Source organism: Micromonospora sp. CNZ299 (assembly GCF_002754415.1).
Genome location: NZ_PEFG01000001.1, coordinates 5,767,254 through 5,882,596 on the forward strand (window position 1 = coordinate 5,767,254; position 115,343 = coordinate 5,882,596).

Here is a 115,343-nt window from a genome sequence, read left to right on the forward strand (position 1 = left end):
GCCCCATGTCCAGCAACGGGCCGCCGCCCGGGGCGTAGTAGAAGTCGGGGTTGGGGTGCCAGCGCTCGTGCCCCGCCGTGACCATGACCGCCGACGCGGACAGCGGGCGTCCGATGAGCCCGCCGTCGATCGCCGCCCGCGCTGTCTGCGTACCCGTGCCCAGGACGGTGTCCGGCGCGCACCCGACGCGGACGCCGGCCGACGCGGCCCGTTCGATGATCGAGCGGCCGTCCGGGAACGTCACGGCGAGCGGCTTCTCGACATACACGTTCTTGCCCGCCTCGATCGCGCCGAGCGAGATGTCGGCGTGTGCCGCGGGGATCGTGAGGTTGAGTACCGTCCGCACGTCCGGGCGGGCGAGCAGGCGCTCGACGCTCAACGCCTCGGCCCCGGGAATCGTGGCGGCGACCGCGGCCGACCGGGAGGCGTCGAGGTCGGCCAGTGCGGCGATGCTCACCGCGGGGTGGTTGGCGAGCGTGTCCAGGTAGGCGCGGGAGATGAACCCGAGCCCTACGACGCCGACGCGGTGCGGGTCGCCCACACCATCCCCCTCTCGATGACGGTACGGACACCCGCGTGCTCCAGCACGTCGAGGCTGTGCCCCGGGGTCGTCACGACGATGCGCCCGGCACCCCAGAGCCGGGTCCAGATCGCCGGCGAGGTGACCGGGCGGTGCCACGGGTGCCACGCCCGCGTCGGGTGGGTGGTGACGGCGAGTATGTCGATCAGGTCGTCGTGCAGCACCCAGTACTGCTCGGTGACCAGGTCGAAGTCCTCGATGCCCGCGGTGATGGGATGCTCCCGGCCGAGGTCGGTGATGCGCACCGTGTGCGGCAGGAAGTTGTCCTCCGGGCCACCGTGGCGCTCACACGGCTCCTTGCCCGGATGGGTCGCGAACTGCCCGCCCACCAGTTGGAGGTAGTCGGACGACGCGCGGAACGAGTCCACGATGCCGCCGTGCCAGCCGGTGAAGCCCGTGCCGGCGACGACCGCCGCGCTGAGACCCGCCAGCTGGTCCGAGGTGATCTGCGACATCGTCACGCACTGCACGACGAGGTCGGTGTCGGCCATCTCGGCGGCATCGGCGTAGATCTCCGTCGACTCCTCGACCCGTACGGCGTAGCCGCTGCGTTCGAGGAAGGGGAGGAACGACTCCGTCGCCTCGACCGGTTGGTGCCCCTCCCAGCCACCTCGGACCACCAGTGCTCTGCGCTGCGTCACAGTCGCTCCCTCCCCCGGCCCGTCGCCACCGGGCTGGCCGCTCCCGCCCCGGTGACGAGCCGCCGATTCGCGTGCCTTGCGGGCACCGAAACCGTACTCGGAGGACACCACTGAGGACAGTGGCCGGGTGCCGCCTGCCGCAGTGGCTCAGGCCGCTACGGCCGCCCGGACGTCGTCGTCGGCGGCGCGCAGCCGTGCGGCGGCCTCCTCGGCGGTGCAGTGCGCGAGCAGCAGCACGATGGCCGTCTTGGCGTGCCCGTGTGCCGCCGCGAGCGCCTGCGTGGCGGTGTCGAGATCGGTGTGGGCGGCTTCGGCGACGATCCGACGCGCCCGGTCGACGAGCTTCTCGTTGGTGGCGTTCATGTCCACCATCAGGTTGCCGTAGACCTTGCCGAGCCGGGCCATCGTGGCGGTCGAGAGCATGTTGCAGACCAGCTTCTCGGCGGTGCCGGCCTTGAGGCGGGTGGAGCCGGTGAGGACCTCGGGGCCGGTGGGCACCTCGATGGCGACGTCGGCGTGCCGGCTGATCACCGCGTCGGAGTTGCAGGCGACGGAGACAGTCGTCGCGCCGAGCGCGCGGGCGTGGGCCAACCCGCCGACCACATACGGGGTGCGGCCGCTGGCGGCCAGCCCGACCACCGTGTCGCGGGCGGTCAGGCCGACCGCGTCGAGGTCGGCGACGGCACCGGCCGGGTCGTCCTCGGCGCCCTCGACGGCGACACCGAAGGCTCCGGCCCCGCCGGCGAGCAGGCCGAGAACCCGGTCGGGCGGCGTACCGAAGGTGGGTGGGCACTCGACGGCGTCGAGCATGCCGATCCGGCCGCTGGTGCCGGCACCGAGATAGATGAGTCGCCCGCCCTGTCGGAGCGACGCCACGACGACGTCGACGGCGGCCGCGATGTCCGGCACGGCCCGGCGGACGGCCTCCGCGACCGAGCGGTCCTCGTCGTTCATCGCGAGGAGCAGCTCGGTGGGGGACATCTGGTCGAGGTCGCTGGTGCGGTCGTTGCGAGTCTCGGTGCCGAGGGTGCTGAGGTCCACGGGGTGGTCGTTCCTCTCGCTGGTGAACACATCGCCGGCCGACGGGAGGCGGCCCACCGGCGCGCGTTCCCCATATCAGCAGGCTGGAGGCTCAGCGTAGCCAGCCCGGGCCCGCTCTGGCAAAAAGTTTCGCGTTACTCTCGACTAACGTCGCTTATTGACAACCGCTGGTACGAAGCGAGCCGTGCGTCAACTCGACATAGCTCGACGACGAATCGACGGCAGCGCCCGGCGGGCCGGGCATGAAGGAGGACGTGATGCGCGTGATCGGCCTGATGTCCGGGACCTCCTACGACGGCATCGAAGCCGCCTCGGCCGAGTTCGACCTGAGCGGCGACACCCTGCGGATGCGAATGCTGGGCCGGCTCAGCCACCCGTACCCCGACCGGCTGCGCGCCCAGATCGCCGCCGCCCTGCCGCCCGCGGCGACCAGCACCGAGGCGATCTGCGTGTTGGACACCGGCGTCGGCCAGGCCTTCGCCGAGGCCGGCGTGCGGGCTCTCGCGGAGCTGTGCGACGGTCAGGCCGACCTGGTCGTCTCGCACGGCCAGACGATGCACCACTGGGTCGAGGCCGGCGTGGTCCGGGGCACGCTCCAACTGGGTCAGCCGGCCTGGATCGCGGAGGCCACCGGCCTTCCGGTCGTGGCCGACCTGCGCAGCCGCGACGTCGCCGCCGGCGGTCAGGGCGCTCCCCTGGTCGCCCTCTTCGACGCCCTGCTGCTGGGTGGCCTGCCCGGCGTCCCCGCCGCGCTGAACCTGGGCGGCATCGCCAACATCACCATCGTCGCGCCCGACGCGGAGCCCCTCGCGTTCGACACCGGGCCGGCGAACGCGCTCCTCGACGCCGCCGCCCGCCACTTCAGCGGGGGCACCGAGGAGTACGACCGGGACGGGCGCGGGGCTGCCGCCGGGCAGGTGGACCCGGTCCTGCTGCGGCGGCTGCTCGACGAGCCGTACTACCGGCTGCCCGGCCCGAAGAGCACCGGCAAGGAGCTGTTCCACCTTCCCTACCTGCTCGCCGCCCTCGCCGACGCGCCCACGCCGGATCCGCAGGACGTGCTGGCCACGCTCACCCGCCTGACCGCGGTCACGGTGGCCGGGGCCTGCCGCGACCATGGCGTCACCCGGCTGATCGTCTCCGGCGGCGGCGCACGCAACCCGACGCTGATGCGCATGATCGCCGAGGAGCTGCCGGGCGTCGACCTGACTTCCAGCGACGACATGGGTGTCGCGTCGGACGCCAAGGAGGCGCTGGCCTTCGCGCTTCTGGGCTACCTGACGGTGCACGGGCTGCCCGGCGCCCTACCGTCGGGCACCGGCGCGCGGCACGCCTCCGTGCTCGGCAGCATCACCCCCGGCCGGCAGCCGCTGCGGTTGCCGGCGCCAGTCGACACCGCTCCCCGCCGCCTGCTGATCGCCGGCCGTCCCGCCGTGCCACCGGTGGCCGGCTGACCACGTTCCCGGGAGGATCCGCCCATGCACCCCGTCGTAGGACCACCCGCACCGACCGCAGCTCGCGCCCGCGAGGTCGCCGAGCTGCTGCGCTCGCGCCTCGACGACCCGACCCGGGCCAGCGCCGAGCTGCCCCGACGGTTGGCGGCGGCGCACGACGCCTCGCCGTACCTGTTCGAGCCGCAGGCCGTCGTCCGCGCCGCCTCGGCTGCTGAGGTGGGGGCGCTGATGGCCGGTGCCCGGGAGGCCGGCGTACCGCTGACCCTGCGCGGCGGTGGCACCAGCCTCGCCGGGCAGGCCGGCGGCGCGGGGGTGCTGGTCGACGTGCGCACCGACTGGCGGCACGCCGAGGTGCTCGACGACGGTCATCGCATCCGGCTCCAGCCCGGCCTGACGATCCGGCAGGCCAACGCCCGGCTGGCCCGCTACCGACGCCGGCTCGGCCCGGACCCGGCCAGCGAGGCCGCGTGCACTGTGGGCGGCATGGTGGCCAACAACTCCAGCGGGATGACCTGCGGCACCACCGACAACGCGTACCGCACCATGGAGTCGCTGCGCTTCGTCCTCCCGTCCGGCACCGTCGTCGACTCCGCCGCACGCGACGCCGACGACCGGCTGCGCGCCGACGAGCCCGAGCTGCACGCCGGGCTGCTGCGCCTACGCGACCGGGTGCGCTCGGCACCGGGGTCGCGCGCCACCATCGAGCGGCTGTTCGCCATGAAGAACACCATGGGGTACGGGCTGAACTCCCTGCTCGACCACAGCAGCCCGGTCGAGATGCTGGCCCACCTGATGATCGGCAGCGAGGGCACGCTCGGCTTCGTGGCCGAGGCCGTCTTCCGTACCGTCGAGATCCACGAGCACGCCGCCACCGGCCTGCTGATCCTGCCCGGGCTCACCGACGCCACCGACGCGCTGCCCGCCCTGCTCGCCGCCGGTGCCCGTACCGCCGAACTGCTCGACGCGGCCGCCCTGCGGGTCAGCCAGCGCGACCCGGGTGCGAGCCCGACCCTGCGCAGCCTGACGGTCGCTGGGCACGCAGCGCTGCTGGTGGAGTTCGCCGAGGACAGCGCGGAGCGGTTGGCCGCGACGCTGGCCGACGCCCGAGGAGTGCTCGACCGGCTGCCCGCCGTCACCGGCACCGAGCTGACCCGCGACCCGCGCGAGCGGGCCCGACTCTGGCACCTGCGCAAGGGCCTCTACACGGCGGTCGCCGGTGCCCGCCCGCCCGGCACCACCGCCCTGCTGGAGGACGTCGCGGTGCCGCTGCCGCGCCTGACCGGCACCTGCGACGGCCTGATCAGCCTGTTCGACAGGCACGGCTACTCCGACGCGGTGATCTTCGGGCACGCCCGGGACGGCAACCTGCACTTCATGCTGACGCAGTCCTTCGACACAGCGGCCGAGATCGACCGCTACGCCCGGTTCACCGACGACATGGTCGACCTCGTGCTGGCCGAGGGGGGAACACTCAAGGCGGAGCACGGCACCGGTCGGGCCATGGCACCCTTCGTCCGCCGCCAGTACGGCGACGAGCTGTACGACGTGATGCGCGAACTCAAGCGGCTGTGCGACCCGAGTGGCCTGCTCAACCCCGGTGTGCTGCTCAACGACGACCCGACGGTGCACCTGCGCCAGCTCAAGGCCGTCCCGACTGTCGACCCCGAGCTGGACGCCTGCGTCGAGTGTGGCTACTGCGAGCCGGTGTGCCCCACCGCCGACGTGACCACCACGCCCCGGCAGCGCATCGTCCTGCAACGACAGATCGCCCTCGCCACCGCCGCCGGCGACGAGGAGCGCCGCCGGGAGCTGACCACCGACTACGAGTACGCGGCGGTGGACAGTTGCGCGGCGGACAGCCTCTGCGTCACCGCCTGCCCGGTCGGCATCGACACCGGCGCGGCGATGAAGCGACTGCGCGCCGAACGGCACGGCCCGCTCGCCCAGCGCACCGCCAGCGCCGCCGCGCGGCACTGGAAGGGTGCCGTGGCCGGCGTCCGGATGGGCCTGAGCGCCGCCCACGCCGTGCCGACGCCGGTGACCCGTGCCGCAACCGGGGTGATCCGCGGGCTCGGTGCCGGCGAACTCGTGCCGCTGTGGAGCGACGACATGCCACGCGCCGGCGCTCCCCGCCCCGCCCCCCGCAGCGCGCCGGACGCGCAGGCGGTGTTCTTCGCGGCCTGCGTCGGCAGCCTCTTCGCGCCGGAGGACGGCCCGGCCGGCGGCTCGGCGGCAGCGTTCCTGCGCCTGTGCGACCTGGCGGGCGTGCCGCTCGTCGTGCCCGCGACGGCGGGCCTGTGCTGCGGAACGCCCTGGCAGTCCAAGGGTTACCCCGCCGGCCACCGCGAGATGGCCGAGCGGACTCTCGCCGCGCTCTGGACGGCCAGCGACGAGGGCCGCCTGCCCATCGTGTGTGACGCGTCGTCCTGCACCCACGGGCTGGCCCAGCTGACCGCCGCGCTGGCCGAGGAGGACCAGGCGCGTTACCCCGACCTGCGCTTCGTCGACAGCGTGACGTTCACCGCCGAGCACCTCCTGCCGGCGCTGCCGGAGCCCCGGCGTCTGGGCTCGATGGCCCTGCACCCCACCTGCTCCACAGTGCACCTGGGCGGCATCGAGGACCTGCGCGCTGTGGCCCGGGCGGTCGCCGACACCGTGACCGTGCCGGACAGTTGGGGGTGCTGCGCCTTCGCCGGCGACCGAGGGCTGCTGCATCCCGAGGTGACCGCCGGCGCCACCGCGGCTCAGGCCGCCGAGATCAACCAGCGCGGCTACGACGCGTACGCCTCCTGCAACCGCACCTGCGAGATGGGCATGAGCCGGGCCACCGGGCAGCCGTACCGGCACGTGCTCCAGGTGCTCGTCGAGGCGGTCGAGCCGCTGGCGTAGCCGGACGGGCTACTCCTCCGGGACGCGAGGGCCCACCTCACCGCGCCTCAGGTGCTCCTCGTTGCGGTCGGCCTCACTGTCGGCGTTCGCGGCACCGGCGCCCGGGTCCGTCGTGCGGCGCCCCTCGGCATCCTGATACACCTCACCGGTTTCGAGGGCTCTCTCCTGCTGACTCTGCTCAGGGGTGGTCATGAAAGCCCAGATACCCTCCGGCCGCACCAACAAACGGTCAGTGGCGTGAATGCCGCAATTTAATGGCCGATCATCGGCGCAATCCGGTTCGCCATGAAATGGGAACGGGATGACTGCGAAAGCCCTCGCGTACCGGAGTTCCACCATTCAGTCGAGAACCGGTCACGTGTTCGACCCGAGCGACCGACGGCAATGGACGAACGCGCACCGGCCCCGCACCGAAAGCGTCGACGGCCGACACGATCTGTGGATCCCATCAAAGATCACGAGTGTGATGATGTGACAGGGAAGCGCATCGGAACAACGACAGCTGTCGCATGAGCGACTGATCACCTTTACCGGCGTGGGTAGCTTCCGAGCCGTGGGGGCGACCGATCGTCGTGTCACAGCATCCCCGCGCCGCAGCCGCTTTACCGGTGCCGCCGACCCAGGTCGACAAACCGTCACAGCAGGCTCGGATGCGAAGTCAGGAGCCATTGCTGGACCGGGCCGCCGCGTGGGCGGATCCGGCCGTTGCTGGCATCACGAAGGAGACGGACGCGATGACCGACGTCATGCGGCCCCGGCAGGCGACGCCGGTCGTGCCGCGCCGCCGCGACAGTGCCGGCGCCCTGGTCGCGGCCACCCACGAGCAACGCCAGATGTGGTCGTTGAGCCGTCTCGACCCCGATCCGGCCAGCTACCTGGTGCCGTTGGCGTACCGGCTGGTCGGGCCACTGGACGTGGCGGCACTGGCCGGGGCGCTCGACGCCCTGGTGGCCCGGCACGCCGCGCTGCGCACCACGCTCGCACCCAGCGGGCCCGGCTCGGGGCCGGCGGAGGTCGACGACGCCGCGCCGCGCCTGGTCCAGGTGGTCGGCGAGCCGCAACCAGGACTGTTGCGGGTGCACGATCTGGGCGGGCTGCCCGCGTGGCAACGCGACCAGGAGATGCAGGCCCGGATGCACGCGGAGACGCGTGACCCGCTCGGCCTGGAACGCGGACCGGTGCTGCGGGCCAGCCTGCTGCGCTTCGCTGCCGAGGAGCACGTGCTCCTGCTGACGTTCCACCACGTCGCCGTCGACGAATGGTCGCTCGGCATCCTGCACGACGAGTGGGAACGGCTCTACGCCGCGCACCGCACCGGACGACCGGCTGACCTCGGCCCGGTCGTCGTCGATCAACGCGATCATGCGGCGTGGCAACGCGACTGGCTCGCCGGGGCCGAGGCGGCGGCGCAACGCGACCACTGGCACGCGCAACTCGCCGACGCGCCCGCCGTCCTGGAGCTGCCCACCCGCGGACCCCGGCCCGCGGTGCCGTCCGGTGCGGGGGCCACAGTGTCGTTTCCGCTGGACGTGCCCACCGACGGGCTGCTGGCGCTGTGCCGACGACTCGGCGTCTCCCCGTACATGGTCATGCTCGCCACGCTGCACGTCCTGTTGGCACGCTGGACCGGGCAACGCGACATCGTGGTGGGAACGCCGGTGGCGAACCGCCGGCGCTCCGAGGCGCAGCAGCTCGTCGGGCTGCTGCTCAACACCGTCGCGGTCCGGGCCCGGCTGGACGACGACCCGTCGTTCGAGACGCTGCTCGCACGGGTGCGCACCGCCGCCGGCGACGCCCTGGACAACGGCGAGCTTCCCTTCGGGACACTGCTGGAGTCGCTGCGCCCGGCCCGCAGGCCCGGCTTCGCCCCGCTGTTCCAGGTGATGTTCGTGTACGGCCGTGAGACGGCACCACCCAGCCTCGACGGCATCGAGGTCACCCCGATCGACGTGCCCGGGACCACCGCGAAGTTCGACCTGACCGTCTCGGTACGGGAGAACGCCGACGGTGTGCGGACCGTGCTGGAATACCGCACCGACCTGTTCGACGACGACGCGATGGCCCGCCTCGCCGGTCACTTCCAGACGTTGCTGCGCTCGCTGGTTGCCGAGCCCGGCGCACCGGTCGGCTCGGCCACGATGCTCAACGCCGACGAGTACCGGCAGCTCGTCGTGGCTGCCAACGCCACCGCCACCCCCACCGAGCCGGACGACCTGGTCCACGTGCTCATCGAGCGACAGGCGCGCCGAAACCCCGACGGCGTGGCGGTGACCGACGGGGACACCGCGCTGAGCTACCACGAGCTGCACACGACCGCCGAGGCGCTGGCGGAGACGCTACGCGGGCGGGGCGTAGGCATCGGCAGCCTGGTCGGAGTGCTGCTGCCGCGTGCGGTCCCGTTCGCGGTGGCGGTGCTCGCCGCACTGCGGGCCGGCGCGGCCTACGTACCCATGGATGCGGCGAACCCGCCCGCCCGGCTGCGGTATCTGATCGAGGACACGGCCGCGCCGATCGTCCTCACCTGCGCGGAGCTGGCGCACCTGGTGCCCGACGGCCTGGCGCTGCTGGTCCCGGACGGCCCTGCGCTGGCGGCGCCGGGCCGGCACACGCCGGTCGCTGCGGCACAGCCCGGTGGCGCGGCGGCCGGTCCCCGGCGACGGCCGCGACGGCGGCCGGAGCCCTCGACGGACGACCTCGCGTATGTCATCCACACCTCCGGGTCCACCGGCCGCCCCAAGGGGGTCATGGTCACCCACCGGGGAGTCTGCAACTACGTGCGCTGGGCCGCCCAGGCCTACCGGCTGCGGCCCGGGGACACGGTTCCGCTGCACTCGTCGGTCGGGTTCGACCTGACCGTCACGAGCCTGCTCGTCCCGCTGGTAAGCGGGGCAACCGTGCTGATGCTCGGAGAACACCTCGGCCCGGAGGCGCTCGGCGAGGCGTTGCGCGACCAGCGGCCGGCCTTCGGCCTGGTCAAGATCACCCCGGCTCAGCTCGACCTCGTCAACCATCAGCTCAGCCCCGCCGAGATGGCCGGCCGCACCCGGTGCTTCGTCATCGGCGGCGAGAATCTGCGCGCCGACCAGGTGGCGCCGTGGCGGGCGCACGCCCCCGACACCACGCTGGTCAACGAGTACGGGCCGACGGAGACGGTGGTCGGCTGCGCCGCGTACGAGGTCGACCCGTCCACCCCGGTCGACGGGTCGGTCCCCATCGGTCGGCCGATCGCCAACACCGAGCTGTACGTGCTGGACGACTGGGGCAACCCGGTCCCGGTGGGCGTTATCGGCGAGCTGTACGTCGGCGGAGCCGGCGTGGCACGCGGCTACCTGCACCAGCCCACGCTGACGGCGGCGCGGTTCGTCCCACACCCGTTCTCGCCCGCCCCCGGAGCCCGGCTGTACCGCACCGGCGATCTCGTGCGGCTGCGTCCCGACGGGAACCTGGAATACCTGGGCCGCACCGACAGCCAGGTCAAGCTGCACGGTTACCGGGTGGAGTGCGGCGAGATCGAGGCCGCCATCCGCCGATGCCGGCCGGACAGCGACGTGACGGTGCAGCTGCGCCGGGACGACCCGGACGACCCGCGCCTCGTCGCGTACGTGACGGGCGGAGCCGGCGGAGCCGGTGGGGCCGGCGGAGCCGGTGGGGCCGGCGGAGCCGGTAGGGCCGGCGGAGCCGGTGGGGCCGGCGGAGCCGGTGGGGCCGGCGGAGCCGGTGGGGCGGAGACCGACGCGGCGGCCCTGCGGGCGGCTCTCGCCGCCGAGCTGCCCTCCTACCTGGTGCCCGCCGCGATCGTCTTCCTCGACGCGCTGCCGCTGACCCGCAACGGCAAGGTGGACGTCGCCGCGCTGCCCGCCGCCGGTCGGGAGGTGCCCCGGCAGCGCGCCGAGGCGGACCCGGATCGACCGACGCCCGAACAGCCGGCGAGCGCACCCGTCGCGCCCGTACCGGCCAACTGGGACGCCGCCCGGATCGGGCTCGAACGGCTGGTCGTGGACGTGTGGCGTGACGTGCTCGGCGTCGCGCAGGTCGGGACGCGGGACAACTTCTTCGACCTCGGCGGCCACTCGATGCGCCTGCTGGTTGTCCTCAAGCGACTGCGCGAGCGGCTCGGTGACGTCGTCACGGTCACCGACCTGTTCCGCAGCCCCACTGTCGAGTCCCTGGCGACGTTCCTGACCACGGCCACCACCGGCGCGCAGGCCCCGGCCGCCCCGGCCACGACGGCCCGCGTCACCCGGCCACGGGCGGGCACCACGGCCGAGCCCGGCGGCCTGATCGCCGTCGTCGGCATGGCCTGTCGCTTCCCCGGCGCGCGGACCATCGACGAGTACTGGCACAACATCCGCGCCGGCGTGGAGTCGGTGCGGGAGTTCAGGGTCGAGGAGATGCTGGCCGACGGGGCCGACCCGACCCGGCTCGACGATCCCGCGTACGTCCGCTCCGGCACCTGGCTGCCCGGGATCGACGAGTTCGACGCCGCCTTCTTCGGCGTCACGCCCCGGGAGGCGCAGACCCTCGACCCGCAGCACCGGATGCTGCTGGAGTGCGCCTGGCACGCGCTGGAGCACGCCGGCTACGACCCGGCGGGCCACGCCGGCCGGGTCGGCCTGTTCGCCGGGTCGGGTCGCAGCACGTACCTGCTGGACAACCTGAGCAGCCATCCGGAGCTGATGCACACCATCGGCGAACACCAGTTGTCCATCAACAACGACAAGGACTTCCTGCTCAGCCGGGTCGCGTACAAACTCGACCTGACCGGCCCCGCCGTCACCGTGGCCACGGCCTGCTCGACCTCCCTGGTCGCCGTGCACCTCGGCCGGCAGAGCCTGCTGACCGGTGAGTCCGACCTGGTCCTGGCCGGCGGGGTCAGCGTCTTCCCGGCGCAGCGGCGCGGCTACCTCTACCACGACGGCGGGGTCTACTCCCCCGACGGACACTGCCGGCCGTTCAGCGCCGACGCGCGGGGCAGCATCGCGTCCAGCGGGGTCGGCATCGTCGCGCTCAAGCGGCTGGAGGACGCGGTCGCGGACAACGACACCGTCTACGCCGTGATCCGCGGTTCCGCGATCAACAACGACGGCGCCCGCCGCACCGGCTACACCGCGCCCGGCGTCGACGGCCAGGTTGCGGTGATCAGCAGCGCCCTCGCGTCGGCCGGCGTGCAGCCCCGCTCGGTGAGCTATGTCGAGGCCCACGGCACCGGCACCAGCCTCGGTGACCCCATCGAGGTGACCGCCCTGACCGAGGCGTTCCGGCGAGGCACCGACGAACAGGGCTTCTGCGCCCTCGGCTCGGCCAAGGCCAACATCGGCCACACCGATGCCGCCGCCGGTGTGGCCGGGCTGCTCAAGACGATCATGGCGTTGCACAGCCGTACGCTGCCGCCCACCATCAACGTGAGCCGACCCAACCCGGCGATCGACTTCGAGAGCAGCCCGTTCTACCTGAACGACACCGCTCGACCGTGGCCCGGCGACGACGGCCCGCGCCGGGCGGGCGTCAGCTCGTTCGGCATGGGCGGCACGAACGCCCACGTCGTGCTGGAGGAGCCGCCGGCCACGGCCGCCGCGCCGCCTGTCCCGCCGGCCACCGGGCCGCACCTGCTGGTCCTGTCGGCGCGTACGGTCGAGTCGCTCGATCGGCAGACGCGTCAGCTCCGCGACTGGGTCGGCGCGCACCCCGAGGCGGACCTCGCCGACGTGGCGGCGAACCTGGGCCGGCGCCAGCCGATGGCCCACCGCCGTTTTCTCGTCGCGACGGACCACGCCGACGCGCTGGTCGCCCTCGACGCGCCACAACGGCAGTTCACCGGCGTTCATCCCGGTGGCCGTCGGACCCTGGTGTTCGCCTTCCCGGGGCACGGTGCGCAGCACGTGGCGATGGGCGCCGGTCTGTACCGCGCGGAGGCGACCTACCGGGCGGTGGTGGACGAGTGCGCAGAGCTGCTCCGCGACGACCTCGGCCTCGACCTGCGTACGCTGCTGTGCCCGGCGCCCGACGGCCACCCGGAGGCGGAGCGGCTGCTCGCGCGGCCCGGGTTGGTCCAACCCGCTCTGTTCGTCACCGGGTACGCCCTCGCCCGGTCGCTGCTCGCCCGCGGGGTGACCCCGGACCTGATGGTGGGACACAGCCTCGGCGAGTACGTCGCGGCGTGCCTCGCCGGCGTCTTCTCCCTGACCGACGCGCTGCGGCTGGTGAGCGCCCGCGGTGAGTTGGTCGAACGGACCCCGGCCGGGGCGATGCTCGCGGTGAGTCTGCCGGAGACGGCGGCGGCGGGGCTGGCGGTGGACGGTCTGTCGCTGGCCGCCGTCAACGCACCCGAGCTGTGCGTGCTGTCCGGCGCACCGGAGGCGATCGAGGAGCTGCGCCGACGGCTGACCGCCGACGGGGTCGGGTGCCGGCCGCTACGGGTCACAAGGGGCTACCACTCGGCCCTGCTCGACCCGGTGCTCGACGAGTTCGCCGAGCACGCACGCCGGGTGACCTACCACGAGCCGCAACGCCCGTACCTGACCAACCTGACCGGCGGTCCGGTCGCCCCCGGGCAGGTCACCGACCCCGCGTACTGGGTACGGCACATGCGGGAGCCGGTCCGGTTCGCCGAGTCGGCAGCGCTGCTCGCCGAGCAGGACGTCGTCCTCGCGGAGCTGGGTCCCGGGCACGCCCTCGGTGGCCTCGCCCGGTTGGCCGGGGTGCGGCCCGGTCAGGTGGTGGCGGCGATGCGGCATCCGCGCAGCGACGCCGACGACCTCACCACGATGCTCGACGCGGTGGGCCGGCTGTGGCTGTCCGGCGGGCGGGTCGACTGGCAAGCGTTCCACGGTGGCCGACGTCGCCGCCTGGCCCTGCCCGGCTATCCCTTCGAGCGGCGCCGCCACTGGCTGGACGCGGTGTCGCGGCCCGGATTGGCGGAGACCTCGCCCACCGCTTCCCCGACCGTGTTGGAGGCACCCGGGCAGGTCGAGGCCGGCAACCGTCCGCCGGTCAGCACCGCCTACGTCGCCCCGAGCACGCCCGGGCAGGAGATCGTGGCGGAGCTGTGGAGCGAACTGCTCGGGATCCGGCCGATCGGGGCGCTCGACAACCTCTTCGAGCTGGGCGGGCACTCGCTGCTCGCCACCCAGTTCGTCGTACGGCTGCGGGCCCGACTCGGCGTCGCGCTGCCGCTGGAGACGGTCTTCGCGACGCCGACCGTCGCCGGGATCGCGGCCACGCTGCCGCAGACCGACCCCGTACCCACCACCACCGTCGCACCGCAGCCCAGCGACGCGCCGACCATCCCCCGCGCCGACCCAGACGCCGGGCCGGCGCCGCTCTCCTCCGGGCAGCACCGGCTGTGGTTCCTCGACCAGGCGTACGAGCAGAGCGCCTACACCGTCGGCACGGCACTGCTGCTCGACGGCACCCTCGACGTCGACGCGCTGCGCGGGGCCCTCGCGGAGCTGACCCGGCGGCACGAGTCGCTGCGTACCGTCTTTCCGCTCGGACCCGACGGCGACCCGGTGCAGCAGGTGCTGCCGCCCGGCCCGGTCGACCTGCCGATCGTGTCCGCCCCGACCGGCGTGGACGACACGGCCCCGGTCGCCCGCAGCATCGTGGAGCCGGCGGTCGCCGACGCGGTGCCGCCGTGGGCCCACGCCGCCCTGGCCACCGACGTCGGACGCCCGTTCGACCTGGCCCGCGGGCCGCTGTTCCGGGCCGTGCTCCTGCGCCTCGCCGACGACCGGCACGTGCTGTCGATGACCATGCACCACAGCGTCTCCGACGGCTGGTCGCTCGGCATCGTCGCCGGTGAGGTGGCCGCCCTCTACGGCGCCGCCGTGGACGGTCGCGCCGCACCCCTGCCCGAACTGGCCGTCCAGTACGGCGACTACGCCCGGTGGCAACGCAACCGGCTGGCGGACGCCGACAGCGACGACATGCGGTACTGGCGCGAGCAGCTCGACGGGGTGGCGAGCGTCCTGGAGGTGCCCACCGACCGTCCCCGGCCGCCCGTGCAGACCTTCCACGGCGCGGCGCACACCCGGGTCCTGTCCCCGCACGCCGCCGACGAGCTGCGCCGGTTCAGCCAGACCCGGGGCGCCACCCTGGCCATGACGGTGCTGTCCGCGCTGAAGGCGCTGCTGTGGCGCTACACCGGCCAGCACGACATCTGCGTCGGCACGCCGGTCGCCGGGCGGGTCCGCGCCGAACTCGAACCGATGGTCGGCTTCTTCGTCAACATGCTGCCGTTGCGGACCACGATCGACGGTGAGTGGACCTTCGAGGAGCTGCTCCAGCAGGTCCGACGCACCGCCCTGGGCGCGTACGACCACCAGGAGGTGCCGTTCGAGCGGCTGGTGGATCTCGTCGACGCGCCCCGCGACCTCAGCCGCAACCCGCTGTTCCAGGTGATGTTCAACCTGCTGAACCTGCCCCAGCGGCGGGACCTGGGAACGGCCGGGCTGCGGATGGTCCAGTTCGCCGTCGAGCCGGGCATCGCCCAGCAGGACCTCGCCCTGTACGGGTACGAGGTGGCCGAAGGGCTGCGGCTCCGGTTGGAGTACAACACCGACCTGTTCGACGCGACCACCGCCGAGCGGATGATGGGGCACCTGGAGACGCTGCTCGCCGCTGCCGTCGCCGACCCCGACGTCCGGTTGGCGGATCTGGCCATCCTCACCCCCGCCGAGCTGACCCGGGTCGACGAGTGGAACGACACCGCCACCCCGCTCGGCTGGGCCACGTCCGGTCGGGACGGGGGGACGCCGACCCTGGTCGAGCTGATAGCGCACCAGGTCGCCACGCACCCCGACCGGCCGGCCGTGACGTTCGGGACCACCACGCTCACCTACGCCCAGCTCAACGCCCGGGCCAACCGGCTCGCGCACCGGCTCCGCCGGGCCGGGGTCGGCCCCGACGGCACTGTCGCCGTCTGCCTGCACCGCTCCGAGGAACTGCCGGTCACGCTGCTCGGTGTGCTCAAGGCCGGCGGCGCGTACGTCCCGGTGGACCCCGACTATCCGATCGAGCGGCAGCGGTACGTGCTGACGCACAGCGGTGCGAGCGTCCTGATCACCGAACCGGGCCTCGCCGACCGCTTCACCGGGTACGCGGGCGAGGTACTGCGCACCGACGCGAGTGCGGGCACCGGGCCGGAGACCGACCCCGAGCCGCTGGCCGGGCCGGACCATCTCGCCTACGTGATCTACACGTCCGGGTCCACGGGCCACCCCAAGGGCGTCCGGGTGACGCACGGCGCGATCGTCAACACCCTGGCGGCCATGCGGGAGCGGCCCGGCCTGACCAGCGACGGCACGATGCTCGCGATGGCCAGCTTCGCCTTCGACATGTCCGTACCGGAGCTGTTCCTGCCCCTGGTCGTCGGCGCGCGGATGCTGCTGGTGGGCCGCGACGTCGGTTACGACGCGCCGCGACTGGCCGCGCTGCTCGCCGCGGAGGGGGTCACCCTGGCCCAGGGCACCCCGGCGACCTGGCGGCTGCTGATCGAGTCCGGCTGGGCCGGGCTGCCCGGCCTGACGGCGGTGTGCGGCGGCGAGGCGGTATCCGCGCCGCTGGCCCGGCAGCTCGCCGAGCGGGTCGGCGCGTTGTGGAACCTCTACGGCCCGACCGAGGCCGCCGTGTGGTCCACCATGGAACGCCTCGAACCCGACGTCACCCACCTCAGCATCGGTCGCCCGATCGGCAACGTGCGCGCCTACGTGCTCGACCCGCGACTGCGTCCCGCGCCGGTGGGCGTGCTGGGTGAGCTGTACCTCGGCGGCGCGGGGCTGGCGCGTGACTACCACGGCGACCCCGACCTCACGGCGCAGCGGTTCGTGTCGGACCCGTTCTCCACCGGCCGGCTCTACCGCACCGGGGACCTCGGCCGGTGGCTGGCCGACGGCCGGATCGAGTTCGTCGGCCGCAGCGACTCGCAGGTGAAGGTCCGCGGATTCCGCATCGAACTGGGCGAGATCGAGGCGGTGCTGCGCCGCCACCCGGAGGTCCGCGACACCGCAGTGGTGGTCCGCGAGGACGACGGCGAGAAGAGCGTCGTGGCCTACCTGACACTGACCACCGCAAGAGCGGCCGACGGGGATATACCGGACGGCGGGGTGGCAGGGCGGCCCGTACCCGACTTCGACGCCGACCCCACGCCCTGGCGGGCGTTCGCGCGCACCTACCTGCCCGACTACATGGTCCCGTCCGCGTTCGTGGTGCTCGACCGGATGCCGCTGAGCGCCAACCGCAAGGTCGACCGGGCCGCCCTACCGGCACCGGTACGCGGCGGGGTTGGCGTCGGCGCGGCACCGCCCGACACCCCGCTGCGGGCGGCGCTGGCGAAGCGGTGGGCGGCGGTGCTCGGCTACGACACCGTCGGCATCGACGACGACTTCTTCGACCTCGGCGGCGACTCCTTCAAGGCCATCAAGGCGTTGGCCGGCAACGACCCGCCGATCAGCGTCCTCGACCTGTTCCGCCACCCGACGATCCGCTCGTTGACCGAGCACCTGGACGCGACAGGGGGGTCCGCCGGACGGCTGCTGCACGAGCTGACCCCGGCGCTACCGGCGACACCGACACGGCTGACGCTGGTCTGCGTACCCTTCGCCGCCGGTAGCGCGATCACCTTCCAGCCGCTGGCGGACGCCGTCCCGCCCGGCGTGCGGCTGTACGCCCTGGAGCGCCCTGGGCACGACGTGAACCGCCCGGACGAGCCCCTGCTGGGCATGGACGAGCTGGTGGACGGCTGCGTGGCGGAGGTCGTGGCGGGGATCAGCGGCCCGGTGGCGGTGTACGGGCACTGCATGGGCGGCGCCGAGGCGGTGGAGCTGGGCCGTCGGTTGGAGGCGGCCGGTGTGGAGCTGACCGGCGTGGTCATCGGCGCTCACTTCCCCGCCCCTCGACTGCCCGGCCGGGTGTTCCGCTGGCTACGGCAGTGGTTCCCGACGGAGCGGTGGACGTCGAAGCGGCGGACCCTGGAGTCGCTGCGGGCGATGGGCTTCTTCACCGAGGTCTTCGACGAGCGGGAGAAGGACTTCGTGATGCGCGTGGTCCTGGCCGACGCCGCGATGGGCGAGGACTACTACACCGACGTCTACGACAACGGTCTGCCCAGGAAACTGTCGGCCCCGATCGTCTGCGTGGTCGGTGGCGGCGACCGGGCCACCGAGCTGTACCAGGAGCGCTACCTGGAGTGGGAGTTCTTCTCCGACCGGGTGTCCCTGGAGGTCATCGAGGGCGCCGGCCACTACTTCGCCAAGCACCAACCCGCCGAGGTGGCGCGCATCATCCAGGCGACCTGCGATCCGTCGAACGCGACGCCCGCCAAGCCGCCGCCCGCCACGGTTACTCCGCCGGCCGCCGCCGTGCCCCCGCCGGCCGCCGCCGTGGTCGTGCCGGCGACGGACGGCACCCCACCCGCCGTACGTCGGGCGATGCCCAGTCTCACCGTGTTCTACCTGATCGCCCTGGGTCAGCTCGTCTCGCTGATCGGCAGCGGGCTGACCGGCTTCGGCATGGGCCTGTGGGTGTACCAGCAGACCGGGTCGGTCTCGTTGTTCGCCACGGCCACCGTCCTGGCGCTGCTGCCCGCCGTGGTGCTGTCCCCCATCGCGGGGGCGCTGGCCGACCGGTGGGACCGGCGACTCATCATGATCGTCGCGGATTGCGTGGCCGCCACCGGCACGGTGAGTCTCGCCCTGCTGCTGTGGCTCGGCCAACTCCAGCTCTGGCACGTCTTCACCGCCATCACCGTCACCGCCGTGGCGAGCGCCTTCCAGCTACCCGCCTACCTGGCGGCCGTCACGCAACTCGTGCCCAAGCGGTACTACGGGCGCGCCAACGGCATCGTCTCCCTGGGCACCGCGACGAGCACAGTGCTGGCGCCGCTGCTCGGCGGTGCGCTGGTCATCGCGGTCGGGCTGCGCGGCGTCGTGATCATCGACCTGCTCACCTTCGCCGTCGCGGTCACCGTCGCCCTGTCGGTCCGGTTCCCGGACACCCTGTTCGTCCGGCGCGAGGAGACCTTCCGGCGGGCGGTCCTGGGCGGTTGGCGGTTCATCGTCCGCCGGCACGGCCTGGTGGCCCTGGTCGTGCTGACCGCGTCGCTCAACTACTTCTTCGCCCTGGTCGAGGTCCTGGTCACCCCGCTGACCCTGTCGTTCGGTGACCCGGCGGTGCTCGGTCGGGTGCTCGCCGCCAGCGGCGTCGGCATGCTCGTCGGCTCGGTCCTCATGGGAGTGTGGGGCGGCACGGCCCGGCGGACCACCGGCATCCTGGCGAGCGTCGTGCTCCTCGGCGCGTCGCTGCTCACTGTCGGCCTGCGCCCGAGCCCACTGTTCCCGGCCCTCGGCCTGTTCGGCATGGGCCTGGCCACGGCCCTGGTGAACACGCACTGGTTGGCCATCGTGCAGGCCAAGGTCGGGCTGGAGCTGCAGGGCCGGGTGCTCTCGATGGGCCAGATGCTGTCCTGGCTGATGGTGCCGGCCGGTTTCCTCACCGCCGGTCCGCTCGCCGAGCACGTGTTCGCCCCGATGGTGTCGCCCGGCGGCCTGCTGGCCGCTGTCGTCGGCACCGGCCCGGGCCGCGGCATGGCCCTCGCGGCGATCGTCGCCGGCCTCTGCTCGCTCGCCCTGGCCGCCGTCGGCATCGCCTACCGACCGATCCGCCACGTCGAGGACGAGCTGCCCGACAACGACCCCGGCACTGTCATCGTCGCCGACAAGGACCGCCTCCAGGCCGAGGCCGACCGACGGCTCGCCGAGCACCGCGCCGGGGGCGCGCAGCGGGCCGAGCCGGTCCCGGTGGGCGGGCGCGGTGGTCGTCGATGAGCGCCCTCGCCCGGCCCACCGGCCCGACCCGCCGAACCGTCGACCGACGCGTCACCGGCGTACCAGCCGACGTCGACTGTCTGCACCGGATGGTGGCCGCGCAGGCCGCCCGAACCCCGGAGGCCGAGGCGGTCCGGCACACCGACCGCACGTGGTCGTACCGGGATCTCGACGAGGCGGCGAACCGGCTGGCCCGGGTCCTGCTCGCGCGCGGGGTGAGCCGGGAGGACCGCGTCGGCGTCTGCCTGCCCCGGACACCCGAACTGGTGGTCGCCCTGCTAGCCGTACTCAAGGCCGGGGCCTGTTACGTGCCGCTGGACCCGGCGTACCCGCCGGCCCGGGTGGCCTTCATGGCCGCCGACTCCGGGGCCCGGCTGGTGCTCACCCGCGCCGACCTCGCCGACCGGTTCCCCGACCTGGCCGTCCCGATCGACCGACTGGACCTGCCCCGGGACGGCACCGACCCGGCGGTGCCGACGACCCCGACGGACCTGGCGTACGTCATCTACACCTCCGGCTCCACCGGGCGGCCCAAGGGCGTGGCGATCGAGCACCGCTCGGCGTCGGTGCTCATGCACTGGATCCGGCAGACCTTCGACGACGCCGAACTGGGCGGCCTGCTCGCCGCCACCTCGGTCTGCTTCGACCTGTCCGTCTTCGAGATCTTCGGCCCGCTCTGCTGGGGCGGCCGGGTGCTGCTCGTCGACGACGTGCTGGCCCTCGCCACCCCCGGAGCGGATCGGCTGCCCGTCACACTGGTCAACACCGTGCCCTCCGCGATGGGGGAACTGCTCACCGCCGACGCCCTGCCGGCGAGCGTGCGGACGGTCTGCCTCGCCGGTGAGCCACTCACCGCCGCGCTGGCCGCCCGGGTGTGGTCGCGTCCGCACGTCCGCCGGCTCTGCAACCTCTACGGCCCGTCGGAGGACACCACCTACTCCACCTGGGCGGAGGTGCCGCCGGACAGCGGGGACCCGCCGATCGGCCGGCCCCTGCCGCAGACCCGGGCCTACGTCCTCGACCCCGAGGGGCAACCGGTCCCGCCGGGCGATCCGGGCGAACTCCACCTGGCCGGGGCGGGCGTCGCCCGGGGCTACCTCGACCGCCCGGAAGAGACGCGGGCCCGGTTCCTGCCCGACCCGTTCCGCCCCGGCGAGCGGATGTACCGCACCGGCGACCGGGTCCGGCTGCGTCCGGACGGGCAACTGGCCTACCTGGGCCGACTCGACGACCAGGTGAAACTGCGCGGCTACCGGATCGAGCTGGGTGAGGTCTCTGCCCGCCTCGCGGCCCTGCCCGGCGTACGCGAGGCGACCGCCGCCGTCCGGAAAGGGCCGAGCGGGGATCCGCTGCTGGTCGGCTACCTGGTCGGCGAGCGGCGCGACGACGTCCGGGCCCGGCTGGCCGGGGTGCTGCCCGCGCCGATGGTCCCCGCGACAGTGGTCTGGCTGGACCGGCTGCCCACCCTGCCCAACGGCAAGGTGGACCGCTCGGCACTGCCCTCCCCCGCCCTCGGCGGCGACGCCGGGCCCGACGCCGGGCCGTTCGACGGCATGCTCGCCGAGGTGGCGGCCGTGTGGCGCGAGGTGCTCGGCGTGCCGGTGACCACCGCCGACGACGACTTCCTCACCCTCGGCGGTGACTCCCTGCTCGCGGTCCGCTGCGCCACCCGGCTGGCCGCCGCGACCGGCCGGCCGGTCCACGCCGGCGACCTCTTCGCGCACCCGACCGTCGGCGCGCTGGTGGCCCACCTCGACGGGCTGGCCGTCGACCCGACGCCGCTCGGGGAACCCGTCGGCCCGGCACCGGCCGGCCCCGCGCCGCTGTCGGCCGCGCAGACCCGGCTGTGGTTCCTGCACCGGCTCGACCCGGCGGACACCTCGTACCTGCTGGCCTTCGCGGTGCGGTTCGACACGCCGGTGGACCCGGACCGGCTGGCCCGGGCGCTGGGCCGGGTGGTCGAGAAGCATCCGGCCCTGCGCACCGTGTTTCCGGCCGGGCCGGACGGGCCCGTGCAGCACGTCCTCCCCGGCGCCGGGGCGCCGCCGCTCGTCGCGCCGCCCGAACCGGGCACCCCGCTCGACGAGCGGCTCACCCAACTCGGCGTCGAGGTCACCCGGGCCCCCATGGACCTGGCCACCGGACCGTTGCTCCGCGCCCACCTGGTGCCGGACACCACCGGCCGTGCGGTGGCGCTGCTGCTCGTCGTGCACCACATTGTCTGCGACGACTGGTCGTTCGGCCTGATCGTGCGGGAGCTGGCCCAGGCGTACGACAACGTCGCGGCAACGGCCCCGGAACCCTCGGTGCCCGGCCCGGCGGCGTTCGCCCTGGCCCAGCGGGACTGGCTGGCCGGTCCCGCCGGGCAGCGGGCACTGGCCGACCAACTCGACGAGCTGCGCGGCGCACCCGACCTGCTCGACCTGCCCGCGACGGACCGGCTCGACCGACGCGCGGCGCGGGCCGGACCGCACCGGGCGCCGTCCGGCGCCACGCTGCGGACCACAGTGGACCCCGCCACCGCCGACGCGGTACGCGAACTGGCCCGGGCCGAACGGGTCAGCCTGCACATGGTCGGGCTGGCCGCCTTCGCGACCCTGCTCGGTGCGATCACCGGCCGGCGCGACCTGCTGATCGGCGTGGCCTTCGCTGGCCGGACCAGTGTCGCCGCCGAACGAAGCGTCGGCTGCCACGTCAACACCGTGCCGCTGCGGCTGCGCCCCGTGCCGGAGCGCGGTTTCGCCGACCTGCTCGCCGAGGCCCGCCGGGTCACCCTGTTCGCCGCCGCCCGCCAGGACGTGCCCTTCGACCTGCTGGTGGAACGGCTGCGGCCCGCCCGCCAGCCGCACCGCACCCCGCTGGTGCAGGTCGCCTTCGGCGTGCAGAACGCCCCACCGGCCCGGCACCGCGCCGCGGCCGGCGTCGAGTTCACCGGCGTGGAACTGACCCCGGACACCGCGCGCCTCGACCTGACCCTCTGGCTCGACGAGCGGCGGGACGGGCTGGCGGCGCTGTGGACGTACCGCACCGACCTGTTCGACCACGACGGGGTGGTCACCTGGCACCGCCGATTCACGGCGTTGCTGCGGACCGCCGCCGCCGACCCCCGACGCAGTCTGGCTGACTGCGTCGACACCCTGGGAGCGAGAGATGACTGAGCAGACCCGGGTCGCGCGGAGCATTCCCCGTCGCGGCCGTGAACGGAACCTGGTGGACGTCCACCCCGACTGGCCCGGCGGCCCGCTGCCGGCGCTGATCCGGGCCAACACACCCGACGTGGATCTGGCCGGCTGGCTGGCCGGACGCCGCGACGAGGTCGACGAGCTGGCCCGCCGGCACGGGGCCGTGCTGTTCCGTGGCTTCGCCGTGGCCGGCGCCGAGGACTTCCGCACCGTGATGGCCGCGCTCTCCGACGAGGTCCTCAGCTACGGCGAACGGTCCTCGCCGCGCAGCCAGGTAACCGAGGGGGTGTACACCTCCACCGAGCACCCCGCCGACCAGCCGATCGTGCTGCACAACGAGCAGTCGTACACGGTGAACTGGCCCCTGCGGATCGTGTTCCACTGCGAGGTGGCGCCGGGCGCGGGTGGGCGTACCCCCCTCGCGGACAGCCGCCGGGTGCTCGCCCGGCTCCGCCCGGAGACCGTCGCCGAGTTCGAGCGGCGCGGGGTGCTCTACCGGCGCAACTACCTGCCCGGCATCAGCCTGACCTGGCAGACCGCGTTCCAGACCGAACGACGGGAGGACGTCGAGGCGTACTGCGCCCGCGCGCTGATCGACGTGGAGTGGGTCGGCGAGCGGCAGTTGCGCACCCGGCAGGTCCGCCCGGCGGTACGCCGCCACCCGGTCACCGGCGAGCGGACCTGGTTCAACCACGCGCTGTTCTTCCACGTCACCTCCCTGCCCGACGACGTCAGCGCCGGACTGCGGGCCGCCCTGGGCGAGGAGGACCTGCCCTACCAGACCGCGTACGGCGACGGCACGCCCATCTCCGACGAGGTGCTGGCCGAGCTGCGGGCCGCGTACGCCGCCGAGACCCGCTCCTTCGACTGGCAGCGCGGGGACGTGCTGCTGGTGGAGAACATGCTGGCCGCGCACGCCCGGGATCCGTTCACCCCGCCCCGGCGGATCCTCACCGCCATGTCCGATCCGACCGCCGCGCCCGAACTGACCGAGGCGAGCCGCCCGATGCCGGCTCCGACCGGGGACCGGGCATGAGCGGGCCGGCGCCGCGTCGACGCGGTACCGGCACGGTCAGCTCGCCGGTGTCCCGGCGGGTCCTCGTGGACGACCGGTTCGTGCTGCTCGTCGAGGCCGCCGTGCCCGACCTCGACCTTGGCGGTTGGCTCGCCGGCAGGCGCGAGGAGCTGCTCCGGGACCTGGACCAGTTCGGGGCGGTGTTCTTCCGCGGCTTCGAGGTGCGCACCCCCGACGACTTCAGCGGGGCGGCCCGGGCGGTCAGCCCGGACCTGCTCGGCTACCTGGAACGGGCGGCGCCCCGGCACGAGGTCGCCGACCGGGTCTTCACCTCCACCGAGTTCAACGCCGAGCAGTGGATCCCGCTGCACCACGAGATGTCGTACTCGCACAACTGGCCCAGCTACCTCTACTTCTGGTGCGCGCAGCCGGCAACCGGCAGCGGCGGGGCCACCCCGCTGGCCAGCGAACGGGTCATCACCCCGCTGATCCCCGCCGACGTCCGGGAACTCTTCCTCCGCGCCGGGGTCTGCTACGTGCGCAACTACGGCCCGCACCTGGACCTGCCCTGGCAGGAGGCGTTCCAGACCACCGACCGGGCCGAGGTGGAGGCGTACTGCCACGCCTCGGCGACCGAGTTCACCTGGCTCGGCTCCGACGGCCTGCGAACCAGGGCCCGGCGGCAGGCGGTCGCCACGCATCCGCGTACCGGGGAGACGGTGTGGTTCAACCACGCCCACCTGTTCCACGTGTCGAACATGCCGACCGAGGTGTCCGGCGCGCTGCTGCGCGAGTACGGCCCGGACGGGTTGCCCCGCAACGCGTATCTCGGTGACGGACAGCCGATCCCCGACGAGGTGGTCGCCGGGCTGCGCGAGCTGTATCGGGAACACGCGGTGTCGGTTCCCTGGCAGCGCGGCGACGTGCTGGTGGTGGACAACTTCCTGGCGACCCACGGTCGCGAACCCTTCAGCGGTGACCGGCAGATCCTGGTCGCCATGTCCGACCTCTACGTCAACCGGAGCGTTCTGTGAACGGTTACCGTCTGTCCCCCGTCCAGCGGCTCGCCTGGTCGGCCAAGCAGGACCTGGTCCGGGCGCGGGTGCGGTTGGACCGCCCGCTGGACCGGGCCCGGCTGCAGAGCGCCCTGGACGCGGTGGTGGCCCGGCACGAGGCGCTGCGCCTGACCCTGGTGCACCACCCGGGTCTGCGGGTGCCGATGCAGGACGTCGACGACGACCGCAGCGTCACCGTCGGCGCGCAGGGCGAGCTGTCGGTGACCCTCACCGACGATGCGCTGGAGCTGACCGCCACCCCGCTGATCGCCGACCCGGCCAGCCTGCGTCTGGTCCTCGCCGACCTGGCCCGGGCGTACGCCGGCGAGGCGTTGCCGCAGGATGCGGAGGCGTTGCAGTTCCTCGACGTCGCCGAGTGGCAGCTTGAGGAGCGCGAGCAGGCACCGGCCACCGCCGCGCCGACCGCGCCGGCCGCCCGACTGGTCACCCCGCACGGGGACGACCCGACCGCCATGGTGTCCGCGACCGTTTCCGCCGCCGAGCTGACCGACGTGGCGCGGGCCGCCAATGTCGAGCCGGAAACCGTGCTGCTGGCCGCGTGGGCGCTCGCGGTGTCCCGCCGCGCCGAGGCGCCGGAGGGCGCCGACGAGGTGGACCTGGTGCTGGCCCGGTGGAGCGACGGGCGCCATGCCGTTGGCACCGCCGAGGTGGTGGGTCCGCTGGGTGGCTACGGCCCGCTCCGGTTGGCCCTGCCGCTGCCCACCGCGCCCGCCGACCTGCTGGCCGTCGTCCGCGCGGCCGAGAGCACCGCCGACGACACGTTCCACCTGGTCGACCCGGTGGACGAGCAGTCCGGGGCGATGGCGGGCTTCGCGGTGCCCCCGGCCGCCGCGCCGGCCACTGTGGCCGGGCTCCGTGGCGTCACTGTGGAGATCGACACCCCGCCGGCGGCGGCGGGCCCGCAGCTGACAGTGCTGGCCGAGGGCGACCGGGTCACCCTGGGCGTGGTCGGCGGCCAGTGGCTGCTCGACGCGCTGCTGGCGGTCCTGCGGACCCTGCCCGCCGCGCTCTCCAGCGCCGACGCGCCGTCGGTGCTCGGCGAGGCCGAGGGCCGCTGGCTGACCGACGCGGCGGGAACACCGTCGCAGGCGTCGGCGCGTACCCTCGTGGACCTTTTCGACGCGGGCCTGGCGGGGATGGACGAGCAGGCCGTGGCGGTGGTCGACGCGGACGGCGCGTACACGGTCGGTGAGCTGCGGGAACGGGCCGGGCGGGTGGCCGGGGCCCTGGCGGCGCGCGGCCTGTCCGGCGCCCCGGTCGGCGTGCTGGCCGAACGGTCCCGGGACACCGTCGTGGCGGTCCTCGGCGTGCTGCGCGCGGGGGCGGTCTTCGTGCCGTTGGACCCGGACGCCCCGTCCCGGCGGCTCGCCGCGCAGATCCGCGCGGTCGGCGCGGAGGTCGTCGTGGGCGACGGCGGTGCGGCGACAGTGACGGTCGGCGACCTCGTCGCGGCCGGCGACCGCCCGCCCGCCGCGGTGCCGACCCCGACCGACCCGGCGTACGTGATCTTCACGTCCGGCTCCACCGGCACTCCCCGGCCAGTGGAGGTGTCGCACGGCGCCGCCGCGCAGCTGGCCGACGCCCTGGAGCAGGTCGTGTACGCGGACAGCCGCCCCGGTCTGCGGGTGGCGGTGAACGCCCCGCTCACCTTCGACGCCAGCGTGAAGCAGCTCGTGCAGCTCGGCCACGGCCGCAGCCTCTACCTGGTGCCCGAGCAGGTCCGCCGGGACGGGGCCGCACTGGCTGCCACGCTGGCCGACCACGACGTCGACGTGCTCGACCTGACCCCCTCGCAACTGCGCATCCTGCTCGCCGGGGCGGGTGACATCCGACTGCCCGGCCTGCTGCTGCTCGGCGGCGAGGCGATCGCACCCGACCTGTGGGAGACAGTCGCCGCGCTGCCCGACGTCCGGGCGGTCAACCTGTACGGCCCGACCGAGTGCACTGTGGACACCAGCGCGGCGCAGGTGCGTGCCGGGGAGGCCCCGACGATCGGCCGGCCCCTGCCCGGCGTCGCGGTGTGGGTGCTCGACGAGCAGCTGCGCCCGGTGCCGCCGGGCGTTGCCGGTGAACTCTGCGTCAGCGGCCCGCAGCTCGCCGACGGTTACCGGGGCGACCCGGAGGCCACCGCCCGGCGGTTCGTGACCGTGGCGCTGCCGTCCGGGCGCACCGAGCGGGTGTACCGCACCGGCGACCGGGTCCGCTTCGACGCCGACCGGCGGCTGCGCTACCTGGGTCGGCTCGACGACCAGGTGAAGATCCACGGGTTCCGCGTGGAGCCGGGCGAGATCGCGGCCGCTCTTCGCGAGCACCCGGAGGTGGCCGACGCCGCGGTGGTGGCCCGCGACGACGACGGGCACGGCGACCGGCTCGTCGCCTACGTCCGCCCGGGTGACGCACCGGCCACTGTGGACAACGATCGGATCGCCGGGGTCAATCCCCACGAGACCCGCTACCTGTACGACGAGATCTTCGTCCAGCAGGTCTACCTGCGCGACGGCATCGTGCTGCGGCCCGGAGCCACCGTCCTCGACGTGGGCGCGAACATCGGCATGTTCTCGCTGTTCGTGAACGCCGTCTGCCCGGACGCCACGATCCACGCGTTCGAGCCGGTGCCGTCGGTGGCCGACCTGCTGCGCCGCAACGTCGCCGAGTTCGGCGTGCCGGCCACCGTGCACGCGGTCGGGCTGTCCCGGGCGGCCGGGGAGGTGTCCTTCACCTACTACCCGGGCTACTCGATGATGTCCGGCCACGCCGCGTACGCCGACCCGGACGCCGAGGTGGCGGTGATCAAACGGTTCCTCGCCAACGAACGCGACGCCGGCGCCGACCGCGAGGTGCTGCTCGACCGGGTCGACGAACTGCTCGCGGAACGCTTCGCCGGCCGGGAAATCACAGTGCCGGTCCGGCCGCTGTCGGCGTTCCTCGACGAGCTCGCCCCGGAACGGATCGACCTGCTGAAGATCGACGTACAGCGGGCCGAGGCGGACGTGCTCGCCGGGCTGGAGGATCGGCACTGGCCGCTGGTCGCGCAGGTCGCCATGGAGGTGCACGACGCGCCCGGCACCGACACCGAGGGCCGACTGGCCGAGCTGGTCGCCACCTTCGAGGCGCGGGGCTTCGACGTGGTGACCCGGCAGGACGACCTGCTGGTCGGCACCGACCGGCACACCCTGCACGCCGTACGCCCCGAGTACGCCGCCGATCCACGCCCGGCCGTGGTCGTCCCGGCCGGGCCGACGGCAGAGCCCTTCGACGAACGGCTCACCGGCTGGCTGACCGACCGGCTCCCGGCCCACCTGGTCCCGGCGGCGGTGGTGCTCCTCGACGAGCTGCCGCTGACCCGCAACGGCAAGCTCGACCGGGCGGCGCTGCCCGCGCCCCGCCTCGACCGGCCGCACGGCGGCACGGTGGTGGCGCCTGCCGATCGGGCCGAACAGATCCTCGTCGAGGCGTGGCGCGAGGTGCTCGGGGTGGCGACCGTCGGCGTGACGGACAGCTTCTTCGCGCTCGGCGGCGACTCCATCCGCAGCATCCAGATGCAGGTCGCCGCGAACAAGGGAGGGCTGTCCTTCCGGCTCAGCGACATCTTCACGTACCAGACGATCCGCGAGCTGGTCACGCACGGCGAGATCACCGTCGCCGGGACCGACGCGGTGGCCGGCTCGGCGTCGGTCCCGGCGGCCGGACGCTTCGCTCTGGTGGCCGCCGCCGACCGGGAGCTGCTGCCCGCCGGGCTGGCCGACGCGTACCCGATGACGACCCTCCAGCAGGGCATGGTCTACCACTGTGAGCTGACCGGCGACCCGGCGATGTACCACAACGTCACGGCGCACCGGATCGCCGCGCCGTTGGACGCGCCCGCGCTGCGGCGCGCGCTGGCCGGTCTGGTGGCCGCCCATCCGGTGCTGCGGACCGGGTTCGCGCTGGGCGCGTACTCCGAGCCGTTGCAGCTCGTGCACGCCGACGTGCCGGTCGAGGTGCCGGTGACGGATCTGACCGGTGTCGACGCACAGACCCGCCGCGCCCGGGTCGACGCACTCGTGGCGGCCGAGCGGGTACGCCCCTTCGACCTGGCCCGACCGCCGCTGCTGCGGCTGCACGCCGTCCGGGAGGACGCCGACGCGTTCACCCTGATCATCGCCGAGTACCACGCCATCCTCGACGGCTGGAGTCTGCACCTGTTCCGCACCGACCTGCTCGCCGCGTACGACCGGGAGCGGGCCGGCACCTCTCATCCGGGCCGCCCCGGCCTGCCGTTCCGGGAGTACGTGGCAGCCGAGCGACGGGCCCGGACCGATGAGGCCAGCCGCCGGTTCTGGCTGGACGGTCCCGGGGCGGTGCCGCCGCTGCTGCTCGGCGGGGCAGCCCCACGGACCACCACCACCCAGCAGGTGCCACTGCGACCCGGCACCACCGACGCGGTCACCGAGGCGGCCCGGGCCTCCGGCGTACCCGTCAAGTCCTGGCTGCTCGCCACCCACCTGCGGATGCTCGGCGAACTCACCGGCCGCGACGACGTGGTCAGCGGACTGGTGGTCGGTGGGCGGCCGGAGGGCGAGGGCAGCGACGCCACCCTCGGGTTGTTCCTCAACACCCTGCCGGTCGGTGTGGAGCTGGGCACCCGTTCGCTGGCCGAGCTGGCCGCCGAGGTGTGGCGGGCCGAACGGGACATGATGGGACACCACCGCTTTCCGCTGGCGGAGATCGTCCGGGCCGGAGGGGTCGGGCCGCGCTTCGACCACTTCTTCAACTGGACGCACTTCACCAACGACCCGGCCGGTGGCGGGCCTCGCATCGTGGACAGTCGGGGCGTCACCGTCGATGTGGCGTTCAGCCTCGCCGTCGACGCCGAGCTGGACGCGGACACCGGCCGCCTCGCCCTCACCCTCCAGTACGACCACCGCACCGTCGCCGGGGACCGGGTCGACGCGTTCGCCGACGGCTTCCGTCGCCTGCTGGCGGCCGACCCGCACGCGCCGCTGCCCGCCGTTGCCAGCGGTGAGCAGGCGGCCGGCGATGCGTGGGCGACCCGGGTGGCGGCGGCCTGGCAGGAGGTGCTCGGGGTCGCGCCGGATGATCCGGCGACCGGATGGTCGGCCGCCGGCGGTGACTCACTGCGCGCGCTGCGGCTGGTCACCATGCTGCGGCAGCGTCACGGCAGCGACCTCACGCTGCCCGAGTTCGTGACGCTGGGCAGTTACGGCGCACTGGTGGACCGGGTGGCCCGGTCATGACCGGTCTCAGCACCTCCGCCGTGCACGGCGACGACGGACTGGTCCCGGGCGGAGCCGTCGCGCCGCCGATCGTGCAGAGCGTCACCTTCAGCGCCGACTCCGACGAGCAGTTCACCGCGATCGCCACCGAGACGCGGGGCAGCGCCTTCTACACCCGCTACGGCAACCCGAACCACGCCCAGGTGGCCGCCGTCGTCGCCGAGCTGGAAGGCGCCGAGACGGGGCTGGTCACCGCCTCCGGGATGGGGGCGGTCAGCACCATCGCGCTGGCCCTGCTCTCCGCCGGCGACCACGTGGTGGTGCAGCGCAGCACGTACGGCGGCACCACCTCGCTCGCCACCGGCCTGCTGTCCCGGTTCGGGGTGTCGTACACCCAGGTGGACCAGACCGACACCGAGGCGTTCGCGCGGGCGATCCGGCCGCGGACGCGGCTCGTGCTGGTGGAGACGCCGAGCAATCCACTGCTGGAGCTGACCGACCTCACCGCAGTGGTGGAGGTCGCCCACGCGGCCGGCGCGCTGGTGGTGGTCGACAACACCTTCGCCACACCGGTCAACCAGCGTCCGATGGCAGCCGGGGCGGACCTGGTCTGGCACAGCGGCACCAAGTTCCTCGGCGGCCACTCCGACGTGTCGGCGGGGGTGGTCGTCGGCTCCGCCGAGCTGGTCGAGCGGGTGTGGCAGACGGCCATCGTCACCGGCGCCACCCTCGGCCCGGTGGACGCGTGGCTGCTGCTGCGCGGCATCCGTACGCTGCCACTGCGGGTGGAGCGGCACAACGCCAACGCCCTGGCCCTGGCCCACGCGTTGGAGGAGCATCCGGCGGTGGCCCGGGTCCGTTACCCCGGGCTGCCGTCGCACCCGCAGCACGCGTTGGCGCGGCGGCAGATGACCGGCTTCGGCGGGGTGCTCAGCGTCGACCTGAGGGCCGGGCGGGCCGGAGCCGCCGCACTGCTGGACGGGCTGCGGCTGGCCAAACGAGCGGCCAGCCTCGGCAGCGTCAGCACGCTGGTGGTGCACCCCCGGTCGATGTGGGCAGGCATCGTGGACCCCGAGCAGTTGGCCGCGACCGGCATCGGGGACGGGCTGGTGCGCATCTCCACCGGCATCGAGGACACCGCCGACCTGGTGGACGACTTCCTCGCCGCGGCGGACAAGGCGACCGCGGCGAGGGATCCCGCTGCCGACTGAACTCGAACCGGCGACCCGGGCCGCCGGCTCACCCACCACCGGGACGGAGACGTCCCGGCACGACCGCAGGGTGAGCCGGCGGGTCAGGCAGCCAGCGCGGTGGCGAGCCTGCGGGCCTCGGTCACCAACCGGCTCGTGCCGCCGCGCGCCACCACGTCAGCCAGCCCCGGCACCTCGATGAGCATACCGGTCGCACCGGCCGCCTCGGCCGCCAGATTGAGCAGGTCGGGCGTGCCGCGAGGCGGGGTGGGTGCGGCCAGCAACGGTGGCAGCGCGGCGGCGAGCAACCGCCAGACGCTCAGGCGGGCACCGGCCGCCATCGCGTCGCGCAGCGGTGTCGCCACCCGGGTCAGCGTCAGCTGGCCGTCCGCCGCCAACACGCCCAACTGGCCGCCGATACCGGGAGAATCGAGGTCGCCGGCGGCTGCCAGCATCAGTAGGGCGTCGAGGGCGGCCACCCGGTCCACCTCGTGCCGGGCACACAGCCCGTACGCCAGCGCCAGGTCGAGCGCCGGACCGCCCTCGCCGGTGCACTCGGCGAGCACCGGCAGGACCATGGCGAAATCCCGGGCGTCCTCCTGCGCGGCGCTGGCGATCTCAGGCAGGAGGTGGGCGGCGACCAGGCCCCGGTGCCCCGGCAGCAGCGCTGGCCACAGGTTGCTCCAGTGGTGCGGCCCTCGTCCGATCGGGTGCGCCGGCACGGTGAGGAGTCCGAGCGGGTCCGCTGCGCCCTCGGGCGGGGCGCTCGTGACGACGGTGCGTCTGACCGGTAGCTGGTCGAAGCCGTAGTCCCAGTTGCGTCTGCGCTCACGCCGGCCGACGGTGACCACCTCGTGGACCGGTGCCGGCAGGGCGTCGCCGCGCAGCCAACTGGCGAGTTCGTCGCCGGCCGGGGTGCCGAGCGCGGCGGCCCGGGTCGCCAGCGCCTCGTCCACGCCGACGGGCAGCCGCAGCAGGGCCTGGGTGAGATCCCACCGCCACACCGGACGGTCCCCGAGTGCGGCCAGCCGTTCATAGAGCGCGGTCGCGTCGAGGGCCCCGGTGACGGACGTCGGGGCGGCCAGCAGCCCGGGGTCGTTCCGTCCGTCCAGGCGCTGCCCGATCTCCGCGATCCGGGCGCAGTAGACCAGCGTGAGCGCGGACCCGTGGGGCGACTCGACAGCTGGCCGGTTCCGGAACGGCCGCATCGTCCGGGTCAGTGACTGGCTGAGAATTCTGGACCACTGGTCGCGTCGGGTGGCCGCCTCGCCGGGTGCGGCGGCGGCCAGCAGAACGCCGTTCAGTTGGACCAGGACGTTGAACTCCGCCCACTGGTGGTCCCAGGCACCCACCTCGGCCCGCCGCAGCACCGGCAGTAGGGCGGTGGCCAGCCGGTCCCGGTCGGTGGTGGTCAATCGGACCAGCCCGTCGAGGACCCGCTCCAGGGTCGACGAGGGCCAGCGCTGGGCGTGCAGCACGGCGACTTCCTCGACCAGTTCGTCCACCTCGGTGATCGGTGACGGAGCGGGTGCGGGCGACACCGGCGGGGACAGCTCGTCGTCGGCCACTGCCACGGTGACCGTGGCGACCAGCCGATGGCCGTGCCGCTGCGCCAACGTCGCCGCGCGGTCGCGCAGGTCGGCGGCGGGATGTTCGGCACCCGACGCGAGTGCCTCGGCGATGTCGGCAGCCCGCTCGGGGTTCTGCCGGGCCAGTCTGTCCAACCAGGACAGCTGCGTCCGCACCAGCACCTTTTCCGGTCGGCCCAACACGACCCGCGAGGCGTCCAGCAGCGACTCGAACTCCACCCCGCGGCCCGAGTCGCGCAGCGCCCGCTGCGCGAGGCCGGCCACCGGCCCGGGTCCGTCGGTGAGTAGCCGCAGGTACGTGCTCGCCCGCGCCGCCACCTCGTCCGGGCTGGGTCCAAGCTGCTCGTGCAGGGCGAGGAACGGACGCAGCGCTCCCTGTCGGTCCCCGCGCAGGAGGCGGCCGAGAACCCCGTCCAGCAACGCCATCCGGTCGAGTCGACCCTCCATCGCGAGCGCCGCCAACGTCGGGGTCACCGCCTGCCCGGAGCCGGTGAAGGCCAGGTCCGCCCCGATCCCGTCGACCTCGAACAGGCGGGGCACCAGCGCGTCCAGGAACGGGTCGGCGCGCAGCCGGTCGAGCATCGGCACCTGCTGGCGCCCCTCGGCCGACCGCACCCACCACATCGAATGCGCCCAGCCGGCGACGAACGCGTCCCCGGTCGGCGGTGGCGCCTTCTCCGCCAGCAGCAGGTCCGCGATGAAGTGCCACCCGTCCCACGCTCGGCTGCGGGGCAGCCGCTCGGCCAGCCGGTACGCGAGGTCGGCCAGCCAGGGCACGCCCCGCTGCCGCGCCGCGGCGACCACCAGCTCGGAGTCGACGTCCTCCAACGTGACCGACCGTCGACCGAGCAGAGCCGCGGCCTTCGTCGCGGTGCTCAGCGTGCCCACGGCGGCCACCGCCAGCGCGGTCGCCTCCTTCCCCCACCACCAGTTGTCCCGCCGACGTCGGACATGGGCGACCAGTTCGTCACCGAGCGCCCGCCGGGCCGGTTCGTCCAGCGTGTGCAGCGCTGCCTCGACGGTGCTCACGTCACCACGGATCAGCGCCCGGAAGAAGCCAGTCACGCCGTAACCTCCGCCACCATCGACACCGCGAGGGCATGCTTGCACGGGCCACGTTGCCCCTGGTGCTTCGCCCACCACCGGCAGGTGCACGTGAAGCCTCCGTCGGGCAGTCGGCGTACCCGGTAGTCCTCGTCGCCGCTGCGTACCGTGGCATGATCGCCGTCGCGGCGGACCGCGCCCTGCTCGACCAGCGTGCGCGCGCCGACCAGCCGGGGGTTGTCCCGCTCGGCCCGGCCGGCGTCGTGCGGCATCACCCGGTGGAAGTAGCCGGCGTCTGCGACGTCGTAGCCGACCCGTCCGGCGGTGCCGAGCTGAGTCAGGGCCGCGCGGACCCGGTCGTCGGGCAGGCCGGCCGCCTCGGCCAGCGCGACGACGTCGATCGTCGGATCCCAGGAGAGCAGGGCGCCGACCAGCTCCGCGTCGTCGATCACCTCGTCACCGGCGAGCGCGAGCAGTGCGGCCCCCTCGCCGGAGAACCCCCGGTACGGCTCGGGTGAGAGGGTCAGTGACAGCCGCAGCGACCCGGTGTCCAGCTCCCACGTGCTCGGCACGGCCGGTGAGCCGGTGCGCACCGTCGGCCCGTACACCCGCAGGGTGCGGGCGTGCCGGAGCAGCCCGCGCAGCGCCGCGAGCCGCCCCGCGCCGGCCAGACAGACCGCGCCCGGCGCCGGGCGTGAGGTCAGTCGGAGGGTACGCCCGGCCGGTACCGCCCAGAGCACCGACCGATCGCTGCCCCCGGGCAGCCGGCGCAGGAACGCCGCTGCCTCGGTGGCGGGGACCTCGGCGCGCGGCTCGAACCCGGCGGTGAGAACGTGCACCTCGGCGAAGCCACGCATCCAACGCCCCGGCAGCGGGACCTTCCGCTCCACCACCGCTCCCTCCATTGTGGAGACGGTGAGGTCGTCCGGGCCGACGGCCAGGTGCAGCGGCTCGATCCCACCCACCCGGGCGAGGGCCTCGCGCAGCGGTGGGTTGACGTCGACGTTGGTGGTGCCGTGCCCGACGACCTCGCCGTCGAAGCCGGCCGGCAGCACGTCCATCCGGGCGTACACCCCGCAGCAGCCGGAGAAGGACTCGAAACGCAGGCGGTTCCGGCTGCCGGTCACCACCGGATCGAGGCTCGCCGGGCTGACCGGCTGGTGGTAGCGGGTGCGGGCCACCTCGGCCACGGCAAGCAGCCCGGCGGCCGCCGCCGCCGGGCTGGTGAGAAACCCGGAGAAGAAGCGCGGGTTGGCCGCCGGGCCGCCGCTGGTCTGGAGGTCGAGGCCAGCGGTACGCAAGGCGGACGGCTGGAGATATCGGTACGTCTGAACTGCGTTCACGGCGCACACCGTAGAGCGACCGACCGACATCCGTTCCGGTGCTCACGCCCCACGGCGATCGGATCACGCTGTCGACGAGCCCGCTCAACGGGTGGCGAGCAATTCGTGTCCCAGCCGTTCGACCTCCTCGACAGCTGTCAGGACCTGTGCCACGCCCAGTGCTGCCAACGCCGGGTGGATCCCGGTCACCGGCTCGGGGCCCGGGGGGACCGGCCCGGCCCAGAGCGCCCGGTGCCAGGGACGGTCGGCGGGCGGCCCCCACAACGCCGGTGACACCGGCCCGAAGAGCAGGACGGACGGGGTCGCGTAGGCGGTGGCGAGGTGACCGATGCCGGTGTCGCCAGCGACCACCAGACGACCGTGGGCCACCAGGGTGGCCAACTCCCCCACCCCGGTGCGCCCCGCGAGGACCGCAGAACCGGGCAGCCCGGCCCGGGCCGCGACTTCGACGGCAACGGTCCGCTCGCCACTCGACCCGGTGACCACGACCCGGTGCCCCCGACGGGTCAGTTCCCGGGCCACGGCGGCGAACCGGTCGACCGGCCAGCGCCGCTGCACAGCCTTCGCGCCCGGGTGCACGATGGTCGCCCCGATCGGCAGGTCCTGCGGTGGTGGTCGGCGCAGCGCGAGGTCGTCCGGGTTGGCGGCGATGCCGTACCAGGCCAGGAGACGGCACCACCGGTGGACCTCGTGTTCGTCCGGCCGCCACGCCGGTCCGGTGTGGTGTCCCGCTTCGGGGCACGCGAAGGCCACCAGTCGCCGGGGCTGGACGGTGTGCAGCAGACGGTGCGACTGCGGTCCCCGCCCGTGCAGGTTCACCGCCCAGTCCGGCGACGTCGACGGCCACTCGTACGGCCCCAGCCCGTCCACGTCGATCAACTGGTCGACCACGCCGATCAGGTCGACCATCGGCGCAAGCCAGCGCGGTGCCGCCAGTGCCAGTCGGTGATGCGGGGCGGCGGCCCGCAGCGCGCGCAGGGCCGGCACGGCGGTGGCGAGATCGCCGATGCCGAGGGCTCGGAGCGCGAGGATCACGGGTAGGAACTTTCCTGTTCGGCGCAGACGACCATTTCGCGTACCGCGCAGCCGGCTGGTTGGGACAGCGCGAAGAGCACCGCGTCGGCGACGTGGGCGGGATCGTTGAGTACGGCGTCCGGCCCCGGCCGGTACTGCTCGTCGCGGTCGTCGAAGAACGCCGTCCGCATGCCCCCCGGGATGAGCAGGGTGACGCCGACCGAGCCGGCCAGCTCGGCGGCGAGGGCGCGGGTGAAGCCGACGACGCCGAACTTGGCGGCGCAGTAGGCGGTGGCGTCGCTGACCGCCTTGACGCCCAGCGTGGAGGCGACGGTGACCACCGTGCCCCGGGAGCGTTCGAGGGTGGGCAGCGCGGCCCGGATGACCGCAGCGGTGGCGAGCAGGTCGACGGTCACTACGCGTTCCCAGGTCTCGGCGGGGACGTCGGCGAGCCGGCCGGGCGTGTCCGTGCCGGCGGCGGTGACGACCGCGTCCAGTTCACCGGCCTGCTCGGCGAGCTGACGGGTGGCCAGTTCGGCGGCCCGGGTGTCGGCCAGGTCGCACTCCACCCACGGCACGCCGTCTGCCGGCGCCTGCCGATCCAGCACGTACGGGCGTGCGCCGGCCTTCTGCAGGGCCGTCACGATGGCGGCGCCAAGACCACTGGCACCACCGGTGACCAGGACCGCCTTGTTGGTCAACGAGTTGTTCATCGTCGTCCTTCCGTCAACTGTCGGCCGCCGGCACGCGCGGCGGCGATGGTGCTGGAGGTGGAGTGCCCGTCGAGGTAGGGCACGAGCACGACCTGTCCGCCCCAACGGCGTACCTGGTCGGCTTCGGGCAGGTCCGGGTGGTCCGGGCCGGCGCCGGACAGGTAGTCGCCGCCCTTGACCCAGATGTCGGGGCGCAGCCAGGAGAGCACCGCGTGCGGGGTCGGTTCGTCGAAGATGACGACGGCGTCGACACAGTCCAGTGCGGCGAGCAGGCGGGCCCGGTCGGCCTGCGGGGTGAGCGGGCGGTCGGGGCCCTTCAGTTCGGCGACACCGCGGTCGGAGTTGAGGCAGACGATGAGGCAGTCGCCGAGCCCGCGGGCGGCCTGGAGGGTGGCCAGGTGCCCGCTGTGCAGGAGGTCGAAGCAGCCGCCGGTGGCGACAACGGTCCCGTCGTTGGCGCGTACCCGGGCCAGCACGGCCGCTGCCGCTTCCCTGCCGTCGCCGGTCGCGGTGGCCGGGCGCCGAGCGGTGACGGCCCTGTCACTGCCGGCGGAGTGATGAGTCTCGGTCAGGGCCACGACGCCGGCCGGACCGCCGGCGGCGACGTAGGTCGAGGCGACCCGGACGGCCTCCTCGACCGCTTCCGACACCAGCGCCCCGTCTGCCAGGGCGAGAGCGGCCGCGGAGGCGAACCGGTCACCAGCGCCGCAGGTGTCACCTGCGGTCGCCGCCGACGCCGGTACGACCAGTGGTGCCCCGCCGTTCTGGCACAGCAGGCTGCCGTCGTCGCCCAGGGTCACCGCGACCGCGGCGGCACGCCAGCGGTCCCGCAGGGTCCGCGCGGCGCGGGCCACCCCCGAGAGCCGTGGACCGGCCGCCGCGTCGCCGGTGAGCCGGAACAGTTCCTCCTCGTTGGGCGTCAGCAGCCGACAGCCGGGTACGGCCGCCGGCCCGCGCGGGTGCGGATCCCACACCACCGGTGCGGACGTCGCGGCGAGCGCGCGCCGCAGAGTCGGCTGCCGGGCCACGCCACGCCCGTAGTCGCTGACCAGGATGGCTCCTGCTCCGGCCAGCACCTCCAGCGTCGCCGCCGACGGTTCGCCGCAGGGCGGGGTGTCGCCGCCCCGGTCCAGCCGGAGCAGGGTCTGTCCGCCGGCCCGCAGCCGGATCTTCTCCGGGGTGGCGCCGGGCAGCGGCAGTGGGTGCAGGCGCACCCCGGCGGCGGTGAGCAGGGCGGCCAGCCGGGCTGCGGCCGGGTCGTCGGCGAAGGCGGTGACCAGCGCCACGTCGTGCCCGTCGGCGGCGGCGAGCAGTGCGGCCAGCCCGGCCCCGCCCGGGCGGTCGGTGGCCGACGTTTCGTTCAGCACCGGCGCCGGGGCGTCCGGGCAGAGCCGGTCGACGGTGCCGTCGACGTCCCGGTCCAGCAGGGTGTCCCCGAGTACGACCAGTGGGCCGCTCATGAGGGCGCCTCCTCGTGCGGTGCCACGCTCAGCAGTTGACGCGCGGCCGATGGCGCTCGCCCGTTTCGTCCCGCCGGCAGCGGCGTCGAGGTGTCGTGGGCGGTGAGCAACTGGCCCGGTGCGGCACGCCGCAGCCGAAGCAGGGCCTGGTCGACGTAGGAGCAGAGCAGGTGGGTCGAGACCAGGTGCAGTTCCTGTACCACCTGCGGCTCGGGTGACGGCACGGTCAGCGCCTCTGCGCAGGCGTCGGCGAGCGGGTTGGGCGCGGGGCCGGTGAAGGCCCAGCAGGTCAGCCCCGCGTGCCGTCCCGCGTCCGCCGCGGCGAGCAGGTTCGCACTGCGGCCGCTGGTAGACATCAGCAGCAGGACGTCGCCGGGCCGGCCGTGGGCCCGTACCTGCCGGGCGAACATCTCGTCGAAGCCGTAGTCGTTGCCGATCGCGGTCAACGACGATGTCTCGGCGGTCAACGCGATCGCCGACAGCGGAGTCCGGTCGTCGCGGAGCTTGCCGACCAGTTCGGCGGTGAGGTGCTGGGCCTCGGCGGCGCTGCCGCCGTTGCCGGCGGCCAGCAGCCGGCCACCGGCGGCGAGGATCCGGGCGAGGTGGGTGCCCCAGCGGCTGAGTCGCCCGGCGGCGTCGCGGTAGCCGGGCATGGCCCGGGACAGCTGGGTCAGGTGCGCGTCGAGAAGCAACTGTTCGGTCATCAGGCCACCGCTCCACTGGTCTGCGACGCGCCGCACACGGCGGTGTAGACGGCGTTGAGGCGGGCCGCGGTCCGGGCCCAGGAATAGCTGGTGCGGATCCGCTCGACGGCGGCGACTCCGTAGCGGCGGCGACGGTCCGCGTCGGCGAGGAGGCTGCGCAGCGCGTCGCCCAGCGCCTCCGGGTCACGGGGCGGCACCAGGTCGCCGGTGACGCCAGGAACGACGGTGTCGGTCAGGCCGCCGACGGCCGTGCCGACCACCGGTGTCCCGCAGGCCATCGCCTCCAACGGGGTCAGCCCGAAGGGTTCGTACCAGGGGGTCGCCACCAGCAGATCCGCTGAGCGGTACCACCGGGCCATGTCCTCGCGAGGTACGGCGCCGACGAGGTGCACCCGACCGGCGACGCCCTCGGACTCGGCCAGCGCACGCAGCCGCCGGGCGTACCCGTCATCGGTCAGTCGCGTCGCCGGGGGGCCACCGATCAGGACAAACTCGGCTTCGGGTACCGCCCGCAGTGCGCGTACCGCGTCCTGGAAGCCTTTGCGATCGACCAGCCGGCCCACGCCCAGCAGGCGCGGTCGGCCCGGGTCGCGGCGGGCGGCGGGGCCGTCCGGGGTGAAGATGCGTTGGTTGACCCCAGAGGGTACGACGGTGATCGCCGAGCGGCGGACGCCCATCCGGGTCAGCTCGTCCACCTCGTCGGCGCACTGGGCGATGACCCGGTTGACGCTGCCGGCGAGCATCCGTTCACAACTGATTCGACGTCGTGGGCTGGTGTCGGCCGCACCCTGGTGGCGGCGTTTGACGGTGCCGAGCGCGTGGAAGGTCTGCACCACCGGCACGCCGGTCTGCCGGCCGGCGGCGAGGGCGGCAAGGCCGCTCATCCAGAAGTGCGCGTGGGCCACGTCCGGTCGCCACACGTCGTCGTCCCAGTGTCGGGCGAGCCACCGGCCAAATTCCGGCATGTACGGCGCCAGCTCGTCCTTGGGTGTCGGCTCGGCCGGTCCGGCCGGTACGTGGACCACGCTCACCCCGTCGCGCAGCGCGACCGTGGTGTCCTGGTGCGGCTCATCGCGTCGGGTGTAGACGCGCACGTCGTGTCCCTGGTCGGCCAGGGCGACGGCGAGTTCAGCCACGTGGGTGTTCTGTCCGCCTGCGTCCGGGCCGCCGAGGGCGGCCAGCGGGCTCGCGTGTTCGGAGATCATCGCAATGCGCACTGTTCCTCCTGGAATAGTCGGTCCCAGTCCGCGAGGAACCGGTCGAGGCCGTATCGGCTGGTGGCGGCGCGGCGGGCGTGCTCGCCCATGGCCCGCGCGGCGACCGGGTCTTCGATCAGCCACGCGGCGGCCTCCCGCAGCGTGCGGAGGTTGGTCGACAGCACGCCCGCCTCGGGCGGTACGGCAGCGACCGCCTCCGTGGTGGCCAGCGCGACGACCGGCATTCCGATGGTCATCGCCTCCAGGAGGCTGAGCCCGAGCGACGTCCACCGACACAGGTGCAGGTAGGCGCGCCGTCGGGCGATCTGCTCGTGCAGCAGCGCCTGGGGCAGGTCGTAGGTCGCGAGGCGGTCGGCGGGCAGTTCGACCGCCTCGGCGAGGGCCTGCACGTTCATCCCGAACACGTCCAGTGGAGCGATCGAGGCGAACTGGGGCATCAGGTCCGTGCCGGTGACCCGCCAGCGACGTACCGGTTCGTTTGTCACCACCGCCAGCCGGGCCATGCTGCCGTCGTAGCTGACCCGGGGTGGGACGATGCCGTGCTCGACGACTGTGGTGCGCGTGGCGCCGGTGTCCCAGAACAGGTCGTTGAAGTGGGTGACGTGGGCGACGAGCAGGTCGTCGCGGTCGGCCATCGGATGGCGGGTGTTCGGTACGTCGCCCTTCGGGGTGTTGTGCTCGACGTAGATCGCCGGCAGGTCCCGGCCGGGACGCCGTCCCAGCCAGGTCTCGGCCAGCTCCAGCTCCTCGGGTCGTTGCAGGACCACCAGGTCGACTGGCTCGGTGGCGAGTTGGTCGGGCGTGATCTCCTCGACGGAGGCCGGCCAGTCGTAGGTCTGTGCCCGGCCGAGGCCGTACGGGCCGCGGTCCGGGGTGACCGGGACGAGGTATCGGTGCTTGCCGTGGACGAACGCGGTCGTCCACGCGCCGTGTACGTGCCACACCAGGATGTTCATCGCACTCCTTCCGCTGGCTCGGCGGCGGCCCGCGCGGCGAGCAACCGGACGGCGGCCACCACCTCGGCCGGGTCGACCCCGGCGAGGCAGGGATGGCCGGGCACGGGGCAGACAGTGGCCCTGGTCTGCCGGCAGGCGGCCCCGGCGTCACCGACCCGGACCAGCGGCACCCGGTAGGGCGCCCACTGCCCGAACGGGACGGTGGGGGCGAACAGGCTGACCACCGGCGTGCCAACCGCGGCGGCCAGGTGGGCGGGACCGGTGTTTCCGACCACCACACAGTCGGCCTGCGCCAGAACGACGGCCAGTTCCGCCAGCGAGGTACGACCGCCGAGGTCGATCCCGCCCGCCGCCGCCACCTGGGCGGTCAGCTCGCGCTCGTCCGGACCGCCGGTGACCACTACGGGGTGACCGGCGCGGGCGAGAGCGGAGACGATCTCGGCGCAGCGTCGGGGCGGGCAGGCCCGGGCCGGTACCGAGGCGCCGGGATGGACGACCACGTAGCCGGCCGGAAGATCAACCGGCAAGCGGGTCGGCAGCGCCTCGGCATCCAGCCGCAGCACTGGTTCGTCCCGAGCAGCCAGCCCGAACCCGGCCACGGTGGACAGCGACAGCGCCCGCTCCACCTCCGGTATCCCCGGGGGCACGCGGTGACGCAGGTCGAGCAGGCTGCCGGGGTAGTCGTCACTGATCGCACCGACCCACGGCACGCCGGCCATCCGCAGCAGCAGCGCCAACGGCAGCGGTGACTGGTGGAACGACGTGAAGATCAGCGCCTGGTCGGCGCCGACGGCGGCGAGCTGAGCGGTCAGCGCCCGCATCGCCTCCGCCTGCACCGGTGCCGCCTCCGGATCGATCCACGGCAGCGGCCACTCGATCACCTCGTTCACGCCGGGCAGCAGTCGCGCGGCGGCCCGGCCGCGCGGGCCACACAGCAGCACCACCCGGTCCGCCCCGTGCGCCACCGCTCGGATCGCCGGCCCGGTGATCAGTACGTCGCCGGCCGAGTCGCTGCGCACCACCAGCACGGTGCCCCGCCGCCCGCCGGTCCCCCGCACCGTTGCGGCTGCCGGGTCGGCGGCCAACCCGGCGTCCGCCAGCGCCTGACGGCGGAGAATATGGTCGACCGCGTCCGCCAGGTCGACGGCGACCGTCGGCGCGGCATCGATCTCCTCCGGGCGGGTGACCGGTGTCGGTACCAGAATGCCGGCGGCCCCGGCAGCCGCCGCAGCGACCATGTCCCGGCCGATGTCGCCGATCACCGCACAGCGGCTCGGGTCGGTGCCGAGCGCCCGGGCGGCCGCGTCGACCAATCCGGGTGCCGGCTTGCGGCACCGACAGCCGTCGCCCTCCTGGTGTGGGCAGACCTGCCAGGTGTCGAAGGGGCCGAGCAGCGCGTCGACGCGAGCGTGCACCGCGCCCAGGTCGGCGACGGTGAACAGGCCCCGGGCCAGCCCGGACTGGTTGGTCACCACGCCGAGCCGCAGCCCGGCGGCGCGGAGCCGGTCGAGTGCCGCCCTCGCGCCGGGCATCGGACGGACCTTGTCCGGGTCGCCGTTGTAGGGCACGTCTTCGACCAGGGTGCCGTCCCGGTCCAGAAGCACCGCGTCGAAGAGGCTGGGGGAACCGCTCATCGCGGACCGCCGCGACGGCGCACGACCGGGCGCGGCGTCTCGTGACGGGCGCGCCACCAGCCGCGCAACCAGTGCGTCACGGCGAACGGCGGAATCGCCACACTGGTCACCAGCATCGCGGTGACCTCCGAGCGGGTACGCGGTCCCGGCGCGATTCTCTCGTGCGCGAATCGGGCCGTACCGGCCAACCAGAGCGCGCCAGCCAGCGCCGCCGTGCCGGCGAACGGCCGACCGGCACCGGAGCGCCGAGCGGCCAGCGCGCCGGCCAGCGCGGCGACCGTCAGGATGCCGGCTGTGGTGATCGCGGCGTGCCGGTGGCGACGTCCCGCCGGCACGCCCAGTTCCCCGCGCCAGCCCGCACCGTAGAGCCGGCGCAGCAGGGCGTCGTCCGCGTTGCCCCGCTGGGTACGCAGACTGACCCAGCGGCTCTCGGCACGCACCGGGTGCGTGACGGTTCGGGCGCCCTGGGTCAACTGCCAGCCGGCGAGTCGGACCCGATGGGCCAGCTCGGCGTCCTCCCGGTAGGCCCGGGGGAATCGTTCGTCAAAGCCGCCCACGGCCTGGAGGGCAGCACGCCGGTAGGCCATGTCGGCGGTGATCCACTCACCGTCGGCCAGACCTGCCGTCGCCCGTTCCCAGTCGGTCGGCCGTCGGTCGGCCGGTAGCGGCACCCGCACGACGCCCTGCACACCACCGACCCGGTCCGGCACCGCGAGATCGGCGACGAGCCGGTCCAGCCAGTCCGGTGCCGGGACCACGTCGTCGTCGAGGAACGCGACCCAGGAGGACCGGGCCGCCCGCCAGCCCAGGTTGCGCGCCGCGGCCGGACCGGCGCCGCGGCCACGCAACACCTTCGTGTACGCGGCCAGCGCCCCCGGCACCGGCAGCTCGCCGCCGCCGGTGGACCGGTCGTCGATCAGGAGAATCTCCAGATCCGGCTCCGCACCGACCTGCCCGGCGAGCGTGGCCAGCAGGTCGCCGAGGCTGTCCCGACCCAGGGTCGGCACGATGATGCTGATCATCGCGGTGCACCGAGGTCGGCGCGGTGCACCGCGTACGGGCCGATGGCGAGCAGGTCCACCGGCGCCGAGCCGAACAGCTCCATCGCCTCCCGTGGCGTGTCGACCATCGGCCGGCCGGCGGTGTTGAGCGAGGTGTTGACGACGACCGGCACACCGGTGAGCCGGTCGAACTCGGCCAGCATCTCGGCCACCAGTGGCTCGGTGGCCGGGTCGACGGTCTGCACCCGAGCCGTTCCGTCGACGTGCACCACCGCCGGGATCCGCTCCCGCCACTCGGGCGCGACCCGGTGCACGAAGAGCATGTACGGGCTGGGGAGCACCCCTTCGAAGATCTCGGCGGCGCGTTCGGCCCGCACCATCGGGGCGATCGGTCGAAACTGCTCGCGGCCCTTGACGTCGTTCATCCGGCGGGTGGTGTCGGCGTCGCCGGGGTGCGCCAGCAACGACCGGTGTCCCAGTGCCCGGGGCCCGTACTCGCTCCGGCCCTGGAACCAGGCGACGACGCCGTTGCCGGCCAGCACCCGGGCTGCCTCGGCGGCGATCGAATCCGGCCGCCGGTAGGGCAGTGCAGCCCGCCGCAGCTCCGCCTCCAGCTCGTCGTCGGTCCATCCCCGGCCCAGGTCCACGCCCGGCATCGGCGCGGACGGCTCACCGAGCACGCTCGCCAGGTGCAGGGCCGCGCCGAGCGCCGTGCCCGCGTCGCCGGCGGCCGGTTGCACCCAGACCCGCCGGTACGGGCCCTCGGCGGCGATCCGGGCGTTGGCGACACAGTTCAGCGCGACCCCGCCGGCCATCGTCAGGGTGGGCGGGCCGTCGGCCGCCTCGTACAGCCAGCGGGCCAGATCGAGGATCGTCTCCTCCACCCGTGCCTGCACGCTGGCGGCGAGGTCCGCGTGCTCGGCGGTCATCTCCCCGTCCGCGGCGCGCGGCTTGCTCAGGGAGGACCAGTCGATCCGGTCGACGGTGAACCCGCCATCACCCGTGGTGCGGACCAGCTCGCGCAACACTCCGAGGTGGCGCGGTTCTCCGTACGAGGCCAGCGCCATCACCTTGTACTCGTCACTGGAGTGCAGAAAACCCAGGTGCCGGGTGAGGTCCTCGTAGAGCAGACCCAGCGAGTGCGGCAACTGCTGCGCGGCGAGTTGACGCAACCGTCCCTCTGAGTAGACGCCACCGAGGTGGCTCGCGGTCTCACCCCGCCCGTCGAGAACCAGCACCGCGGAGGTCGACGCACCGGTCCCGTCCGGCGGCACGGCGAGCCCGGCGGAGGCGGCGTGCGCGACGTGGTGCGGCACGAACCGCACGATGTCCGGGTCGAGGCCCGGCAGCGCCTCGGCGAGGAACTGCGGCGCCCGTTTCGCGTACTCGACCCGCAGCCAGTCCCACGGGTCCGCCAGACCCAGCTCGGCCGCGTCCCGGCACAGGCCCGGGTCGAAGGAGTAGGCGACCGCGTCAAGGTCCTGGGCACCGATGCCGGCCTGCCGCAGACACCAGGCGGCAGAGAGCTCAGGGAGTTCCCACGCGGAGAAGGGGACCGGCCGCTTACCGTGCTTGCGCCGACTGAACCGCTCCTCCTCCGCGGCGGCCACCACCTGGCCGTCGATGACCAGGGCAGCCGCCGGATCATGAAAGATCGCGTTTATCCCGAGGACACGCATAGAGCGCCCTCTACCCCGTCGCGGCGCAACAACACCAGAGATCAGCAACTTCCTATAAATACCAAAAGTCCATTTAGCTGGGACGCACCTGTAGCCGGCTCAGCGCCAGTCCCAGCTTCCGGACGTTTCCGCCACAGGCCTGGGGTTACCTCCAGAAGGACGAGGTACATCCGTCGACCGCTGAGGGGAACCGCCATGGCCCGACCCAGGATCGTCATCGTCGGCGCGGGATTCGCCGGCTTCCACGCCGCTCGCCGCCTGGCCCGCGTCTCACGCGGCGCCGCCGACGTGGTGCTGGTCAACCCGACCGACTATTTCCTGTATCTGCCGCTGCTGCCGGAGGTCTCCGGCGGGGTGCTCGACCCGCGCCGGGTCACCGTGCCGCTGGCCGACACCCTGCCCGGCGTGCAGCTGATCCTCGGCGAGGTCGATGGAATCGACGTCGACGGCAGAACCCTCTCCTACGTGGACCCCGAAGGCCGCTCCGGCCGCCTGTCGTACCACCGGCTCGTCCTCGCCGCCGGCAGCGTCAACAAACTGCTGCCGATTCCCGGGGTCGCCGACCACGCGCACGGCTTCCGCGGCATCCCGGAGGCGGTGTACCTGCGGGAACGGCTGATCCAGCAGATCGAGCTGGCCGACGCGACCGACGACCCGGCCGAGCGGGAGGCACGCTGCACGTTCGTCGTGGTCGGCGCCGGCTACACCGGCACGGAGGTCGCCGCCCAGGGACAGCTGTTCACCGACGAGATCGTCCGCCACCATCCGCGGCTGGACGGGATCCGCCCACGCTGGTTGCTGCTGGACACCGCCGACCGGGTCCTGCCGGGCCTCGCCGACCGGATGTCCCGGGTGGCCGAGCGGGTGCTGGGCGAGCGCGGGATCGAGGTGTGCCTGGGCACCTCGGTCGCCGAGGCCACCGCCGACGGGGTCCATCTCTCCGACGGCCGGTTCGTGCCGTCCCGAACCCTGGTGTGGTGCGTCGGCGTACGACCCGACCCGCTCGTCGAGGCCACCGGACTACCGACGATCCGTGGGCGCGTCACCGTCGACGAGTACCTGACCGTGCCCGGCCACCCGGAGGTCCTGGCCTGCGGCGACGCCGCAGCCGTGCCCGACCCGGGCCGCCCCGGTGAGATCACCCCGATGACCGCCCAGCACGCCGTGCGGCAGGGCCGCCTGGCCGCCGACAACATCGCCGCTTCCTACGGGGTCGGCCGGCGGCGCCGGTACCGGCACCGCGACCTGGGCTTCGTCGTTGACCTGGGCGGATGGCAGGCCACCGCGAACCCGCTGCACGTACCCCTGTCCGGGCTGCCAGCCCGCGCCATGGCCCGCGGTTACCACCTGCTGTCCCTGCCCGCCAACCGCGCCCGCACCGCCGCCGACTGGCTGTTCGCGGCGGTCGGGTCCCGGCCCAGCGTGCAACTTGGCCTCGTCCCCGACGCCGCAGTGCCCCTGGACACCGCCGCGCCGGAACTCGCCCGCCGCTGACCTCCCGAAACCGCCCCGCCGCCACAGGAGCGGCGGGGCGGGCCGTTCGCACCTCGTCGGGTCACCTGTCGCCAGCGGCACGCTCACGGTCGGCCTCGGCATCCGCCGCACCGGTCGGGACGCCGTCGCCGTCACGGGCGGCGTGGGACAGGTCCACGTCGGCACCGGTCCGGGCGGCGTCGGCCGCCGCGTCGTCCGCGCCGACAATCTCCCCGCCGCCGTCGGCGCCCACGCCGTCGTCGTCGATGAGCTGTTCAGAGCCGGCCAGTGCAATCGGTACGTACCTGGGATCGGTCATCTCGTCCTCCTCGGGGGATCCTGAACGCTTCCCCAACCGCTACCCCGAGATGCGTTCCACACACACCCGCCCATGCCGCCGACTGGCTCACTGTCGGCTCGGCAACCGCGCCGGCCGGAGCGGGCTGAGTCGGGGTGAGGTTTCGGGCCGGGCACAGTGGGCACTGGCCGCTCATGACCGACCAGCGCGGACCACACCTGGACGATTCACTCGGGTTCCTGCTCAACGGCTACGCCTGGCTACCCGCCCTGGCGAGACGCGACGGTCGGTCCACCGTGCGAACCCGCGTGATGGGCCAGCCGGCACTCACCCTGCGCGGGCCCGACGCGGTGCGGTTCTTCTACGACGAGCGGCATGTACGTCGGCACGGCGCCATTCCGGAACCGGTACAGGGAACGTTGTTCGGCCACCGGGCCGTGCACACCCTCGACGGCGCGGACCACCGTCATCGCAAGGCGATGTTCCTGTCCCTGCTCACCGACCCGAGACGCGTCGCCGACCTGGTCGACCACGTCGGCGCTGCCTGGAACGAGGCGATCGCGAACAGCGGCGACGGGCGACGCATCGTGCTCTTCGACGAAGCGAGTCGCGTGATCACTAAGGGCGTCTGTGGCTGGGCCGGGATTCCGGTCGACGACGCGGAGATCGCGCCGGTGGCCCGCGACCTGACCGCCCTGGTCGACGGCTTCGCCACAGTGGGTCCGCGACACTGGCGGGCGCGGCGCGCCCGCGGCCGGCGGGAGGACTGGCTGGCCGGGCTCGTCGAGCAGGTCCGCGCACATGTCGTCACCGCACCCGCGGGCTCCGTCCTCGAAGCGGTCGCCAAGCACCGCGACCGCGACGGCGAGCCCCTGGATCCCAAGCTCGCCGCGGTCGAGCTGCTCAACGTCGTCCGCCCCACCGTCGCGGTGTCCTGGTTCGTGGCGTTCACAGCCCACGCGCTGCACCGCTGGCCCGAGCACCGCGACCGGCTGCGCACCGGCGACGCCGCCTACGCCGTCGCGTTCGCCCACGAGGTACGCCGCTTCTACCCGTTCGCTCCGTTCGTGGGCGGCCGGGCCGTCACCGACCTGACCTGGCAGGGCCAGCACGTCCCCGCCGGATCACTCGTGCTGCTCGACATCTACGGTCAGAACCACGATCCGGAGCTCTGGCCGGACCCGTACCGCTTCGACCCACAGCGATTCGTCGGGCGTGCTCCCGACCCGTACGAGCTCATTCCCCAGGGCGGTGCCGACCGGAGCACCGGGCACCGCTGCCCCGGCGAGGATGTCACAGTGGCACTGCTCGCCGCCTTCGCCGGCTGGTTGGCGCGCCTGGACTACACAGTGCCCGAGCAGGACCTGAGCATTTCGCTGCGCCGCATCCCCGCACTGCCCCGCAGTCGGTTCGTCGTGACCGACGTGCACCTGACCGCCGCGTCGCCGACCTCCGGCCGACCCCGCTGAAGCCGGAACACCTCAAGGTGTGAGATCAGCTTCGTAGGGTAGGGACAGATCACGGGTCAAGACATGTGCCCTCCAACGCCCTTCCTGCCGCGTCTCGTGCGGCAGGGAGGCAGTCGATGGACAGCGGGAGCGCCATGTCAGCACGCCGGATGTCGCCTACACGGTCACGGAGTGCTCGCCGTGCGTCTGGGGCCCGCCCATGCCGGTACCCGCAGCGACGACTGCTGCCGGATGTCCTCGCCGTTGAACATCGACGACCGTTGACCGGGTGGTGCCGGCATGGTGCCACCCCTGACGATGGGCAGCCTTCATGGTCATCACACCTTTCGCCCGCCACGACGCCGTCACCCGCCCAGAGGGGCGGCAACCGCTGACACTGGGCGTGGAAGAGGAATTCCTTCTCATCGACCCGGACAGCGGCGCGAACCTGCCGGTGGCAGATGATGTCGTCGACGCCCTGCCGGCCGCGATGCGCAGCCAGGCGCGACGCGAGCTACGCCGCAGCATGGTGGAGATGGTCACCCCCGTCTGTACAGACCTGACCACCCTCCGGGCCCACCTGCTGCGGCACCGCTGGGCCGTGGGTGACGCCGCGTCAGCGGCCGGGGCGCGGCTGGTGGCGATCGGCGCGACCCCGGTCGCGGAGCCACACCGGGCGGTGCCACCGCAGGAGCGCTACCGGGCGATGGTCGAACGCTACGGCCCCGTCGCCAGCGATCCCGCCGTCTGCGGCTGCCACGTGCACGTCGGCGTGCCGGACCCGGACCTGGCTGTCGAGGTCTGCAACCGGCTGAGGGTGTGGCTGCCGGTGGTGCAGGCGCTGACCGCCAACTCCCCCCTGCACGACGGCCGGGACACTGGCCAGGCGAGCTGGCGGTCGGTGCAGCTGCAACGCTGGCCGGGGGTCGGACCGACGCCCCACTTCGACTCCCGCCGGGACTACGACCGGACGGTCGCCGCGCTCATCTCGGCGCAGCTGATGCTCGATGAGGCGATGGTGTACTGGTACGCGCGCCCCTCGACGACGTACCCGACGGTCGAGGTGCGGGTCAGCGACGTCTGCACCGACGTCGACGACACCGTCCTGGTGGCCGCGCTGGTCCGCGCTCTGGTGGCGACCGCCGTCGCCGAGGCGTACGCCGGGGTGCCGGTGCCCCGGGTCCGTGACTGTGTGGTCGCGGCCGCGCACTGGCACGCCGCACACAGCGGCCTCGACAGCACGCTGACCGACCTGCGGACCGGCGTCGCCCAGCCTGCCTGGGACCTTGTCGGTGACCTGTTCACCACCGTCGAGCCGGCCCTGCGGGAGCACGGAGACCTCGATTTCGTCCGCGCCCAACTGTCCCGACTTCGGCGGGTGGGCAACGGCGCCATCCGGCAGCGTCGCACCCTGCATCGCACGGGAGACCTGCGAGCGGTTCTGCAGGAGGTGGCCGAGCGGACCGTCGCCGGCTGACATCACACCACGCCCCGGTGGGGCGATCCACCAGGTACGAGTGAACACCAGCGGAGGTATCCATGACGCCAGACATCCATGCCTACCTCGACACGCACCGCCGTGATCTTGTCAACGAACTCGTCGGGTGGGTGCGGATCCGGTCAGTGGCCGGGCTCGACGAGCGGCAGGTCGAGGTGCTCCGGTCGGCTAACTGGCTGGCCGGCACCCTGCGCGACCTCGGGTTCCCGGTGGTGCAGGTGTGGGACCGCCAGGGTGCGCCCGCGGTGTACGCCGAGTGGTGCGCCACCCCGGACGCTCCCACCGTGCTGGTCTACAGCCACCACGACGTGCGCGCGGCCAAGGACGAGCAGTGGGAGGAAACTCCCCCGTTCGAGCCTGCCGAGCGCGGCGGGCGCATCTACGGCCGGGGCACCTCCGACGCCAAGGGTCAGATCCTCGCGCACCTGTGGGGCCTGCGGGCGCACCTCGCGGTCGCCGGCCGCACCGTCCCGGCAGTCAATATCAAGTTGCTCATAGAGGGCGAGGAGGAGACCGGCTCGGCAGCGCTGTCAGACCTGCTCGATGAACACCAGCCGACCGCGGACCTGGTGCTGTTCTCCGACACACTGCTGTGGCACCGCGAGCATCCGGCCATCTGCATGGGCCTGCGCGGCATGGTCAGCGCCGAGATCGAGGTGTACGGGCCGTTGCGCGACGTGCACAGCGGGGCGGTCTCCGGTGCGGCGCCGAACCCGGTGATCGAGCTGAGCAAGCTGCTCGCCATGCTGCACGACGACAAGGGGCGCATCACCCTGCCCGGCTTCTACGATGACGTGGTCGAGCCGCCGCAGCGCTTCCGGGACGAGCTCGCCGCACTGCCGTACCGCGATGAGGACTGGCTGGCCCGTTCGGAGACCCGCAGCATCGGCGGCGAGGAGGGCTACAGCGTTCTCGAACGACTCTGGACCCGACCCGCGGCCGAGGTGCTCACCGTGGCCGCTGGCGACGTCACCGGCGTCTCCCGTGCGGCGGTGCCCGCCGTGGCCACCGCCAGCCTGAGCATCCGCACCGTGCCGGACCAGCGGATCGCCGACGTCGCGGACCAGCTGCGCCGATGGGTCGCCGACACCATCAGCGACCGCGTCGAATACCGGCTGACCGTCTCCGAGGAGACCGCGCAGGAGCCGTATCGGACTCCACCAGATCACCCTGCCGTCGCCGTGCTCGCCGAAGCGATGCGCGACGGCTTCGGTCGGCCGGTCGGTCAGATGGCCAACGCCGGCGGTGGGCCTGCCGAGCTGCTGGCCCGCAAACTCGACGCACCGGTGCTGTTCTTCGGCACCGGCCTGCCCGAGGACCGCTGGCACGACAGCGACGAGAGCGTGGCCGTGGACGTTCTGCTGGCCGGAGCCGCCACCCTGGCGCAGTTCTGGTCACGTCTGGCCGGCCCCGACCCCACCGCACCTGCGAACCTGGGCGCGGGCCCGGCCGAACCGCCGCTCACCCAGTCGCCACACCCGCGACATCGGTACCGGGGCAACCGGACCGGACGGTGGACTGACTGATCGGTCCGGCAGCCCTCGGCGGAGTCGATCTCGGATGCGCGGGACAGCGGCGGTGCTGACCCGGTGGGGCCACGAGCGGCACCTAAGGGCCATCGGTTGAGGAACACGGAGCCCAGCGCCGCACCGGGCGGCGCGGCACACGATCGGAGAACGCAGTGTTCCGCCACGACCCGCACCTGCAGTTCCAGGCCAGGCCCGAGAAGCCCGACGCCCTGTTCGCGATGAAACTCCAGGAGATTCTCGGCGGACAGTTCGGCGAGATAACAGTGATGATGCAGTACCTGTGGCAGGGCTGGACCTGCCGGGTGCCCGGCAAGTACAAGGACATGATCATGGACATCGGGACCGAGGAGATCGGCCACGTCGAGATGCTCACCACGATGCTGGCCCGGCTGCTCGAAGGCGCCCCCGCCGAGACCACCGAGAAGGCCGTGGCCGCCAATCCGGTGCTCGCGGCCGTCATCGGGGGCATGAACCCGCAGCACGCGATCGTCGGCGGGGGCGGTCCGTTGCCTCGCGACAGCCAGGGTGTGCCGTGGAACGCCGGCTACATCGTCGCCAGCGGCAATCTGCTCGCCGACTTCCGTTCCAACGTCGCCGCCGAGGCCCAGAGCCGGCTTCAGACCAGCCGGGTGATGGGCATGACGGACGACCCGGGGGTGAAGGAGATGCTGCGGTTCAACCTCGCCCGCGACACCTACCACCAGCAGCAGTGGCTGCTCGGCATCGAGCAGCTCATCGCCGACGGCTACGTCGAGCACGGCATCGAGAACTCCCAGGGCGACCAGGAGAACGCCGACCACAACCACACCTTCTGGAGCTTCGGCACCGACAGCCGCGCCTGTGAGGGCCGGTGGGCGCAGGGCCCCAGCCTCATCGGCGGACCGGACCTGGACTGCATCTCCGAGCCGGTCGCGCTGACCGACGACACTCCCCTGCCGCCACCGCCGGACCCGAAGCTGTTCGTCACGTACGACGGCTCGCAGGGGCCGGGCAAGCCCGGCACCGCCGCCGGCGCCCACCAGCAGGGACTCACCAACGTCGTGAAGAAGGTCAAGGACGCTCTCGAATGACCCGTACCGGCGCAGCCGGAATGAAGGCGCGGACAGGTAGGGCAGCCGGGTCGGATGTTCACAGCGTTTGACCCGGCGGTGGGCACGAATCGCCATACCGTTGGGGGCAGGTCGGCTCCCACGCCCCGGGGCTGGACCGAAGCTGAGCGACCGGTCGGCCACTGGGCGGTGGTCACGAGGGGAGAGATTTCGGTGCCGAGCCAGGTGACCCCGGCCAGCCCGGTAGTGCGTCCGTACCCGGTGGCCGGGGCACCGCTGCTCTGTGACGCGCAGGATCACGGCCTGACCGGCGACGGTACGACCAACGACCAGCCCGCGCTCGCCGCGCTGGTCGACCAGCTGGGCGACGCGTTCGCCGCGGACGGGCGGGCGCGAGTGATCTACTGCCCGCCCGGGGTGTACGCCATCCGGGACGCCGCCACCGTGTGGCGCAGCGGGGTGTCGCTGATGGGCGCGGGGCCCGGTGCCACCCGGTTCGTGCTGAGCAACGAGGGCAACCGGTCCCAGGCGGTACCGCTGGCGTTCTACACGGCGCAGCTGCACGGGGCGAGCCCGGACCGTCATCTCGCCTACTGCACCTTCGCGGACTTCGAGATCGACGGCTCGGGGGTGGCGCAGTCGGCGTACGACCCGCTCGCCAAGGGGCTCGGTTTGCAGTACGTGACCGGCGGGCTGTTCCGGAACCTGTTCATCCACCACACGGCGGCCACCGGCTTCGGCTGTGACTTCCTCCAGGACACCCTGATCCAGGCGGTTCGGGTGCTCGAGTGCGGTCGGATGGACAACGGCATGGAAATGGGCGGTGCCGGCATCGGTATCGGCATCGGCGGATGGGGGGCGATGGAGCGGCTGACCATCGCCAACTGCGTGGCGGTCGGCAACGCGACAAACGGCATCTTCCTGGAGATGCAGCACCCCGATCGCCCTCAGCCCCGCGGGATCAGGATCGTCGGCTGCCACGCCGAGGCCAACCGGTTCGGCATCTCCGACTGGGGCGCCGACGGTCTCATCGTCACCGGGTGCACCATGACCGGAAACCTGGAGGCCGGTTTCCAGGTCTCGGCGAAAGGCACCACCGGCATCCCCGGCAAGGGTGGGCTGCTCACCGACTGCGTCCTGGACGGCAATCTGCGCGACGGGGTCAGCATCGGCAACACCGCCGGCCCCTACACGGTGCGGGGCAACCGGATCACCGGCAACGGCCGCTACGGCTACCACCACCAGGACCTCGGCGCCGGCGACCAGGCCGCCGCCGAGGAGATCGTCATCGAGAGCAACGACATCTGGGGCAACAGTCTCGACGGGATCCGCTTCGACCGGCCACTGACCGACGCCGTCATCATCAACAACCGGATCCGCAACAACGGCCGCCAGTGCGCCGAGGCCGCCGAGGGGGGCGGCGAGTCGGTCCGCTACAGCCGGACCAGCCTGGTCGACCAGCGTGCGAGCTGGCCGGCCGACGGCCACCGCGGCAAGGTGCTACGCGTCGGCCACCGGTACGCCGTCGTGGCCGCCAACGACTCCACCACCCTCACCCTCACCCCGATCCGCCCCGGCAGCGCCAACAGTTGGAGCGCCGACACACCGTCGCCCGGCACCCCGTACGAGCTGCCGGCCGCGCCCACCAGCCGTGCCGGCATCACGATCAACGCCGCCGCCGACTCGGTCACCATCCGGGGCAACCTGATCCGTGACACCAAGTCCCACACCCAGACCCATGGGATCCTGATCACCGATCGGGGTGGCTGCGTCAACTGCCGGGTCGTGGAGAACGATCTCGACGGCAATCAGTTCGCAATCCAGACCGACACTTCCCCCGGGGACGGCTACTGGGAGGGCAACCACGGGGACCAGTGATCTGACGATCCGCACGGGTGGCGCGCGGGTGTGAGCCGGCAGGGGCCGGGTAGACGTTGCACCGACCGCTTCACCGTCACAGGAGGTCCCCATGCCGAGGCCGGTGTCCGACCAGGTCGTCGTGATCGTCGGAGCGTCCACCGGCATCGGCCGGGCCACCGCGCTGGCATTCGCCGCCAAGGGAACCCGCGTGGTCTGTGCCGCCCGGGGCGCCCGCGCACTGGACACGCTCGTCGAGGAGATCCACGCGGCCGGCGGCACCGCGATGTCCATACCCACCGACGTCGTGGACCCGCACGCGGTGCGACGCCTCGCCGCGACGGCCGAGGACACCTACGGGAGGATCGACACCTGGGTGAACGCCGCAGCGGTGAGCGTGTGGGGTCGCGTCGAGGACATCACCGACGAGGAGTTCGACCGCGTCATGCGCGTCAACTTCCTCGGGCAGGTGCACGGCACCCGCGCGGCCCTACCGGCGCTGCGCCGCACCGGTGGTGGCGTCATCGGCGTCTCGTCCGTCGAGGGCGTCCGAGCAGTCCCCCTGCACGGCCCGTACACGGCCAGCAAGTTCGCCCTGCGTGGCTTCTACGACTGCCTGCGGATGGAACTGGCCCAGGAAGGCTCGCCGGTCACCGTCACAACCGTCCTGCCCGCGTCCATCGACACTCCCTTCTTCGAGCACGCCCGCAGCAGGCTCGGTGCCATGGTGAAGCCACCACCACCCGTGTACGCCCCGGAGGTCGTCGCCACCAGCATCGTCCATGCCGCCACCCACCCGCGTCGGGAGATCCCCGTCGGTGGGGCCGCCGTCGGATTCCTCCTCGGCCAACGCCTCTCCCCCGCGCTCACCGACGCTCTGCTGTCCATCCGCCGTCTCGGTGTGGCCACGCTGCGCACCGACCGACCCGACAACGGCACCGACAACGTCGACTCTCCGGTCGACGAACCCGGACAGGTGCACGGCAACCACCCCGGCCGGGTCCTGCGGCACAGCCTCTTCACCTGGTTGATCGGTCGACGTCCCCGCCCCGGCGAACTGCTCGCCGCCACTGCGTCGCGGCTCCGGCGCGGCACCCACCATCCCGCCGTCAACCCCTGAAACGCAGCCCGCCCCACCCGTCGGTGGACGCCAACGGGCGAAGCGAGCAAACGGCGGTGCGGGACCCGCCACCGTTCTACCGTCGAGGCGGGGTGCGCGGACCGGCTCAGGCACGCCCACCATGATCGAGCCACGTCTTCCCGGGGGACCCATGTTCGCCAATTGCGAGGAACTGCTGCGATACCTCAAGAACGAGGACGTGAAGTTCGTCGACGTTCGTTTCTGTGACCTGCCCGGCGTGATGCAGCACTTCAACCTGCCGGTCGAGTCCGTCAACGACGATCTCTTCACCGACGGCCTCGCGTTCGACGGTTCGTCGATCCGCGGTTTCCAGGCGATCCACGAGTCGGACATGCTCCTGCTCCCGGATGTCGCCACCGCGTTCATCGACCCGTTCCGCGCGCAGAAGACTCTCGCGCTGAACTTCTTCATCCACGACCCGTTCACCCGCGAGGCCTACAGCCGCGACCCGCGCAACGTGGCGAAGAAGGCCGAGGCGTACCTGGCGGCCAGCGGCATCGCCGACACCGCCTACTTCGGCGCCGAGGCGGAGTTCTACATCTTCGACTCGATCCGCCACGAGACCTCGGCGCACCAGTCGTTCTACTACATCGACTCGATCGAGGGCGCCTGGAACACCGGCCGCGAAGAGCCGGGCGGCAACCGCGGCTACAAGACCGCCTACAAGGGCGGCTACTTCCCCGTGCCGCCGGTCGACCACTACGCCGACCTGCGTGACTCGATCGTGCGCCGCCTCGTCGACACCGGCTTCAACGTGGAGCGCTCGCACCACGAGGTGGGCACCGCCGGCCAGTCCGAGATCAACTACCGTTTCTCCACCCTGCTGCACGCCGGTGACCAGCTCCAGCTCTTCAAGTACATCGTGAAGAACGAGGCCTGGGCCAACGGCAAGACCGCGACGTTCATGCCCAAGCCGCTCTTCGGCGACAACGGCTCCGGCATGCACACCCACCAGAGCCTCTGGCTCAACGGTGAGCCGCTGTTCTACGACGAGACCGGCTACGCCGGCCTGTCCGACATGGCCCGCTGGTACATCGGTGGCCTGCTGCACCACGCGCCGTCGCTGCTGGCCTTCACCAACCCGACGATCAACTCGTACCGTCGTCTGGTGCCCGGCTTCGAGGCGCCGGTCAACCTGGTCTACTCGCAGCGCAACCGCTCCGCCTGCACCCGCATCCCGGTGACCGGCAGCAACCCGAAGGCCAAGCGCGTCGAGTTCCGCGTCCCGGACCCGTCGGCCAACGTCTACCTGGCCTTCTCGGCCATGATGATGGCCGGCCTCGACGGCATCAAGAGCAAGATCGAGCCGCCGACGCCGATCGACAAGGACCTCTACGACCTCCCGCCGGAGGAGTGGGGCGACGTCAAGCAGGTCCCGGGGTCCCTCGCGCAGGCGTTGGACTCCCTGGCTCACGACCATGACTATCTGCTCGCCGGCGGTGTCTTCGCGCCGGACCTGATCTCCACCTGGGTCGACTGGAAGCGCGCCAACGAGGTCGAACCCATGGCGCTGCGCCCGACCCCGCACGAGTTCGCGCTCTACTTCGACTGCTGAAGGCCCGCGTCCCGGCAGGTCAACCGGCGGTGGTCTCGGCCGCCAGGTGATCCAGGACCGCGAGTACGTCACCATCGGTGCGAGCGATGATCTGCCGCTGTCGGGCCGCGCCGGTGCCCTCGATTCGCAACCGGGCCAGCTGCGCCTCGACGTACGGCAGGTCGCCGTGCCGGGCCAGCGCCGGCGAGACCTTCGCGACCAACTCCTCCACGAGGTCCCACGCCGGTCGCGCGCCGCCGGCCCGCAGATCGATGAGCTGTCCGTCGAGCCCCTCGTGGGCTGCTCGCCAGTGGGCCGCCGCGACCAGGCAGGTGCGTAGTCGAGGTGCGGGGACGCCTGCGCGCACGTCGTCGACCATGGTGGCAACCAGGGCCCTGACCAGGGCTGCGACCAGCACGGCGTCGTCCACGCCGGGGCACACGTCCCCCACCCGGATCTCCACTGTGGGATAGCTGGCCGACGGCCGGGCGTACCAGTAGACCATCGCCGGGTCGAGCATGATTCCCGCGTCGACGAGTTCCGCCACTGTCGTGTCGTAGTCGGCGACGGAGGCGAAGTACGGGGTGGGCCCGATGCTGGGCCACCGCTCCAGTTGCAGTGACCGCCAGCTCGCGTGGCCGGTGTCCGCGCCGTCGTGTAGCGGCGAGTTGACCGTGAGCGCCTGCACGACCGGCAGCCATGGCCGCAGGTGGTTGCAGACCTGCACCGCCAACTCCCGGTCGGGCAGACCCACGTGCACATGGCAGCCGCAGACGGCCGGATCGTGTGCGACGGGGCCGAAGCGGCGCGACATGGCGTGGTAGCGAGGCTCGTCGGGCACCGAACGATGCGGCTCACGCACCGGGGTTGCGCCCACCGCCACCAGTCGCGCCCCGGCCGCCCGCGCCGCGTTGGCTGCCGCACGCCGCAACGCGACCAGGTGCCCTCGTAGTTCGTCCAGGTCAGTGCAGACCGGGGTGACCATCTCCACCATGCTGTGCCGGAACTCCTGCCGATACTGCTCCCGAGCCGTACCCCGTAGCGCGGTTCGCACCTGGTCAGCGACCGGCAGGCTCTCCCCTGTCTGCGGATCCAGCAGCAGGAACTCCTCCTCGACGCCGAGGGTCAGACGCGCCTGCGTGTCCACGGCTGGCGCGGGCGGGGTGGCTGAGTCGTAGGTCATGGTCGGCGTCCCATCCGGGTGGGCGACAGTTGCCGCCGGGAAAGGAGAATTCCCGGTCCCGCCGCTGAGTAACTGACGCTGCCGCAGTGTTCAGAGCATCTGGCGTACGGCCTGCACGGTGGCTTCGACGTCCTCGGTCGAGTTGGCGATGGTGGGGCCGAAGCGCACGTAGGAGGGGTTGTAGGGGCTGCTACTGGCCACCACGTTTTCGGCTGCCAGCGCGGTGACCGCCGTACCGGGGGACAGCCCGGCCAGTTCGCAGCAGATGAGACCGGCGGACAGATCGGCGCTCACCGGTGTCACGACATGCACCCCGGCCATCCCGGCCAAGCTCGCCTTGAGCTGGTACGCCAACTCGCGGGTACGATCCTGCACCCGTTGGGCCCCGATCTGCCGGTGGAACTCGAACGCCTCCGTCAACGCCCACCGGTGCTCGAAGCTGTGGTAGCCGCCGGGCGAGTTGGCGTAGCCGGGTGGCGTCGGTGGCGCGCTGGCGACGCCGGAGCGCCAGTGCTCGATGCCGCGCCAGTCGAACGACGGGATCACCGGGCTGGTCCGCTTCCACGCCCGCTCCGTTCCCCAGACGAAACCGGTGCCCCGGGGACCAAGCAGCCACTTGTGGCAACTTGACACCAGGAAGTCGCAACCCAGTTCGTCGGGGGCAGCGTCCTCGGCGGCAAAGCCGTGCACCCCGTCGAGGCAGAACAGCGCCTGTGGGCTGCGCTCACGGATCACCTCGGCGAGTTGTCGCACAGGCAGCTTCACCCCGCTGCTGGAGTGCACCCAGGTGAGCGCCACCACCCTGGTCCGCTCGGTCAGCGCCGCGGCCAGGTTGCCGACGATCTCGTCGACCGACGTGACGGCCGGGTCACGGTAGAGGCCCACCTTGTGCACCTGCACCCCGTCGCGTTCGGCGCGTAGCTGCAACGACTCGTGGGTGGCGTAGTGGTCGTGGGTGCTGGTCAGCACCTCGTCACCCGGTTTCAGGTGCAGCCCGGCGTAGAGCAGACCGAGGCCCATCGTGGTGGAGTCGGTCAGGGCCAACTGCTCCGTGGTACCGCCGAGATACGCGGCGGCCGCCCGGCGGGTGGCCCCTTCCAGCAGTTCCTCGTTGCTCTGCAGGTAGCCGGTCGGGTCCCGGTCCAGCCCGTCCCGGTGCCGGCCGATCGCGTCCCGCACCGGCGCCGGATGGGTGCTGAACAGGAACGTGGACAGGTCGTGGTGCGAGTCGTCCAGGACGAACTGGGCGCGCACGCTGTCCCAGTCCGACGGGTTGAACGCGCCCACTGGCTGCTGCCCCACACCGGGATCGGAGGTGGTGTTCTGCCTCTCGGTGGCTGAGTTTTCACTTGGCTGCGCCATGATTCGACGGTACGGGGATCGGCAGTGTCGCCACCGTCGTTCCGCTGGATGGGCGAGACCGCGCGGCCGAGCGCAGAGATGTGCGGGTGCCGACCCTAAGAGCAGCTGACCGGACTGCCCGACTCCCGTGCCCTGGTTCACCTGGTCAGGCAGCGACCAACCGGACCACGAACTGGCAGCCCTCGGCGGTGTTGTTCACCTCGACCCGGCCCCTGTGCGCTTCGACAAGCCCACGGACGATGGCCAGGCCAAGCCCTCCGGACGCCCCACCGTCGCCGGGGCTGGGAGTGCGGGCCGGTTCACCACGAAACGCGATGTCGAACAGCTGGGGAAGGTCGTCCGGTGGGATGCCGCCACAGGTGTCGGCAACGGACAGCCAGGCGTGGTCCCCCTCGCGGCCGGCCTCGATGCGGACGGTGCCGTCCTCCGGGGTGTAGCGGACGGCGTTCAGCAACAGGTTCGTCACCACCCGGGCAAGTTCCGGTTCGCTCGCGGCGACCATCGGCCATCCCGACTCGCTGGCGACCAGCTTGATCCGGCGAGCGTCGGCCAACGGGGCGGTGCTGGCCAGCGCGTCCGAGACCACCTCGCCGAGCGGCACCGCAGTCAGCGACAACCGCAGCGCTCCCGCGTTGATCCGGGACAGCTCGAACAGGTCGTCGACGAGCCGGGTCATCCGGTCGGTCTCCAACCGGATCCGCCGGTGGTACTCGTCGACCGTGTCCGTGTCACGCACCACCCGGTCCTCCAGCGCCTCGGCCATGGCCCGCAGCCCGGCGAGCGGCGTACGCAGGTCGTGCGAGACCCACGCGACCAGGTCACGCCGCCCCTTCTCCAGCTGTCGTTCCCGCTCGCGGGCCTGATCCCGCCAGACGGCGGCGAGTGCCAGTCGGCGGCCGAAGTGCCCGCCGACGGCGAGGCTGACCACCGCTGCGGCCGCGACGGTGATCAGCACCACCTCAAGGTCATGTGGGGAGAGGAACATCGCCTCCGCGACCGCCATCACCCCGACGGTGACGGCGACGACCGTGGTGGTGAGCAGCACGCTGAGGTGCACGGTGATCGAGCTGCGCCGAAGCGCACGGAGCAGCACCGCACCGATGAACCCGATGGCAAGTGCCGCGCCGAGAGAGATCGCAAAGATCAGCAGGAGGTCACGCACGGGCGGGCTCGTACCGGTAGCCGACGCCCCAGACGGTCACGATCCGCCGTGGATCGGCCGGGTCGGCCTCGATCTTCTCCCGCAGCCGGCGTACGTGCACTGTCACTGTCGAGTGGTCGCCGAAGTTCCAGCCCCAGACCTGCTCCAGCAGTTCGGCCCGCCCGAACACCTGGGACGGGTGCCGCAGCAGGTGGACGAGCAGGTCGAATTCGCGCAGCGTCAGGGCCAGTTCGGTCCCGCCGAGGCGGGCGGTGCGGGACGCGGGGTGCACCACCAGCTCGCCGTCGGTCAGCGCCTCCGGTCGTTCGGGCGGCGGTTCACTGCCGGCACGACGGAGCACCGAACGGACCCGCAGCACCAACTCCCTGGGGGAGAAGGGCTTGGTCAGGTAGTCGTCGGCGCCGAGTTGCAGCCCGAGGATCCGGTCCGACTCGTCACCGCGCGCGGTCAGCATGATGATCGGTACGCCATCCGGACGGGCTCGCAGCTCCCGACACACCTGCAGGCCGTTGACCCGGGGCAGCATCAGGTCGAGCACGACCAGGTGAGGTGCCTGCCGCTGCACCGCCGCGAGGGCCGCTTCCCCGTCCGCGGCGAGGCTCACCTGGAAGCCGTCGTTCTCCAGGTAACGACGGATGACGTCGCTCACGGTCTGATCGTCGTCGACCACCAGCACGCGCTGTGTCACGAACCTCCCCCGTTCCGGCCCGTCAACTCTTTCCCCGCACGTCCATCGGCCCAGCGTAGCCACGCAGCGTGGTCCGCCCGCACCTGCAAAAGCTTGCGAGGTTCTTACGGCTGCGCGAGCAGGCCCGCGCGGGCTTCCGCGAGGTCATACGGTGACCGGAATGCGGATACTTGTCACCGGTGCGGCCGGATTCATCGGCTCACACGTCGCCGATCTGCTCACCGACCACGGGCACGAGGTGGTGGCCGTCGACGCGCTCCTGCCGGAGGCGCACGGTGCGACATCACCACCCTGGGCCGAGCGGCACGATCTCGTCGTCGGCGACATCCGTGACCTGGGACTACTGACCGGGCTGCTCGCCGGAGTCGACGCGGTGTGCCACCAGGCGGCCATGGTCGGCCACGGCGTCGACCCCGCCGACGCCCCCCGGTACGCCGCGCACAACGACCTCGGCACGGCCACCCTGCTCGCGGCGATGCACGCCACCGGGGTACGCCGCCTCGTGCTGGCCAGTTCGATGGTGGTCTACGGCGAGGGCCGCTACCACTGCCCGACACACGACATCGTCCGGCCCGCCGGCCGCCGCGCCGTCGACCTGGCGGAGGGCCGGTACGAGCCGACCTGCCCCCGCTGTGACCGGGTGCTCTCCCCCGGTCTCGTGCCGGAGGACGCACCGCTGGAACCGCACAGCACGTACGCCGCCACCAAGCTGGCTCAGGAACACCTCGCCGGCGCGTGGGCCCGGCAGACCGGCGGGTCGGTCTGGGCACTGCGCTACCACAACGTCTACGGCCCGCGGATGCCCCGCGACACCCCGTACGCCGGGGTCGCGTCGATCTTCCGGTCGGCGCTGGCCGCCGGGCAACCGCCCCGGGTCCTGGAGGACGGGCGGCAACGGCGCGACTTCGTGCACGTCACCGACGTTGCCGAGGCGAACCTGCTGGCGCTGACAACACCGGCACCGGAACCGCTGGTCCCGGTCAACGTCTGCTCGGGTGAGCCGCACACCGTCGGTGAGCTGGCCCTCGAGTTGGCCAGCGCGATGGGCGGGCCGGTGCCTGTCACGGTCGGGGGCGGGCGTACGGCGGACGTGCGGCACGTGGTGGCCGATCCGGGCCGCGCGACACGGTTGCTCGGTTTCACGGCCCGGACCGGTTTCGCCGCTGGCGTCGCCGACTTCACCACTGCGGTGATGCGGGCACCGGCGACGGTCAGGACACCGTCCACAGCAGGTGGTTGACGGCGAGCGCGGTCGCGGCCTGGGCCGCCAGCCACCACCGTCGGTGGCTGGCGGGCAGATGCGCGGTGGCGACCAGCAGCCAGACAGTGAACGGTAACCAGATGCGCTCCACCTCGGCCTTGCTCAGAGCGGACAGGTCCGCCGCGAGCACGGCCACCGCCGCCGCGATGGGCAACCACACAGTGGGTCCGGCGCTGGCGAAACGCTGCCGGAGCGTCGCCGCGAGCGGACGGCCCGGCCCTCGGATCGCTAGGGCGGCCACCGCCCGCCGCACCGCTGGCCCGGCCACCGGGCCGGCCGAGAGCAGCAGAGCGGCCAGGTTCGCCCAGACCCAGTAACCGAAGGGACGTTCCGCCGCCCAGCCCTGGTAGTAACGACGTGCCACCAGGTGGTAGCCGTCCAGCCACCAGAACCCGGCCAGGGTGAACACGGCGACAACCGCCGCGACGGCCGCCGCCGCGAGCAGGAACACGCCCAGGCGCTCCCGGGCCCGGAGCAGCACCACGGTCACGGCGAGCACCCCGACCAGGACGAACCCGTACGACAGGTAGAGCGCGAGACCGAGCAGCAGCCCGCCGGGTACGGCCCCGGCCCGACCACCCACCGCCAGCAGCGCCAGCCCGGCCGCGACCACCGCGGCGAAGATCCCGTCCGCGGACGCGCCCACCCAGACCGCCCCCGGGAAGAGAATCAGGAACGGCCACACCGCCCGAGCCGCGTCCTCGGCGCCGAGCGCCCGCAACGTCACCGGAACCGACACCGAGACAGTGGCTCCGAGCAGCACACAGGCGAGCCCCGCGGCAGCCCCGCCGCCCAGACCGATCCGCTCCAACCCCACGAAGAACAGCAACGCACCCGGTGGATGACCAGCGGTGTGCGTGGACCACGAATCGGGCTGGAAGTCGAGGATACGGGCGGCGAAGCCGGACAACATCGTGGCGACGTCCGTCACCCGGGGCACCTCATGCAGGTACTCGGCCTGCACGGTGAGCCGCTCGGTCAACCCGGCGGACCAGCCGTCCACCAGGGCCAGCGACAGTGTCCAGAGCACCGAGGCGAGGTATCCGACCGCCAGCAGCCACGGCCACCGCGTGTCGGTCGCCCAGCGCACGCCGCGCCAGACGACCAGTGCCGCGACGAGAAGCGCGACGGGGGTGCCCACACCCAGATGAGGCTGCCAACTGGCGTAGAGCGGAGCGGCGTCAGCGTGCAGCCGCACACCCCGATGGTTGAGCAGTGCCCCGACGGTGACGGCGGCGGCGAGCAGCGCCACCTCGGCACCGAGGACGATCAGGTCGGCGCGCCGGGATCGTCCCGGCCGGGTCATCGTGGTCATGGTGACGGCCGACGATACGACCTCCGACCAGGGATCCGACGGCTCGACGATGAGACGTCAGGGACTCGTAAGACCCGTTGCCGCGTAAGCGATTCGTAAGGCGGCACGGCGGTCGGATCGGCGCGTGGCGGGCCTAGCGTCGCCGGTATGCACACAACGATCGACGTGGTGCTGCCGTGTCTGGACGAGGCGGCCGCACTGCCTGCCGTACTGAGCGGGCTACCGCCGGGCTACCGCGCTCTGGTGGTCGACAACGGCTCCACAGATGGTTCGCCGGTCATCGCCGCCGAGTACGGCGCCCGGGTCGTGCACGAGCCGAGACGCGGGTACGGCGCGGCAGTGCACACCGGCCTGCTGGCGGCGGACGCGGATCTGGTCTGCGTCCTCGACGCGGACGGCTCGTTCGATCCAGCCGAGCTGCCCAGGCTCGTCGCGGCGGTGCTCGACGGTCGGGCGGATCTCGCCGTCGGGCGGCGGCGACCGGTCTCGGCGGACGCCTGGCCGTGGCATGCCCGTGCCGGCAACGCGCTGGTCGCGGCGCTGCTACGACGCCGTGGCGTGCCGGTGTACGACATCAGCCCGATCCGGGTGGCCCGTCAGGCGGCGTTGCTGCAACTCGGTGTCAACGACCGGGCGTTCGGCTATCCCCTGGAACTGCTGCTCCGCGCGGCCGGGGCGGGCTGGCGGATCGTCGAGCTGGACGTCGCGTACGCACCCCGGGCCGCCGGCACCAGGTCGAAGGTCTCCGGGTCGGTCCGGGGCACCGTGCGGGCGGCCCGGGACTTCGCCGGAGTGCTGCGCGCCGGCATCGGAGGTGGGAGATGAATGTCCTGCTCCTGGTCGCGAAGGCGCCGGTCCCGGGGCTGGCCAAGACGCGGCTCTGCCCGCCCGCTGATCCCGCACAGGCCGCCCGGATCGCGGCGGCGGCGCTGCTGGACACCCTGGCGGCGGTGCGCGCCACCGCGTCGACCATTCCCGTGCTGGCCCACACCGGTCGGTTCGCCGACGCTGAGTCCGGCGCGGAGCTGACCGCCGCGCTGACGGGTTGGCACCTGATCCCGCAGCGCGGCGACACGTTCGCCGACCGCCTCGCCAACGCCCACGCCGACACCGGTACGGCCTTCCCCGGCCGACCGGTGCTGCAGATCGGCATGGACACCCCGCAGGTCACGCCGGGCCTGCTCACCGCCGCGCTGGAGCGACTCGCCGAGCACGAGGCGGTGTTCGGACCAGCACTCGACGGTGGCTGGTGGGCACTCGGGTTACGCGATCCGGCGTACGCGAGCGTGCTGCGTGACGTACCCATGTCGACCGCCGACACCGGTCGACGCACCCTCGCCGCTCTTCGCGAGCGCGGCGTACACCCGGCGATCCTGCCCGTCCTGCGGGATGTCGACGACTGGCCGACGGCGCTGGCGGTCGCGGCCGACCTGCCCGGCACCCGGTTCGCGGACGCCGTGGCGTCGGTAGGCGGCCAACTGGTGAGCGGACGCCTCCGGTGAGGTCGACGATCAGTCTCGACGGTTTCGACGTGGTGCTGGGCAGGCTCGACGCGTGGGCCGCCGATCAGGACGATTCCGGTACGCCGGCCGCCGCGTTGTCCCCACCGCAACGCGAACACTGGCTGGTGCACGCCGACGGGCGACGTGACCTGCTGCCGGTACGCCGCTGGCACGGCCCACCCGAGCCAGCCATCGAGTCCGTCGCCGCCCGGTGTACCGGCCCCACGATCGACCTCGGCTGCGGCCCCGGCCGGCTGACCATGGCACTCGCCCAACGAGGCCTCGTCGCACTGGGGGTGGACATCTCCGCCGAGGCGGTACGCCTGACCCGGGGCCGGGGTGTGGTCGCCCTGCGACGTGACGTCTTCGAACCACTTCCCGGCGAGGGGCGGTGGGCACACGCCCTGCTCGTCGATGGCAACATCGGCATCGGCGGCGACCCGGTCCGACTGCTGCGCCGGTGCGGCGACCTGATCGCGGCCGACGGGACGCTGGTGGTCGAGGTGGACCCTCCCGGCGCCGGCCTGTGGCAGGGACAGGCGTACGTCCTGTCCTGCTCGCGCCGAGGATCGGCGTTCAGCTGGGCACGCGTCGGGGTGGAGGCGATGGACCGCACCGCGGCCGCCGCTGGCATGCGGGTCGTCGACGGTTTCCGGTCCGGCCCGCGCTGGTTCACCGAGTTGGCGCGCCGATGAAGCACAAGCCACGCGTTCCCATCCCGGAGGACTTTCCGGCGCCGTCACACTCGCCACTGGTCGCCGCCCGGCTCGGCCTCTGGCTCGGGGTGGCGTTCGGGCTGTGCTTCGTCACCGGACTGCTCAGCCACTACATCCAGCACCCGCCGGGCTGGTTCACCTGGCCGACCCGACCGGTCAACCTCTACCGGGTCACCCAGGGCGTCCACGTGCTCTCCGGGATCGCGGCGATCCCGTTGCTGCTCGGCAAACTGTGGAGCGTCTACCCCCGGCTGTTCGTCCGTCCGCCCCTGCGCCAGCCGATCCGGTTGTCCGCGCACGTCCTCGAACGGATCTCCGTCCTGGTGCTGGTCTGCGCCGCGTTCTTCGAACTGGTCACGGGCCTGTTCAATGTGGCGCAGTCGTACCCGTGGGGATTCTTCTTTCCGACGGCGCACTACGCGGTCGCCTGGCTGGTGGTGGGCGCGTTGCTGCTGCACATCGCCGTGAAGCTCCCGGTCGCCCGCGCGGCGCTGCGAACGCCACTGCGGCGGGAGGAGGCGGGTGAGGCTGCGTCCACCGGGCGCGACGATCGAGACTCGTCCGGACGGCGCGCGTTCCTGCGTACCTCGGCAGGCGTCGCAGGCGTCGCCGTGCTGGCCACCGCCGGGGTCACAGTGCCGTGGCTGCGTCGAGTGTCCCCGCTGGCCTGGCGTTCCGCGTCCGGACCGCAGGGCGTACCGATCAACCGTACGGCGGCGGCAGCCCGCATCGTCGTTCCACCGGACTGGCGGCTGGAGATCGTCTGGCCGGGCGGCCGGGGCACCCTGTCCCTGGCCGAGCTGACCGCCCTGCCACAACGCACCGCGGAACTGCCGATCGCCTGCGTCGAGGGCTGGAGCGTCTCCGCCAACTGGACCGGCGTGCCCGTCGTCCAGCTACTCCGACGGGCCGGGGCGCCGACCGGCCGACCGGTTCGGGTCTCCTCGCTGGAGACCGACGGCCTCTACGCGGCAAGCACGCTCCCGGCGGCCCATGCCGGCGACCCGCTGACCCTGCTCGCACTGAGGGTCAACGGCGAAGAACTGTCCGCCGACCACGGTTACCCCTGCCGTCTCATCGCTCCGAGCCGGCCGGGCGTCCTCCAGACCAAGTGGGTGGCCCGACTGGAGGTGCTGCGGTGAGAGCCATCCGCCTGTTCCTGGTCGCACTCGGTGCCGCGGCGGCGGCGTACGGCTGTTGGCTGCTCCTCCCCCAGCTCGGCACCACAGTGCCCTGGTTGATCGGCGGCCCGGTGCTGCACGACCTCCTGGTGGCACCGCTGGTCGGGCTGGTCGGGCTGGCGCTGGGCCGACTGGTGACAGACCAGCCACGACGGGCCTGGATCACCGCGGGCCTGCTGGCCAGCGCCACATTGCTGCTGATCGCGGTGCCACTGCTGTGGCGACCGCCCTCGGCACCTCCGAACCCGGGCCTGCCGGACCGCGACCATCCGCTGGGCCTCGCTGCCGGGCTGGCCGTCATCTGGGCCGTCACCGCTGTCGCTCTGGTGGTCGGCACGGTCAGCCGCCGCGTCAGGGACCGACGAGCCGACCGTCAGTGAGTGGGTCCCACACGCGCTTCCTTCCACTCCGCTCCGAGGAGGAGTTCGCATGTCAGAAGGACCAGTCCCCACTACCGACCGACCACCCATCGGCGTGATCGGCGGATCCGGCTTCTACGATTTTCTCGACGACGTCACCGACCTCACCGTCGACACCCCGTACGGACCGCCAAGCGACGGGCTGTCCATCGGGAGACTCGCCGGGCGCCCGGTGGCGTTCCTGCCCCGCCACGGGCGGCGTCACACCCTTGCGCCGCACCGCATCAACTACCGGGCCAACCTGTGGGCGCTGCGAGCGGTCGGCGTCCGTCAGGTGCTCGCAGCGGGCGCCGTGGGCGGACTGCGACCGGATCTGGGCCCCGGGACCCTCGTCGTACCGGACCAACTGGTCGACCGGACCAACGGCCGCGAGCAGACCTACCACGACGGAACGCCCGGCGCCGACGGGCAACTGCCCGGGGTGTTCCATGCTCCGTTCGCCGACCCCTACTGTCCGGTCGGACGCGCCACGGTCCTCGACGCCGCCCGCTCCGCCGACTGGCAGCCGGTCGACGGCGGCACCATGGTCGTCATCGAGGGGCCCCGGTTCTCCACCCGCGCCGAGTCACGCTGGTACGGCCGAGAGGGCTGGTCGGTCGTCGGCATGACCGGCCACCCCGAAGCGGTTCTGGCACGCGAACTGGCACTGTGTTACACCGCGCTGTCACTGGTGACCGACCTCGACTCGGGCGTCGAGGTCGGTCACGGCGTGACCCAGCAGGAGGTGTTCGCGGTCTTCGCACGAAACGTCGATCGCCTGCGCGGCCTGCTCAGCGAGGCGGTGACGACGTTGCCGGAGGGCCAGGACGACTGCCCCTGTGACTGGAGCCCGGCGGGCACAGAGAACGGCACCACCGATGGCGCTCGGCATGACTAGTGTTTCGGTATGGCACAACGACTCGTCAGCGTGTGGCAACCGTTCTTCCTCGTCAGCGAAAGTCGGGGTGCGGCCATCGATGCGGCGACCGAGCTGGAGGAGCTCGGCTATGCACGGCTCTGGTTCTCGGGCGGTTTCGGGGAGAACGTCGCCCCCCGCTTCCGGGAGATCCTGGACGGGACCACCCGCATCGGGGTCGCGTCGGGGATCGTGAGCATCTGGCACTCGTCGCCCCCTGAGGTGGCGGCATTCGCGCAGGACGCGGAGCGGGCCCATCCCGGCCGGTTCCTGCTCGGCCTCGGCGCCAGTCACGCTGTGCTGCTGGAAGGCAGTGGCACCGCCTACCGCAAGCCGTATTCGAAGATGGTGGACTACCTCGACGGTCTTGACGCTGCCGGGCTCCCTCCGGAGCGGCGGATCCTGGCCGCACTCGGCCCGCGGATGCTTGAGCTGTCCCGCGACCGTTCAGCCGGGGCGCACCCGTACTTCGTCCCTGCCGAACACACCGCAGAGGCCCGCGCGGCACTCGGGCCAGACCGGCTGCTCGCTCCCGAGGTCGCGGTGGTCCTCGATGCAGACCCCACCACCGCGCGCGCCACGGCCCGGCAGTACACGAGCGGATATCTCGCCCTGCCGAACTACACCAACAACCTGCGGCGATTCGGCTGGACCGACGAGGACTTCGCCAGCGGCGGCAGCGACCGACTCGTCGACACCCTGATCCCCTGGGGCACGGCCGAGCAGGTCGCGGCCGGGCTGGAAAAGCACTATCAGGCTGGCGCGGACGAGGTGGCGGTCCAGGTGCTCAACGGCGGTGACGCCACGGCGTTCCCCGCCGACGCGTTCCGCGCTCTCGCCGCGATCCTGATCTGACCTTCCACAGAAGGCCCACCTCCGGTGTGAGGTGAGGGGGTGGTGACAGCAGAGGCAGCGGGAGCCTTCCGCCGGACGGCGCTCGAGCGAGCAGATCAGCAGGTCGCCTGGGCGCGGGCTGACCAGGCCTTCTTCGCTGCCGGAGCGTGTCACATCCTCGCCTGGGCCTGTCGAGACGCATACCTGGCCCGGTCGATCGACGTGGCGGCGGTGCGTCTGGCGGGCGACACGCAGATCTTCCACGCCTACGCGAGCTGGAATGGTTGGGCGTTCGACCATTCGGGGTGGAATCCGGAGCCGCAACTGTTGGCCGTCAACGCCGACTTCGAGGGCCATCCGCTGGAGCGCGTCGGGATCACGGTCGATCTCGCTGAATTCTGTGCGGAGCACCACCACCGGATGCCGGACCAGTTCTGGCGCGACCCAGTGCCCCGTGCTCGCCGATATGTTGGCCGGTTCACCCCGCCCTGGGCGTAGCGCCGGTCGGGCTCAGGCCGAACCACTCGGAGTGCTCGGAGAAGGTGAGTTCCTTCAGCGCCTGCCGCATGCGGCCATTCCAGGTAAGGACGGCCGGCCGCAGAGGCAAGATCACCACTCATTCGATAGGCACCCTAGGATCGGGCGGTATGACGTCAGCCCCTGCCGCCACAGCCTTCGACTCGCTGCGCCTCGACGCCGTACCCGACCAGGAGGCGCTTCGCCGGGTCTACGAACTCCCCAGTGACGCGGCCGTGCGAAAGCAGATGACCGATCTCACCGAGCAGACCCGGCGGCTGATCGCCTGCTCGTCGCTGGTCCTGGTGGCCAGCGTGGACGCCGAGGGCAACTGCGACGTCACCCCGCGCGGCGGCCCCGCCGGGTTCGTCGCCGTCCTGGACGCACGGACGGTGGCGATACCGGACGCCACCGGCAACAAGCGTCTGGACACCCTGCAGAACATCATCGCCACCGGGCGGGCCGGGCTGATGTTCGTCATCCCTGGGCGCACCACGACGCTCAGGGTGAACGGCCGGGCCTGCGTCTCCACCCGCCCGGAGCTGCTGTCGCAGCTGACCGCCGTGGGCAAGCCACCGGCCAGCGCGCTGGTGCTGGGGATCGAGGAGGTCTACCCGCACTGTCCCAAGGCGCTGCTGCGCAGCGGGGCCTGGAAGCCGGAGCAGTGGCTGCCGGCGGACGCCCAGCCGACCTCGGCCGAGGTGACGCTGGCGCAACTGCGGATGCCGGAGCTGACCATCGCCGACATCGAGAAGACGGAGGCGGACTCGCTGAAGTACCGGTACGAGTGATGGGACAAGCGTCTCAGGCCGATCGTGTGTGACCGTTCGCGGACTTCTTCGCGTACCCGCTCATCGGTCAGCGGCGCACCCGGTAGCGCAGGTGGAGCACCCGGTCGCCCGGAATCACCGCGTCAGGTTCCTCCAACAGGTGCTGTGCGTCGACCGACCCGAAGTAGCGCTTGCCGGACCCGAACACGACGGGTACGACGTCCATGCGCACCTCGTCGACCAGGCCCGCGGCAAGCACCTGTCCACCGACGTCGCCAGCGGCGACCTCGACGATGCGGTCACCCGCAAGCTCCTGCGCCCTGGCCACGGCTGCCTCGACGCCGTCGACGAAGTGAAACGGCGCCTCGGGGTCCCAGCCCTCGGGCTGCGGCCGGTGCGTCACGACGACCACGTGGTCGATCCCGCTCGGAGGCTTCCCGTCCCAGCCGTCCGTCATGTCGAAGACGTGGCGGCCGGCGATCGTCGCCCCGATCTGGTCCCAGTAGGACCGGATGTAGTCGTAGGACGCCTGTGACACCTTCAACGCGCCGCTCTCGTCCAACGGCACGTCACCGCTGAGCAACCAGTCGAACAGCGGTCCGGGCTGGTCGTTGTCGTCGGCGATGAAGCCGTCCACCGACACTGAGCTGTACATGACCACTTTGCCCATGGGCGCTCCTCTGATTGGGGATGCCCTCAGGTTAGAGTCTCGTGAGCTGCCGTTCTTGTAAGAAATCAATCGGCCGGTAGCGGCCAGCCGTCCAGCACGTGGCCGGGATGTTCGCGCAGGAACCGTCGCCGGACTTCGACGTACCGTGTCGGTGTGAGCCCGGTGAACGACCGGAACTCGTGGCCGAAATGGGCCTGGTCGAAGTAGCCCGCGCTGCTGGCGAGGTCGGCCCAGTCGATCGCTTCGGCGGGGTTGATCGAGAGCACGGTGGCGGTGAAGCGGTAGGTGCGGGCCAGCCGCTTCGGCGTGACGCCGATGAGCTCCTTGAACCGCTGTGCCAGGTGAGTGCTGCTGACACCGGCTGACACCCTCAGGTCGTCGATCGCCACCGCCCCGTTGGTCGCCGCGATCACGCTGCTCGTGTGGCGGACCAGCCCCAGGCCGGCCGCATCGCCCAGCCGTCGCATCAGCTCCTGCTCGAGCAGCGTCAGCATCTCGTGCGGTCCGTCCGCCGCGTTCAGCCGGTCTCGCAGCTCAGCAATGGCGGGCCGGCCCCACACGTGCTCAACCGTCACCGGCCGGTCACACAGCTCGGCCGCGGGCATCGGCAGGAACAGCGCCGGCCCCCAGGGCTTGAAGTGCACGCCGACGGACCGGGTCACCGACGGATAGCTGAACTCGAGGGCGCGGGTGGGCATGGTGACCACGCAGCCGTCGGCGTACTCGGCCGTCTCGATGTCGGTGCCGGCACGAACGCGGAACGGCGTCCCGAGGTTGACGATGAGGAACGCCGCCGGACTTGCCGGCAGCGTCAGCCGGGCGTACGGCGGCGCACCCTCCAGGTAGTAGAGGTCGTCGATCAGCCCGTCCAGCGGCGGTCGCGGCACTCTGGACACGTACTTCACGCCCACAGCATCGCCGACGCGCCAACGCCGCGACCTTCGACTGGCCGGTCAGCCCGGTCTACGAGTCGTCTCGGCCCTGCCAGGTCGTCACACAAGCCTCGTTACCCTCGATATCGGCGAGAACCCAGAAGGCGGGAGCATCGGACGCGGACACAAGTCGGCCACCGGCCGTCAGCGCGGCTTCGATCCGCCGTGGTGCCTCGTCGTGCGGGACACAGATGTCGAAGTGGATGCGATTCCGGTCCGGGCGTGGCTGGTCCATCTGCTGAAACCAGATCGTCGGACTCTGCCCGACCGGGTCGACGATCGGATCCTTGGGACCGTCGGCTCCCGGCTCGTCCGTGTAGCCCAGCACGGCTTTCCAGAACGGCCGGACCGCTGCGATGTCGAGCGCGTCGACAGCGATCTCCACGAGCTGAACCGACCGCGGCGCTCCCGTACCGATCTCAGGCTCCGTCCGTAGCCCGACGGTCCGCATGGCGGCGGAAATCCGATGCGCAAGGTCGATATCGCAAGCGGTGAGCGCCGCCTGATCCATCGACTGAAGGGTCAAGACGACCCGGTCTGGCCGGATATCAGCGCGTAGGTGCCCATCGGCGTCGCTGCCGCACGCCGCCACCGCGCGCGCCGCCACGTCGGCTGCCTGGACCAATGAGCCGACGGGGACCGACGTGCGCAACGCGCCCAGCAGATACCGCCATCCCTGGTCGCTGATCGCGTCCGAGGCCGCCCGCCGACTCAGTGTCTGTTCCATTCAGGCATCCTCACATGTGCCCGTCGTGACTTCCGCCCGCTGGCAATCGCGGCCTGGTCGGCGAGGATCCGCACCATCGCCACGGTCCGCATCACCTCAGGCCGAGTCGAACCTCAGACGGCCGTTCGCGACCACTGCTGGTTGGCGCCGGTGTTGCACGAATACTGCTTCAGGACCACGCCGTCAGCGGTCGACAACGCCGGTACGTCCACGCATTTGCCGCTGTGGCGGGCGCGGAGCTGGAAGTAGCCACCGTTGGCGACCATCTGGAACTGCTGGTTGGTGCCGGTGCCGCAGGTGTACTGGACGAGTTCGGCACCGTCGGCGGTGGAAGCGCTCACCACGTCGAGACACTTTCCGCTGTGCCGGCTGACGATGCGCCAGTAGCCGCTGCCGGCGTCCTGGAACTGCCACTGCTGCCACGCATTGCCGCCGTAGGTGTACTGACCGACGCGCGCACCGTTGTCGGTGTTCGGTGACTGGACGTCCATGGCCTTGCCGCTGTGCCGCGCGGTGATCCGGTAGAACGTGCCCGTCGCCGGAGGAGGCGTCGTGGGGCCTCCCCCGATGGTGTCGCCCCACGCGTACCGGATCTGGTCAGCGCCGGAGGCGTTGCGGATGGTCAGGTTGAGGTCGGTGCCGCTGCCGCTGAGGGAGAACATCGAGTACCAGTCGTAACCGATGCTGCCCGGTTTGCCGCCGAGGGCGGGCCAGTAGGTGCCGCCCATCTGGTTGTCGCGCATGATCTGGGCCATGGCGCGGATGTGTCGCACGAAGTTGTCCGTGCTGCTGGCGTCGGCGTAGTTGCGGCCGTCGTTCATGGGCGCGCCGAACTCGGTCGCGACCGCCCGTGACGCGCAGTTGCCGAGACGGGTCTGTATGTGGCTTCGGAAGGCGTCGTAGGTCATCGCGCCGTAGAAGAAGGCGTAGTGGTGGAAGGACAGCAGCGTCGCGTTGAAGCGGCTGTCGTTGCAGATGTCCCGCAGGTCCTGGCTGAGGCCGGTGCCGCCGATGAGCACCCGACCGGGCACGGCCGAATAGTGGTAGCTGAGCCAGTTGGCCGCAACCGTGCGCCACTCCGCCGAGCTGTAACCGTGCGGCTCGTTCATCGGCTCGAAGTAGACGTTGGTGTTCGAGCCGTACGTGTTGGTCACCGTCGACCACATCGCGTTCCAGGCGGCGAGGTTGGTGATCCTGCCGCCGGAGGCGGCGCCGTCGTCCCAGTAGGCCAGGATGACCTTGAATCCGCGGGCGGTGGCGGCGTCGATGGCGCCTCGGTAGGCGTCCCACCACGCCGTCCCCACCGTGTGGGTGTTGATGGGCAGCCGGACGGTGTTGACCCCCATGGTGGAGGCCATGTCGTCGTAGAGGGCATTGGCCTTGGCCCGCACTGTCGCGTTGCTGTCGGACGAGCTCAGGCCCTGTACGACGAGCGGGCCGGTGCTGAAGTTGTCACCCAGCACGGCCCAGTTCATGCCGCGGAACTGGTTGGTGGCGGCAGTGGCCGGCGACGACGTGACGACGACGACGCCGACCATCGCTGTCATCGCGGCCGCCAGGGCGATCAGTATCCGGCGCATCGACCGGATGCCCCGCGATACCTGCTCCAGGGGCAAGCTGGTGTGTGTCATGACCTGTCCAATCGGTGTGGCCCCCGCAGTCGGGGTTCAGCTCGTCACGCGGAAGGTGGCGTCGGCGCGACTCTGCGCGTCGGAGACCGGGTCGAGCCGGAGCAGGTAGGCGTAGTGCCGGATGTAGCGGTCCGGGTGGCTGTAGGACTGGAACGACGTCCACGAGGAGTTGGCGAGGCCCGCGACCTGCCGGAAGGTGGAGTCGGCGGCGAAGGTGGCGGTGCCGTCGTTGGCTTCCAGCCGGAAGTCGAACCCGTAGTGGCGCAGGTAGTGGCCCGGGAAGTTGACCGACTGGATGGAGACAGTGCCGGAGCCGACCAGGCCGGGCACCACCCGCCACTGGCCGTCCTGCGCGGGGCTGACGTTCGGGTCGATGCGGACGTCGTAGTCGGCGTGGCGCACATACCGGTCCTGGAAGTTGTACGACTGGACCCGGCTGATCGCGGTGGCGGGCCAGCGGGCGAGCACGCGGCTCTGCTCCGCGGCGGTCAGGTTGAGGATCGAACCGTGCCGCTTCTTGGTGCCACCCATGGCGTACGAGGCGGACGCCGGCAGCCGGAAGGCGCTCGGGCTCGACGGGTTGGTGGTCAGGACGGGCAGGTAGCCGCGCCCGGTGGCGTACTGGTCCAGGTAGAGAACCCACTCGTTGCGGGAGTTGAACTTCATCCACATCGGGCCCTCGACCTGGGCCCCGGTCAGCCCGATGCCGGACAGGTTCCCGAGGGTCGTCCAGGTGCCGAGCAGGGAGTTGCTGCCCTCGATGGTGATCTGGTCGTCCCGGGAGGCCCGGACGTAGCGGTAGGCGCCGACGCCGGTCGGCACCTCGACGATCTGGGTGTCGATGATCTCCTGGCTGCCGGGCCGGCTGAGGTAGACCTGCGGCGTGGTGATGCTGCGGAAGTCCGCCGTGCGCGAGTAGTAGATGCGGTGCTTGGCCGCCCCGTTGAGCGGTACGTTCGTCGCCCAGTAGAGGACGTAGTCGCCGGTGGCCGGGTTCCAGATCGCCTCCGGAGCCCAGGCGTTGCGTCCGTCCGGGATCGGACCGGCGACGTTCAGCAGCCACGGCGCCGACCAGTTGACCAGGTCGGTGGACTCCCACACGACCAGGTTGCGGCTGCCGTTGTTGATCGCGGTCGACCAGTCCTGCCCGCAGCCGATGCACAGGTCCGTGGCGATGATCCAGTAGCGGTCACCGGCGGGCGAGCGGACCAGGGCGGGGTCGCGGACACCACGGGTGCCGACTGTGGAACGCAGCACGAGCCCGCCGTTGTTGAGGTCGGTCCAGCGTAGGCCGTCGGTGCTGTGGGCGAGGTAGATCTGCTGGTTGGTCGACGACTCGCCGGTGAAGTGCGCCATCAGGTAGCCGACGGTCGGATCCAGCGCGGCTGCCTCCTTCGGCGTCGCCGCCGACCAGGTGGTGAACAGCAGGCACGCGGTGACCGCCACCGCGCAGAGCCGGGCAAGGACTCTCGACATGGGTCTCTCTCTCCTTCGCGGAGGGGCATACGAGTCAGCTAGAGGGTCGGGACGACGGGGCGGATGGTGCCGTCGGCGTTGAACTCCATCCGGTCGATGGTGGTTTCCCGGTTGGTGCCGTTGCCGGCCGGCACGGCGAACCTGTGGTAGGCGATGGACCAGGTGTCGCTGCCGAACGCCCGGACAATGGAGTGATGGCCGGTGCCCCTGATGCCCACCTCGGCCCGCTTCTGCAGCACCACGCCACGCCCTGTCCACGGCCCGAGGGGCGATGGGCCGGTGGCGTACGCGACCCGGTAGTCCTCACTGCGCGTGTCGTTCTCCGACCACATGAAGTAGTACAGGCCGTTGCGCTTGAACACGAACGGTGCCTCGTTGTAGCCGGACGGCGTGATCACCCGCGCCTGCGTCGCGTCGAAGGAGACCATGTCACTGTTCAGCCGCGCCGCCCGTGCGACGCCCTGCCCCCAGTACAGGTAGGACCGGCCGTCGTCGTCGGTGAAGACCATCGGGTCGATCGCCTGCCCGCCGGAGAACGCGTCGCTCCGGATGAGCGGCCGGCCCAGCGCGTCGCGGAACGGCCCGGTGGGGCTGTCGGCTACGGCCACGCCCAGTTGCTTCGCAGTGTTACCGCTGGCCGCGCCGCCGCTGAAGTACAGGTAGTAGCGGCCGTTGGCGCTCGCCACCGCCGGCGCCCAGGCCGAGTTGTCCGCCCAGGACACGTCTGGGCCGTGATCGAGGATCACCCCGTGGTCGGTCCAGTTGACCAGGTCGGTGGAGGAGAACGCCTTGTAGTAGGTGCCAGCCCAGCTCGCGTAGCCGTCGGTGGTCGGGTAAAGGTAGTAGCGGCCGTTGAATGCGGCGATGTGCGGGTCGGCGAAGAGACCTGGGATCACCGGTCCCCTCGTCGTCCTGGGCGCCCAGGGTGCGACGAGGCGGAAGGAGCTGTCCGCCCGGAACGCTGCCGTGTCCTGGTACGTGTCGAGCCAGAGCGCAAAGTCACGGTGCCGGATACGCCGGTTCGGATAGTTGTACGAGGTGAGCGCCACCGATCCGGCGGCTGAGCCGTCCACCGCGCAGAATGTGGCGTCGGCCCGGAACGTCCCGTCGCCGCCGTTGGGGTCGACCCGAAGTCGATAGTCGCGGTGTCGCAGGAACATGCCCGCCTTGGTCTGGAACGAGTAGCAGGCCGGAGATGCGAGGCCGTTGACCACGGCGAAGGTGGCATCCAGCTTGGTCTGCTCGCGGCTGCTGGAGGTCACCGGGTCGAGCTGACCGAGATGGTCGACGTGCCGCACGTACCGTCCGGCCTGGTTGACGGCCTCCAGCGAACGGGCGCCGGTCGGCAGGCTGGCTGCCTGTGCCGGCCCGCCGGCGACCACAACGAAGGCGGAGGCGGCCACGGCGGAAACCACGAGGAGTGAACGTAGCCGTGTGGGCGTACCGGCGGCCGAGGCCGCTGCTGCTCGCCGTGGGACCACTGTCACGATCCCCTCCGGGAGACGATGTGTGTTAGCGCTAACAGCTGCGACCTGGGTCGAGGCTCAGGATTTCGCGGGTTTCTGACAGCCAGTGACCTTGTGGAACGGACGGATCTGGCGCCTCAGGTTGGCGTCGGCGCCATGTGTTCACTTCGTTAACGTCGCGTTGCAGAACAGTGTTAGCGACCGCATCTGGAGTGTCAAGGCATCGAGTGTCTTCGTTGGATCGACGTCCCACACCACGGTCAGCGGCGAAGCCCTCGGCACCGCGCCGAGGTGCGCTACTCGGCGCGGCACGGGACCCGCTGCGCGACGCGAAGCGCCGAGGATGCGGCAGGCGACTGCCGGCAGAGACGGTGACCTTCCGGACGTCGCTGACCAATTACCGAGAGCCCGCCGGCTCGGCCGGTAGCCGGTGCCGACGGATCAGCCGCTGCCCGATGAAGGTCCGCCAGACCCGGTCCGCTACGGTCGGTTCGACGATCCAGAGCCGACGCTGCGCCTCGGCGAGGGTGAGCGGCGCGCTGAAGAGATCCAGGAAGAGCCGGCTGCTGCGATTGAGCGCGAACACCTGACCGTCGACCCGGCGAAACAGGTGCCGGTCCGCCGGCAGGTCGCCCGGGACGCCCTCCTGCTCGTCGGACCGGATTCGCCGGTACGCCTCCCAGACCTGCTCGTCGTCACGGTCCACGAAGGAGCCGTTGGCGAGGAACTCGGTCTGGTCGTCGGCGTCGTGCCGAACCCGGTCGTGGGCGAGGACGCCACGCACCGCGGTGCCGTACCGGTCGTGGTAGAAGAACGTGTGGGGGGTGTCGGTGCTGCCCAGCCACGGACGGTGGTAGTGCCCGGGGTTCAGACCGGCCTTGGCCTGTGCGACCTCGGCCTGCGCCGCCTCGGTCACCGGCTCGTCGTACTTGAGCATCCGGACGATGTCCGAACCCTCCACCGGCCGCACGTTGGTGATGCCGAACCGGTCCGGCTCCTTCGCGACGATGGCGCCCGGGGTCAGCATGAAGTCGCCGAGCCCGCCGAGGGTCCACAGGTCCGGGTTGTCACGCAGGAAATTGACGCTGTCCAGCGCCTCTTCGCGGGTCTCGGTGGGGAAACCGGTGAAGCCCATCATCTGCACGCCGATGTTGGCCTTGGTCATCGCCGTCATGGTGCGTCGTGCCTGCTCCGGCTTCGTGCCCTTGTCGATCAGGTCGAGGATGCGCTGGTTACCGGACTCGAAACCGACCGAGATGGCCACGCAGCCGCTGCGCCTCAGAAGCTCGCAGCGCTCGTCCGACCAGTACTTCTCCAGCCGGATCTCGGCGCCCCAACGGAAGTCCAGCCCTCGCTCGACGACGCGCTCGGCGAAGCGCAGGATGGTCGCGGGAGCGAGCACGTCGACCGAGAAGTAGATGAACTTGGCGAACTTCGACAGCTCGGTGACATCCGCGACCATGGTGTCCACCGTGTCCTGCCGCCACGGGCTGGTGGGACCGTCGGTGTTCAGGCCGTAGTCGCAGAACGTGCATTTGTTCCAGTAGCAGCCTCGGGTCGGCGAGTAGTAGACGAACCGCTCCGGGCTGAGGTAAAGGTCCCAGGGCAGGCCGGAGAAGTCCGGCACCGGCACCTGCGCCAGGCGCTCGTAGCGCAGGGGTAGTTGACGCTGGCGGCCGTACCTGGGGTGCAGTCGGACGTTGGGGTGCCCGGCCGGCAGCGTGCCGGTCTGCACCGCGTCCAGGATCTCCGTGTACGCGCTCTCCCCCTCCCCGACCACGATGGCGTCGAAGTCGGCCAGCACCTGGAAGACGTACTCGGGTTTGCTGGCGCACTTCCAGACGTCGGAGATCTCCGTGCCACCCGCGATGAGGAAGACGTCCGGGCATGCCTTGCGAACGAGTCGGGCGATCCAGAGCGCGAACGGCAACTGCCACTGGTAGGTGGCGCTGATACCAATCACCTGGTGCCCTCCGGCGGCCAGCCGTGGGATCAACACGTCCTCGTAGTAGGGCAGGAAGGGCCGGTTGAGCCGCGCGAGCAGCGCCTCGTCGGTCAGGGCGGCCACCGAACCGATCGAGATCATCGGCGGTGGGTGCAGCCGGAAGCCGGCGTGGAACTGCCCGGGGAACCCGACCGTGCCGAGTGCGTCCATCCAGGAGATCACGCCCTCGACGGCATCCTGGTAGTGCCGGTAGTCGTAGAACAGGGTGGGGTCCTGGAGCACCCCGATCGACCGGCGCAGCCGCTCCGGGTCGGGGTCGGGCAGGCCGAGTTGGTTCGCCCGGGCCATCAGCGCGTCCGGGCCGCTGAGGTCGGCGATCGAGAGCCGGGACAGTTCCCGCTGCAGCCACTCGTACGCCGACGGGGTGTACGAGTGGTGGAACGCCTCGATGTTCGCGTCGATGATCTCGGCCGGCCGGTGCCCCTGTGCCCGGGCGTACGAATCGAGGTAGTTCAGGGAGTGATATCCCGAGGTGGGATCGGTCAGCGGGGGGTAGATCAGTGCCGCCTTCACGGTGCCGCTCATCGACTCCTCCTCAGCCGACCCGGGCCGCTGAAGCGGCCAGGGTGTCCTCGTGCGCGCGCGCGGCCACCGCAGGCAGGTGCGGGGTACCGAACGCCTTGACGTACGCGACCAGCGGTTCGGCGGCGTACCGGAACGACGCCAGGTCGACGAACCCCCGGTCCCACGCCGCCGCCTCCAGCCCGTCGACGGCACAGCCCCACAGCCTCGCGAAGCACGTGTCGACGACCTCGGTGCGGAAGTGCAGCCGACCACCCGGGCGGTGGTGCCCCGTCGTACGCGGAACGAGCGTCTCGTTCAGCGACGCGGCGGTCGCCGCGACCTGCCGGGCCGCGGCGAGCAACGCGGGGGTACGCAGGGGCGCCGCGACCATCCACAACGAGAGGCTTCGGTGTGGCGTGGTGCCGAACGCCCGCACCAGCACCCGCAGCACCGCCTCGCGGTCGTCGAGTCCCCGTTCCCGATCGGTCAGCCAGTCCCACCCGGTCGGCGGCGCCGTCGTCAGCCCTCGCCGGCGGGCGACCTCGCGGGCGCGCTCCTCGACCATCGGGTCGGCGATGTCGACCTCCGCCAGCCCGGCCAGTACCCCCCGCCGGTGCCAGACCGCCGACTCGGGGTGCAGCAGCATCAGCACCGCGGCGGCCTCCCGGTCGCTGACCCAGTGCCCGCCGACCGACTTTCCGGCGAACCGCGACCGCCAGCTGTCCAGGAATCGGGTGTGCAGGTTGTCGATCGGCTGATCGTCGGCGTGCGCCGGACACAGCTCGGGATCGTTGTCCGCCGCCATCGACAGCAGCATCCGCGCGTCGGCGCCCTTGGCGTCGCAGGGGTCCTGCCGGTGCCACGTCAGGAACCGGTCCACCACCCCGGCCGCCTCGGGTGGCGCGCTGCGCTCCAGCGCCCGGTAGGACCGCCGCCGGAAGGGCAGCTCCTGGCCGATGTCCAGCAGCAACACCGCCTCGGCGTCGCTGAGCACGCCGGCCGCGACGGCACGCCGCAGCGCGACCCGGATGTTCACCAGCGGGACGCTCAGGGCACGGTGGCCTTCCTCGGCGGGCCCGTGCACGACCGCCACCTCGTCGTCGCCCGTGACGATCCCGTCGCGGTAGAGCTGGAACACCTCGCCCACACCACGCATCCCGAACGGCCACAGCTCGGCGGCGCGCAGCGCGCCCATGCTGGCGGCGCCGGCCACGGTCACGCCACGGTCGAGCAGGTCGAGGATCTCCCGGTGGCGGACCGGCGGGTGTTGCAGGAAGAACCCGTCGATGACGAGGACCCGGTCGCCTGGTGCGACGTCCAGGCGGAGCAGGTCGCCGTGCGCGACGGGCGGCAGCACCACCGCGTCGGGCAGCAGCCGGACGACCTCGTCGGCCGGCAGGCTCGGACCAATGAAGACGACGTCAGTCACGGGGCACTCCCGGTCGGGTACTCAGGGCCCGCTCGTCGAACATCCGCAGGCCCGGGGCGAACACCTTGCTCACCGGGATGCCGATGTCGTCGTGCGTCAGGTCGACGCTGAACGGCTCGACGCCGGTGACGCGCTGCACCCGCGAGGCCAGCTCGCGCAGCACCTGGGTCACGTTCCCCACCGGTGGGGAATCCCGGCGGACCGGCCGGATGGGCCGATCGACGGTGGGCGGTGGCACCGGCGGCGCGCCGACATCGTGGTACGCGGTGGCGTCGATGTCGTCCCGGGCTCCGGAGACCATGACCAGCCGCGACTGCGCCGCCTCCGACATGGCCCGGCCTACGGCGATCTCCGGGTCCACGTGGCAGCCGAAGCCGCCGAAGGTGACCGGGAGGTCCTCCGACCAGATCGAGGCGGCATAGCAGGGCACGCCGACCGCGTTGGTGATGTCGCAGACCTCCACCCAGCAACCGGCCCGCAGCAGCGCCTCGTGCACCGTGCGAGTCATCGCGTTGGTGGCGGTGCCCGGGTCGGCGTAGGTGCGCTCGGCCAACGGTGAGGTGCAGTACGGGGCGATGCAGTCTCGCTCGACGACCTCCAGCAGGGCGTGCAGGCTGGCCTCGGCGAAGGTGTTCCCGGTCGCCAGCCCGTTGCTGCTGGGGGTGAACAGGGCGCGGTCCCAGCCACGCCGGACGGTGAAGTCGAGCTCGATGGTGGCGCGGGGCGCCAGGCAACGCGTACCGGTCACCAGCCCACGACCGGCCACCCAGTCGAGCTCGACGGCGGGGGTCAGGGGTGACCGTTCCGCCAGGTGCAGCCACCGGACGTCGTACGGCAGGTCGAGCGCCTCCGCCGGGGACCGGACGACGGTCCCCGGCCGGAGGTTCTCGGCATGCCAGGACTCGATGCTCTCCATGACCGCGCTGACCCGGGCCTGCGTCGCGGTGGCGCCGGTGCCGACGCTCACCGCCATGGTGGCTCCGACCGGCCGGTAGGCGACGTGCACCGGCAGCCCGATCTCGTCGAGCCGGGTGATGTCGGCGACCCGGGTGATCCGGAACCGGTCGAGCATGCCGCCGACCCGCTCCCAGGTCTGCTCCACGGTGGCCGTCCGGTAGGTGCCGGATCGGAACGCGATGGTCTCGGTCGTGTCAGTCATCGAGGCTCCCGGCGTGGGGTGGGGAACTCAGAGGATGAGGACGGCGATGATGTTGACGTTGTTGTCGGCGATCGGGGCCACGCCACCGGCGACCGTCTCCAGCTCGGCCTCGGTCAGCTCGTTGAGGTCGACCAGCGGCACCTCGGGCACGTGCAGCACGTGCAGGCCGGGCGTGCCGGCCCAGTCGGCGACGACCTGGTCCTTGGTGTAGAGCGTGGCGGGCTGGGCGCGGTCGACCTCGACCCGGGCGCCGGGGGCGACCGGCAGGCCGGCAGCCGTCGCGTAACCGGTCGGGTCGGCGAGCAGGCGCTGCAGTTCCTCGTCACTGCGCCATACCGCGGTGACCAGTTCCGAGTACTTGGTCACGAACCTCGCGCCATATTCCTGTTCGTCGTTGCTCATTGTTCGGTCCTTTCCTCGGGGGTCGCTGCAAGACGGGGGTGATCGCTGTGGCGAGAACGCTACGAAGATCGAGGTTCGACATTCAATGATTTCGTCTGAGTGCCATCAGAATCTGCCGCGCCGACCGGTGGGCGGCAGACTTCGGTGTCAGGTGCAGCAGCAGGGGCAGCAGCAGGCGCAGCTGGGATCCAGGCCGGCGACGACGCTGTCCAGCTCGTCCTCGGCGAGTTCCGCCTGGGCCACCGGCAACAGTGACGGCACGAAGAGCACGAAGGTGCCGGTGGTCCCCGCCTGCTGCCAGGACTCGACCTGCACCTCAAGGTCCGGATCGGTGTCGGCGACGTCCCGCACCACCCGGACCTGCACATCCTCCGACAGGTGAAGCCCGTAGCCGGCGAGGAACCCGCGTGGGTCCCGGTCGAGCGCCTGCTCCTTGACCGGGTCGGCCCAGACGTCGGCGACCAGCCGGCTGTACGCGGCCACGAAGACCGCTCGATCGACAGGTGTCACACCCTGCTCCCTTCGATGGTCGACCGCCGGTGGCGGCGACGGGCAGCACGGGAGGTTCCGGGCCGCCGGTTTCGCTTCATCGTGGGTCACGGGTGGATCTGGCCCGTCCAAAGAGCGGGAATTTCATCGAATGTGGCCGCGAAAAGGTCGCGCTGCGGCGAAAGCCGGGTAATTGGGAATCAGCGACTTGCGGCGGATGGCGATCCTAATGATTGTCACCACTGTGGACAAGTAGTAATTCCTCGCCTGTCACCCGCCCGGTGCGCACACCTACGCTGCGATCGGCGGACCGCACAGCGCGACAGCGGTTCGACGGGGTTGCCGTGTTCCGTCACCGAGTGCTGCCGGAGGCCACCGTGACCATCGACGAGGCGGCGACGCCCGGCGGCCCGGGCGGGTACAGCGTGGAGGAACTCGCCCGCAAGGTGGGCATGTCGCCCCGCAACATCCGTGCCCACCAGGCCCGGCGACTGCTTCCCCCGCCGGTGCGCCGTGGTCGGGCGGCGCTCTACGACGACTCCCACGTCCGCCGGCTGGACGCGATCCTCGCCCTGCAACGACAGGGCTTCAACCTGGTGTCCATCGAGGCGATGCTCGGGGTCCGGGCCAGTGACGAGGCGCCCGACGGGTTGACCGCGATGCTGCAACGTCTGACGGCCGACCGTCCCGCGCTGGCCCACGCGCTGACCCGGCACGGCGTGATCGGGCGGACCACCGACGGCACCGTCCGCACCGTCCGGCCACGCCCGCTGCGAGCCGCTCTGGACCTGCATCGCGTACGGGTGGGCACGGTGCCGGCACTGCAGACTCTCAGCGAGGTGCTGGACAGCCTCCGTCCGGTGGCCGACGAGCTGGTCGCCGCCGTCACCGCCCGGCTGCTGGCCCTCGCTCCGGAGCTGGTACGCGGCGGCGCCCGGTCGTCCTGGGCCGATCTCGACCGGGAGACCCTGCTGCTGACCCAGGGTGTGGTCAACGTGCTCACCGAGGCGTTCCGGCTCGCCGTGGAGAACCAGTCGGAGGCGCACGTCGCCGAGCTGTTGGAGAACCACCTCGACGCGGACGTGTGCCTGGAGGACAGCACGGACATCGACAACGGCTGACCGGTCCGTCAGCTCGTTGCGGGCTGCCCGTCCGCCTGCGGGCTCTCCGCCACGGTGTCGGACCGTCCCGGTTCGGTGAGCAGTTGCCGCCGCGCCAACCGGTGGAACAGCCCGTCAGGGAGGTCCATCAACTCGTCGAAGCTGCCCCGCTGGACGATCCGCCCCGCTTCGAGGACCACGATGGTGTCCGCCGCCCGGACCGTGGACAACCGGTGGGCGATGACCATCCGGGTCGCGGCGAGGGCGGCGGTGCTCCGACTGACCACCTCCTGGGTCCGGTTGTCCAGGGCGCTCGTCGCCTCGTCGAGGAAGATGATCCGTGGCAGCGGGGCCAGCGCGCGCGCGATCAGCACCCTCTGCCGCTGCCCGACGGAGAGCGTCCCGCCGCCGAACGGCACCATCGTGCTCATGCCCATCGGCAGGGCCTCCAGGTCGTCGGCGAGGCCGGCCATCCGCGCCGCCTCCCACACCTGGTCGAGCGGGAAGCTGCCGGCGCCGCAGATGTTGTCCCGTACCGAGCCGGCGAAGAGCTGGCCATCCTGCAGGACCACGCCGCACTGCCGGCGGACCGCGTGCACGTCGAGTTCGGAGAGATCCTGGCCGTCGTAGAGCACCGCACCCTGCTGTTGGCGCTCGAAGCCGAGCAGCAACCGCAGCAGCGTGGACTTCCCGCAGCCACTCGGCCCGACGATGGCGACGAACTCACCCGGGCGGACGTGCAGGTCGATGTCGACGAGCACCGGCGGCTCGTCCGGCTGGTAGGCGAAGGTGAGCCGGTGCAGTGCGATCTCGCCGCGCAACTCCCCCGGGTCCACCCGGTCCGGGCGCGCCTCCGGGTCGGCGCGCAGGATCTCCCGCAGGCTGCCCAACCGTGGCACTGCCGCGATCACCTCGACCCCGGCCGACACCAGCACCAGCAGCGCGCCGAGCAGCATCGCGAAACCGACGTTGAGAATGAAGAAGTCAGCCGGCGCGACCCGGCCGGCGAGCGGCCCCATCAGCACGGCGAAAAGGACCAGTTGACCGGCGACCGGCAGCACGGTGCCGAAGGCGACCAGGCCCGCCTGACTCTGCCGGACCCGTTGCAGCGCCGCCCGGGCCGTCGCGGCGACCTCCGACCATCGTGCGTGGGCACGGGTTTCGGCGGCCGCCAGTTTGATTTTGACGATGCCGCCGAGGAGTTGGTTGGTCATCGCCGCCGCCCGGTGCTCGGCCGGCAACGCGGACCGTTGCTGACGGACGATCAGCACGGCGAACGCGCCGAACGTCAGCATGGTGACGGCGACGATCCCCGCTGCCCACAGCCCGAGCACGGGCTCGACCACCAGGAGCATGCCGAGGGTCACCGCGACGATCGCGGCCGCCGAGACGAGCTGCGGCAGCAGCGCGCTCAGCGCCTCACCGACGAACGAGATCCCCAACATCGAGTTGGCGATCTCACCGCTGCTGCGACCGGCGAAGAACCGGGCCGGTAGCCGCATGAGCCGGTCCCAGATCGCCAGCTGCGCGCCGGACTGCATCCGGCCGTCCAACCGCAGCAGACGCAGGTTCTGCACCACACCCACCAGCCCCGCGACCACCGCGGCACTCAGCATCAGCGCGAGCAAGCCGCCGAGGCCGTTCACCTCGCCCTGCCGGGCAAGCTGGCCGAGCACCTCACCGGTGGCCAGCGGCACGCCCAGGCCCAGCAGTGCCACGCAGGTGGCGGCGAACAGCAGGCCCCGCACGTCACGGGACGCACCGACCAGCCCGGCCCGCAGCAGGTGGCGCATCCGAGCGGTCGGCGGCAGCGGGGCCTGCACCTCGGTCGCCTCGGCGGCGAACGTAGCGGCCACCGCCGCGTCGACCGGTCCGTACGCCCGGGTGTCCGGGTCGACCTGGTGGTAGCGGCCCCGGCGAAACAGCAGCGGCACCGCGACGGCGCGCTCCGGGTCGTCGCCGGCCCGCCACCCCACCAGTGGCCCCAGGTCCCGCCGCCACCACCGGTCCGGCAGCCGCACCTCACGCAGGAACAGGCTGGACGCGCGGGTCACCGCGTGCACCGCAGCCCGGTCGTCCAGTGGCGCGCGGCTGCGGTCGGCCGGCTCGTTGATCGGGCTGCCCATCCCCTCGGTGACCACCCGGACCACCGAGGCCGCCCGCCCGTACCTGTCGAAGCCGGCCTCGTCGTCCGGAACCGGAACCGCACCCCCCGCCCCGATCACCCCGATCGACCGGCGGGCCGCCGCGGCGAGCACCGCCGCGTCGGTCTCCCGGCGCCGCTGCACAGCGCTCAGCAGGGCCGCGTCGGCCTCCTCGATCCGGGTCTCCACCATCCGCAGCAGCCGGGCCACGTGCTGGTCCACGGCCGATCGCAGTTGACCGTTGACCAGCAGGTCCCAGCTGCCGTGGCTCTCCACCGCGCACGGCGACTCGGCCACCACCCAGTCCCGCTCGGCGACCAGCAGCAGCTCACGCTCCCCGGACATCTCCGCGGGGCCACCGCCGTTGCGTCGCAGTTGTCCACCTGCGCTGCGCAGCCACCACGCGCCGCCGGTCGAGGTGAGGGCACTCCCCTGCGCCAGCGAGATGATCTCGCGCCCACAGAGGGTGGACGCCTCCCGGGGGGCCTGCCCGCGGCGCAGCGCGTCGGCGATGGTGACCAGCACCAGGTCCACCGCCGCGACCAGCTCCGTCGCGGCGGTCCGCGCGCGCAGCGACGCTCCCTCGTCCGCCACGCGGCCGAGCCGGACGTGTCGCTCCAGCAGGGACAGGTGACGTCGGGACAGCCCACGCAGCTCCGTGCCGGGCAGCGGCACCAGGATCAACTGCCACGCGCCGATCGCGGTGGACGTCGGCACCAGGCCACCCGCAGGCAGCCGGGCCACATGGTGACGACGCGAGGGGCTCATCCCCGCCCGGCGCACCGCGAACAGGTCGGCCTCACCCCCGGTCACCAGCCAGCCGGCCGCCGGGCCGTCCAGGCGACAAACTTGGCGTACGCCGTCCGAGCAGAAGCCGATCAGGCCACCGGCCGGGGGATCCTCCACCGCGCCACTCATCAGCGTCTCCTCGGATTGTCGTGGTCAGTGGTCCCGGACCAGGCGCGCGTACGCCCCGTCCTGGGCGACGAGCTGCTCGTGGGTGCCGCGCTCCACCTCCCGACCGCCGTCCAGCACGACGATCAGGTCGCAGTCGCGGACCGTGGACAGGCGGTGGGCCACGATCAGGCAGGTTGCCCCCCGCCGGCGCAGGTGCAGGTCGATCCGGCGTTCGGTCTCGGCGTCCAGCGCGCTGGTGGCCTCGTCCAGCACCAGCACCCGGGGGTTGCGCACGAGCGCTCGGGCGATCTCCAGCCGCTGCCGCTGGCCACCGGAGAAGTTGCGGGCGTTCTCCCGCACCGGACTGCCGAGGCCACCCGGACGGGCCGCGACCTCGTCGTAGAGGCACGCGTCGGTCAACGCGGTGACGACGTCCTCGTCGGCGACAGTGAGGTCCCACATGGTGACGTTGTCCCGGACCGTCCCCTCGAACAGCCGTTGGTCCTGGTCCACCATGGCGACCGTCGCCGCCCAGAGCCCGTCGTCGGTCGCGGCCCGCTCCAGACCATCCACTGTGACCCGTCCGGTCCAAGGACGGTAGAGCCCGGCGACCAGCCGACCGACAGTCGACTTGCCACTGCCCGACCTCCCGACGAGCGCCACCCGGGCACCCGGCGGCAGGTCCAGGCTGAAGTTCTCCAGCAGTGGACGGCCCAACGGGTTGTAGCCGAAGGTGACCTCCTCGATGCGCAGGTGCCCCTCCAGGGGCGTCAGCGGGCGGGCGGGTCGGTCCTGGGCCGACGGCAGTGGGTACCGCTCCACGTCCCGCAACCGATTCAGGTCGGCACTCATGTCCTGCAACCGCGAGCCCAGCGCGGTCAGATTGCCCAACGGGCGGTTCATCGCGGCGGCCAGGCTCTGCATACCGACCAGCACGCCCACACTCATCGCCTCAGCCACGACCTGCCGGCTGCCCAACCCCAGCAGCACCGCTGTGGTCCCCGAGGCGAGCAGCGCCGGCAGGACGGAGAGCACCGCGGTGGGCACCCCGAGCCGCTGCTGACGGGTGGCGACGGTGGCGTGGCGCGCCGCGAACCGGGCCACGGCGCGTTCCTCCTCGCCGCCGGCCTTCACCGTCTCGATCATCTGGACGGTGGTGTACACCGTGGTCACCAACTTGCTGCGGTCCGCCTGAAGACCGGCGACGGCGGTGGAACGCGTCGAGGCGACATAGCGGAGCACGCTGACGTTCAGCCCGGCGAGGACCACCGCGCACAGCCCGAGCAGCAGGTCGTAATGGCAGAGCAGAGCCCCGTACGCCAGCACCAGGCCGGTGTCCACCACAGTGGTGGCCGTCCGGCGGGTGAGCACCTCGGCGACCACCTCGTTGCCGCGGACCCGCTGGCTGAGATCGGCGGCCTGCCGCTGGTCGAAGAAGGCCGGCGGCAGCCGCAGCAGATGTCGGAAGAACCGGGCGGCGCTGGCGAGGGCGAGCGCCGTCTCCGCGCGTACGGTCAGACGTTGCTGAAGCAGGCTGGCCAGGAAGGTCAGAACGGTGGCCACCGCCACCGCGGCCACCAGGCCGGCGAACGCCGCCCGGTCCTCCTGCAACAGCACCCGGTCGACGAAGACCTTGGCCATCACCGGGATGGTCAGACCGACCACGGCGATCAGCAGGCCGAGCAGCAGCATCTGCGCGATCGCCGAGCCCGGGCCGCGCCACCGCTCGGCCAGCGCCCGCACCAGCCGGTAGCGGGTGCCGCCGGGCCGGAACTCCGGGCCGGGCGCCATGGTGAGCACGATGCCGGTGAAGGCACCGTCGAACTCCTCCCAGCTCACCGCACGGGGACCGGTGGCCGGATCGTTGATGAAGACCTTACGGCCGAGCCCTTCCAGCACCACGAAGTGCTCGAACCGCCAGAACAGCACCGCCGGCAGTTCCACGGTGGCCAGGCCGGCCAGGTCCATCTGGAAACCCTTGGCCACCATGCCGTACCGGCGGGCGCCCTTGAGTACGGTGGCCGCGGTGGAGCCGTCTCGGCTGACGCCGCACACCCGGCGCAACTCCTCCAGGGGCACGTGTCGGCCGTGGTGCGCGAGCAGGATCCCCAGCGCGGCTGCACCGCACTCCACCGCCTCCATCTGGATCAGCGTGGGCGTACGGACCCGTCGACGCCGGATCCTGGGCAGCTCCGGCGTGCCGCTGACGGCGGTCGTCGGCGCGCTCATCGCCGCAGCAACCAGTCGATCGGGTGTTCCCGGTCCACGGTGAACCAGGCGGTGACCTCGCTGGCCGAGTTGAGCTGGAACGGCGGCGGGGACCTGGTCCAGCGCAGACCACCCGGGGCGGCCGGGTCGGGTTCCAGGGCGACCGTCACCCGCACCACGCTGCCGCGGGCGAGCAGCCGCCGGACGTCCGGCCCGGTGCCCAGGAAGGCGCGCAGCGAGGCCTCGGTCTCCGGGAAGGCGCCGACAGTGGTCACCTGGCCGGCCAGGGTGCCGAACACGTTGCGCGGCGCGGCCGCGGCGGCCACCTCGACGGACACGCCGGGTTGCAGCAGCGGGGCGGCGACGGCGGGGGCGTAGACGACTGCCTGCAACGCGTCCCCGGCGGTGTCGAGCCGTTCCAGGTCGGCCAGGTGCGTGCCCGGCGTGACGATCTCACCCTCCGAGACCAGCCAGGCGACGACGTACGCGTCACCCGGCGCGGTCTCCACCCGCACCTTCCCGTCCGCCGTGCGCAGGCTGTAGAGGGGGGTGCCCTTCGGCACCCGCTGGTGCGGTGACGCCCACACCTTGGTGACCTGGCCGCTGTCGAGCGCGTCGAGGGCCGAGATCCCGTTCGAGTGGATCAGCACCCCGGCCGCCTCGACGGTCCGGGGCACCACAGTGCGTACCGACCAGACACCCGCGGCGACCACGACGATGACCAGCGCGGTGGTGGCCAGCCAGTTCGGCACCGTGGTCAGTCGGACCGCCCGGTCCAGTTGCTCGGGCGCCTCCAACTGGCGCAGAGCCTGCCGTCGGAACTTCATGGCCGGCCCTCCGTCGCGGCCGGGCCGGTGGCGCGGCGGGAGCCGAGCAGGAAGTCGGCCACGCTCGGCTCGACCAGCGGGTCGAGCCCGGACAACTCGGCGAAGGCCTGGGAGTCGCCGGCGCCGAGGGCGCACGGTGCCAGCCCCATGGCGGTGGCGACGAGATACATCTGCTGGGTCAGCACACCCGCGTCCTTGAGAATCATGGCGTAGCTCATCCCTTCGTACTTCCACATGAGCCGCTGGACCCGGGCGGTGACCACCAGGACCGTCTGCGGCGGCCGAGGCAGGGCGCCGGACGCCCGGGCGTACGCCAGCAGCCGGTCGGCGGCCGGTCCCCAGGCGGCGACCGGCTCCAGCCGGTGCCCGACGGCGTCGTAGTGGTAGAGCCCGCGGTCGAGCCCGGCGCACCGCGCTACCAGTGGATAGATCTCCAGCTCGTAGACTCCACCGCCGCCCGGGTAGGGCCGGTGGCCGATCTCCTGCCCGCCGGCCTCACCGGCGGCGCTGGTGTGCTGCGACCGGTGCAGGAATTCCGCCAGCCGCTCCAGGGGCAGTGGCGCCGTGTCGTCGTGTTCGCGCACGCTGCGCCTGTCCGCGACGACCTGACTGAACGCGGGATCCGCCTTGGCGATCGTCGCCAGGTCCGGCAGCGGCAGGTCGACCGCCCGGCCCCCGTCGTACGGGCGGCGCAGCGGTTGCGGGGCGAAGCTCCCCCGCAACCGGTAGGTGCCGCCCACCGGCAGCGCGTGTCGGCCAGCCCGGGATCGGTGGTGCAGCCGCAACTCCTCCGGCGACCAGTAGGCAAGCGGCGCGTCGTCGCACTCCGCCTCGAACTCGGCGTCGGTGACCAGGATCCGGGCGGTGGCCAACTCGTCGAGCACCCGTCCGGCGACGTCCGGCGGCACGCCGAGCGTGCGGGCCACCGCCTCGGGTCCGACGCCCGGGGCGGCGGCGGCCAGGACCGCGCCGAGGGCGGCGTCGGCACAGCCGACGACGAGGGTGCTCAGCGGTGAAGCGGCCACCAGCATGCCCCGTTCGTGCTGGAGGGCGGCGAAGCGGGAGAGCCGGTAGCGGACCCCGGGGGTGTGCAGGCGACTCTCCGGCAGACTGCCCCGACCCAGGCCGGTGGGCACCAGGTCGAGCAGCGGCCGATCGTCGACCTGGACGCGGCGCTCCAGCCAGGAGTGGGCGAGCAGCCGGCGCAGCAGCAACTGCGCGGGCAACACCCGGTTCTCCCCCTCCAGGCCGCTGATCAGACGGCCGACCTCGACGTCGTTGACCCAGTCGGCGGCGAGCCGCAGCAGCAGGGCCCGCCGGCCCATGCCCGGTTGCTCCAGGGTGAGCTGGAAGCGGGTCTGCCGCAGGGTCAGCGAGCCGTCCTCACCGAGCCGCAGCTCCGCGTCACGGCGCAGCCGGTACGACTCCTGAATCGGCGGACCGCCCACGGAGCCGCTCACGTCGACCGCCGACCGACCGGGTCCACCACCGTGGCCATCCCCACATCCTTCCCACGCTCCCGGTCGCCCGGGAACGCCGGCTAGAAGAACACGTTCAGCGGATTGGCCGACGTCTCGTCGACGGCCAACGGGCCCCGACCGAGACGGGCCGGCACGTCCCACAGTCGGCCGGGACCGAGCCGGCGCCAGAAGTGCCGCAGTCCCGGCACGACGACCTTCACCACCGCCAGGTCGACATCCGGACGGGACTGGTCGACGACGATCACCTCCAGGCCGGCCCGCTCCGCCCGGCGTACGCAACGACGCACGTCATCCCCGACGTCGCCGGTGGTCAGCGCCGGGTGGTCCGCAGCGGTGCGCGGCGGTCGGGTGGGATCCGGGACCAGCCAGGGCTGGTCGGCCACCCGCACGGTGCCGAACCAGCGCGCGGTGTCCGGGTCGTCGACGCCGTACCGGTTGCGGGCGGTGGCGGGTCCGGCGACGGCGGGCAGGAACTGGTTCACCTCGGTGAGCGCCCGGGTCAGCGCGACCCGCGCGTCCAGGTGCGCGCCGAAGCCGACCAGGACGTCCTCCGGCCCCCCGTCGACCCGCCGGGACACCGCGGCGAACGTGGGTACGCCGAGGTCGGCGGTCAGGTCGAGGGCCCACAGTTCGCGGCCGAGGGCGGTGGAGTGATGGTCGACGCAGGCGGCGGTCCACGGGTCGCCGAACGAGGCGAGGTCCACCCCGGGCATCCGGGACCGGTGGTACCACCACAGGGCCACGCTGTCGCGCTCCACGAGTTCGCAGAAGCCCTGGAGGATCGCCTCGGACGGGTTGCCGCCGGCCGCGCAGCCGTTCGAGTCGGCCGAGCACACCCCCAGCCCGGTCAGCTCCGGATGCCCGTACCAGCAGTGCGCGGCGGGCAGCTCGCGCGGTGTGTGCCGGGTCAGCGACCAACCAGTGGTCCAGTCCAGCTCCACGTCGTCGGGCAGCGGGCGGGGAACGCGGTGCAGGTGGCCCAGGTCGTGGTTGAGCCGGTCCCGGTCGGCGTACTGGCGTTCCGAGAACAGCAGCAGATCCCTCAGGTGCACCGCCCGGTCCGGGCCGAGCTGCCGGTAGGTGGCCCGGTGCACCGGGCGGTCGCCGCGCCACACCCCGCAGTAGCGCTCCACCGCCTCCCCGACCGCGCTCATCCGGGCTTGCAGGTCGGTGCGGCCCTTGCCGCCGCTCTGCCCGCGCAGATTGCGGCGCAACGCGGCGAGCTGGCGGGGCTGGGCGAAGTTGTGCCCGGCCGAGTAGGTGTGGGTGACGCCGTTGTCGGTCGCCTCCAGCGGGGTCAGCCGGCTCACCACGCCCAGATACCGGCTGACGTGGTGGACGAGCGAGGCGTACGCCTCGGCGGGTTCCCGGATGCGGGAGTCCCCGGCCCGACTGGGCTGGGTGCCGCTGGGTGGCAGGTCGATCCGTGGCTCGGCCTTGCGGACGAGGTCCGGGTCACCGCAGGCGGGACACTGCGGCTGGCGTACCAGTTGGTGGCTCTCGGTGCTCAGGTCCCTGGTGTCCAGGGCGACCATGCGGCCGGTGAGGCGGGGAGACGCACCCCGGACGGCGAGCACGGCGAGTTCGGCGGCGAGCAGCCCGGCGGCCATGGTTGCCAGGCCGGGCAGGACCGCGCGGCCGGGTTGCGGCAGCGGATCGGTCAGGTCCTGCCCGTCGAGGAAGGCGTTCACCTGTTCGTTCTCCTGCCAGCGTTGCCGCAGGCAGACCCAGCAGCCGGTGCGACCCGGCACGAGGTGCGGGCCGAGGAAGACGACGTTGCCGTGTGGCCGGGCCAGCGTCCACGCGCGACCGGCGGCCAGGTGGCGCTCGTTGAGCAAGGCCAGCCGGGGGTCGAGCATCGACGACGGCAGCACCAGCACCTGGGCGGTGTCGGGGCCGGGGTCCGGTGCGTCCGGCCCGACCACCGTCGGGGCGAGCCCGAGGGCGCGCAGCGCGTCGGCGGTCTCGGCCACCCTGGGCGCGCCGAGATCCACGACGGTGACCATTCCTCCGGCCATCCACCGCCGTCCGGCGTCGGGTGGGACACCCCGGGCGTCCCAGCCGGCGGCCTCGGCCGCCGAGCTGTGCGCCGGACCGGACACCAGAAGGCCGTGGTCGCGCAGTCGGGCGAGGGCTGCGGCGACGGCGGCGACCGGGTGTCGGGTGGCCAACCGGGCCACCACGTCGGCCAGCGGCGCGGCACCGTCGAGCTGGTCGGCCAGGTCCGCGGCGACCGGGTCGTCGATGAGCAGGCTGCGGGTCTCCCCCAGCACCACGAGCGGGCCGTCGGGCAGCCGCACCGGCACGTAGTCCGATCGGAAGCGCGGACGCCACATGGGTTCCTCCCGAGCCTCGTGGCCGGGCCGCGGCACCACCGGCCCCGCCGGCGGTCACGGCTGCTGTCATCGTCGCGGTCCGGTGCGCCCCGATCCGAGTGATGCCACCGGTTTCTGCCGTCGCCGACGTGGTGGACCCTCGGCGGCAGGGTCAGCCGGCGGTGACGCTCAGCGCGGTGTCGTTGAGCCCCAGCACCGATGTGCCGACGGTCTGTGCCGGCACGAGCAGCACGAAGGTCTCCACCCGGGCGACCCGGATCGACTTTCCGCTGACCGCCTTGAGGTGACCGGTGGCGATCAGGTCCGGGCTCTGCGGCTCCAACCGGACGGTGGCCGGACCGCCGGGCACCGGGCGCAGCGTGTCGGTGGCGTGGATCGTCAGAAAGGTGAGCGTGCCGGTCGGCACCGCGACCGCGCAGTCGGACCATTCCGCCCGGTCCATCGTCCGCTGCACCGCGCCGCCGACACCGGCGAGCTGCTGCCCGTAGACCTCCCAACCGCCGGCGAACTGACCGTCGAGCAGCGGGCTCGACACGACGAGGGACCGGTTGCCCGTCGTGGACCCGATGCTGCGGGAGAACACCTCGGCGGCGAGGGCCCGACGGCTGGTCTCGTCCAGGGCGGCGCCGCCCGCGGTGGCTGGCCGGCCGTCGATGCTCCGGGCGACCACCAGCGAAGGTTGGGTGACCTGAACGTTGTGGCTGAGCTTCCACTGGCCGTCGGCACCCAGCACGAACTGGCTGACGTCGGTGGGCGCCAACTCCGAGCCGGTCAGTCGGAGAGTGGCCGTGGCGAGGAAACAGGACGGATCGCCGGGTGGCACCGCGAAGACCGGGTTGATGTGCTGGAAGGACGGTTGCGCTCGCTGGTTGTACGCGGCCCGACGGACTGCGGCGATGCTGAGGTCCAGCGAGGGCGAAACCTCCTGGGCCCGCAGTGCCTCGACGTCACCGGCCACCGAGGCTGCCGAGTCGGCCTGGTCGAAGGCGGTGAGCACGAGCGCCGCCCGGTCCCTACCGAAAGTGGCCGACCCGTGGGGCGCCGGGGTGGCCGCGTCCACCGGTTCGCCGCCACAGCCGGTCAGCATGAGCAGCGCCACCGTGGCGGCGGCGAACGGCATCGCGGGCACCGGCGCGGCGAGGGTACGCGGGCTCCTGACGGATCTTCTGCCCAGCATCTCGTCCTCCATCCACCACCGGTCCACGGGAATCGCGCCCGATGCAGTCGAGTATGTGAGCGGCTGTCGGGCCACGACGGTGGCGGCGCGGCCTCGTGCTGCCCGGTCTGCCGACGTTGCACCGAACGATGTCATCCGGCCTGCATCGCGGTCACCGATCGGTGTCATCGAGCCGAGCGACCCAGGCGGCCAGAGCCGACCGGGAAGCGACACCGGTCTTGCGGTAGAGGCGGGTCAGGTGCGCCTCCACCGTGCGGGGGCTGATGTTCAGCTGCCGCCCGATCAGTCGGCTGGTGGCCCCGGTCGCTGCCAGCCGGGCGATGTGCCACTCCCGGTCGGTCAGGGCAGCGACCTCACGCGGGCCGATCGGACGGGCCAGTCGCAGACCGACCCGTTCCGTCCCGCACCACAAGGCCAGTTCGAGCGCCCGGCGACGGGCCCGCGCCGCCAGGCCGCTCTGGTCCGCGGCTTCGGCCGCCCGGGCCAGGGAGGCCAGGGCGAGGCTGCGCCTCAGCACCATCCCGCCGGCACGGAACAGGTCGGCCGCGGTCTCCAGGTGCGGCAACGCCGCCTGGACCTCGCCGCGGGCGAGCAGCACCTCGCCGTACGCCGACTCGGCGAAGCCCCGCTGCCCGGGCAGACCGACCTGATCCGCCTCGGCCAGTGCCAGTCGCGCCTGCCGCTCGGCCTCGGCCACCTCGCCCGCGGCGAGCGCGGCGGCGCAGAGCAGCTCGTACCACCTGGGCCGCAGCGACGTCTGGAGACGGCTCAGCCGGCTGTCGCCGCCGGCGGAGCGCACCAGGTCGGCACAGGTCGCCGGATCACCCGACAGCAGCGCCGCGGTCGCCAGCGCCGTCGCGGCCGTACGACCGCACCAGGTGGCGAGGTCGGTGGCGATTCCGGCGGCGCTGCGGGCCAGCGCCAACGCCCGGTCGTCGTCCCGGAGGCCACCACGCCACGCCGTCGCCTCCGCCTCGAACGCCAGGGCGAAGCTCAGCAGGTGGTGACTGCCGATGCGCCGGGCGACGATGCCCGCCTCGGTGGCCAGTCCGATGGCGGTGTTCAGCTGCCCGCCGTGGTACGCGACCTGACTGCGACCCAGCAGCAGTTGGCACAGGCCGTCGTCGCGGTGTGAGGCGCGGACGAGCGTCAGCCCTCGGTCGAGGTGCCGCACCGCGTCGGCCTGCCGTTCGAGGTAAAGCTCGCTCAGGCCGAGTGCGGTGAGGCAGTCGGGGTGGTCCCGTACGTCCCGGTCCGGCAGCGAGTCGACGATCCGGGCGCCGGCATCGAGCAGACCCCGGGCGTCGTCCAGTGCGCCGTCGTGTGCGGCGGCCAGACTGCGGACGGCCAGCAGGCTGGCCCGGTCCGCACCGGATCCGCCGAGATCTCCGCCGAGGACGTCGGGCAGCCCGGTCACGGGGCGACCGGCCAGGATGCCGGCGACGCCGATCTCGGTGGCGAGGCGGTAGCCGTCGCCGGGTCCGGCACCGGTTGGCAGGGCGGCCAGCTCCCGCCGGCTGATGGCCGCCGCCTCCGCGTAGTTGCCAAGCAGACGTTCCACCCGCGCCCAGAGTGCTACTGCCTGCGCCCGTCTTCCTTGCGGGTCGGCGGCGAACAGCGGCACGATCTCCTGGAGCAGGGCCCTGCTCTCGGCCAGGTCGCCCGCCTCCCCGGTGATCTCGGCCAGCGCGAGCGACACGTCCTGGCGACGTTGCGTCAGACCGACCGTCGGGCGCAGCGCACGCAACGCCAGCCGCAGCCAGCGGATGGCCAGGTCCGGCGTCTCGCGCCGGACCTCCTGCGCGGCTCGGCAGAGCACGTTGACGCAGCGGTCGGCCCAGCGGGCGTTCGGCAGGGCGAGCAGGCGCTCCGCGTAGCGGGCCCGGTCCGCGGGTGGCGCGCCCAGATCGACCAGCGCGGTGAGCGCCCGCGCGCACGCCTCCACCTGCCACTGCGGGTCGGTGTCCTGAGCGACCGCCATCCGCAGCACCGGGTGCCGGAAGGCGAACCGTCCGGTGCCGGGGACGCGGCGGATCAGGTCGAGCCTGGCCAGCCGCCAGCATTCCTCGACCGCCATTGACGCCGGGACCTGCGCGACCTCGGCGAGCAGGTCCGCGCTGAAAGGCGCATCGACGATCGCCCCGGCCCGCAGACAGGCCAGCTCGACGGGGGGCAGGTCCGTCCACTCGCGGCGCAGCACGGCGACCGCCGCGTCGGACAGCCGGGCACCCTGTGCCTCACGGATCGGGTCCGTGCCTTTGGAGGTTGAGCCGCTCGGCAGCACCGCCAGGTAACCGGGGTTGCCGCCGGTCAGGTCGTACCGGGCGCGCAGCTCCACCTCGTCGACCTGGGGGTGCAGGAGTGCGACCTCAGCGAGGCTGAGAGGTCGGAGCTCGATCCGGTCGTGTGGCGGCGGCTTCGCGTCGGCGTGCTCGTCGGGATCTGGTGGACCGAACGGCATCGGGGTCGCCGTCTGCCGGGGGCGGTAGACGAGCACGAGCAGCACCGGGGCGGGCACCGGATACCGCAGGAGGTGGGCGATCAGGCCGGCGGAGGATGCATCCGCCCAGTGCAGGTCGTCGAGGACCAGCACCAGACCGTCCCGGGCAGCCAGGCCGATCAGCCGGCGGGCCAACTGGTAGGTCCGGAACCGCCGGGCGTCCGACGCCCGTCCCGGAGCCGCTGGCACCGCGATGGTGGACTCCACCCAACTCTCCCCAGTGGACCGCCCGGCACGCAGCCCACGTCGGAGTGACTGCCCCTCCGTGAAGGCGTGTCGAAACACGTGGAAAGGAACTCCTCGCTCATCCGGCGAGCAGGTCCCGACGGCCCAGGGGACGGTGGGGGCGCACCGCTCCAGGGCCTCGTGGACGAACCGGGTCTTGCCGATGCCCGGCTCCCCGACGACCTCGCAGACCATTTGCCAGCCACGGTTCAGCACGGCGGCCTGGGCTCTCCCGATACGTGCCAACTGTGCTCGTCGCCCGACGAAGCGCGGGCTCGACGCGCTTTCCAGCCCAGGTGTCATCACGCAGACCAGACGCCTTCCGGCACACTCAATGGGAATTGATCGCACTATACCGGAGTACCGCCGAATGTCGAACCATGCCGACCCCTATTCAACAAGTGCGAGACGCAGGCTCTTTTCGACATCGCATCACAACCCGCAGAAAGGACCGGTCATCAGAAGCGCGGAATGATGTCCCTGAAACCGAATAAATCGCCCGCATCCTCCGGTGCCTGGCAGCCGACAAGTCCCAGGTCACCGCAGGGCTACAGCCAGGACGCTTAACTGTTCATCGGAGGGCCGCACCAATCTGATATCACCACGATCATGGCCGCCTATACCGAATCACCCGAAGCGGTCATATTTCTACCGTGACCTGCGACCTGGAAGATCTGCGCCACCTGATGAACCATCGGCGACCGCGCCAATTGACTGGGTCCCACGTCGCTGGAATTCGTCACCTGCCGCCAATCGTCAACATGCGAACAGCAAGATGCATCCGCGACAGTGCCCGAGATGGAAAGACCGTAGGCGTCCAGCCTGACGTTCAGGCGGGGTCGTCCGGGTGGGCAAGCCATCGACGGACGGCTGCGAAGTCCGCGTCGGTCAGGCCCTTGTACGGGTCGACGCGGTGCAGCAGCGCACGCGCCGGATGATGAGCCGCGACCCATCGCCGGTCGACGTCGGTCGTCTCGTCGTCGAGCCAGACAAACGGTCGTCCTGCCGCCCACTGCGTCAGATATGCGGTCTTCCAGTGCAGGCCGTGCGCTGGATCCTCATCGTCGTCCGGCCATTCGACGACAGGTAGGGCAGATAGGCCGAGCAGTGGCGAGATGACTTCGTTCGCGTCGGCCATCCACGTCGTCGCCCACACCAACTGGCAGTTCAGAGTCGACAGCCGCTGACCGTCAGCTGGGTCGATCCGGTCGAGCAAGGGGTTGCCCGTGCCTCCTGAGGAACGTGCCACGGCACCCGCGAAGGAGTCCCCACCGCCGACCGACCTGGCCTTGAACGGAATCAGTGGTCCGTCCACATCGAGAAACACCAAGGGCAGGTTGGCAAGACCATGCGTCACGCGCGAACCGTATCGTGCGGGTGACCTTGTGTCGCTCGTCGGGCACAATGTCCCGGGTGAGCGCTCCCGTGCCGCGCCGGGTCGAGGAAAGAACCCTGCGGCTCGACTACGGCCAGTTCTGCCTCTGCGGCAACCCATCGCCCGATGCCGACTATATGACCCTGCTGGAACAGGCGATCAACGGCTCAGGCATCGCGGCAGACGACACGGGGGTCGTCGTCATCTCCCCTCACCAGAACAACTTCGAGATGCCGTTCCGTCTGGAGGTGTGGGACGACCCGCCTCCTGATGATCGCGAGGACTGGGAGGAGGCCCTCGAGGCCAGCCTCCTGGTGGTCGATGACGTGCTCCGGTATTTCAGCCCCACGGACACGGTCGCCACGTTCGAGGTGCCGAGCGGCCGGTACGCCGCACGAATATCGGGTCGGGGGTTCGTCAACCGGGGCTGGCCCGGCTCGACCACCCCCGGCGACAGGTGGCGGGTGCAGCTCTGGTCGCCTGCCGGCGATTTCCCCGCGCGTCGGCTCAAGCAGTGGCGTCAACCTGCCATCTGAGCACTTCGTACGATCCTGGACATGTCTGATCTGCGGCGCTAGGTTGAAACGTCATTGATGAGCATCTTTATGACGCACAGGTACGGGGGCCCGCATGTCCACGTCTGTCACTCGCCGCACCGTCCTGGCCGGTGGTGCCGGTGCCGCCATCGGCCTCGCGCTGCCCGGCACCGCAGCCCATGCCGGTGGCCACCACCCCGCCAGCGTGAGATTCACCCTCGACGCGAGGACCCTTGACGGCGGTGAGCAGGTCACCTCGGTCACCCTGGAGACCGGCCGGCTCGGGCCGATCGACCCCGCCGGGCTCACCCCCGGCACGTTCACCGTCCACGCCAAGGCCACCAGCCCGATCCCGATCGCTCCCGGGGACCAGATCTTCAGCGAGTACGACCTGGACCGCACGGTGACCGCGGCCCGGCTCGACCGGCACGGAAACATCGTGCTGGAGCTGAGCCACGCCGAAGGTCAACTCGGCGGTGGCACCCTCGGCTACATCGTGAGCAGGGGCCGCAACGTCCGGCTGGACCTCGTCTACACCATCAGGCAGAACACCCCACTCGTCCGGCGCCACGGCTCGCCGGTCACCATCACGCGCTTCGTGCAGGGGCGGCTGTCGAACCCCGAGGTGGACGCGTTCAGCCACCACGTCTCCGGCTCGGGCCTGAAGTACCGGTTGTACTCCCCGGAGCGTTCGCCCCGCCACGGTCGTCGCCCGTTGATCCTCTGGCTGCACGGTGGCGGCGAGGGTGCCTCCCTGCCCGACGACTACTACGACAACGAGACCACGCTGCGCGCCAACCGGGGCGCCCTGGGCTTCGCCACTCCGGAGGCTCAACGGATCTTCTCCGGCGCGTACGTCGTCGCTCCGCAGAGCACCTCCTACTGGATGGAGGACGGTCCCCGGTTCGCCCCGTTGATCCGCGAGATCGTCCAGGACCTCGTCCGCCGCAAGCGCGTCGACCCGGACCGGATCTACGTGGCCGGTTGCAGCAACGGCGGCTACATGTCCCTGGAGATGACCGTCGCCTATCCCGACCTGTTCGCCGCGTCGGTGCCGATCTGCGGCGTCATCGAGCCGCTCAGTGGGGAGGGGCCGCCGCTGATCACCGATGAGGAGCTGGCGAAGATCCAGACCCCGACCTGGCTGGTCACCTCGCTCGACGACGACACGGTGCCACCCGAGACCAACACGATCCACGCCCACGACCTCATCCCGGGCTCACTGATCACCCTGTACGACCACGTCGTCTGGAACGACTACCAGTTCCCCGGTCACTGGTCCTGGATCTACGTGGCCCGCAACGACCCGAGCCGCAACGGCACCCACATCTGGCAGTGGATGGCCCGCCGCCGTCGGTGATCCGCCGTCCGGGGTCAAGCGGGCGGCCGCACCGTCGGCTGGAGCGAGCTTGTCCCATCCCTGTGCTCCAATCCCGTCATGCATGTCGTCGTCACAGGCGCACTCATTGAGAACGGCGCGGTCCTGCTGGTACACCGCAGCCCGACCCGCCGGGCATACCCGGATCTCTGGGATCTGCCCGGGGGGCATGTCGACACGGGCGAGTCCGAACTACAAGCGCTCGCGCGCGAGATGCGCGAGGAGCTCGGTGTTCACATCGTGGCGGAGTCCGCTTCACGGTTGGGCGACTGGCATGCCGGCAGTGGCGAGGACGCCGTTCACGTGGGCGTCTGGAAAATTGGAGACTGGGTCGGCTCTCCCACCAACCGCGCACCCGAGGAGCATGACGACATCGCTTGGGTCGGGATCAACGAGCTGGGTGGCCTTCCCCTGGTGTTCGGCGACCTGGCGGCGCTGCTTCGTCCTCTGCCTGAGCCTGACCGGCTGCCGCGTGGGCTCCTATAGTCCCTTGCGTGGACGCCGGGACCGAAGAGTTGAGAGCCGCGCACGACGTCCTCGCCGAGTTCTACGCCGAACGCCTGGCCGACGCTCTGGATCGCCTGCCCGCGGAGCGAGCCGTCCTCGACCTGTTCTGCGACCTGACGCTTGCCGCCGGTCTGGGGACCAGTGTCGGTGACATCGGTTGCGGGACGGGACGCCTTGAGCCCTATCTGGCAACCAGAGGCCTGACACCCTGGGGAGTCGACCTCTCACCCGAGATGATCCGCGTGGCTCGGCGTGACCATGCGACCTTCCGGTTCGATGTTGCCGACCTGCGTGAGCTGCCCTTCGAGGACGCATCGCTGGTAGGTGTGGTCTGCTGGTACTCCCTCATTTTCCTGGCCCCGGCCGATCGACCGGCGGCCTACGGCGAGCTGTGTCGCGTCGTCAAGCCGGGTGGGTATCTGGTGACCGCCTTCAAGGCCGGAGCGAGTCAGGTCCGACGCGCGGGCGGCAGCACCAACCTTGGCGTCGAGTTCGACCTCTACTGGCAGACCCCGCAGGAGATGGAACGAAGCGTCACGGACGCTGGCTTCACGGCCGTGTTCTGGGGCGGCGTGCCCGCCGATGGGCCGGACAGCCCCGCCCAGGGGTATCTGCTCGCCCAGAAAGCCTGATGCCGATCCCCGCCGTGCCGCCGAACCCCTCAACTCGGCAGACCGCACCAGGCCTTGAAGGCAAGGCCCGAACGAACGCATCCCGTTGACAACATCACCCACATCCCAATACGCTTAACACACTGGTTAAGTGAAGGAGCTCACGATGGCTGACACCGATCAGCTCAGCGCGGTGTTCTCGGCGCTCGCCGACCCGACTCGACGGGCAATCGTCGCCGAGTTGGCCGAACGCGACGCCACGGTCACCGAACTCACCGCTCCTCTGTCCATCTCGATGCCAGCGGTGTCACGGCACCTGAAGGTGCTCGAACGCGCCGCGCTCATCTCGCGGTCACGGTCGGGCAAGTGGCGCGCGAGTCACCTCGAAGCTGCCCCGCTGCGCGAGGCAGCCGACTGGATCGAGCGCTACCGGCGGTTCTGGGACTCGTCCCTCACTCGCCTCGATGCCCACCTCGCCGCGGTGCAGGCCGCCGGACCGGCAACGGACCGGATGGCCGACGACCCCAGGGAGCCCGAATGACCACCGAAACTCCGCAGCTCGTCGTCTCTCGCGTGTTCGACGCGCCGCGGGAGCTCGTCTACCGAGCCTTCACCGATCCCGACCATCTGGCGGCGTGGTGGGGCCCGACCGGCAACTCACTGCCGCGCGACGAGATCGAGTTCGACGTACGCCCCGGCGGCTTCCAACGGTGGACGGAGGTCAGTGCCGCCCAACCCGAGCTTCGGGTGCACGTCCACGTCGACCTCACGGACGTCGCCGACGGCGAACTGCTCCAAGGCGTCATGCACGTCGGTGGCCGGCTGCAGGAGGGCATCGAGCCGTTCGAGACGAGACTCCGGGTCGAGTTCCACGACGAGGCGGACGGACGGACGCGACTGGAGATCCGCCAGTGGCTCCCCGAACATCTGGCGCGCCCCAGCGAGGAGGGCTGGCGCCAGGCGTTCACCAAGCTGGACAGCACGCTGACGAAGGCTCAGGCCGTTGCAACAAGTCATCGAGAGGCAGAGGCATGGCAAAGCTGATCTACGTGACGAACGTGTCGCTTGACGGGTACATCGAGGACGAACGCGGCGCGTTTGACTGGTTTCCACTCGGCGACGAGGTGTTCGCGTTCCACACCGACCTCCTGCGATCCGTGGGCACGTTTCTCTACGGGCGAGGCCTGTACGAGACGATGGCCGTCTGGGAGACCGACCCCGCTCTGGCCGCGCAGTCCGACCTCACGGCCGACTTCGCGAACGCCTGGCAGGCAGCGAGCAAGGTCGTCTACTCCACGACCCTCGACGCGGCCTCAACTGCCGACACCCGAATCGAACGCCATTTCGACCCCGCCGCAGTACGCGAACTGAAGGCCACGGCCAGCAGCGATCTCACCGTTGGAGGTGCCAACCTCGCGGCGCAGGCTTTCAAGGCCGGGCTGGTCGACGAGTGCCAGCTGATGATCCTGCCGGTTGTCGTCGGCGGCGGCAAGCCAGGGCTGCCGACCGGCATGCGCACCGACCTTGAGCTCCTCGACGAGCGCCGATTCCCAAACGGGGTCGTACACCTGCGCTACCGCCCTCGCGGGCAGTGAACGACAGCCCAGCGAGGTTGGATGACGGCGGTGGCTCAGTGGCCACGGAACGCCTCCTCCAGCCACCATGAGCCGCGCGCCGCGCTGACCTTGGCGTCGACCACCAGTGGCCGGATGCGGGGACCAGCGAGCCAGTGGCGTACCGGTCCGAGATCGTTGACGGTCCGGACGGTCAACCCGTCGCAGCCGTAGCCACGGGCGATCGCGGCCAGGTCGGTTTCGGGGAAGGTGACCGTCTCCAACGGGTGCCCGTCCGGGCCGAAGTGGTGCACCTCGGCGCCGTACGCCGCGTCGTTGTAGATCACCACGACGAGGGGTGCCGCCAGCCGGACGGCGCTGACCAGTTCGGTCGCGGACATGACGAAGCCACCGTCGCCGACCGCCGCGACGGTGAGCCGGTCCGGCCGGGCGACCGCCGCGCCGAGTGCACTGGCCAGGCCGAGCCCGACCGACTGGAAAGCCTGGGTGAAACAGAACCCGGCCACGTCCGGCACGTCGAGCCACATGGACGGGTAGCCCATGAAGTTGCCCGAGTCGACCACCACCGTCCGGTCGGGCGGGAGCAGGTCGTCCAGGGCTGCCGACAGCGTCCTCGGGTCGATCGTCGCCGGGGTGCCCTGCCGCGCCGGCCCACCCTCGTCTGAGTACGGGACGGTCCGCCACCGGCCGTGGTCGCGAATCCGTTGCGCCAGCTCCGGCGTACGCCAGCCGCCGGGCCCGGCGTCCACGGGCCCCGCGGAGCCCAGTCGACCGAGTGCCGCCTCGGCGACCGCCGACACCTCGCCCGCCACCGTCAGGTCGACCGGGCGGTTCACCCCGAACGCGGCCGGGTCGTGGTCCACCTGGACGACGACGGCGGAGGGCGGGATCAGTTCACCGTGCCGGGTGGTCCACATGTTCAGCGTGCTGCCCCACGCGACGACCAGGTCCGCCGCGCCGATCAACTCGGCGGCGAGTGGGGTGGCGAAGCCGCCGGCCACGTCGATGTACCACGGATTCCCGGCGAACAGGCCCTTCGCCGCGGCGGAGACCGCGAGCAGTGCCCCGCACGCGTCGGCGAGCCGGGTCAGCGGTTCCCGGGCCGCCCGGGCGCCCCGACCCGCGATGAAGACCGGTCGACGTGCGGCCTGGAGCGCGGCCAGCAACGGCTCGACCTGCTGGACGGTGGCCGGGGTGGGCGCGACCGCAGGGACCGGGCCGGACCACGGTTCGGTCACGGTGAGCTGCACCTCCAGCGGGAGGCCCAGCACCACCGTCGCGCCCCGGGCGGCAGCCCGGTACGCCGCGCCCGCGTCCTCGGCCGCGTGTGTCGCGCGTACCCGATGGAAGTCTGCCCCGACCGCGGCGGCGAGCGCCGGCAGGTCGATGAAGAAGTTCGACCGCGGCGCGGTCGCCTCCGGGGCCAGGACCACCATCGGTGTACGGCTCTTCGCGGCCTCGGTGAGGCCGGTCAGCGCATTGGTGACGCCCGGACCCTGGTGCACCGAGAGCAGGCCCACCGTCCCGGAGGTGCGGGCGTACCCGTCCGCCATGCTCGCCGCGCCGCCCTCGTGGGCCGCCGCCACGAACCGGGCACCGGCCGCCACGAGCGCGTTCGTGACATGGAAGTTGCCGCTGCCGACCACCCCGAAGACGTGCCGTGCGCCGTGTTCGTACAGAACCCGGCCGACCACCTCGGCGACCCGCATCGGTGGCCCGCTCCTACCGTTCGACCAGCGCGAGGACCCGGCACGGGCTGCCGGATCCGGAGACGATCGGCAGCGGTCCGGCGATCACCACCGCGCCGGTCGTCGGCAACTGCGCCAGGTTGCGTAGCTGGGTCAGGCCGTACTTCTCCTGGCCGAGCAGGAACGAGTGGCACGGGAACGGCGGGTCGAACGAGTGCGCGGCGCCCGCGTCGGTGCCGACCGTCTCCACCCCGACGCCCTGGATCGGCGACTCCTCGGCCAGCCAGCGGGCGCACTCGACGGAGATGCCCGGGGTACGCCCGGCGTTGGCGTACCGCTCCGGGTCGTCGCCGTACGCGTCCCACCCGGTGCGGTAGAGCAGCCAGCCGCCGGTGGGCAGGGCACCATGTTCCGCCTCCCACGCCTTGACATGCTCGACCTCGAGCAGGAAGTCACTGTTGTCGGCGGCGTCGGCCGCGTGGTCGATCACCACCGCCGGGGCGATCAACTGGCTCACCGGGACCTGCGAGACGTCCGCGCCCTGTTGACCGGAGACCCAGTGCACCGGCGCGTCGAAGTGGGTGCCGGTGTGCTCGCCGGTGGAGAAGTTGTTCCAGTACCAGGCCGGACCACGGTCGTCGTACCGGCTGATCTCGCTGAGCCGGAACGGCCAGGTCTGGCCGAACCGCTCGGGCAGACCCAGGATCGGGGTCTGGTCCGAGAGCGGGGCGGTGAGGTCGACAACCTGGATCCGGCCGCTGGAAAGAGCGGCGACAAACTCCTGCAGCACCGTCATGCGGCGACGGTACACCGCACTCACGATCCACGATGGATGCCCGGACGGGTCACGTGATCTGCTCGGCCAGCGCGACGATGATGCCTGCGGGGCCACGGAGGTAACAGAGCCGGTAGCTGTTCTCCTACCGCACCACTTCGCCGACGAGCTCGGCTCGGTGTGGCCGCAGGCGGTCGAGGATGTCGTCCATGTCCTCGACGGCGAACATGACGCGATGCGCGCCCAGCATGTTCGCCGGCGCCCGCAGGTCACCGTCGGGGCTCGACGGCGTGTGGTACCTGGTCAGCTCGAGCCGTCCGTGGCCGTCCGGGGTGCGCATCACCACGATGTCTGAGCGGACTCCCTCGAGCCCGACGAGGCGATCCACGGCGCTGCCCTCGACTGTCGCCTCGCCTTCGAACTCCAGGCCGAGTGCGACGAAGAACGCCCTGGCAGCCGCGAGGTCGTCGACGACGATGGCGATGTTGTCCATCCGCTGGACCGTCCCCCGCCCAGGTTGGGGGTCCCGCTGGTCGGCGTCTTCCATGAGCCACAGATTACAATTCCGCCATGGACGACCCCACCCGCGGCGTACGGATCAGACGCGGTGGCCCGGCCGACGCACCCGCAGTGCTGACCATGCTCGACTCCGCGGTGGCCTGGATGAATGATCGCGGCAACACCGAGCAGTGGGGCACGACGCCGTTCTCGGAAAAGCCCGAACGGGTCGAGTTGGTCGACCGGTATCTGACCGAGAACCTTCCGTTCATCGCGGAGATGGACGGAACGCCGGCCGCAGCATTGGTGTTGCATTCCGGGCCCGATCCGAAAGCACCGATCGCGCCTGCGGCAGAACCGGAGCGCTACGTCCGTCTCCTGGTTTCCGACCGACGATTCGCCGGCCGGAGCCTGGGGTCGGCCCTGTTGGCACACGCCGTGAAGGAGACCCGACGAGCGGGCGTGCGGTTGCTACGGGTCGATTGCTGGGCGGGCGGCGGTGGCGAGTTGGTGGCGTTCTACGAGCGCCACGGGTTCACCCCCACCCACACCTTCCTGTCTGGGTCCTGGCCGGGTCAGGTGCTGTCCCAGCGGGTCGACTGAACCGCACTTCTTCACCGGAGCCTGGGCGCACACCGGGTCCGGCCCTTACCGCAGGACGGGGACGGGCCCGGCGCGGAGAGCGCTCCTCCGCGCCGGGCCGCAGCACCCCTGTGGGGTCAGCCGACGCAGACGGCGATCCTGCCCGGGCCGGTGCCGGTGCCCTGGAAGCCGAAGGTGGTCGACTGCCGGCCGGCGATGCGTCCGTTGTAGCTCACGTTGGTGAACTGGACGGTGCCGCTGGTGCCGCTGGCCTGCGCGTTCCAGGTGCCGGTGACCGCGGCGCCTGAGGGCAGTTCGACTGTCACCTTCCAGCCGTTGATTTCCGACTTGCCGGCGGTGACAGTCACGGTCGCAGTGAAGCCCCCTGCCCACTGGTTGACCGCCACATCCGCGTAGCAGCCGTCACCGGTCGGCGGCGAGCTGTTCGGCGGAGGGGTGGTCGGCGGGGTGGTCGTCGGCGGAGGGGTGGTCGGCGGAGTGGTGGTCGGAGGAGGGGTCGTCGGTGGCGCGGTGGTGGGCGGGTTGGGCGCGCCGTTGGCCAGGCTGAAGGCCAGGTCGGGCTGGAACGAACCGGCCGTGTAGCGGCAGCCGTCCGCCTCCCCCGGCGGCTTCACCCAGAGGTACGCGTCGATGTTGTTGTCGCCGGTGTTGGTCGTCGGGTACTGCCCGATGCGCCGGTCGGTGTTGTCGTCGCCGCACCAGTCCCCGCTGGCGCCTCCGTTACGGCTGGTGTCGATCACCTGGCGCTTGCCCGAGATGCCCATGCCGTTGAGGGCGGAGATGACGTTCCGGCCGAAGTTCGCCTCGCCGGAGGTGGAGTTGTAGTTCGACACGTTGGTGAAGAAGCCGTCGGCGTACTGCACGCCGGCCGCTCGGAGCCGGTTGGCCGTCTCCCCCGCGCTGTTCCAGGTGGAGTGACCGCCGTCGAGATACACCTTGGCGTTGGGGTTGGCCGACTTGATGGTCCGGGTGGCCGTCGAGATCGCCTCGTTGCGCGCGCTGATCTCGCCGCTGCTCAGGCACGTCAGCAGGGCGAGCGAGTCGGTTTCCAGGATGATGATGACGGTCTGGTTGCCCAGTCCCCTGGCGAAGTTGGACACCCACGTCTGGTACTGGTTGAGGTCAGGCGCCCCACCGGCGCTGGCTCCGCCGCAGTCCCGGTTGGTGATCTCGTACACCGCCAGCACCGGGATCTGCTGCGCCGCGTTGGCGGCGCCGATGTGCTCGGAGACCTCGGACTGCACTGTCGACGGGTTGAAGTTGGCGAACCAGCGGGCCTGCGGCTGGCTCGCGATCTTGTCGCGGATGACGGCGGTACGCGAGTCGCCGGGGTTCGCGGCGACCCAACGGACGACGGCGGAACTCGGGTCGCGGTAGAGCGAGCCGGACAGCGTGCCGGCGGAGGCGCTGCCGACGGTCAGGCAGACGCCCACGACGGTGGCGGCCGCGACGGCCGCCATGCTGATGGCCGCCGATCTGCGGCGAAGCGAGGAGAGGGTAGGCACGACGTGTTGCCTCCTGATCACATAGATGTTTCCACGTTCATGGGAGCGTTCCCAGGACGGTATCGGAGGTGTGCGCCCCTGCCAAGACGTGGAGGCCCGTCGATGAGCAGGACCTCGTCATCCGTCAAGGCGGGACGAATGCACACTGATGTTTGTCGATGTTGCCAGAACGGGCTCAGGCGTGCTGGAATGACTCACATCGCCGCAGCGCGGAGGCAACCGCGCTGGGAACGGCCAGCGCGGGAGCATCGCAGTGCCGGCAGCGCGCCGCTTGACGGACGCTCGCATGCCGCATCGCCGGGCCATCTCCAGGACGACGGGCATCGTGCCGGGCAGGCATCCTCGCCCGCCGTAGGCATTCCTCACTGCGCATCCCCCGACGGCCGACGCGCTCGACGTCTGACACGCCGTGCATCCGATCCGGTCCGTCAGCGCACCAGAACCGGCGACGAGGTGAGAAGCAATCATGATTTCCCGAGAACGTTTCGCGGGTTGGTACCGAAACCGCTATGTGTGGGTGGCGGTGATCCTGCTGGTGGTGTCGGCCGGCGCGGTCGTACTGCTCAACCGGGCCGACCCGGAGGCGGAGCCGGCCGATCTGCAGGGGCAGATCATGGCTCGGATGCGTACGACGCTCGAACAGGCGGACCCGGGGCAGCACAACCACGCCGGACACACTGCCCAGCAGGTGACCACCGAGAAGCCGGCAGTGATCTGCGGGGTCCGCGTCTACGGCTACGAGCCGGCCGAGGTCAGCGCGCTTGCCGACGTGCGGACGGTCTACGGCTTCCACCTCTGCGGGGTCGCCGAGCAGAAGCGCCCCTGGGACGTTGCGGTCAAGCTGGCCGGCCCCGTGATCATGGACATGTCCACCGAACCTCCGGGCATCCAGGTGGTCGAGGCGACCGCCGACGTCATGTTCACCGACCGGCTGCGCGAGATGTTCCCGGAGAAGTACGCGGAGTTGGCGCTCAAGGAGGCGCTGACCAACTCGGAGATGGCCGACCAACGCCGCCGGTACGACGCCGCAGCCGGGCTCTGACCCTCCCGGGCGGCGGCGGCGCGGTCGCACTCACACCAACCCGGCGATTTGATCCACATCCCACCGCACATCGATAAACATTGATATTTACGGCAACGGATGTAACAGTTGTTTGGGAGCGTTCCCATTCTGATCTCAGTCCCGAAGAACGGAGGATGAACAGTGCGTCCACACAAGTTCGAGCAATCCGGCGGGCGATCCCGGTCAACCGTCCGTCAGTCCCTCCGAGCGCTCGTCATGCTGTTCGCGATAGCGGTCGGCATGCTGCCCTGGGCCGGCGCGGCCCAGGCGCACGGCACCGTCATCAACCCGGCGAGTCGCGCCTACCAGTGCTGGAAGACCTGGGGCAACCAGCACACGAACCCAGCGATGCAGCAACAGGACCCCATGTGCTGGCGGGCGTTCCAGGCCAATCCCGACACCATGTGGAACTGGATGAGCCAGCTGCGCGACGGCCTCGCCGGCCAGTTCCAGGCGCGTACCCCGGACGGGCAGCTGTGCAGCAACGCCCTCTCCAGGAACGACACGGTGAACCAGCCCGGAGCATGGAAGGCGACCAACGTCAGCCGCAACTTCACGGTCCAGATGTACGACCAGGCCAGCCACGGTGCTGACTACTTCCGGGTCTACGTCACCAAGCAGGGATTCAACCCGGCCACCCAGCGCCTCGGGTGGGGCAACCTCGACCTGATCACGACGACCGGGCGCTACGCGCCAGCGCAGAACATCTCGTTCAACGTCTCGGTCTCTGGACGCACCGGAAACCACGTCCTGTTCGTGATCTGGAAGGCGTCCCACATGGACCAGACCTACATGTGGTGCAGCGACATCAACATCGCCTGATCGGCAGGACCGACAGCCGCGGCACCATTTCGGCCCAGGGCGTTTGGCGTCCTGGGCCGGCTCGCTCTTCCGGCAGTGCCCTACGTGCGTCGAAGGCTATGCGAAAGTGCCGCTGGTGCGTGCCGCGATGCGAATGGTGGTCCCTGCGGGTCCGCTGACGACGAGGAGGTAGTCGGCCATCTGCCCGACCACCCACAGGCCCATACCTCCCGTTTCGGACAGGGGTGGTCGCTCGGTGCGCGGAAGGTAGTGCGCGGTGTTGAAGCCCGGCCCATGGTCGGTGACTTCACAGGTGAGCTGGCCATCCACGAACAGGCGTAGGCCGCCTCTGCCGCCCCCGTGCCGAATCACGTTGATCATCAGTTCGTTGACCGCAGTGACCCAGTTCTCGATCTCGTCGTGGCCGAGGCCGCACCGGCGGCTGGCGGCCTCAACCTCGCGTCGGACGCGGGTCAGGTCGGCGAGGGTGAACGACGCCGAGAGCAGCGGCTTCGTGGCGGAGGGAGCATGGTGGCCGAGCGGTGGGTTCACCACTGCTTCCCCTCCCTGTCGGATGCGGAGCCGGTGAGCTGGTCGATGGCACGAGGAGGACAGCTCTCCGGAACGGTTCGCCGGACCACCAATGCATCGATGTGACATGGGAAGATACCCCACCTCGGCGGCGCAACACTGTTGATCTCGCTGCTGGCATGCTGTCGGCGGCGTGCCGGAGTCTAGGCTGCCTGCGTGGCCCACGCCGAGCTGATGACGAATGACGAGCGGCTGCGTCGCATCGAGGCGATCACCGATGCCGCCCTGTCGGGGCTGCACGTCGCCGAGTTGCTCGACGAGCTGTTGGAACGCGTCCGGGACCTGCTCAAGGTCGATACCGCCACCATCCTGCTGCTGGACGAACACACCGGCGAACTCGTCGCGACAGCGGCAAAAGGTCTGGAGGAAGAGGTACGTCGCGGTTTCCGCCTCCGGGTCGGACGCGGCTTCGCCGGGCGGGTGGCGGCGACACGTGCGCCGGTCACGATCCATGACGTCACGCCCGACGACGTGGTCAATCCCGTCCTGCTCGCCACGGGCGTACGTGCTCTGCTCGGCGTGCCCATGCTCGTCAACGGCGACCTCGTCGGCGTACTGCACGTCGGCTCCCTGGCACTGCGGCGGTTCAGTCCCGACGACGTGCAGCTGTTGCAGCTGGTTGCCGATCGCGCCAGCCTCGCGGGTCGGGCCCGAGCGCAGGTCCTCGACCGGCAGGCAGCGCTGGCCCTGCAACACAGCCTGCTGCCCGGCCGACTACCCGACATCCCCGGCCTGGACCTGGCCGCCCGGTACGTGCCCGGCCACGACCTGGGCATCGGTGGCGACTGGTACGACGTGTTCACGTTGCCCTCGGGTTGGCTGGGCGCCGTCATCGGCGACGTCTCGGGCCACGGACTGCCGTCCGCCGTCGTCATGGGACGAATCCGCAGCGCGCTGCGCGCCTACGCCCTCGATTCCGACGATCCCGCCCAAGCGCTGACATCCCTCGACCGCAAGATCCACCATTTCGAAGCGGGCACCCTCACCACCGCCGTCTACGCCCTGATCACACCCGATCGCACGAGGGTGCACCTCTCCTCCGCCGGCCACCTGCCACCGCTGCTGGCTGTGCCCGGCCGTCCCACCGCGCTCGTCAACCTGACGGTGGACCGGCCACTTGGTGTGGGCCGACCATCAGCCACTCGCCGCAACACCGTGCTGGACCTACCGCCGGGTGCCGCGCTCATCTTCTACACCGACGGACTGATCGAACGCCGCAGCGAACTGATCGACACCGGGATCGAGCGCCTCGCCGACGCCGTGCGGTCCGGGCCAGCCGAGGCGTTGTGCGACCACATCATGGCCACAACCGCGGAGGAGCACCCCAACGACGACATTGCCCTCCTGGTCATCCGGCGCCAACCAGCATCTGGTTGAGCCGCTCGGGCAACCGATTCGGGATGAAGCAGATCGAGCAGTGGCCTATCGCCCGGTGCCCCCGTCCACCGCACCGGGGATGGGGGTGCTGTCCGGGAACGCGTCGTCGAGCAGCGCCACCCCGTCCTGGGGATGCGCACGCTCGACCAGCTCGGACCGGGAGGCGCGCTTCTTGGCACGGTCAATGCTCATGGCCTGGTTGCGGTGCTCCTCCAGGGCCGGGTCGCACTGCCCATCGCGGTTGAACGACCACATCAGCATCGGCTCGCCCAACGGCAGCGAGTCCCCTGGGCCAGCGTCGAGGCGGCCGGTGTGCCAGGTGTGCCAGGTCTTGCCGTAGCTGTTCAGCAACATAGCCATCAGCGCCCGCTCGGCGGGCTCCGGCAGCCCGGGGGCTACCAGCGAGGCACCGAGAATCTCGAAATTGTGCGGGTGCCAGTACCCGCGTTCGCCCTCGGGCAGCGTCCCGTACAGCCGTTCGGAGACGATGTACTCAATGCCGATGAGGTTGGCCTCGGCGGTGTTGCCGTCAAACAGCACGCACTGCAGGAAGTCGTCGTTGACCTGACGGCAGTAGTGATGCGCCTCCATCTGCATCGACGGGTCGTCCTTCGCCGGGTGGAACCCGACGACGTACGCGTCGAAGCCCTTCAGCGGCGCCGCGTCCTGGAGTGTCTTGGAGCCGAGCGACAGCCCCTGGTGCCACAGGCTCGTCGACTCTCCCGGTGGTCGTAGCGGGCTTGGGCGCCGTTCCATCAATCACTCCTTCGCCAGAATCATGTCGTCTTCAGGCCAGGCTAGGTGGGCTGAGCACCGGGTTCCGCCTTTCGCGATGCCGCCCCGCGTTCGGGTGTTCCCTCTTCCCGGGTCCGTCGCCGCGTTGCCCACGCTCTGCAGATTCGACAGTGTGATGGACGGCCAACCCATCCTCGAGGCAGTGTTGCGGGAGCCAGCATGGGCGGCATGGGGCTTCCGGGGGGTGGCGGACGGGATCTGCTGGAACGCCGCGAGGACGTGCGGCAGGCGAACTTCCTGGAACTCTTCGTCGACCTGGTGCTGGTGTTCGCGCTCTCCGGAGTGGTCACCCGGGTGGTGCGGGACGCGACCGCGGCCGACCGCGTCGTGCAGTGGCGGTCGCTGGCGTACCTGCTGGTGCTCTGCCTTCCACTGCTCTGGTTGTGGATCACCACCGCGCACATCACCAGCTGGTTCGACCCCCGCCGCCGCAAGATCCAATGGCTGGTGCTGGCCAGTGCGTTCGGTCTGCTGGTCATGGCTTCGTCCCTGCCGTACGCGTTCACCGGCAAGGGCTGGTCGTTCGTACTTCCGTACGTGGTCCTGCACTGCGCCCGCCCGCTGATCCTGCTGCCCAGCCTGCACGGACACGCCCTACGGGCTCTCTACGCGAGATCGGTGCCATGGTGCGCGGCCGGGTCGGGCATCTGGGTGGCCGGCGCGCTGGTCAGTGGCGACGCCCGGGCCGCACTCTGGGCAGTCGCCGTCACCGTGGACATCGTGGCCGCCCAACTGCGCTGGCCGGTGTACGGCCGGGCCCGACCACCGATCAGCGCCTGGGCCATGGACAG

General features: G+C 71.8%; 85 protein-coding genes (2 of these 85 cut by a window edge). 39 read left to right on the forward strand and 46 right to left on the reverse strand.

The features are described 5' to 3' along the window. From CLT68_RS26325 to murQ, 3 genes are all read right to left on the reverse strand, one after another. Positions 1 to 541: the 5' end (the start) of a Gfo/Idh/MocA family protein gene (locus tag CLT68_RS26325; protein WP_099854953.1), read on the reverse strand. It extends 560 nt beyond the left edge of the window; the window shows 541 of its 1,101 coding nt (coding positions 1-541); its start codon is at positions 539 to 541; its stop codon lies off the left edge, out of view. After that, positions 511 to 1,221, reverse strand: coding sequence for a ThuA domain-containing protein (locus CLT68_RS26330; protein ID WP_099854955.1), 711 nt, complete (start codon positions 1,219 to 1,221; stop codon positions 511 to 513). Before CLT68_RS26330 ends, CLT68_RS26325 begins: the two co-directional genes overlap by 31 nt. Positions 1,222 to 1,368: 147 nt before the next feature. Further along, positions 1,369 to 2,262: an N-acetylmuramic acid 6-phosphate etherase gene (gene murQ / locus CLT68_RS26335; protein WP_099857663.1), complete on the reverse strand. Its 894-nt coding sequence runs from the start codon at positions 2,260 to 2,262 to the stop codon at positions 1,369 to 1,371. 257 nt (positions 2,263 to 2,519) lie between these two features. Here murQ and CLT68_RS26340 point away from each other — a divergent pair, with 257 nt between their 5' ends. Next, the gene (locus tag CLT68_RS26340; RefSeq protein WP_099857665.1) at positions 2,520 to 3,716 is read left to right on the forward strand and encodes an anhydro-N-acetylmuramic acid kinase; all 1,197 of its coding nucleotides are present in this window, start codon (positions 2,520 to 2,522) and stop codon (positions 3,714 to 3,716) included. Positions 3,717 to 3,740: 24 nt separating this feature from the next. Next, the gene (locus tag CLT68_RS26345; RefSeq protein ID WP_099854957.1) at positions 3,741 to 6,605 is read left to right on the forward strand and encodes an FAD-binding and (Fe-S)-binding domain-containing protein; all 2,865 of its coding nucleotides are present in this window, start codon (positions 3,741 to 3,743) and stop codon (positions 6,603 to 6,605) included. A gap of 9 nt (positions 6,606 to 6,614) precedes the next feature. Here CLT68_RS26345 and CLT68_RS26350 read toward each other — a convergent pair whose 3' ends face one another. After that, positions 6,615 to 6,797, reverse strand: coding sequence for a ribonuclease (locus tag CLT68_RS26350; RefSeq protein WP_099857667.1), 183 nt, complete (start codon positions 6,795 to 6,797; stop codon positions 6,615 to 6,617). A gap of 542 nt (positions 6,798 to 7,339) precedes the next feature. Here CLT68_RS26350 and CLT68_RS26370 point away from each other — a divergent pair. Genes CLT68_RS26370 through CLT68_RS26395 form a run of 6 tightly spaced genes read left to right on the forward strand, consistent with a single transcriptional unit; the run spans position 7,340 to position 31,126 of the window. Then, entirely contained in the window at positions 7,340 to 19,426 is a 12,087-nt protein-coding gene (locus CLT68_RS26370; protein WP_158240931.1) for a non-ribosomal peptide synthetase/type I polyketide synthase, read from the forward strand. Beyond that, positions 19,423 to 22,584: a non-ribosomal peptide synthetase gene (locus CLT68_RS26375; RefSeq protein ID WP_099854959.1), complete on the forward strand. Its 3,162-nt coding sequence runs from the start codon at positions 19,423 to 19,425 to the stop codon at positions 22,582 to 22,584. The genes CLT68_RS26370 and CLT68_RS26375 overlap by 4 nt, the downstream gene beginning before the upstream one ends. Continuing rightward, positions 22,577 to 23,644 (forward strand): TauD/TfdA family dioxygenase, encoded by a 1,068-nt coding sequence (locus tag CLT68_RS26380; protein ID WP_099854961.1) that lies wholly within the window; start codon positions 22,577 to 22,579, stop codon positions 23,642 to 23,644. Before CLT68_RS26375 ends, CLT68_RS26380 begins: the two co-directional genes overlap by 8 nt. Beyond that, on the forward strand, positions 23,641 to 24,657 hold the full coding sequence (locus CLT68_RS26385; RefSeq protein WP_099854963.1) for a TauD/TfdA family dioxygenase: 1,017 nt from the start codon (positions 23,641 to 23,643) through the stop codon (positions 24,655 to 24,657). Before CLT68_RS26380 ends, CLT68_RS26385 begins: the two co-directional genes overlap by 4 nt. Next, the gene (locus tag CLT68_RS26390) at positions 24,654 to 29,936 is read left to right on the forward strand and encodes a non-ribosomal peptide synthetase (protein ID WP_099854965.1); all 5,283 of its coding nucleotides are present in this window, start codon (positions 24,654 to 24,656) and stop codon (positions 29,934 to 29,936) included. Before CLT68_RS26385 ends, CLT68_RS26390 begins: the two co-directional genes overlap by 4 nt. Beyond that, positions 29,933 to 31,126, forward strand: a complete 1,194-nt coding sequence (locus CLT68_RS26395) for an aminotransferase class I/II-fold pyridoxal phosphate-dependent enzyme (RefSeq protein WP_099854967.1) — start codon at positions 29,933 to 29,935, stop codon at positions 31,124 to 31,126. Before CLT68_RS26390 ends, CLT68_RS26395 begins: the two co-directional genes overlap by 4 nt. Positions 31,127 to 31,209: 83 nt before the next feature. On the opposite strand, the gene CLT68_RS26400 is transcribed toward CLT68_RS26395, so the two are convergent. From CLT68_RS26400 to CLT68_RS26450, 11 genes are all read right to left on the reverse strand, one after another. Then, entirely contained in the window at positions 31,210 to 33,759 is a 2,550-nt protein-coding gene (locus CLT68_RS26400) for a DUF6493 family protein (protein WP_099854969.1), read from the reverse strand. Next, on the reverse strand, positions 33,756 to 35,081 hold the full coding sequence (locus CLT68_RS26405) for an SWIM zinc finger family protein (RefSeq protein WP_099854971.1): 1,326 nt from the start codon (positions 35,079 to 35,081) through the stop codon (positions 33,756 to 33,758). Before CLT68_RS26405 ends, CLT68_RS26400 begins: the two co-directional genes overlap by 4 nt. Positions 35,082 to 35,165: 84 nt before the next feature. Next, positions 35,166 to 36,116, reverse strand: coding sequence for a glycosyltransferase family 9 protein (locus CLT68_RS26410; RefSeq protein ID WP_099854973.1), 951 nt, complete (start codon positions 36,114 to 36,116; stop codon positions 35,166 to 35,168). Then, positions 36,113 to 36,808 carry an SDR family oxidoreductase gene (locus tag CLT68_RS26415; protein ID WP_099854975.1) on the reverse strand — a complete coding sequence of 232 codons (696 nt, stop codon included), beginning with the start codon at positions 36,806 to 36,808 and terminating at the stop codon, positions 36,113 to 36,115. Before CLT68_RS26415 ends, CLT68_RS26410 begins: the two co-directional genes overlap by 4 nt. Beyond that, positions 36,805 to 38,268, reverse strand: a complete 1,464-nt coding sequence (locus CLT68_RS26420; RefSeq protein WP_099854977.1) for a PfkB family carbohydrate kinase — start codon at positions 38,266 to 38,268, stop codon at positions 36,805 to 36,807. The genes CLT68_RS26415 and CLT68_RS26420 overlap by 4 nt, the downstream gene beginning before the upstream one ends. Continuing rightward, positions 38,265 to 38,975, reverse strand: coding sequence for an SIS domain-containing protein (locus CLT68_RS26425; protein WP_099857672.1), 711 nt, complete (start codon positions 38,973 to 38,975; stop codon positions 38,265 to 38,267). The genes CLT68_RS26420 and CLT68_RS26425 overlap by 4 nt, the downstream gene beginning before the upstream one ends. After that, entirely contained in the window at positions 38,972 to 40,189 is a 1,218-nt protein-coding gene (locus CLT68_RS26430; RefSeq protein WP_099854979.1) for a glycosyltransferase, read from the reverse strand. The genes CLT68_RS26425 and CLT68_RS26430 overlap by 4 nt, the downstream gene beginning before the upstream one ends. Further along, entirely contained in the window at positions 40,174 to 41,145 is a 972-nt protein-coding gene (locus CLT68_RS26435; RefSeq protein WP_099854980.1) for a glycosyltransferase, read from the reverse strand. The genes CLT68_RS26430 and CLT68_RS26435 overlap by 16 nt, the downstream gene beginning before the upstream one ends. Beyond that, positions 41,142 to 42,779, reverse strand: a complete 1,638-nt coding sequence (locus CLT68_RS26440) for an HAD-IIIA family hydrolase (RefSeq protein WP_099857674.1) — start codon at positions 42,777 to 42,779, stop codon at positions 41,142 to 41,144. Before CLT68_RS26440 ends, CLT68_RS26435 begins: the two co-directional genes overlap by 4 nt. Further along, positions 42,776 to 43,801 (reverse strand): glycosyltransferase, encoded by a 1,026-nt coding sequence (locus CLT68_RS26445; protein ID WP_099854983.1) that lies wholly within the window; start codon positions 43,799 to 43,801, stop codon positions 42,776 to 42,778. Before CLT68_RS26445 ends, CLT68_RS26440 begins: the two co-directional genes overlap by 4 nt. After that, a complete protein-coding gene (locus tag CLT68_RS26450) occupies positions 43,798 to 45,459 on the reverse strand; it encodes a carbamoyltransferase C-terminal domain-containing protein (RefSeq protein WP_099854984.1) in 1,662 nt (553 codons plus the stop codon). Before CLT68_RS26450 ends, CLT68_RS26445 begins: the two co-directional genes overlap by 4 nt. A gap of 195 nt (positions 45,460 to 45,654) precedes the next feature. On the opposite strand from CLT68_RS26450, the gene CLT68_RS26455 reads away from it, so the two are divergent. Then, entirely contained in the window at positions 45,655 to 46,953 is a 1,299-nt protein-coding gene (locus tag CLT68_RS26455) for an NAD(P)/FAD-dependent oxidoreductase (RefSeq protein WP_099854986.1), read from the forward strand. Positions 46,954 to 47,014: 61 nt separating this feature from the next. Here CLT68_RS26455 and CLT68_RS26460 read toward each other — a convergent pair whose 3' ends face one another. Beyond that, positions 47,015 to 47,251, reverse strand: a complete 237-nt coding sequence (locus CLT68_RS26460; RefSeq protein WP_099854988.1) for a hypothetical protein — start codon at positions 47,249 to 47,251, stop codon at positions 47,015 to 47,017. 173 nt (positions 47,252 to 47,424) lie between these two features. Here CLT68_RS26460 and CLT68_RS26465 point away from each other — a divergent pair, with 173 nt between their 5' ends. From CLT68_RS26465 to glnA, 7 genes are all read left to right on the forward strand, one after another. After that, entirely contained in the window at positions 47,425 to 48,699 is a 1,275-nt protein-coding gene (locus tag CLT68_RS26465) for a cytochrome P450 (protein WP_099854990.1), read from the forward strand. 310 nt (positions 48,700 to 49,009) lie between these two features. Beyond that, positions 49,010 to 50,155: a glutamate--cysteine ligase gene (locus tag CLT68_RS26470; protein ID WP_099854992.1), complete on the forward strand. Its 1,146-nt coding sequence runs from the start codon at positions 49,010 to 49,012 to the stop codon at positions 50,153 to 50,155. Between the two features lie 62 nt (positions 50,156 to 50,217). Beyond that, entirely contained in the window at positions 50,218 to 51,702 is a 1,485-nt protein-coding gene (locus tag CLT68_RS26475; RefSeq protein ID WP_099854994.1) for a M20/M25/M40 family metallo-hydrolase, read from the forward strand. A gap of 155 nt (positions 51,703 to 51,857) precedes the next feature. After that, a complete protein-coding gene (locus tag CLT68_RS26480; protein ID WP_099854996.1) occupies positions 51,858 to 52,775 on the forward strand; it encodes a manganese catalase in 918 nt (305 codons plus the stop codon). 192 nt (positions 52,776 to 52,967) lie between these two features. After that, positions 52,968 to 54,632: a right-handed parallel beta-helix repeat-containing protein gene (locus tag CLT68_RS26485; RefSeq protein ID WP_099854997.1), complete on the forward strand. Its 1,665-nt coding sequence runs from the start codon at positions 52,968 to 52,970 to the stop codon at positions 54,630 to 54,632. Between the two features lie 91 nt (positions 54,633 to 54,723). After that, entirely contained in the window at positions 54,724 to 55,731 is a 1,008-nt protein-coding gene (locus CLT68_RS26490) for an SDR family oxidoreductase (RefSeq protein ID WP_099854999.1), read from the forward strand. 151 nt (positions 55,732 to 55,882) lie between these two features. Further along, positions 55,883 to 57,307: a type I glutamate--ammonia ligase gene (gene glnA, locus CLT68_RS26495; RefSeq protein WP_099855001.1), complete on the forward strand. Its 1,425-nt coding sequence runs from the start codon at positions 55,883 to 55,885 to the stop codon at positions 57,305 to 57,307. Between the two features lie 19 nt (positions 57,308 to 57,326). Here the strand turns inward: glnA and CLT68_RS26500 are convergent, their stop codons facing one another. The 4 genes from CLT68_RS26500 to CLT68_RS26515 all read right to left on the reverse strand — a co-directional run bounded on the left by CLT68_RS26500 (position 57,327) and on the right by CLT68_RS26515 (position 61,681). Then, on the reverse strand, positions 57,327 to 58,469 hold the full coding sequence (locus CLT68_RS26500) for a glutamate--cysteine ligase (protein WP_099855003.1): 1,143 nt from the start codon (positions 58,467 to 58,469) through the stop codon (positions 57,327 to 57,329). A gap of 90 nt (positions 58,470 to 58,559) precedes the next feature. Continuing rightward, on the reverse strand, positions 58,560 to 59,831 hold the full coding sequence (locus tag CLT68_RS26505; RefSeq protein WP_099855005.1) for an aminotransferase class V-fold PLP-dependent enzyme: 1,272 nt from the start codon (positions 59,829 to 59,831) through the stop codon (positions 58,560 to 58,562). 145 nt (positions 59,832 to 59,976) lie between these two features. Further along, positions 59,977 to 60,993, reverse strand: a complete 1,017-nt coding sequence (locus tag CLT68_RS26510) for a sensor histidine kinase (RefSeq protein ID WP_099855007.1) — start codon at positions 60,991 to 60,993, stop codon at positions 59,977 to 59,979. After that, positions 60,986 to 61,681, reverse strand: coding sequence for a response regulator transcription factor (locus CLT68_RS26515; protein WP_099855009.1), 696 nt, complete (start codon positions 61,679 to 61,681; stop codon positions 60,986 to 60,988). The genes CLT68_RS26510 and CLT68_RS26515 overlap by 8 nt, the downstream gene beginning before the upstream one ends. A 160-nt stretch (positions 61,682 to 61,841) precedes the next feature. On the opposite strand from CLT68_RS26515, the gene CLT68_RS26520 reads away from it, so the two are divergent. Beyond that, on the forward strand, positions 61,842 to 62,921 hold the full coding sequence (locus tag CLT68_RS26520) for an NAD-dependent epimerase/dehydratase family protein (protein WP_099855011.1): 1,080 nt from the start codon (positions 61,842 to 61,844) through the stop codon (positions 62,919 to 62,921). On the opposite strand, the gene CLT68_RS26525 is transcribed toward CLT68_RS26520, so the two are convergent. Further along, positions 62,893 to 64,257, reverse strand: coding sequence for a hypothetical protein (locus tag CLT68_RS26525; RefSeq protein WP_099855013.1), 1,365 nt, complete (start codon positions 64,255 to 64,257; stop codon positions 62,893 to 62,895). The two genes, CLT68_RS26520 and CLT68_RS26525, sit on opposite strands and share 29 nt — an antisense overlap. Positions 64,258 to 64,404: 147 nt before the next feature. On the opposite strand from CLT68_RS26525, the gene CLT68_RS26530 reads away from it, so the two are divergent. The 9 genes from CLT68_RS26530 to CLT68_RS26570 all read left to right on the forward strand — a co-directional run bounded on the left by CLT68_RS26530 (position 64,405) and on the right by CLT68_RS26570 (position 71,111). After that, a complete protein-coding gene (locus CLT68_RS26530; protein WP_099855014.1) occupies positions 64,405 to 65,082 on the forward strand; it encodes a glycosyltransferase family 2 protein in 678 nt (225 codons plus the stop codon). Next, positions 65,079 to 65,759, forward strand: a complete 681-nt coding sequence (locus CLT68_RS26535) for a DUF2064 domain-containing protein (protein WP_099855016.1) — start codon at positions 65,079 to 65,081, stop codon at positions 65,757 to 65,759. Before CLT68_RS26530 ends, CLT68_RS26535 begins: the two co-directional genes overlap by 4 nt. After that, positions 65,756 to 66,454, forward strand: coding sequence for a class I SAM-dependent methyltransferase (locus CLT68_RS26540; RefSeq protein WP_486482330.1), 699 nt, complete (start codon positions 65,756 to 65,758; stop codon positions 66,452 to 66,454). Before CLT68_RS26535 ends, CLT68_RS26540 begins: the two co-directional genes overlap by 4 nt. Beyond that, complete coding sequence (locus tag CLT68_RS26545) at positions 66,451 to 67,617, forward strand: molybdopterin-dependent oxidoreductase (RefSeq protein WP_099855018.1); 1,167 nt, start codon at positions 66,451 to 66,453, stop codon at positions 67,615 to 67,617. Before CLT68_RS26540 ends, CLT68_RS26545 begins: the two co-directional genes overlap by 4 nt. Continuing rightward, complete coding sequence (locus tag CLT68_RS26550; protein ID WP_099855020.1) at positions 67,614 to 68,036, forward strand: hypothetical protein; 423 nt, start codon at positions 67,614 to 67,616, stop codon at positions 68,034 to 68,036. Before CLT68_RS26545 ends, CLT68_RS26550 begins: the two co-directional genes overlap by 4 nt. A 49-nt stretch (positions 68,037 to 68,085) precedes the next feature. Beyond that, a complete protein-coding gene (locus tag CLT68_RS26555) occupies positions 68,086 to 68,952 on the forward strand; it encodes an S-methyl-5'-thioadenosine phosphorylase (protein ID WP_099855022.1) in 867 nt (288 codons plus the stop codon). Positions 68,953 to 68,961: 9 nt separating this feature from the next. After that, positions 68,962 to 69,825, forward strand: coding sequence for an LLM class F420-dependent oxidoreductase (locus tag CLT68_RS26560; protein ID WP_099855024.1), 864 nt, complete (start codon positions 68,962 to 68,964; stop codon positions 69,823 to 69,825). Between the two features lie 42 nt (positions 69,826 to 69,867). After that, positions 69,868 to 70,302, forward strand: a complete 435-nt coding sequence (locus tag CLT68_RS26565) for a hypothetical protein (RefSeq protein WP_099857678.1) — start codon at positions 69,868 to 69,870, stop codon at positions 70,300 to 70,302. Between the two features lie 149 nt (positions 70,303 to 70,451). Continuing rightward, positions 70,452 to 71,111, forward strand: a complete 660-nt coding sequence (locus CLT68_RS26570; protein WP_099855026.1) for an MSMEG_1061 family FMN-dependent PPOX-type flavoprotein — start codon at positions 70,452 to 70,454, stop codon at positions 71,109 to 71,111. Positions 71,112 to 71,178: 67 nt separating this feature from the next. Here CLT68_RS26570 and CLT68_RS26575 read toward each other — a convergent pair whose 3' ends face one another. The 11 genes from CLT68_RS26575 to CLT68_RS26625 form a co-directional block, all read right to left on the reverse strand. Then, positions 71,179 to 71,760, reverse strand: a complete 582-nt coding sequence (locus CLT68_RS26575; RefSeq protein ID WP_099855027.1) for a dihydrofolate reductase family protein — start codon at positions 71,758 to 71,760, stop codon at positions 71,179 to 71,181. Between the two features lie 65 nt (positions 71,761 to 71,825). Further along, a complete protein-coding gene (locus tag CLT68_RS26580; RefSeq protein ID WP_486482331.1) occupies positions 71,826 to 72,665 on the reverse strand; it encodes a helix-turn-helix domain-containing protein in 840 nt (279 codons plus the stop codon). Between the two features lie 58 nt (positions 72,666 to 72,723). After that, on the reverse strand, positions 72,724 to 73,419 hold the full coding sequence (locus CLT68_RS26585; RefSeq protein ID WP_099855029.1) for a VOC family protein: 696 nt from the start codon (positions 73,417 to 73,419) through the stop codon (positions 72,724 to 72,726). A gap of 113 nt (positions 73,420 to 73,532) precedes the next feature. After that, positions 73,533 to 75,050 (reverse strand): RICIN domain-containing protein, encoded by a 1,518-nt coding sequence (locus CLT68_RS26590; RefSeq protein ID WP_099855031.1) that lies wholly within the window; start codon positions 75,048 to 75,050, stop codon positions 73,533 to 73,535. A gap of 36 nt (positions 75,051 to 75,086) precedes the next feature. Further along, positions 75,087 to 76,526: a glycoside hydrolase family 43 protein gene (locus CLT68_RS26595; RefSeq protein ID WP_099855033.1), complete on the reverse strand. Its 1,440-nt coding sequence runs from the start codon at positions 76,524 to 76,526 to the stop codon at positions 75,087 to 75,089. A gap of 38 nt (positions 76,527 to 76,564) precedes the next feature. Continuing rightward, positions 76,565 to 77,941 (reverse strand): family 43 glycosylhydrolase, encoded by a 1,377-nt coding sequence (locus CLT68_RS26600; protein WP_158240932.1) that lies wholly within the window; start codon positions 77,939 to 77,941, stop codon positions 76,565 to 76,567. Between the two features lie 448 nt (positions 77,942 to 78,389). Beyond that, entirely contained in the window at positions 78,390 to 80,522 is a 2,133-nt protein-coding gene (locus CLT68_RS26605; RefSeq protein WP_099855037.1) for a B12-binding domain-containing radical SAM protein, read from the reverse strand. A 10-nt stretch (positions 80,523 to 80,532) separates the two neighbouring features. Next, on the reverse strand, positions 80,533 to 81,930 hold the full coding sequence (locus tag CLT68_RS26610; RefSeq protein ID WP_099855039.1) for a TfuA-like protein: 1,398 nt from the start codon (positions 81,928 to 81,930) through the stop codon (positions 80,533 to 80,535). After that, positions 81,923 to 83,089 carry a YcaO-like family protein gene (locus tag CLT68_RS26615; protein WP_099855041.1) on the reverse strand — a complete coding sequence of 389 codons (1,167 nt, stop codon included), beginning with the start codon at positions 83,087 to 83,089 and terminating at the stop codon, positions 81,923 to 81,925. Before CLT68_RS26615 ends, CLT68_RS26610 begins: the two co-directional genes overlap by 8 nt. Positions 83,090 to 83,116: 27 nt before the next feature. Next, positions 83,117 to 83,491, reverse strand: a complete 375-nt coding sequence (locus CLT68_RS26620) for a class IIb bacteriocin, lactobin A/cerein 7B family (RefSeq protein WP_088948968.1) — start codon at positions 83,489 to 83,491, stop codon at positions 83,117 to 83,119. Between the two features lie 147 nt (positions 83,492 to 83,638). After that, entirely contained in the window at positions 83,639 to 84,001 is a 363-nt protein-coding gene (locus CLT68_RS26625) for a hypothetical protein (protein ID WP_088948969.1), read from the reverse strand. 323 nt (positions 84,002 to 84,324) lie between these two features. On the opposite strand from CLT68_RS26625, the gene CLT68_RS26630 reads away from it, so the two are divergent. Further along, entirely contained in the window at positions 84,325 to 85,101 is a 777-nt protein-coding gene (locus CLT68_RS26630) for a MerR family transcriptional regulator (protein ID WP_099855043.1), read from the forward strand. Positions 85,102 to 85,109: 8 nt separating this feature from the next. Here CLT68_RS26630 and CLT68_RS33455 read toward each other — a convergent pair whose 3' ends face one another. From CLT68_RS33455 to CLT68_RS26670, 8 genes are all read right to left on the reverse strand, one after another. After that, on the reverse strand, positions 85,110 to 88,142 hold the full coding sequence (locus tag CLT68_RS33455) for an ATP-binding cassette domain-containing protein (protein WP_199177153.1): 3,033 nt from the start codon (positions 88,140 to 88,142) through the stop codon (positions 85,110 to 85,112). 24 nt (positions 88,143 to 88,166) lie between these two features. Next, positions 88,167 to 90,350, reverse strand: coding sequence for an NHLP family bacteriocin export ABC transporter peptidase/permease/ATPase subunit (locus CLT68_RS26640; RefSeq protein ID WP_099855045.1), 2,184 nt, complete (start codon positions 90,348 to 90,350; stop codon positions 88,167 to 88,169). After that, the gene (locus tag CLT68_RS26645) at positions 90,347 to 91,156 is read right to left on the reverse strand and encodes an HlyD family efflux transporter periplasmic adaptor subunit (protein WP_088948972.1); all 810 of its coding nucleotides are present in this window, start codon (positions 91,154 to 91,156) and stop codon (positions 90,347 to 90,349) included. Before CLT68_RS26645 ends, CLT68_RS26640 begins: the two co-directional genes overlap by 4 nt. Then, positions 91,153 to 92,616, reverse strand: coding sequence for a SagB/ThcOx family dehydrogenase (locus CLT68_RS26650; RefSeq protein WP_099855047.1), 1,464 nt, complete (start codon positions 92,614 to 92,616; stop codon positions 91,153 to 91,155). Before CLT68_RS26650 ends, CLT68_RS26645 begins: the two co-directional genes overlap by 4 nt. Positions 92,617 to 92,696: 80 nt before the next feature. Then, positions 92,697 to 94,973: a TOMM precursor leader peptide-binding protein gene (locus tag CLT68_RS26655; protein WP_143743251.1), complete on the reverse strand. Its 2,277-nt coding sequence runs from the start codon at positions 94,971 to 94,973 to the stop codon at positions 92,697 to 92,699. Positions 94,974 to 95,124: 151 nt separating this feature from the next. Beyond that, positions 95,125 to 96,150 carry a hypothetical protein gene (locus CLT68_RS26660; RefSeq protein ID WP_143743252.1) on the reverse strand — a complete coding sequence of 342 codons (1,026 nt, stop codon included), beginning with the start codon at positions 96,148 to 96,150 and terminating at the stop codon, positions 95,125 to 95,127. 151 nt (positions 96,151 to 96,301) lie between these two features. Beyond that, the gene (locus CLT68_RS26665; RefSeq protein ID WP_099855052.1) at positions 96,302 to 99,178 is read right to left on the reverse strand and encodes a helix-turn-helix transcriptional regulator; all 2,877 of its coding nucleotides are present in this window, start codon (positions 99,176 to 99,178) and stop codon (positions 96,302 to 96,304) included. A gap of 526 nt (positions 99,179 to 99,704) precedes the next feature. Then, on the reverse strand, positions 99,705 to 100,232 hold the full coding sequence (locus tag CLT68_RS26670) for an HAD domain-containing protein (RefSeq protein WP_486482332.1): 528 nt from the start codon (positions 100,230 to 100,232) through the stop codon (positions 99,705 to 99,707). A 56-nt stretch (positions 100,233 to 100,288) separates the two neighbouring features. Between CLT68_RS26670 and CLT68_RS26675 the strand changes: the two genes are divergently transcribed. The 7 genes from CLT68_RS26675 to CLT68_RS26705 all read left to right on the forward strand — a co-directional run bounded on the left by CLT68_RS26675 (position 100,289) and on the right by CLT68_RS26705 (position 104,877). Then, complete coding sequence (locus CLT68_RS26675; RefSeq protein WP_143743253.1) at positions 100,289 to 100,786, forward strand: hypothetical protein; 498 nt, start codon at positions 100,289 to 100,291, stop codon at positions 100,784 to 100,786. Positions 100,787 to 100,880: 94 nt separating this feature from the next. Next, complete coding sequence (locus tag CLT68_RS26680) at positions 100,881 to 102,146, forward strand: prolyl oligopeptidase family serine peptidase (protein ID WP_099855056.1); 1,266 nt, start codon at positions 100,881 to 100,883, stop codon at positions 102,144 to 102,146. Positions 102,147 to 102,224: 78 nt separating this feature from the next. Beyond that, positions 102,225 to 102,650 carry an NUDIX domain-containing protein gene (locus CLT68_RS26685; protein ID WP_099855058.1) on the forward strand — a complete coding sequence of 142 codons (426 nt, stop codon included), beginning with the start codon at positions 102,225 to 102,227 and terminating at the stop codon, positions 102,648 to 102,650. Between the two features lie 8 nt (positions 102,651 to 102,658). Then, complete coding sequence (locus CLT68_RS26690; RefSeq protein ID WP_099855059.1) at positions 102,659 to 103,303, forward strand: class I SAM-dependent methyltransferase; 645 nt, start codon at positions 102,659 to 102,661, stop codon at positions 103,301 to 103,303. Positions 103,304 to 103,448: 145 nt separating this feature from the next. Next, on the forward strand, positions 103,449 to 103,823 hold the full coding sequence (locus tag CLT68_RS26695) for a metalloregulator ArsR/SmtB family transcription factor (RefSeq protein WP_099857686.1): 375 nt from the start codon (positions 103,449 to 103,451) through the stop codon (positions 103,821 to 103,823). Next, a complete protein-coding gene (locus tag CLT68_RS26700; RefSeq protein WP_099855061.1) occupies positions 103,820 to 104,326 on the forward strand; it encodes an SRPBCC family protein in 507 nt (168 codons plus the stop codon). Before CLT68_RS26695 ends, CLT68_RS26700 begins: the two co-directional genes overlap by 4 nt. Then, positions 104,314 to 104,877, forward strand: a complete 564-nt coding sequence (locus CLT68_RS26705) for a dihydrofolate reductase family protein (RefSeq protein WP_099855063.1) — start codon at positions 104,314 to 104,316, stop codon at positions 104,875 to 104,877. Before CLT68_RS26700 ends, CLT68_RS26705 begins: the two co-directional genes overlap by 13 nt. Positions 104,878 to 104,912: 35 nt before the next feature. On the opposite strand, the gene CLT68_RS26710 is transcribed toward CLT68_RS26705, so the two are convergent. The 3 genes from CLT68_RS26710 to CLT68_RS26720 form a co-directional block, all read right to left on the reverse strand. Continuing rightward, positions 104,913 to 106,565, reverse strand: coding sequence for a thiamine pyrophosphate-binding protein (locus CLT68_RS26710; protein WP_099855065.1), 1,653 nt, complete (start codon positions 106,563 to 106,565; stop codon positions 104,913 to 104,915). A 13-nt stretch (positions 106,566 to 106,578) separates the two neighbouring features. Continuing rightward, the gene (locus CLT68_RS26715; RefSeq protein WP_099855067.1) at positions 106,579 to 107,340 is read right to left on the reverse strand and encodes a cyclase family protein; all 762 of its coding nucleotides are present in this window, start codon (positions 107,338 to 107,340) and stop codon (positions 106,579 to 106,581) included. A gap of 124 nt (positions 107,341 to 107,464) precedes the next feature. Beyond that, positions 107,465 to 107,866 carry a VOC family protein gene (locus CLT68_RS26720; RefSeq protein ID WP_486482333.1) on the reverse strand — a complete coding sequence of 134 codons (402 nt, stop codon included), beginning with the start codon at positions 107,864 to 107,866 and terminating at the stop codon, positions 107,465 to 107,467. Positions 107,867 to 107,889: 23 nt separating this feature from the next. Here CLT68_RS26720 and CLT68_RS26725 point away from each other — a divergent pair, with 23 nt between their 5' ends. Continuing rightward, the gene (locus CLT68_RS26725; protein ID WP_099855069.1) at positions 107,890 to 108,420 is read left to right on the forward strand and encodes a GNAT family N-acetyltransferase; all 531 of its coding nucleotides are present in this window, start codon (positions 107,890 to 107,892) and stop codon (positions 108,418 to 108,420) included. Positions 108,421 to 108,536: 116 nt separating this feature from the next. Here the strand turns inward: CLT68_RS26725 and CLT68_RS26730 are convergent, their stop codons facing one another. Then, positions 108,537 to 109,880 carry a glycoside hydrolase family 6 protein gene (locus CLT68_RS26730; RefSeq protein ID WP_099855072.1) on the reverse strand — a complete coding sequence of 448 codons (1,344 nt, stop codon included), beginning with the start codon at positions 109,878 to 109,880 and terminating at the stop codon, positions 108,537 to 108,539. Positions 109,881 to 110,391: 511 nt separating this feature from the next. On the opposite strand from CLT68_RS26730, the gene CLT68_RS26735 reads away from it, so the two are divergent. Next, on the forward strand, positions 110,392 to 110,967 hold the full coding sequence (locus tag CLT68_RS26735) for a hypothetical protein (RefSeq protein WP_099855074.1): 576 nt from the start codon (positions 110,392 to 110,394) through the stop codon (positions 110,965 to 110,967). Positions 110,968 to 111,204: 237 nt separating this feature from the next. After that, a complete protein-coding gene (locus CLT68_RS26740; RefSeq protein ID WP_486482334.1) occupies positions 111,205 to 111,810 on the forward strand; it encodes a lytic polysaccharide monooxygenase in 606 nt (201 codons plus the stop codon). A 96-nt stretch (positions 111,811 to 111,906) separates the two neighbouring features. Here the strand turns inward: CLT68_RS26740 and CLT68_RS26745 are convergent, their stop codons facing one another. Next, positions 111,907 to 112,344: an ATP-binding protein gene (locus CLT68_RS26745; protein ID WP_158240936.1), complete on the reverse strand. Its 438-nt coding sequence runs from the start codon at positions 112,342 to 112,344 to the stop codon at positions 111,907 to 111,909. 192 nt (positions 112,345 to 112,536) lie between these two features. Between CLT68_RS26745 and CLT68_RS26750 the strand changes: the two genes are divergently transcribed. Continuing rightward, positions 112,537 to 113,757, forward strand: a complete 1,221-nt coding sequence (locus CLT68_RS26750; RefSeq protein WP_099855082.1) for a GAF domain-containing SpoIIE family protein phosphatase — start codon at positions 112,537 to 112,539, stop codon at positions 113,755 to 113,757. A 45-nt stretch (positions 113,758 to 113,802) separates the two neighbouring features. Here the strand turns inward: CLT68_RS26750 and CLT68_RS26755 are convergent, their stop codons facing one another. Next, positions 113,803 to 114,513 (reverse strand): OBAP family protein, encoded by a 711-nt coding sequence (locus CLT68_RS26755; RefSeq protein WP_099855084.1) that lies wholly within the window; start codon positions 114,511 to 114,513, stop codon positions 113,803 to 113,805. A gap of 207 nt (positions 114,514 to 114,720) precedes the next feature. Here CLT68_RS26755 and CLT68_RS26760 point away from each other — a divergent pair, with 207 nt between their 5' ends. Continuing rightward, a protein-coding gene (locus CLT68_RS26760; RefSeq protein WP_158240937.1) for a low temperature requirement protein A crosses the window boundary here: on the forward strand, positions 114,721 to 115,343 show its 5' portion. The gene runs 589 nt beyond the window's last position; the window shows 623 of its 1,212 coding nt (coding positions 1-623); the start codon lies at positions 114,721 to 114,723; the stop codon falls past the right edge of the window.

Bases quoted from the DNA above. Each gene is read 5' to 3' on its own strand.
- CLT68_RS26340 (WP_099857665.1), top strand. From the start codon at position 2,520: ATGCGCGTGATCGGCCTGATGTCCGGGACCTCCTACGACGGCATCGAA.
- CLT68_RS26345 (WP_099854957.1), top strand. From the start codon at position 3,741: ATGCACCCCGTCGTAGGACCACCCGCACCGACCGCAGCTCGCGCCCGC.
- CLT68_RS26350 (WP_099857667.1), bottom strand. From the start codon at position 6,797: ATGACCACCCCTGAGCAGAGTCAGCAGGAGAGAGCCCTCGAAACCGGT.
- CLT68_RS26370 (WP_158240931.1), top strand. From the start codon at position 7,340: ATGACCGACGTCATGCGGCCCCGGCAGGCGACGCCGGTCGTGCCGCGC.
- CLT68_RS26375 (WP_099854959.1), top strand. From the start codon at position 19,423: ATGAGCGCCCTCGCCCGGCCCACCGGCCCGACCCGCCGAACCGTCGAC.
- CLT68_RS26380 (WP_099854961.1), top strand. From the start codon at position 22,577: ATGACTGAGCAGACCCGGGTCGCGCGGAGCATTCCCCGTCGCGGCCGT.
- CLT68_RS26385 (WP_099854963.1), top strand. From the start codon at position 23,641: ATGAGCGGGCCGGCGCCGCGTCGACGCGGTACCGGCACGGTCAGCTCG.
- CLT68_RS26395 (WP_099854967.1), top strand. From the start codon at position 29,933: ATGACCGGTCTCAGCACCTCCGCCGTGCACGGCGACGACGGACTGGTC.
- CLT68_RS26415 (WP_099854975.1), bottom strand. From the start codon at position 36,808: ATGAACAACTCGTTGACCAACAAGGCGGTCCTGGTCACCGGTGGTGCC.
- CLT68_RS26420 (WP_099854977.1), bottom strand. From the start codon at position 38,268: ATGAGCGGCCCACTGGTCGTACTCGGGGACACCCTGCTGGACCGGGAC.
- CLT68_RS26435 (WP_099854980.1), bottom strand. From the start codon at position 41,145: ATGAACATCCTGGTGTGGCACGTACACGGCGCGTGGACGACCGCGTTC.
- CLT68_RS26440 (WP_099857674.1), bottom strand. From the start codon at position 42,779: ATGAGCGGTTCCCCCAGCCTCTTCGACGCGGTGCTTCTGGACCGGGAC.
- CLT68_RS26445 (WP_099854983.1), bottom strand. From the start codon at position 43,801: ATGATCAGCATCATCGTGCCGACCCTGGGTCGGGACAGCCTCGGCGAC.
- CLT68_RS26450 (WP_099854984.1), bottom strand. From the start codon at position 45,459: ATGCGTGTCCTCGGGATAAACGCGATCTTTCATGATCCGGCGGCTGCC.
- CLT68_RS26455 (WP_099854986.1), top strand. From the start codon at position 45,655: ATGGCCCGACCCAGGATCGTCATCGTCGGCGCGGGATTCGCCGGCTTC.
- CLT68_RS26460 (WP_099854988.1), bottom strand. From the start codon at position 47,251: ATGACCGATCCCAGGTACGTACCGATTGCACTGGCCGGCTCTGAACAG.
- CLT68_RS26465 (WP_099854990.1), top strand. From the start codon at position 47,425: ATGACCGACCAGCGCGGACCACACCTGGACGATTCACTCGGGTTCCTG.
- CLT68_RS26470 (WP_099854992.1), top strand. From the start codon at position 49,010: ATGGTCATCACACCTTTCGCCCGCCACGACGCCGTCACCCGCCCAGAG.
- CLT68_RS26475 (WP_099854994.1), top strand. From the start codon at position 50,218: ATGACGCCAGACATCCATGCCTACCTCGACACGCACCGCCGTGATCTT.
- CLT68_RS26490 (WP_099854999.1), top strand. From the start codon at position 54,724: ATGCCGAGGCCGGTGTCCGACCAGGTCGTCGTGATCGTCGGAGCGTCC.
- glnA (WP_099855001.1), top strand. From the start codon at position 55,883: ATGTTCGCCAATTGCGAGGAACTGCTGCGATACCTCAAGAACGAGGAC.
- CLT68_RS26500 (WP_099855003.1), bottom strand. From the start codon at position 58,469: ATGACCTACGACTCAGCCACCCCGCCCGCGCCAGCCGTGGACACGCAG.
- CLT68_RS26505 (WP_099855005.1), bottom strand. From the start codon at position 59,831: ATGGCGCAGCCAAGTGAAAACTCAGCCACCGAGAGGCAGAACACCACC.
- CLT68_RS26520 (WP_099855011.1), top strand. From the start codon at position 61,842: ATGCGGATACTTGTCACCGGTGCGGCCGGATTCATCGGCTCACACGTC.
- CLT68_RS26525 (WP_099855013.1), bottom strand. From the start codon at position 64,257: ATGACCACGATGACCCGGCCGGGACGATCCCGGCGCGCCGACCTGATC.
- CLT68_RS26530 (WP_099855014.1), top strand. From the start codon at position 64,405: ATGCACACAACGATCGACGTGGTGCTGCCGTGTCTGGACGAGGCGGCC.
- CLT68_RS26535 (WP_099855016.1), top strand. From the start codon at position 65,079: ATGAATGTCCTGCTCCTGGTCGCGAAGGCGCCGGTCCCGGGGCTGGCC.
- CLT68_RS26545 (WP_099855018.1), top strand. From the start codon at position 66,451: ATGAAGCACAAGCCACGCGTTCCCATCCCGGAGGACTTTCCGGCGCCG.
- CLT68_RS26555 (WP_099855022.1), top strand. From the start codon at position 68,086: ATGTCAGAAGGACCAGTCCCCACTACCGACCGACCACCCATCGGCGTG.
- CLT68_RS26560 (WP_099855024.1), top strand. From the start codon at position 68,962: ATGGCACAACGACTCGTCAGCGTGTGGCAACCGTTCTTCCTCGTCAGC.
- CLT68_RS26570 (WP_099855026.1), top strand. From the start codon at position 70,452: ATGACGTCAGCCCCTGCCGCCACAGCCTTCGACTCGCTGCGCCTCGAC.
- CLT68_RS26575 (WP_099855027.1), bottom strand. From the start codon at position 71,760: ATGGGCAAAGTGGTCATGTACAGCTCAGTGTCGGTGGACGGCTTCATC.
- CLT68_RS26585 (WP_099855029.1), bottom strand. From the start codon at position 73,419: ATGGAACAGACACTGAGTCGGCGGGCGGCCTCGGACGCGATCAGCGAC.
- CLT68_RS26590 (WP_099855031.1), bottom strand. From the start codon at position 75,050: ATGACACACACCAGCTTGCCCCTGGAGCAGGTATCGCGGGGCATCCGG.
- CLT68_RS26595 (WP_099855033.1), bottom strand. From the start codon at position 76,526: ATGTCGAGAGTCCTTGCCCGGCTCTGCGCGGTGGCGGTCACCGCGTGC.
- CLT68_RS26605 (WP_099855037.1), bottom strand. From the start codon at position 80,522: ATGAGCGGCACCGTGAAGGCGGCACTGATCTACCCCCCGCTGACCGAT.
- CLT68_RS26615 (WP_099855041.1), bottom strand. From the start codon at position 83,089: ATGACTGACACGACCGAGACCATCGCGTTCCGATCCGGCACCTACCGG.
- CLT68_RS26620 (WP_088948968.1), bottom strand. From the start codon at position 83,491: ATGAGCAACGACGAACAGGAATATGGCGCGAGGTTCGTGACCAAGTAC.
- CLT68_RS33455 (WP_199177153.1), bottom strand. From the start codon at position 88,142: ATGAGTGGCGCGGTGGAGGATCCCCCGGCCGGTGGCCTGATCGGCTTC.
- CLT68_RS26640 (WP_099855045.1), bottom strand. From the start codon at position 90,350: ATGAGCGCGCCGACGACCGCCGTCAGCGGCACGCCGGAGCTGCCCAGG.
- CLT68_RS26645 (WP_088948972.1), bottom strand. From the start codon at position 91,156: ATGAAGTTCCGACGGCAGGCTCTGCGCCAGTTGGAGGCGCCCGAGCAA.
- CLT68_RS26655 (WP_143743251.1), bottom strand. From the start codon at position 94,973: ATGTGGCGTCCGCGCTTCCGATCGGACTACGTGCCGGTGCGGCTGCCC.
- CLT68_RS26660 (WP_143743252.1), bottom strand. From the start codon at position 96,150: ATGCTGGGCAGAAGATCCGTCAGGAGCCCGCGTACCCTCGCCGCGCCG.
- CLT68_RS26665 (WP_099855052.1), bottom strand. From the start codon at position 99,178: ATGACACCTGGGCTGGAAAGCGCGTCGAGCCCGCGCTTCGTCGGGCGA.
- CLT68_RS26680 (WP_099855056.1), top strand. From the start codon at position 100,881: ATGTCCACGTCTGTCACTCGCCGCACCGTCCTGGCCGGTGGTGCCGGT.
- CLT68_RS26685 (WP_099855058.1), top strand. From the start codon at position 102,225: ATGCATGTCGTCGTCACAGGCGCACTCATTGAGAACGGCGCGGTCCTG.
- CLT68_RS26695 (WP_099857686.1), top strand. From the start codon at position 103,449: ATGGCTGACACCGATCAGCTCAGCGCGGTGTTCTCGGCGCTCGCCGAC.
- CLT68_RS26700 (WP_099855061.1), top strand. From the start codon at position 103,820: ATGACCACCGAAACTCCGCAGCTCGTCGTCTCTCGCGTGTTCGACGCG.
- CLT68_RS26705 (WP_099855063.1), top strand. From the start codon at position 104,314: ATGGCAAAGCTGATCTACGTGACGAACGTGTCGCTTGACGGGTACATC.
- CLT68_RS26710 (WP_099855065.1), bottom strand. From the start codon at position 106,565: ATGCGGGTCGCCGAGGTGGTCGGCCGGGTTCTGTACGAACACGGCGCA.
- CLT68_RS26715 (WP_099855067.1), bottom strand. From the start codon at position 107,340: ATGACGGTGCTGCAGGAGTTTGTCGCCGCTCTTTCCAGCGGCCGGATC.
- CLT68_RS26720 (WP_486482333.1), bottom strand. From the start codon at position 107,866: ATGGAAGACGCCGACCAGCGGGACCCCCAACCTGGGCGGGGGACGGTC.
- CLT68_RS26725 (WP_099855069.1), top strand. From the start codon at position 107,890: ATGGACGACCCCACCCGCGGCGTACGGATCAGACGCGGTGGCCCGGCC.
- CLT68_RS26730 (WP_099855072.1), bottom strand. From the start codon at position 109,880: ATGGCGGCCGTCGCGGCCGCCACCGTCGTGGGCGTCTGCCTGACCGTC.
- CLT68_RS26735 (WP_099855074.1), top strand. From the start codon at position 110,392: ATGATTTCCCGAGAACGTTTCGCGGGTTGGTACCGAAACCGCTATGTG.
- CLT68_RS26740 (WP_486482334.1), top strand. From the start codon at position 111,205: ATGCTGTTCGCGATAGCGGTCGGCATGCTGCCCTGGGCCGGCGCGGCC.
- CLT68_RS26755 (WP_099855084.1), bottom strand. From the start codon at position 114,513: ATGGAACGGCGCCCAAGCCCGCTACGACCACCGGGAGAGTCGACGAGC.